Raw genomic sequence first — 111,395 nt, forward strand, 5'->3', positions numbered from 1 at the left:
TCTTCTCGAGCTTCAGCGGCAGCGCCACGGTGTCATCTTTCCTCTCCGGAGCGGGGCGCCCTCCGGTCTGTCCCATCATGCCAGCGCCTCGCCGAGCAGAGCCGCCTCGGCCTCGGCCAGGATCTCGTCCGCGCCTTCGCCGTAGACGCGCTCGCGCCCGATCTCGAGCATCACGTTCACGGCGAGCGGCGAGACCCGGTCGAGGGCCTTGTGGATGATTCGCCCCTGGATGCGCGCAAGCATCATACCGAGGCGGGCCACGTCGAGGAGTCCGGTTGCCGCATCCTGCCGCGCCGCCCGCAGCAGGAGGTGGCCGGGCTGGTGCTTGCGCAGGACGTCGTAGATCAGGTCGGTCGAGATCGTGACCTGCCGTCCGGTCTTGCGCTGGCCCGGATGGCGGCGCTCGATCAGCCCGGCGATCACCGCGCATTGCCGGAAGGTGCGCTTTATCATCGCCGATTCGTCGAGCCACTCCTCGAGGTCGTCGCCGAGCATGTCCTGCGCGAACAGGGCGTCGAGGAAGCCGGGCTCGCGGCCGATGCGCTCGGACAGGTCGCGGGTGCCGAACACCGCGAGGCCGTAATCGTTGGCGGCAAAGCCCAGCGGCCGCATCCCGGCCCGCTCCAGCCGGCGCGTCAGCAGCATGCCGAGCGTCTGGTGGGCGAGGCGCCCCTCGAACGGGAAGCAGGCGAGGTAGTGGCGGTTCGCTCGCGGGAAGGTCTCGACCAGGAGATCGCGCGGCCCCGGCAGCACCGACCGGCGGCGCTGCTGCACCAGGTACTCGGCCACCTGCGCCGGCAGCCGGTCCCACTCGAACGGATCGGCGATGAGCGCCCGCACCCGGGCGGCGAGGAAGGTCGAGAGCGGGAATTTCGAACCGGCATAGCTCGGGATTGCCGGATCGGTACCCGGTGGGCCGCGAGTCACCAGGGCCTCGTCCTCGTGCAGGCCCTCGAAGCGCAGGATCTCGCCGGCGAACAGGAAGGTGTCGCCGACCGTCAGGGTCTCGGCGAAATCCTCCTCGATCTCGCCGAGCACCCGGCCGCCCGCCGGCAGCACGCTGCCGGGCTTGGTGCGGTTGCGCCGCGCGAGCCGCACCTTGACGGTGGTCGATTCGATGATCGTGCCGACATTCATCCGGTACTGCTGCGCCGTCCGGGCGTCGCGCACCCGCCACAGCCCGTCCGGCCCGCGCAGGATCTTGGCGAAGCGCTCATAGGCCCTGAGCGCGTAGCCGCCGGTGGCCACGTAATCGAGGACGAGGAGGAAGTCGTCCCGCGTCAGGTCGGCGTAGGGAGAGGCGGCCCGGACCTCGTCGTAGAGGTTGTCGTCGGAGAACGGCCCGGCGCAGGCCATGCCGAGCACGTGTTGCGCCAGCACGTCGAGGGCGCCGATGCGCGGATCGGGCGTGTCCTGCGCCGCCTCCTCGACGGCGTCGAGGGCGGCGCGGCATTCCAGCATCTCGAAACGGTTGGCGGGGACGAGATAGGCCTTCGACGGCTCGTCCATGCGGTGGTTGGCGCGGCCGATCCGCTGCATGATCCGGCTCGCGCCCTTCGGCGCCCCGATATTGATCACGAGGTCGACGTCGCCCCAGTCGATGCCGAGGTCGAGGGTCGCGGTGCAGACCACGGCCCGGAGCACGCCCGCCGCCATCGCGGCCTCGACCCTCCGGCGCTGGGTGGCGTCGAGGGAGCCGTGATGGAGCGCGATCGGCAGCCCGTCGTCGTTGAGGTTCCACAGCTCCTGGAAGGTGTACTCGGCCTGGAGCCGGGTGTTGACGAAGACCAGGACCAGCTTGTGGCGCCGGATCAGGTCGTAGACCGCCGGCATCGACTGCCACGCCGTATGGCCGGCGAGCGGCAGGGTGCGGCCGGTCTCCAGCATGTGCAGGTCGGCCCGGGCGCCGCCCTGGACGGTGATGAGGTCGGCCAGGGCCGGCGCGGGTACCTGCGGCACCAGGTAGCGGCGCAGGGCGTCGGGCTCGCGCACCGTCGCCGACAGGCCGGTCGTAGCAAGGCCGGGTGCGAGCCGGTGCAGCCGGGCGAGGCCGAGGCTGAGAAGGTCGCCCCGCTTCGAGGTGACGAGGGCGTGAAGCTCGTCGAGCACCACGCGCTTGAGGCCGCGAAACAGCGCGGCCGCCTCGCGGTGGGCGACCAGCAGGGCGAGCTGCTCCGGGGTGGTCAGCAGGATGTGGGGCGGACGGGCGACCTGGCGACTGCGCTTGTGCGACGGGGTATCGCCGGTGCGGGTCTCGATCCGGATCCGCTGCTCGAGCCCGATCTCGGCGACCGGCGCCTCGAGGTTGCGGGCGATGTCGACCGCGAGCGCCTTGAGCGGCGAGATGTAGAGGGTGTGCAGACCACCCTTGCCCTCCTCGCCCGCCAGCTCGACCAGGGTCGGCAGGAAGCCAGCCAGCGTCTTGCCGGCCCCGGTGGGCGCGACCAGCAGGGCCGAGCGCCCGGCCCGCGCGGCGGACAGCAGGGCGAGCTGGTGCGGCCGCGGCACCCAGCCGCGCGCGGCGAACCAGCCGGCGAAGGCGTCGGGGAGGGCGGCGGGATCGGACGGGGACGGTCGGTGGGAGGATTTCTTCGGCACGCCCTGCGATGTAGCGCGCGCGACCGTTTCGTGGGATGGCGGCGGCCTCGAACCGTTCCCGGGAGCGCCGTCGTGGGTCTCGAATGCACGCCCTGGATCACCCTCGACGAGTCCGAGCTCGAGGAGACCTTCGTGCGCGCCTCCGGTCCCGGCGGCCAGAACGTCAACAAGGTCTCGTCCGCGGTGCAGCTGCGCTTCGACGTGCGGCGCTCGCCCTCGCTGCCGAACGCCGTGGCGATCCGTCTGATGAAGCTCGCCGGACGGCGGCTCACGGCGGATGGCGTCCTCGTCATCACCGCGCAGACGCACCGCACCCAGGAGCGCAACCGCGCCGAGGCCCGCGCGCGCCTGGCCGACCTTGTCCGAGAGGCCGCGGTGCCCCCGACCCCGCGCCGCCCGACCCGCCCGACGCTGGCCTCGAAGAAGCGGCGGCTGGAGGAGAAGGGCCGGCGGGGCGACGTGAAGAAGCTCAGGGGCGGCAAGCCGGGGATGGATTAGGGACCGTGCGCCGCGTTCCCGGACGGCACCGCAGCCCCCTGAATCCTGGAGCCGCGCGGTCCAAGCCGGGAGACCATCGCGCCGTAGAGACGGCGACCGCTATGGCCGGCCGCACCGCCATGCGCTGGTGCGACAGCCGGCCGGGACCGGAGAGCGGCCCCGCCCGTCGTCACAGGCGGCTGGGGAAGGCGATCACGGCGTCGACCGTATCCTTGATCGCGCGGCCGGCCGGCGCGAAATCCGGCATCGGCACGCCGAGGAAGCGGGTCGGCTCCTCCGGCTGGGGCGCCGGGGCGGTCTGGGCGGCGGCCGTGCGCTGATGCGGCTCCGGCTTGTCGCGCCGGGCCACCGGCTTATCCGCCGCGGGTTTCTGCGCGGCAGGCTTCACCGCCTCGACCTTGGCCTCGCGGGCGGGAGGCTTGGGCGGGGCCGGCTTCGCAGCGGCGGCCTGGACGGCGCGGGTCGGCGGCAGCGGCGGCGCCTCGCGGGGCGTTGCGACCTGGCGGGGCGTGGCGGCCTCGCGGGGCGTGGCGGCCAAGCGCGGCTTGACCGCCTCGCGGGGCTTGACGTCCTCCCGCGGGGTGGCGGCCTCGCCGGTCGTCACGGGCCCACGGGGCGTCTCCGAGGCCTTCGGCACGGCGGAGGGCATCGGTCTGAACGCGCCGGCGGTACCGGTCGCCGCCACGTCCGAGGCAGGCGACCAGCCCCCCGGCACGGATGCGCCCTGGACCGGGCCGCTGCGGCCGGCAGCGGCCGGGGCGACGGATGTGGGCTTCGGATCGAGCAGGGCGGCCGGCATGACCGGCGGCGACGCCGCGGCGGGGGCGGAGGACGGATCGGCGGGCGCGTTGGCGGGCGGGATCGCCACTTGGCGCACCACCGGAGGAGGCGTCGTCCGGAGGGCCGGAATGCCGTCCTTGATCTCCGGCATGTCGGCGACGCGGCCGAAATGCACCTCGGCCGGTCGCGGCCGCAGCAGGTCGCTGATCATCGGATAGGCCGCGGCGGCGAGGCCGGCGCAGCCGCCGATCCCGATCACCGCCAGGCCCGCCAGCATCGCCGGACGGCCGGGGCGCAGGCGGCGCTCGGGCGAGTCCTGGCGCGGCCGGCGCACCTCGGACGGATCGATCTCGACTGGCATCATGGCGCGGGCTCTCCGACTTTCACCTGCCCTCAACCATGAGGAGAACCGCCGAATCAGGCGTGAAGATGTCGGGGAAAAGCCGCAAGCCTGTGGATAACGTGTCGACGATCTCCGGGAGACGGGTCGGGACCGCGATTGACTCGGCACCGGGCCCGGCGCTTCTGGGGCCGGGGGCGTCCCGGGACGACGCGAGGGCGTGTGCGGAAGAGAGTGATGATCGGGGCCGGCCTGGTCGCGGCGGTCCTGGCGGCCGGAGCCGCCGCGTTCATGCTGAACCACCGGGCCGGCGGCGCGCAGGCGGTGGCGGCCTTCCGGGAAGCGCGGGCCTTCGCGGTTTCCGGCCTGCTCCAGCAGGTCGACGGCCCTTACGCGCTGCTGCTCGGCGATTCCCAGATCGAGCGGCTCTACCTGCCGACCCTGTGCGGCGATCCCGTCGTCAATGCCGCCATCGCCGGCACACGGATTTCCGGTCTGCGGGCGGTGGCCGGCTGGATCGCGCTGCCGCGGCCGCCGGAGACGATCGTGGTGACGATCGGCACCAACGACCTGACGCAGCGCCAGCGCTCCGATCCCGCTCGGGCGACCGCGCAGTTCAGGGACGAGGCCCGCGCCCTGTTCGCCGAACTGGCGCCCCGGGCGCGGCGTGTCGTCGCGACCGCGATCCCACCCTTCGATGCGGCGCGCCCGGGGGTGACCCGATTCTACGATGCCGCCGCCGCCCCGGCCTATTCGGCGATCCTGGCGGAGGAATGCGCCCGGGCCGGCTGCCGCTTCGTCGATCCCTACGGCGCCCTGCGCGAGCCCGCCGCGGCGAGCCGGTCGCCGGACGGCGTCCATCTCGGCCTCGACCGCGCGGCGCGGGACGGCATCGCCGCCCGGCTCGACGCCGTATCCTGCCCCGACCGCCGCGCGGATCGGTCGCGGTGAGCCATGGTCCGCGTGGCTCTCGCCTCGGCTCTCCGCTCCCTCCCGGACTACCGAGCGCGCCGCTGTTGCAACTGCAGATGCGTGGCTTTGTGATCTGAAGCTGTCCCTGCTGGCCGGCATGCGACTCAGGGCTGCGAGGCCGCCACGGCGCCCACGGGGCCGCCCTATTGGCTGTCGCGAGCCAGCAAATGACGCCATGATTTCGCAGGCGACCTGCCAGATCATGGTGACGCGGCGATTTTGCCCGGGAAAGTTTTTAGAGTCCGTCCCGGGCTCTTGGACAAAGCGCGCCCTTAGGTTAGCAGAAGCATGGGTCGGGAATTACCCGATTCGGCTGAGCGTGACCGGTGGCTGACGGGTTGGCGAGGACCACGCCAGGGACGCCGCGAGGGCGCCGGCCTCCCCGGTCCCGGCATGGTCGAGGTGGAGATCTGATGACGGCGCGGACTGCGCATCCGTTCGAAGGCATCCCGGTCGGTGGACCGGATGAAGCCCTCGGCCGTGCGCTGCCGGAGAGCGAGACGGGGATGGCCGGCCTGCCGTCGCGCCTCCTCCTCGACGCTCTGCCGCAGAAGATCTGGATGCTCGACCGCGACGGGATCGTCCAGTTCGCCAACCGGGCGGTGCGGGAGATCGGCTCGAGCCTCGGCGAGCCCGATGGCTGGGACAGCGTGATCCACCCGAAGGATCGCGCCCGGGCGGCGGCGGCGCGCGCCTCCGCGATCAAGTCGGGCCAGCCCTACGACCTGACGATCCGCCTGCGCGACACCAGCGGGCGCTGGCACTGGCACCAGACCGACCTGGTGCCGATCCGCGAGGGGGCCTCCCTCACCGGGTGGATGATGAGCGCCGCCGACGTCGACGACGTCGTCGCCGACAATCAGGCGCTCGAGGCCACCACCAACCTGCTGCTCCTCACCCACAAGGCCGCCGGCGTAGGCCTGTGGGACTGGAACATGCGCACCGGCGCGCTCTCCCTCTCGGCGGAGGGCGCGCGCCTGCACGGCCTCTCGGCCCAGGCCTGCATCATCACCTCCTCGGCCTGGACCAGCCTGGTCCATGCCGACGACCGCGCCATGCTGTGGGACGCGGTGACCAAGGCCGTCACCACCCGTACCCCGTTCTCGGTCGACGTGCGGGTGACGGCGGAGCATGGCGGCGTGCGCTGGATCCAGAGCCTCGGCCGCGTCCTCGACGATGCGCAGGGCCTGAGCGGGCGCATCGTCGGGCTCACCCTCGACATCACCGCCCGCAAGCGGGCCGAGCAATCCCTGGCGAACGCCAAGGAAGGGGCCGAGAAGGCCAACCGGGCGAAGTCGGACTTCCTGGCGATGATGAGCCACGAGATCCGCAACCCGCTCAACGCGGTGCTCGGCTATACCGAATTGATGCTGACCCGCTCGCGCGAGCCCGAGACCCTGCGCCATCTCGCCGCCGTCCAGGAGGCCGGCGAGATCCTGATCCGCGTCGTCGACGACGTGCTCGACGTGGCCCAGATCGAGGCCGGCCAGGTCGCCCTCGACCCGGAGGCCTTCCTCCTCGCCGACCTGCTGGAGGGCACCGCCGCCGTCGCCCGGGGTGCCGCTTCGCGCAAGGGCGTGGCGGTCGAGGTCCTGCGCGACCCCGCGACGCCGACGCTGGTGCTGGGCGATGTCGGGCGCCTACGCCAGGTGCTGCTGAACCTGCTCACCAACGCGGTGAAGTTCACGCCGGCCGGGCGGGTCGTCCTGGCGGTATCGCCGGAGACCGGTCGGGGCGGCGAGGGCCGGCTGCTCTTCACCGTGAGCGATACCGGCATCGGCATGTCGGCGGCGCAGCAGGAGCGGCTGTTCGTGCCGTTCGGCCAGGGCGACGAATCGATCCGCCGCCGCTTCGGCGGCAGCGGCCTCGGCCTGGTGATCTGCCGCCACCTCGTCGAGCTGATGGGCGGTCAGATCGGCGTCACCAGCGAGCCGGGCCGCGGCACCCGGATCTGGTTCGCCGTGATGCTGCCGCCGGCCTGACGACCGTTTCCGTTCCGGCCCGCGAGCGACTATCTATCCCCCATGCAGTGGACGGATGACGGGCTGGTTCTCGGGGCGCGGCGGCACGGCGAGACCGGCGTCGTCCTCGAGCTGATGACGGAGGCGCATGGCCGCCATCTCGGCCTCGTCCATGGCGGGCGCTCGCGCCGGATGCAGCCGGTGCTCCAGCCCGGCAACCTGGTACGGGCTGTGTGGCGGGCGAGGCTCGACGAGGGCCTGGGCGCCTATGCGGTCGAGCCGCTGGAAAGCGCCAGTGCCCGGCTGATCGGCTCGCGCCTCGCCCTCTACGGCATCGGCTACGCCGCCGGGCTGATGCGGCTCCTCCCCGAACGCGATCCCCACCCGGCTTTGTTCGCCGCCGCCCGGGTGCTGATCGAGCACCTGCACGAGCCCGCGGTGGCGCCGGCCCTGATGGTGCGCTTCGAGCTCGCGATGCTCGCCGAGCTCGGCTTCGGCCTCGATCTCTCCGCCTGTGCCGCCACCGGCACCAACGAGTACCTGGCCTACGTCTCGCCGAAGAGCGGGCGGGCGGTCAGCGCCGCCGCCGGCGAGCCCTGGCGCGACCGGTTGCTGGCCTTGCCCGACTTCCTGGTCGACCGGAGCGACCGGCGCGGCCTCAACGTGCCGACCTCCACGGAGGTCAAGCAAGGCTTTACCTTAACGGGTTATTTCCTCGACCAGCACATCTGGGGGCCGCGCGACGTCGCAGAGCCGGAGGAGCGGGTCCGCTTCGTGGCGCTGGGCACCGCCGGGGCCCTGTCGGATCGTTGAATGCACCGTGTGTCGTGCACGGAAAGGTTGTCCATCCGTTCCTGGCAATCGGCGGATGTTCGTGTTATGTTCTGGTCTTGAGACCGCCGAAATCGTGAGTTGACGTCCGCCCATGGGAAAGCCCTTCGAGCCACCCTCCGACCGCGACGGGATCGAGAACGTCGACCTGAAGGCGGCGCTGGAGGAGCGCTACCTCGCCTACGCGCTCTCGACCATCATGCACCGGGCGCTGCCCGATGCCCGCGACGGCCTCAAGCCCGTGCACCGGCGCATCCTGCACGCGATGCGCCTGCTGCGCCTCGACCCCGGCAGCTCGTTCAAGAAATGCGCCCGCGTCGTCGGCGACGTCATCGGTAAATACCATCCCCACGGCGACGTCGCGGTCTACGACGCCCTGGTGCGCCTCGCGCAGGACTTCGCCCAGCGCTATCCGCTGGTCGACGGCCAGGGCAATTTCGGCAACATCGACGGCGACAACCCGGCGGCCCAGCGGTACACCGAGTGCCGGATGACCGAGGTCGCCCGCCTCCTCCTGGAGGGGATGGACGAGGACGCGGTCGATTTCCGCCCGAACTACGACGGGCAGGAGGAGGAGCCGGTCGTCCTGCCGGCGGCCTTCCCGAACCTGCTCGCCAACGGCTCGCAGGGCATCGCCGTCGGCATGGCGACCTCGATCCCGCCGCACAACGTGGCGGAGCTGTGCGAGGCGGCGCTCTACCTGATCGGCCACCGCGACGCGACCTCCGAGCAGCTGACGCATTTCGTCAAGGGACCGGACTTCCCGACCGGCGGCATCGTGATCGATTCGGCGGCCTCGATCGCCGAGGCCTACCGCACCGGCCGCGGCGGCTTCCGGGTGCGGGCGCGCTGGCAGAAGGAGGATCTCGGCCGCGGCACCTGGGCGGTCGTCGTCACCGAGATCCCCTACGGCGTGCCGAAGGCCCGGCTGATCGAGAAGATGGCCGAGCTTCTCCAGGAGAAGAAGCTGCCTCTGCTGGCCGACGTGCGCGACGAATCGGCCGAGGACGTGCGGGTGGTGCTCGAGCCGCGCTCGCGCACCGTCGATCCCGTCGTGATGATGGAATCGCTGTTCCGGCTCACCGAGCTGGAGAGCCGCATCTCCCTCAACATGAACGTGCTGGTCGGCGGGACGGTGCCGCGGGTGATCGGCCTGGCCGAGGCCCTGCGCGAATGGCTCGACCATCGCCGGGTCGTGCTGCAGCGCCGCTCGCGCCACCGCCTCGCCCAGATCGAGCGCCGGCTCGAGATCCTCGGCGGCCTGCTCATCGTCTATCTCGACCTCGACCGGGTCATCCAGATCATCCGCGAGGAGGACGAGCCGAAGGCCGAGCTGATCCGGGTCTTCGAACTCACCGAGTTGCAGGCCAACGCCATCCTCGACACCCGCCTGCGCTCCCTGCGCAAGCTCGAAGAGATGGAGCTGAAGCGCGAGCACGAGACGCTGACCGCCGAGAAGGCCGATCTCGACGGGCTGCTCGGCTCCGACGACCGGCAGTGGAAGGCGATCACCAAGCAGATCCGCGAGGTGCGCAAGACCTACGGCCCCGAGACCCCGCTCGGCCGCCGCCGCACGACGCTCGAGAACCCGCCCGACACCTCCGGCATCGATTTCTCGGAGGCGATGGTCGAGCGCGAGCCGATCACCGTGATCGTGTCGCAGAAGGGCTGGATCCGGGCGCTGAAGGGCCACGTCGCCGACCTCTCGGCCGTGCAGTTCAAGGGTGACGACGCCCTGAAGATCGGCTTCCCGACCGAGACGACCGCCAAGATCCTGGTGCTCGCCTCGAACGGCAAGGTGTTCACGCTCGACGCCGCCAAGCTCCCGGGCGGGCGCGGCGTCGGCGATCCGGTCCGCCTGATGGTCGACATGGACGAGGGCTCGGAGATCGTCACCGTCTGGGCCCACAAGCCCGGCGTGAAGCTCCTGCTCGCCACCACCGACGGTCGTGGCTTCGTCACCCCGGCCGATGGTCTCGTCGCCAATACGCGCAAGGGCAAGCAGGTGATCGGCCTCGACGAGCCGGCGACGGCGAGCCTCGTCGTCGAGGTGGGGGAGGGCGACCACGTCGCGGCCTGCGGCACCAACCGCCTGCTGACCGTCTTCCCGCTCGCCGAGATCCCCGAGATGGTCCGCGGCAAGGGCGTGCGGCTGCAGAAGTACCGCGACGGGACCCTGGAATCGGTGACGATCTTCCGCCTCGCCGACGGCCTGACCTGGCCCGACAGCGCCGGGCGCACCCGCACCGTGACCGGCGAGGAGCTGGCGAAGTGGGTCGGCCACCGTGGCACCGCCGGCACGATGGCGCCGCGGGGCTATCCCAAAGCCGGCCGCCCGTGACCGGGGCCCGGATCGCGCATGGCGGGCGGGCTGCAACCCCAAGGAGAGGGTACCCGAGAGGGTGAGGAGGAGAGCGACGAGGAGCGCCAGCGGGCCCGGCTCGCCCGCGACATCCTCGTCCACAACGAGCAGGTGAAGCTCACGGCCAATCTGATGAATATCGGGGCGGCCGGCTTCACCATCACGGGCATCGTCGCGCCGCTCACCGCCGCCATGGCGACGACGGGCCGCGTCACTGCGCCCGCCCTCGCGCTGATGGTCGTTTGGTTCGTGCTCGGCGTTGGTCTACACTTCGGTGCGAGGCTGACGTTGACGAACCTGCGATGATGAGCCTGACGACCTACGCTCTGGTCCTGGTGCCCTGCTTGGTCGGTGCGGCCGCCCTGATCGGCGTGATGGCCTCGCGCCGGTCGGCCGCCCGGCTCGACCGGCGCGCGGCGGCGATCGAGGCGGAGGCATCGCCACCTCAGCGGCCGCGGGTGCATCCGGAGGCGATGCGGCGGGTCGTTGGGCGCTGATCGACGGTCAGAGGGCCGGCGACCTCTACAAGGTCGGGATGCAGCTCAAGGACCAGCGCCCGCAATGCGCGCAGGAGGGCATCATGCTGGGGTTTCCAGCGCTACGATCTGCTCGAACGTGCCGATTGGCTCTGCCATGCACGACCATTGCCAAGCTCTCGCCCCGCCCGCGAGCGATGATCCGGTCGAGCATCCCGGCCGGACACTCCGCCATGGCGTCACGCGCGCTGAGCCGACTCGTCATGAGGCAGCGCGAGGCCTGAAATCAGTCAACTGCCCTCGGGCAGGGAACGCCGGGCTGGCAAGCCCAGTCTAAACCCACTGCCCCATGGCCCCCTCCGCCGCCCGGCGGATCGCCGTGATGTTGGCGCCGTAAGCCTCGCGGCCGCCCTTGAAGGTGGCGGAGCCGGCCACGAGGGCGTTCGCCCCCGCCGCCACGACGGCCGGCGCCGTCTCCGGCGTCACGCCGCCATCGACCTCGATGTCGATGTCGCGGCCGGCGGTCATGGCGCGTACGCGCGACACCGTCTCGCAGACCGAGCCGATGAAGCTCTGGCCGCCGAAGCCCGGATTGACCGTCATGCACAGAACGAGGTCGACCATGTCGAGCACCGGCTCGACGAGGCTGGCCGGCGAGCCCGGGTTGATCGCCACGCCGGCCTTCTTGCCGAGCGCCCGGATGGTCTGGAGCGAGCGGTGCAGGTGGGGACCGGCCTCGGCATGGACGGTGATGATGTCGGCGCCGGCCTCGGCGAAGGCCTCGAGGTAGGGATCGGCCGGGGCGATCATCAGGTGGACGTCGAACACCGCCGTCGTGTGCGGGCGCAGCGCCTTCACCACGACGGGGCCGAAGGTGATGTTCGGCACGAAGTGGCCGTCCATCACGTCGATATGGACCCAGTCGGCCCCGGCCGCGACCACGTCGCGGACTTCCTCGCCGAGCCGCGCGAAATCGGCCGACAGGATCGAGGGGGCGATTACCAGCGGACGGGTCATGGCAGGCCTCTCAAGACGCGCAAAAGGCCAGGGTTCTCACCCCAGCCCCGCGCAGACACAGGTCTTGTGATGAACGATCAGCGCCGGCGGAACTGGCTGCCGCCGCGGAACGGCGGACGCGGGCCCGAGGAACGCTCGTCCTTGTGGCGGAACACCAGACGACCCTTCTCCAGGTCGTAGGGCGACATCTCGACGGTGACCCGGTCGCCGGCCAGAGTCTTGATGCGGTTCTTCTTCATCTTGCCGGCCGTGTAGGCCACGATCTCGTGGCCCTGGTCGAGCTGCACGCGGTACCGTGCGTCCGGCAGGATCTCGAGCACGAGACCGTCGAACTGCATCAACTCTTCTTTCGCCATTCACACTCTCCACCCGGGTCGCCGTCGCGGTCGGCGCCACCGGGAGTCATCTTCATCGATTGGTCGCGACGCGGCCGGCCGTACGGGTGCTCGGCCGAGATGCCGGGCGCGCTGATGGCCTTGTAACGCTCGCTGTGCATGTAAGGTGAGGCGAAGGGACGCGCAAGCCGCGCTTGTGACGCACGCACGGCTTCGTCAACGGAAAAAGGCCCGGCGCGCGCGGCGCCGGGCCGATCCGGCGAGGCCGGTTCTTACTGGGTCAGCTCGTTGCCGGTGTAGTCGATCCGGCCGTCGCCACCCTTCTTCCACATGTACATCACGTAGTCGGGACGGGTGATGTCACCCTTCTTGTCGTACGAGATGTCGCCGATCACGGTCTTGAACGGCTTGCCCTCGTGCATGTAGGCCGCGACCTTCTTGCCATCGGTCGACTTGGTGGCCGTCATGGCGTCCTTGAGGATCTGCACGGCGGCGTAGGAGTAGAGGGTGTAGGCCTCGGGGTCGATGTTCTTGGCCTTGAAGGCCGCGACCGCGTCCTTGGCGTTGGGGTTCTTGCGGGCATCCGGCGCGAAGGTCATCAGCGTGCCGTCGGCGCCGGGGCCGGCGATCTGGGCGTATTCCTTGTCGGTGATGCCGTCGCCGCTCATCAGCGGAGCGTTGAGGCCCTGGTCGCGCATCTGGCGCACGATCAGGCCGGCCTCGGTGTGCAGGCCGCCGTAATAGACCACGTCGGCCTTGGCCTGCTTCAGCTTCGAGACGAGCGCCGAGTAATCCTTCTCGCCCGGGTTGATGCTCTCGAACAGGACGTCCTTGCCGCCCTTGGCCTTCAGGGCCTTCAGGGTCTCGTCGGCGAGGCCGCGGCCGTACGGGGTCTTGTCGTTGACGAACGCGATGTTCTTGCCCTTGAACTTCTCCGCCAGGTAGGTGCCGGCGACCGCGCCCTGCTGGTCGTCGCGGCCGCAGGTGCGGAACGTGTTCCACAGCTTGCGCTCGGTGTATTTCGGGTTGGTCGAGGCCGGGGTGATCTCGACGATGCCGGACTCGGCGTAGACGTCGGAGGCCGGGATCGAGACGCCGGAGTTGAAGTGGCCGACCACGGCCTTCACGCCCTCGGCGGCGAACTTGTTGGCGACCGAGACGCCCTGTTTCGGGTCGGAGGCGTCGTCGCCGATGACCAGGACGATCTTCTGGCCGTTGATGCCGCCGGCCTTGTTGATGTCCTCGACGGCCTGCTCGGCGCCGTTCTTGAGCTGGGCGCCGAAGGCGGCGTTGGGGCCGGTGATCGGGCCGGCCACGCCGAGCTTGATCTGGGCCTGCGCCGATCCGGCGAAGGCAAAGGTGGCCGCGAGGGCGAAGCCGGCCAGTAGCGTGCGCTTCATCTCTATACTCCTCTGGATCGACGGTCACGTCGGGCTCGCGGGCCCTTTCGGACGGGAGACCGGGGCTCAGGCGGGCCCCGGATCGGTGCGGCCGGAGCATCCGGCTCCGGCGCGGTTCGCAAATCCCGCGCCTGTCATCGAGCGCGGGGCAGGGGGCGTCAGACGCCGGCCTTTTTTCAGGCTTGGGCGCCGGCCTTGGCTCGCCAGGACAGCGGCCCGCTACGCTCGTAGAGCCAGCGGTACTGCGTCGTCATCTGCCGGGCGCGGGTCGCGCGGTAGCCAAGGGAGCCGATGATCAGCAGCACGATCGTGTCGACGACGTAATAGTGCGGCGACAGGAGCATGCCCTCGAACAGGGCGTGATGGATGAAGCGCACGGCGAAGCCGAGCAGCAGGAGCGAGACCACGGCCTGCCAATACGGCTTCCAGCCGAGCGCGATGCCGCGCCCGATCATCCAGGCCATCCAGCCGCCCATCACCACGGTGACGAGCAGGAACAGCCAGATCGTGCTCTCCTCGTAGAGGATCCCCTGCATCAGTGCCGTCCCCCCTCGAGATAGGCCGCCTTCACCGACGGGTCGTCGAGGAGCTGCTTGCCGGTGCCCGACATGGTGATGGTCCCCGTGACCATGACGTAGCCGCGATGCGCCAGCTTGAGGGCGTGGTAGGCGTTCTGCTCGACGAGGAACACCGTCATGCCGTCGCGCTCGTTGAGCTCCTTGATCGCCGAGAAGATCTGCTTGACGATCAGCGGCGCCAGGCCGAGCGACGGCTCGTCGAGGAGCAGGAGCCGCGGCCGGCTCATCAGGGCGCGGGCGATCGCCAGCATCTGCTGCTCGCCGCCCGACATCGTGCCGCCGCGCTGGTAGAGCCGCTCCTTGAGCCGCGGGAACATCACGCAGACCCGCTCCAGGTCCTGCTCGAAATGGGCGCCGCCATTGACGGCCGCCCCCATCTGCAGGTTCTCGTAGACGGTCATGCGGGGGAAGATCCGCCGTCCCTCCGGCGATTGCGCCAGGTTGAGGCGGGCGATCTCGTGGGTCGGCATCTTGGTGATGTCGCGGCCCGCATAGGTGATGCTGCCCTCGCGCGCCCGGGGGCTGCCGAAGATCGTCATCATCAGGGTCGACTTGCCGGCCCCGTTGGCGCCGATCAAGGTGACGATCTCGCCCTCGTTGACGTCGAGATCGACGCCTTTCAGCGCGATGATGTTGCCGTAATAGGTCTTCACCCCCCGCACCGTGAGGAGCGGCGCCCGGGAGCCGGCGGCCCGGGCACGGGTCTCGTCCTGGAGGACGTTGATGCCGGCGACGCTCATACACCCACCTCCGCCTCGACCTGCTCCACCTCGTCGTCCTCGACGCCGAGATACGCGGCGATGACGCTCTGGTCGCTCTGGATCTCCGTCGGCGTGCCGTCGGCGATCTTGGTGCCGTAATCGAGCACCACGACGTGGTCGGAGATCTCCATCACCACCGACATGTCGTGCTCGATCAGCAGGACCGAGGTGTCGTGGTCGTCGCGGATCGCCCGCAGGAGATCGTTGAGCAGCAGCGATTCGCGCGGGTTGAGGCCCGCCGCCGGCTCGTCGAGGCAGAGCAGGACCGGATCGGTGCACATGGCGCGGGCGATCTCGAGCCGGCGCTGGTCGCCATAGGGCAGGGCGCCCGCCGGATCGTCGGCGCGGTGCATCAGGTGGATGCGCTCCAGCCAGTCCTTGGCCCGCTCGACCGCCGCCTTCTCGGCCCGGCGATAGGCCGGCAGGCCGAGGAGCCCCGCGATGGTGAAGCCGGAGGCCAGCATCAGCGGGTTGTGCTGCGCCACCAGCAGGTTCTCCAGCACGGTCATGCCGGTGAACAGGCGGATGTTCTGGAAGGTGCGGGCGACCCGCGCGTTCCGGTTCACCGCGTAGCCCGGCAGCTGCTCGAGCAGGAACTCGGCGCCGTCGCGGTGGCGCAGGGTCATCATGCCTTCGGTCGGCTTGTAGAAGCCGGTGATGCAGTTGAAGACCGTGGTCTTGCCGGCGCCGTTCGGGCCGATCAGCGCGGTGATGTCGCCGCGGCCGACCCGGAACGACAGGTCGTTGACGGCGACGAGGCCGCCGAAGCGCATGGTGACGTGGTCGACCGTCAGGACCGGATCGGCCATGCGGGGGGAGGCGAAAGAGGAAGACATCAGCCGTGACCCTCCTTCACGAGGGAGCCCGAGATGCGCTTGCGCTCCTTGAGCACGATCGAGGGCGCGCGTTCCGAGATCAGGCCGCGGGGACGCCAGATCATCATGATCACCATGGCGAGGCCGAACAAGAGCAGGCGGTACTCGTTCGGGTCGAAGCCGTCGCCGAACACCGCCTTGAGGAAGCCGAGGTTGCGCAGCATCTCCGGCCCGCCGACCATCGCCACCGCGGCGACCGCGACGCCGATCTGCGAGCCCATGCCGCCGAGCACCACGATCGCCAGGATGATCGCGCTCTCGAGGAAGTTGAAGCTCTCTGGGCTGACGAAGCCCTGGCGCACCGCGAAGAACGAGCCGGCGAAGCCGCCGAACATCGCGCCGAGGGCGAAGGCGGTGAGCTTGGTGTTGGTGGTGTTGATGCCGAGCGAGCGGCAGGCGATCTCGTCCTCGCGCAACGCCTCCCAGGCCCGGCCGATCGGCAGGCGGCGCAGCCGCAGCGTCACGCCGTTGGTGATCAGCGCCAGCACCAGGATCAGGTAGTAGAGGAAGATGACCCGGTGCATCGGGCTGAAATCGAGCCCGAACTTAGCCGCGAACCCGTCCTCGTCCGCCGTGAACGGCACGCCGAAGAAGGTGGCGCGGGGAATCGACGAGATGCCGGCGGCGCCCCCGGAGAAGTCGGTCCAGTTGATCAGCACGAGGCGGATGATCTCGCCGAAGGCCAGCGTCACGATGGCGAGGTAGTCGCCGCGCAGGCGCAGGACCGGAAAGCCCAGCACCATGCCCCACAGGCCCGCGAACAGGCCGGCAAGCGGCAGGCAGATCCAGAACGACAGGCCGAACACCGTCGACAGCAGCGCGTAGGAATAGGCGCCGACGGCGTAGAAGGCGACGTAGCCGAGATCGAGCAGGCCCGCGAGCCCGACCACGATGTTGAGGCCCCAGCCCAGCATCACGTAGGTGAGGATCAGGATGCCGAGGTCGATCCAGTAGCGCGATTCGCCCAGGCCTCCGGTACCGAGCACCGCGAGCAGCGGGAAGGCCAGCGTCACCCCGAGGAAGGCGGGGAGGGCGTAGCTGGACAGCTTCTGGGAGGCGTTCGGCGTCGCGTCCACGGCCTCCGTCGCCTGGGTCGGCGACGGGGTCAGCGCCCGGCGGGCATCGCGGTTGGCGAGGATCATCCGCTGGGCCAGCCGCCCGACGAAGACGAGGCCGCACAGGATCGCCACCAGGCCCCAGCGCGGGACGAGGTCGAGGGCGGAGGTCTGGCTCAGATCGGTGCGGAAGGCGACGATCGGGACGCAGAGGCCGAAGGTGACGAGCGCGAACAGCGCCGCATCCTTGACGATCGCCGCCATGTCGGTCGCGGCGCGGTCGGCGGCGTTGGGCGCCGCGAGGGTCGGGGCCGGAGTCGCCATCAGACCTTCTCGACCTCGGGCCGGCCGAGGATGCCGGACGGCATGAAGATGAGCACGATGGCGAGGATCGAGAACGCCGCCACGTCCTTGTATTCGATGGAGAAATACGCCGACCAGAAGGTCTCGACGAGGCCGATGAGGAGGCCGCCGAGCACCGCGCCGGGCAGGCTGCCGATGCCGCCGAGGACCGCCGCCGTGAAGGCCTTGACGCCGGGGGTGAAGCCGTCGGCGAAGGACACGACGCCATAATACAGGAGGTACATCGTGCCGGCGACCGCCGCCAGCGCCGCGCCCAGCACGAAGGTCAGCGAGATCGTGCGGTCGACGTCGATGCCCAGAAGTGCCGCCATCTTGCGGTCCTGCTCGCAGGCGCGCTGCGCCCGTCCGAGCGGCGTCTTCTGCACCAGGTACCAGAACCCGGCGAGCAGCACGACCGTCGTCAGCATGATGATGATCTGCTTGTAGGAGAGCGCGACGGCATAGCCGTTCTCGCCGGTCCACAGGGTGATCACCTCGCGCATCATCGGCGGGGTCGGCTTGTTGCGGGCGTCCTGCACCACCTGGACGAAGTTCGACAGGAAGATGGAGACGCCGATCGCCGAGATCAGCGGCGCCAGGCGGAACGAGCCGCGCAACGGCCGGTAGGCCACGCGCTCGATCGCCCAGCCCCACAGGGCGGTCAGCACCATCGCGCAGATCAGGACGATCAGCAGGGCCAACGCGATCGACGAGATGCCGAGCCAGGTCGTGACGATCAGGAAGGTGATCAGTGCGATGAAGGCCGAGAGCATGAATACGTCGCCATGGGCGAAGTTGATCATGCCGATAATGCCGAACACCATCGTGTAACCGATGGCGATGAGGCCGTAGATCGACCCCAGCGTCAGCCCATTGATGAGCTGCTGCGCGAAGACCTCCATGCGGTCACGTTCTCCGTTCGCGGGCCTGTGACCCGTGCCTCCCTGGCCGCGCCCCGTCATCCGGGTGTCACGGCCATCCCTTGCGACGAGGCTTAGCAAGCACCGCACCACTCGACAATCCGCCGTTGCCGGGCGGGTGCGCGAAAGACCGTCTGGCCCTGCGGCAATCGCTCCGCTAGCCTCGCGGCGACGCCGATTTCCAATGACGGGGGAGCGCCGCGATGGCGATGACGATGACCGGCGAGGTCGTGCTGCCGGCCGACCAGCAGACCGTGTGGGAGAAGCTGAACGATCCCGAGGTGCTCAAGCGCTGCATCCCGGGCTGCGAGAGCCTCGAGAAGGTTGGGGACAACGAGCTCCAGGCATCGGCCAAGATCGCGGTCGGGCCGGTGAAGGCGACGTTCAAGGGCAAGGTGACGCTCACCGATATCGACCCGCCGAACGGCTACCGCATCACCGGCGAGGGCCAAGGCGGCGTCGCCGGCTTCGCCAAGGGTGGGGCGGTGGTGCGGCTGGAGCCCGCCGAGGGCGGCCAGACCAAGATGACCTACGACGTCGAGGCCAGCGTCGGCGGCAAGATCGCCCAGCTCGGCGGCCGGCTGATCAACGGCGTGGCGAAGAAATACGCCGACAATTTCTTCGACACGTTCGCCAAGGAGGTTCAGGGCGACGCCGCGGGCGAGTCCTCGGCCGCCTGAGCGGGCCTTCGATCGCCCGCGATCAACTTGCTGCGAGGCGAATGGGCAGGATGCCGGAAACCGGGCGAAAACGGCCGGTTTCCGCGCCAAAAAGTCGGCGCGCCGCGCCTTGACCGGCGCTTCAGGCCGGTTGACACTCGAATTCGAGCGATTCCAGAAAGGCAGGCCGGCCCGGCCACCACGAGCGACAGGGTCCGACGGACAGGACCCGCGGGTCTTCGGCCAAGAAGCCTTTGGGCCAGGAGGAGGACGTCACCCATGAGCACTGTCAGCCTGACGGTGAACGGTAAGGCCGTGACCGCCGACATCGATCCGCGCACGCTGCTGGTGCAGTACCTGCGCGAGACCCTTCGCCTCACCGGCACCCATGTCGGCTGCGACACCAGCCAGTGCGGGGCCTGCGTCGTCCATCTCGACGGCGAGGCGGTCAAGGCCTGCACCGTGCTGGCCGTGCAGTGCGACGGCCGCTCCGTCACCACCATCGAGGGTCTGGCCTCCGGCGGCGAACTGCACCCGATGCAGGCGGCCTTCCGCGAGCATCACGGGCTCCAGTGCGGCTACTGCACCCCCGGCATGATCATGACCGCCGTCGACCTGGTGCGCCGCAAGGGGAGCGCCCTCGACGAGCAGACCATCCGGCACGAGCTGGAGGGCAACATCTGCCGCTGCACCGGCTACCACAACATCGTGAAGGCGATTGCGTCAGGCGCCGAGAACATGGCGGCCGAGCCGCAGAAGGTCGCGGCGGAGTAGCGGAACGCCCAACCCTCCCCCGTCTGCGGGGGAGGGTGCCCCACGGAGTGGGGCGGGAGAGGGGCAGCGCGGCGCTGGTCCAGTGAGTGCCCGTCAGCGCGGTTCACTCCTTTCCGGAAGCGTCGTCCCCCTCTCCCGACCCGGCCTCACGGCCGGGCCACCCTCCCCGGCAGAGGGGGGAGGGTTCACGACCTGCGCCACACCAAGAAATCGTCCGCGCCATCCGGACCAAGAAGACCACGCCACCAGACCGAGGCCGGCCTCGAACCCCGACGCGCCGGCCCGCGAGGCCAGATCCGGGAGAGACACGCATATGACCGCCACCGGCATCGGCGCCTCGGTGCGCCGCAAGGAAGACCAGCGCTTCATCACCGGCAAGGGCCGCTACGTCGACGACTACAACCGTCCGGGTCAGGCCTATGCCTATTTCCTGCGCTCGCCCCACGCCCATGCCACGATCCGCGGCATCGATACGGCGGCGGCCGCGGCGATGCCCGGGGTGGTCGGCATCCTGACCGGCGAGGACCTGGCGGCCGACAAGGTCGGCGGCCTGATCTGCGGCTGGATGATCCATTCCAAGGACGGCACGCCGATGAAGGCCGGGGCGCATCCGGCGCTCGCGCAGGGCAAGGTGCGCTATGTCGGCGACCACGTCGCGGTGGTGATCGCCGAGACCCTGGCCCAGGCCAAGGACGCCGCCGAGGCGATCAGCGTCGATTACGACCTGCTCCCGGCGGTGGTCGAGACCGCCAAGGCGGCGGGTGCCGGCACGGTGGTCCACGACGTCGCCCCCGACAACACCGTCTTCAACTGGCATCTCGGCAACCAGTCCGACGTCGACGCGGCCTTCGCCCGGGCGGCGCACGTCACCAAGCTCGACATCGTCAACAACCGCCTGGTGCCGAACCCGATCGAGCCCCGCGCGGCGGTCGGCGAGTACGACGAGGCCGAGGAGGCCTTCACCCTCTACACCACGAGCCAGAACCCGCACGTCGCCCGCCTCGTGCTCTCGGCCTTCATCGGCATCGCGCCGGAGAACAAGCTGCGGGTGGTGGCGCCGGATGTCGGCGGCGGCTTCGGCTCGAAGATCTTCATCTACGCCGAGGAGACGGTCTGCGTCTGGGCGGCGAAGAAGGTCGGCCGGCCGGTGAAGTGGACCAGCGACCGCACCGAGGCGTTCCTGTGCGATGCCCACGGCCGCGACCACGTCACCCATGCCGAGCTCGCGATGGACGAGGGCGGCAAGATTCTGGCGCTCAAGGTCCACACCATCGCCAATCTCGGCGCCTATCTCTCGACCTTCTCGTCGTCGGTGCCGACCTATCTCTACGCGCCGCTCCTGTCGGGCCAGTACAACATTCCGGCGATCTATTGCGAGGTGGATGGGGTCTACACCAACACCGCGCCGGTCGACGCCTATCGCGGGGCCGGGCGGCCGGAGGCGACCTTCGTCATCGAGCGGCTGGTCGAGGTCGCGGCGCGCGAGCTGAACCAGGACCCGTCGAAGTTCCGGCGCAAGAACTACGTCAAGAGCTTCCCGCACCAGACTCCCGTCATCATGATGTATGACGGCGGCGACTATTCCGCCTCCCTCGACAAGGCGCTGGAGATCGCCGACCACAAGGGCTTCGCCCGCCGCCGGCGCGAGAGTGCCCGCAACGGCAAGCTCCGCGGCATCGGCTTCTCGTCCTACATCGAGGCCTGCGGCATCGCCCCGTCGCAGGCGGTGGGGTCGCTCGGCGCCGGGGTGGGCTTGTGGGAATCGGCCGAGGTGCGGGTGAACCCGACCGGCTCGATCGAGGTGCTGACCGGCTCGCACAGCCATGGCCAGGGCCACGAGACCACCTTCGCCCAGCTCGTCTCCGACCGGCTCGGCGTGCCGATCGAGAGCGTCACGATCGTGCATGGCGACACCGACAAGGTGCAATTCGGCATGGGCACCTACGGCTCGCGCTCCGGCGCGGTCGGCATGTCGGCCATCGCCAAGGCGATCGACAAGGTGGTGGCCAAGGGCCGCAAGGTCGCGGCCTACGCGCTCGAAGCCGGCGAGGACGACATCGAGTTCAAGGACGGCCGCTTCTCGGTCGCCGGCACCGACAAGTCGCTGGCGTTCGGGGAAGTGGCGCTGCAAGCCTACGTCGCCCACAAGTTCAGCGGCGCGCAGCTCGAGCCGGGCCTGAAGGAGGGGGCGTTCTACGATCCCACCAACTTCACCTTCCCGGCCGGGATGCACATCTGCGAGCTCGAGGTCGATCCGGATACCGGCGTCGTCACCATCGAGAAGTTCACGGCGGTCGATGATTTCGGCAACGTCATCAATCCGATGATCGTGGAAGGCCAGGTCCATGGCGGCATCGCGCAGGGCGTCGGCCAGGCGCTGTTCGAGGGCGCGCTCTACGATTCCGACGGCCAGCTCGTCACCGCGAGCTTCATGGATTACCGCATGCCGCGGGCAGCCGACCTGCCCTCGTTCGAGGTCGGCATGACGGTCACGCCGTGCCCGTCGAACCCGCTCGGCATCAAGGGCTGCGGCGAGGCCGGCGCCATCGCGGCCCCGGCCGCCGTGATGAACGCGCTCACCGACGCGCTCGGCCACGAGAATATCGCGATGCCGGCGACGCCGCTGGCGGTGTGGCGGGCGGCGCAAGCCAGCCCCCACCTGCGCCCGGAAGCCGCCGAATAAGATCAGTCTGGAGAGCCCCATGTACGCTTTCGCCTATCACCAGCCGACCAGCCTCAAGGAAGCCGTGAGCCTGCTCGCCGGCGAGGACGCCAAGCTCGTCGCCGGCGGTCACACCCTGATCCCGACGATGAAGCAGCGGCTGGCTGCCCCCGGCACGCTGATCGACCTCGGCAAGGTGCCGGATCTCGTCGGCATCGAGCGCAGCCCGCGCTCGATCACCATCGGCGCCATGACCACCCACGGCGCGGTGGCCGATTCGACCGACGTGCAGGAGGCGATTCCCGCGCTGGCCGAACTCGCGGCGCTGATCGGCGACCCGGCGGTGCGCCACCGCGGCACGATCGGCGGCTCGGTCGCCAACAACGATCCGGCGGCGGATTACCCGGCGGCGTGTCTCGCGCTGGGTGCCACGATCAGCACCAACAAGCGCAAGCTCAGCGCGGAGGAGTACTTCACCGGCCTGTTCGAGACGGCGCTGGAAGAGGGCGAGATCGTCACCGGCGTGTCGTTCCCGATCCCCCACAAGGCGGCCTACGAGAAGTTCCGCAACCCGGCCTCGCGCTACGCCCTCGTCGGCGTGTTCGTCGCCAAGCGCCCGAGCGACATCCGGGTGACGGTGACGGGGGCAGGGTCGAACGGCGTGTTCCGCTGGACCGAGGCCGAGGAGGCCCTGGGGAAGCGCTTCGCCGCGAAGTCGCTGGAGGGGATGTCGCCGGCGGCGGACGGGCTCAACAGCGACATCCATGCCGACGCGGCCTATCGCGCCCACCTGATCGGCGTGATGGCGCGCCGCGCCGTGCAGAAGGCGGCGGATCGCTAGGACGCGACGCTCAACCCTCCCCCCTCTGCGGGGGAGGGTGTCCGGCGGAGCCGGGCGGGAGCGGGGCAGCACGACGCCGATCCAGGGATCTGCCTTCATGAGGGCCGCGACCTTTCCGGAAACGTGGTTCCCTCTCCCGAACCCTGCCGACGCCAAGGCAAGCTTCCCCGCGGAGGGGTAGGGACTGGATCGGCGCCGCTCCGCTCCAATATCAAAGCCGTGAACGCCCCCGGCGGACGCCACCCACGCCTTGCGAGAAGCCCCCTCCGCCGAATGACCCTGTCTCCGTCGACCCTCCCCACCTCCATCGACGCCACCCAGGCGCTGCTCACTTCGGCCGGCTACGTCGCCGACCGGGCGCTGTCCACCGTGGTGTTCCTGTCGCTCAAGCTGCAGCGGCCGCTCTTCCTCGAAGGCGAGGCCGGGGTCGGCAAGACCGAGATCGCCAAGGTGCTGGCGAAGTCCCTCGGGCGGCCGCTGATCCGGCTGCAATGCTACGAGGGGCTCGACGTCGCGGCCGCGGTCTACGAGTGGAACTATGCCGGCCAGATGATGGCGATCCGCCTCGCCGAGGCCGGCGGCGCCGTCGATCGCGAGCGGCTGGAATCGGAGCTGTTCTCCGAGCGCTACCTGATCCGCCGGCCGCTGCTCCAGGCGCTGGAGCCCGGCGCGGGCGGCGCCCCGGTGCTGCTGATCGACGAGCTCGACCGCACCGACGAGGCCTTCGAGGCCTTCCTGCTCGAAGTGCTGTCCGATTTCCAGGTCACGATTCCCGAACTCGGTACGATCCGCGCGCCCGAGCCGCCGCTGGTGATCCTGACCTCGAACCGCACCCGCGAGATCCACGACGCGTTGAAGCGCCGCTGCCTCTATCACTGGGTCGATTACCCGGACGCGGAGCGCGAGTTGCAGATCCTGCGCACCCGGCTGCCCCACGCACCCGAGGCCCTGTCGCGGGACGTGGTCGCCTTCGTGCAGGCGATCCGCAAGGAAGACCTGTTCAAGGCGCCGGGCGTCGCCGAGACGCTGGATTGGGCGACCGCCCTGGTCGAGCTCGACGCCGTCGCCCTCGACCCGACGCTGGTCATCGACACGCTCGGCGTGCTGCTGAAGTACCAGGACGACATCCAGGCGATGCAGGGCGGGCGGGCGAAGGCGCTGCTCGACGAGGTGCGGTCCTCCGCCGGATGAGCGAGAGCCCCGCAGGCTCCGGCCGGCTTCCCGACAACATCGCGTATTTCGCGAGGGCCTTGCGTGCCGCCGGCGTCCCGGTCGGGCCCGGCGACGTGCTCGATGCCGTCGCGGCGGTCGAGGCCGCCGGCATCGGCACCCGCGAGGATTTCTACTGGACGCTGCACGCCGTTCTGGTGCGCCGGCGCGAGCACTCGACCCTGTTCGCCGAGGCGTTCCGACTGTTCTGGCGCAGGCGCGACCTCATCGAGAAAATGATCGCCCAGATGTCGCCGGTCGCCCCCGACAAGGCGCCGCCGAAACCGCCCAATGCCGGGGCGCTCAGGGTGCAGGACGCCCTGTCGCCGAAGACCGAGCGGCCCAAGCCCAAGATCACCGAGGAAGACCTCACGACCGTCACCCTGTCGGTGTCGCAAGCCGAGGTGCTGAAGGGCAAGGACTTCGCCCAGATGAGCGCGGAGGAGGTGGCGCAGGCCCGCCGCCTCATCGCGAGCCTCCGGCTCCCCGACGACGCCACCCGGACCCGGCGGTTCGAGCCGCGGCCGCGTGGGCGCATCGACCCGCGCCGCAGCTTCCAGCGCACCGTGCGGGCCGGCGGCGCCATCGACCTCGCCTTCCGGGCGCCGCGGGAGCGGCCGCCGCCGATCGTGGCGCTCTGCGACATCTCCGGGTCGATGGCGGAGTATTCCCGCCTGTTCCTGCACTTCCTGCACGCCCTCTCCGAGCAGCGCCGGGTGCACAGCTTCGTCTTCGCGACGCGGCTCACCAACATCACCCGGGAGCTGACCCGGCGCGACCCCGACGAGGCGCTGACCCGGGCCAGCGCCCGGGCCCAGGATTGGGAAGGCGGCACCCGCATCGCCGAGGCCCTGCACCTGTTCAACCGGCACTGGTCGCGCCGGGTGCTCGGCGGCGGCGCGGTGGTGCTGCTGTTCACCGATGGGCTCGAGCGCGAGGTGACGCCGGAGCTGACCCACGAGATGGACCGGCTGCGGCGCTCGTGCCGGCGCCTCGTCTGGCTCAATCCGCTGCTGCGCTTCGAGGGTTTCTCGGCGCGGGCCAGCGGCATCCGGGCGATGCTGCCGCATGTCGACGATTTCCGGCCGATCCACAGCCTGTCGGCGATGGCCGATCTCTGCCGCGCGCTCGGCGCGCACCAGCCGCGCGGGCGCGAGCCGAAGGCGTGGTTGCGCGAGGCCGGCTGACACCTACTTCTGTAGGGGGCTAACACCCCTGGAGACGCTTGCCCGATGCTGTCGACAGACACCGACATCCTCGCCACCGCCGAGGCCTGGCGCGAGGCCGGCCGCGGCGTGGCGCTCGCCACCGTGATCGAGACCTGGGGCTCGGCCCCGCGCCCGGTCGGCTCGCACCTGATCATCGACCAGGAGGGCAACTTCCTCGGCTCGGTCTCGGGCGGCTGCGTCGAGGGCGCGGTCATCGCCGAGGCCGCCGACGTGATCGAGGACGGAAAACCCCGCGTGCTCGAATTCGGCGTCGCCGACGAGACCGCCTGGCGGGTCGGCCTGTCCTGCGGCGGGCGCATCCGCGTGCTGGTCGAGCCGGTCGCGTGAAGCTCGACCTCCTGCGGGACATGAACCGGGAGCGCGCCGCCCGCCGCGCCGTCATCCTGGTCACCGACACCGCCGACGGCACCCAGCGCCTGGTGCGCGAGGCTCAAGCCCAGGGCGATCCGCTGGCCGCCGAACTCCTCGCCCGCTTTCGCTCCGGCAAGAGCGGGGTCGTCGAGGCCGACGGGCGCTCGCTGTTCCTCACCGTCCAGGTTCCGCCGCCGCGCCTCGTGGTGATCGGCGCGGTCCATATCAGCCAGGCGCTCGCCCCGATGGCGACGCTGACCGAGCTCGACGTCGCGATCATCGATCCGCGCACCGCCTTCGCGACGCCGGAGCGCTTCCCCGACGTGCCGCTCCTGGCGCTGTGGCCCGACGACGCCCTGACGCAGTTGCCGCCGCTCGACCGCTACACCGCCGTCGCGGCCCTCACCCACGACCCGAAGATCGACGATCCGGCGCTGATCGCCGCGCTGAGGGCTGAGTGCTTCTATGTCGGGGCGCTCGGCTCTCGGAAGACGCATGGTAAGCGCGTCGAGCGGTTGACTGTCGCCGGGCTGGGCCCGGAGCAGATCGCCCGCATCGCCGCGCCGATCGGCCTCGATATCGGCGCGGTCAGTCCGGCCGAGATCGCGGTCTCGGTGCTGGCGCAGGTGATCGCGTCCCTGCGCCAGGACCGCCGCCGGGCTTCCGCATGAAGTTCGGGCCGGTTCCCGTCGCGGAGGCCGCGGGGCTGATCGCCGCCCATTCGGTGCGCGCCGGCGAGGCCGTGGTGAAGAAGGGCCGGGTGATCGGCGCCGAGGACGCCGCCCGTCTGGCCGAGGCGGGAATTGCCGAGGTGGCGGCGGTGGCGCTCGAGCCGGGCGATGTCGGCGAGGACGCGGCGGCCGAGCGGCTGGCGGCGGCGGTCGTGGGGCCCGGCGTCGCCGTCGAGCCGCCCTTCACCGGCCGGGCCAACCTCCACGCCGCGCAAGCCGGCCTGCTCGTCCTCGACGAGAGCGTCATCGGCGCCGTCAATCGCATCGACGAGGCGGTGACGCTGGCGACCCTGGTGCCGTTCAAGCCGGTGGTGCCGGGCGAGATGGTCGGCACCGTCAAGATCATCCCCTACGCGGTGCCGGGCGCGGTGCTCGACCGGGCGCTCAAGGCCGCCGCACCGGCGATCCGGGTCGCGCCGTACCGGCTCACCCGGGTGGCGGCGATCTCGACCCTGCTGCCCGGCCTGAAGGCGAGCGTCGTCGACAAGACCCTGCGCACCCTCGAAGCCCGGCTGGCGCCGGCCGGCGCGCGGATCGTCGGCGAGGCGCGGGTGCCGCACGAGGCCGCCGCCGTGGCCCAGGCCCTGACCCACGCGATCGCGCGGGACGGCGCGGATCTCGCCGTGGTGTTCGGCGCCTCGGCCATCGCCGACCGGCGCGACGTGATCCCGGCCGGGATCGAGGCGGCCGGCGGCACCGTCGATCATCTCGGGATGCCGGTCGATCCCGGCAATTTGCTGCTGCTCGGACGGCTCGGGCCGGATTCGCCGCGTCCCGTCCCGGTGATCGGGGCCCCGGGCTGCGCCCGCTCGCCGAAGGAGAACGGGTTCGACTGGGTGCTGCAGCGGCTTCTCGCCGGGATGCCCGTCACCCGCGACGACATCGTCGGGTTCGGGGTTGGCGGTCTCCTCATGGAGATCGTGTCGCGGCCACAGCCGCGGGATGGTGGGGCGAGCGCCGACGATGCCTGAGCCGGTCGGCACGGTGCTGCTCGCCGCCGGCCGCGGCACCCGCTTCGGCGCGAGCCCGAAACTCCTGACCCCGCTCGACGGCAAGCCCCTGGTGCGCCACGCGGCGGAGGCGGCCCTGGCGGCCGATCTCGGACCGGTGATCGCGGTGCTCGGCCATGCCGGCGAGGGGGTACGGACAGCCCTGGCCGGATTGCCGCTGAGGCTGGTCGAGAATCGCGATTACGCCGAGGGTCTGTCGACCTCGCTCCGCGCCGGGCTCGGTGCCCTGCCGGAGACCGTCGCGGCATCGCTGGTGCTGCTTGGCGACATGCCGCGGATCGGCCCCGGCCTGCTGGTACGGCTCGCGGAGGCGTTCCGGGGCGCGGAGGTCGCGCCGTCGGCGGTGGTGCCGGTGCGGGACGGGCAGCGCGGCAATCCGGTGCTGCTCAACCGCCGCCTCCTCGGCGCGACAATCGCCGCGCTCACCGGTGACCGCGGCGCCGGCCCTCTGCTGGCGCGGCGTTCCGACGTGCTGGAACTGCCGGTCGAGGATCCGGGCGTGCTGGTCGACGTGGATACCCCGGCGGCATTGGCCAGGCTGTCCTGATCCGTCGTCGAAACGGCGATGATCAGGTCTCGATGATGGTGCGGAACTCCTCCCCGGATACACTGCACGCTCATCAGCCGAGCAGCGCATGCACCAGCCGGGCGATGAAGGCGTCGCTCACCTCCTGCCGGGCTGAATGGCCGTAGTCGATCGCCGCATTCAGCGTATAGATGATGTCGAAGGGGTTGAGGTGCGGTGACAGGTCCTGGGCGCTGAGCGCCTGGGCCAACGTGCCGACGTTCATGTTGCGTCGTTGCCGTAGCGCTTCGACCATCGGCGCGATCCGATCGGGATCGGTGCGGTAGGCGTCGCGAAAGATCGGCACGCAGACACCGATGACGGGATCGCGGTAGCGATCGCGAACACCGATTCCCCATGCCGTAAGGTCGGCATGGATGTCGCCGCGATCGATCAGCAGCGCGTCGCCCATTCGACGGTGATAGGCATCGATCACGGCCGCCATGGCCGACGGCCATCGGCGATAGAAGGTCGCGCGCGGCAGGCCCGCATGCTGGCAGATGCGATTGACCGACAGACCGGCTTGGCCGTGCTCCGTCAGGAGGGCGATCGCACTCGCCAGAAGACGCTCGTCAAGCTCGTCCTGCCGAGGCCGGCCCATGATCGCATCCGCCCGCTTGCCGCTCATCGACGCCCGTCCTTCTCCATCCACGCAGGTGTAACGGCTGCGCCTCGCTTTACTATTGACACACGCTTGCATCATGACGCAGCTTACATACGATACATATATGAAGCGTAAGTCGACCGGAATCGTGAGTCGGGCGGATGGTCGAACGGGCGGCAAGGAGGGGGTGACGAGCATGAGAGGGGCGGGTCGTACCGTATCGGTCCCAGCGCCGGCCCGCTGGCTTGCGGCCGTCGGCGACGCGGGCCCGCTCGACGACGATCCCTGACGAGGGGCCGACCCAGGTCATCGGTGCGAGCACCGGGACAGCGCCAGCGCCGTTCGAGCCCCGCGGGTCGCGGATCCCGGCAGCGCGATCGACGGCCCTCCTTGACGACGATGCCGGCCTGTCGGCCTGCGCGTCCAGGCCAATGATCATGCCGCTCGGCAATCGCCGGTCGTGGATGCGTACCCGGCATGACCGGTGCCGGGACCTTCGATGGTCACGGTCACACCTTCACCCCGCCCGCCACCGCGCGGCGCTGATCTGTCGGAAAAGGAGTGAGCGATGAAGATGCTGTTGATGTCGATCGCCCTGGCGACCACGCCGCTATGTGCGACGCCGGCCGCCGCACAGACGACACCGGCCACTCTGGAGACCATGCCGCCGGGGCAGATGCTCGAGACTGCGCCGCTTTCGCCCGAGCTCGGCCTGCCCGAGGCCGAGCGTGCGCTCAGCATTATCTATACCTCGACCGACGGCATGACCGGACATGGGACCATTCCGGTATCGGGCGCGATCTTCCTGCCCAAGGGCCCGCCGCCGGAGGGCGGATGGCCGGTGGTTGCCTGGGCGCACGGCACGGTCGGCATCGCCGATCGCTGCGCGCCGTCGCGCAATCCCCGCTCTGCGCGCGACAAGGCGTATCTCGATCAGTGGCTCAGCCAGGGCTACGCGGTCGTCGCCACCGATTACCAGGGTCTCGGGACGCCTGGCCCGCACCCGTACCTCCAGAGCCGATCGGCCGCCTATTCCGTGCTCGACTCCGTGCGGGCGGCGCTCGGCGCCAAGCTGGGGCTGGCCGATCGGGTGCTGATCGTCGGCCAGTCGCAGGGGGCCGGCGCCGCCTTCGCCAGCGCCGGGGAGGCGTCCGACTACGCGCCGTCGCTGAATGTCGTGGGCACCGTCGCGACCGGCATTCCCTATTTTTCGGGTGCGTCGAGTGGCGCCGGCAACCTCGACGAGGTGGACCGGACCATCGCCTACCTCTTCTACATCGCGGCGGCGGCGCAGGCGACCGACCCCTCGATCGATGCCAAGTCGCTGTTCACCGCGAAGGGCGCACCGTTGCTCGAGAAGGCCGAGCAGATATGCGTCGTGGACCTGATGAAGGCGGTGGTGGACGCGGGCCTGACGCGCCGCAACAGCATCGACCCACAATATCCGGTCAAGCTGGCGAAATATTTGCGTGGCGGTACCTACCGCACCCTCGCCCTCAAGGCGCCGGTATTCGTCGGCACGGGTGACAAGGATGTCGACGTGCCGGTCGCCATGCAGCAGAAGCTGGTGCGTGACGCCTGCGCGGCCGGCACCCGCATCGCGCATCATGTCTATGCCGGACTGGACCATTCGGGCGCCGTGAACCCGTCCTTCGCGGATTCGTCCAAGTTTGCGGCGGCCGTCACGGCAGGCAAGCCGGTCGCGAGCACCTGCCCCAATTGAGCGGTCTCCATCAGCCCGGGCGTAAGGGGTGAGGGTCGCGCGCAACCCCTCCGGCGTCGCCGCTTCGGTCGCCGACTGGGACAGGGGAAGCTCACGCCTCCCCCCGTCCTGTTGGCGCACCACTCAGGGTGCACGGTAACCCGGTCCCCGCCCGTGCCGTGCAGCGCGGTCATGGTGTGACCGACCGGACGGCCCGAACAGACCCTCTCCGTCAGTCCCGGGGCCGCGCAGCGGAGCACGGGACGGCGACGGCGGGGGGGGGCAATCCCGGTCGATCGAATTCGACAGGTTCCGTGGAGGAGCCACGGGCGACGTTCAGGCCGCCGCGCCGAGGCTCAAGAGCCCCATCACGCCGGTGAACACCGCGTAGACGAAGCCAAGGTTCAGGAGCACGCCGAGCACGCCGACGCCGAGGCCGGCCGCCACCACGACGCCGTCGCGCTCGACGAGGCCGAGGCCGACCAGGGTGACCGCGAGACCGAGCGGAATCTGGCCGACGAGCGGAGCGGCGACGATCAGCACCAGGGAGAGCGTCAGCAGCAGCAGCCCCATGGCGCGCATGCCGATGTCGTTCTCGAACACCCGCAGGCGCGGGCGCGACCAGCGCTCCAGGCGGCGCAGCAGCGGCACCGCGCGGGAGACCGCCCGCTGCAGGTCGGACCGGGCGATCGAGCGGCCGAGCAGCGCCCGCGGCAGCCAGGGCGACGACATGCCGGCGGCGATCTGGGCCGCCACCAGGGCGAGGAGAAGGCCGCAGATCAGCGGGATCGGCGGGGGCATCGGCAGGCAGTTGGGCAGGCCGAGCAGCACGACGAGGAGGGCGAAGGCCCGGTCGCGGAGAACCGCCACGATGTCGCCGACGGTCAGCCGCTCGGTCTCCTGAGCGGCGAGGATGGTCAGGACCTCGGAGGTGCGGGCGAATTGGGTCACGGGGCTCTGGCTGTCGGGTGCCGGGGACGTGCCCTGGGGCGAGGGCGCAGCGCCCTCGCGTGGCACGGCGCCGGCCGCCGGCGGGGACGCCCGGCCCCCTCTAGCCCAACCGGCCGCCCGGGCCAACCCGCGGGCATGGGAGGCCCCGCTCCGGTCGACGGGGAAGCCGGCGAGGACGGGGCCGAGCCGCCGTCGCAGCGGACCGGTCGCGGAGAGGATGCGCCTGGGCATGGGTCACCGACGTGAGCGCCGCGCCTCGAGAGCGCAGCCGAGAGGGCCTCACACACGGCCAAGCAGGCAATCGTAGGGCAGCGACGAAAAAATCGTCGCCTCCCCGGCTCAATGCAGCGTCAGCACTCCGTTCACGGCGCGGAACTCGGCCGGCTTGATCAGCTGCGAATGGGCGACCCGGACCGAATGGAGCGGCCCGTCGAGCTCGCGCTTCCAGAAATCCAGGAAGCCGGTGAGCACCGGGAAGCGCGGGGCGAGGTCGTAATCCTGCCACACGTAGGTTTGCAGCACGCCGGGATGGTCGGGGATGCGGTAGAGGATATGGGCCGTCGTCAGGCCGTATCCCTCGATCTGCTGCCGGAACTCCTTCGAGACCATGAAACCTCCTCTCGGCGGGTGACCTTTCGGGTGGGGACGATCCGTCTTGGGTGTCGTGCGCTTTGCCGGCCAAGCGTCCGATGATGCGGTTAATCGATCCTTAACCTCAAGCGACGACCGCTGCGAAGCCGTTGATTTTTCAGGTAATAGCAGCCTCGCGGCGTGAGTGCTGACAGGGATCGGCGCTGGCGCCGACCCGGGCTCCGGCCGCCGTGCCGGACGACGCGGCCCGCGACGCTTCGGGGCGCGCGCCCGATCCGTGTACCGGTCGTCGGCCCAAGGCGAGGATGTCCCGGCAGCGTGCTTGACGTAGGGTTATTTAAGAAAGATATTTCCATTATTGCAACGCTGGGCCTGGGCGTCGTGCCTCTCTCTTCGGTTCGCCACGCCCTGCTCTGCGCCGCGGCTGGCCTCGCCTGGCCGGACGGCCTGCGGGCCGACGAGCGCGAGGAGGTGCGGACGGTGCTGTTCGGCAGCCTCGACGCCGGCCGCTCGACCTTCGTCAGCGCCGGCGGAAAATTCGCACCGGACGGCTATGGCCGCGACGGCCTCGCGGCCCTCGCCACCTTCGGCTACGGATTGCGGACGGAGCGGGATTGGTGGGGCGATCCGCGCGGACAGGCGGGCGGGGCGCCGCCCCGGGTGCTTCGCCACACCGTGCAGGGCGGTGCCGTGGCCGGGTGGCAATGGGTGCGCGACTGGGGCATCGCGGCTCTGTTCGCCGGGCCGGAAATCGCCTTCGAGGTGCTGGACAGCCCCGCGACCCGGCGCCTGCCGGCGCCGCGGATCGGGGCCAGGGTGCAGGGCGAGCTGTGGGCCCGGCCGACCGAGGCGACGCTCCTGACCGCGACGCTGATCGCCGGCACCGCGCGCGGGAGCGCTTGGGGACGGGTGGCCTGGGGCGTCCGGCTTCCCGCTCCTGTCCTCGGCGACGGCTATGTCGGGCCGGAGGCGGCGCTCTACGCCGACCGGACCGGCTACCGGAAATGGAGCCTCGGCCTGCACGCCACCGATCTCGCGTTGCCGTTCGAGGGCGTGGCGCCGGTGAGGCTCCGGGTCTCAGCCGGCTGGGCCTACGAGGAACAGATCCGGCGTCCGGGCGTCTACGGCGCCCTCAGTGCCTGGCTCCCCCTGTGACGCGCTCAAGGCATCGAGGAAGCGGGTGGAATCCGCGACGATCTCGTCGCGCCGCGCCGGCTGCATCGTGGCGAGCGTGCGATAGGGCATCGCGAGGCGCGGGTTGCGGCTCAAGCGATCCTCGTGGGCGATCAGGAAGTTCCAGTACAGGTAGTTGAACGGGCAGGCGTCCGATCCCGCCTTCTTCCGCACGTCGTAGGCGCATCCGCCGCAGTAATCCGACATCCGGTCGATATACGCGCCCGACGCCGCGTAGGGCTTCGAGCCGAGGAGCCCGCCATCGGCCCAGAGGGCCATGCCGTGGACGTTGGGCAGTTCCACCCACTCGTAGGCATCGGCGTAGACGACCAGGAACCACTCCTCGACCTGGGCCGGCGCCAGGCCGGCGAGCAGCGCGAAGTTGCCGAGCACCATCAGGCGCTGGATGTGGTGGGCATGGGCCTGGGCCTTCGTGTCGCGGATGCATTCGGCGAGGCAGGCCATCCGGGTCTCGCCCGACCAGTAGAACCAGGGAAGGTCGCGGGTGGCATCGAGGGCGTTGGTCTCGGGGTAATCCGGCATCCGGGCCCAGTAGAGCCCGCGCACGTATTCGCGCCAGCCGAGGATCTGGCGGATGAAGCCCTCGACGGCGTTGAGCGGCGCCGACCCGTCGCGCCAGCGGTCTTCCGCCGCCCGGCACACTTCCTCGGCGTCGAGGAGGCCGAGATTGAGGGCCGGCGCGATCAGCCCGTGATAGAGGAACGGCGTGCCCGACCGCATCGCGTCCTGGTAGTCCCCGAATTCCGGCAGGCAATCGTCGAGGAAGTGCCGCAGGGCCTCCAGCGCCTCGGTCCGGGTCACCGGCCAGGCGAAGGGGTCGAGGTCGCCGAAATGATCGGGGAAGCGGCGGGCGACGAGGTCCATCACCTCGCGCGTCACCGCGTCGGGCGGGAAGCGGCGGCGCTCGGGCACGGCGTGGCCGGCCGGCAGGCGGCGGCGGTTGTCGTGGTCGAAGTTCCAGCGCCCGCCGGCCGGCTCGCGCCCTTCCATCAGGAAGCCGGTGCGCCGGCGCATGGCGCGGTAGAAGGTCTCCATCCGCAAGGCCTCGCGCCCTTCGGCCCAGCGGGCGAAGACCGGGCGCGGGCACAGGAAGCGGGTGTCGTCGCGGATCTCGACGGGCAACCCGAACCGCTCCTCCCAGTCCCGCATCATCGCCTCGACCCGCCACTCGCCGGCCTCCGTCACGACGATCCGGCCGGGACGATGGCGCGCGACCGCCCGGGCGAGCTCTCCGGTGAACGACCCGGTGTTGTGCGGATCGTCGAGGGCGACGTAATCGACCGCGACGCCCCGCGCACGCAGCTCGGCCGCGAAATGGCGCATGGCGGAGAACACCAGCACCAGCTTCTGCTTGTGGTGGCGGACATAGGTCGCCTCCTCGGCCACTTCGACCATCAGCACCGTGTCGGCACCGGGGTCGAGGTCGGTGAAGGTGGCGAGACGCGGATGCAGCTGGTCGCCGAGGACGAGGCGGAGCGTGCCGGCGCGCTCCCGGCATCCCGGGCGATCGCTACGTCCCACGGTGATTTCCGTCGCGCGCCATTGCGGCTCCCCTCCCGCTGCCCATAACTCTAGCTAGGGCGGACGGGGCCTTCGAGCCCCGGCCGAACTGACGCAGGGATGGAACACCATCGGGCCGGGAACCGGCGGGAATGGAGCCGTGACGTGAAATTCGCCTTCGCGGGAATCGATTTCCTCGGCGGTGTGTTCGAGGCCCTGGCGGAAGCGGGCTGGCAGCCGATCAAGCTGTTCACCCGCCCCTGCGACGGGATCTACGACCAGAACGACGCGGTCGTGGCGCTCGCCCGGCGCCATCGGATCCCGATGCAGCTCTCGCGCATCCGCGTCGCCGATATCGAGGCGCTCTCGGCCGAGCACGGCCGCGACTGGGCGCTGGTGGTGGCCGGCTACCCTTGGCTGATCACCGGCTGGCCCGGCCGGGTGCGCTACGCCCTCAACCTCCACCCCTCGCCGCTGCCGGATGGGCGCGGCCCCTACCCGCTGTTCCGCGCCGTCCTCGAGTCCTACGAGAGCTGGGGCGTCACCGCCCACGTCCTCGCCGAGGACGGCTTCGACACCGGCGACATCCTGGCCCAGGACATCTTCCCGCTCTCGCGCGCCGAGACGCACGAGACCCTGCTCGCCCGCTGCCAGATGGCGGCGACGCGGCTCGCCCGCGGGCCGATCGCCCGCGACCTGCCCGCCCTCTGGCGCAAGGCCGAGCCGCAGGGCGACGGCGCCTACTGGCCGCGGGTGAGCGACCTCGACCGCACCCTCGATTTCCGCCAGCCGGTCGAGGCGGTGCTGCGCCGGGTCCGGGCCTTCGGGGCGATCGAGACCCTGGCGCGGATCAACGACAACCGGGTCTTCGTCCAGGAGGCCCATGGCTGGACCGAAGCCCACCGCCACGCCCCCGGCAGCGTGGTCCACGTCTTCCGCCGCCAGATGGTGGTGGCGGCCCGGGACGGCTACGTGCAGATCACCCGCTGGAGCAGCATCCCGCTGACCGACGCGGGCAAGACCGGGCGCTAGGGCATGCCGAAGATGCGCCGCAAGGGCGACCTGCCGCAGAAGACCTGCTTCCAGTGCGGCCGGCCCTTCGCCTGGCGCAAGAAGTGGGAGCGCGTCTGGGACGAGGTGCGCTACTGCTCGGATGCCTGCCGGCGGGCGGCGCATCGGGGCGAGCCGGCCCGCCCGCCCGCGCCTCACGCCTCGAGGTGACGCCCCGGCATCAGCCGCCAGACCAGGCCGCCGCGCGGCCCGAGCAGCATCGAGACGACGTAGAGCATCCCGGCCGAGAGCACGATCGCCGGCCCGGTCGGCAGGCTGGCATAGTAGGAGACGAGGAGGCCCGCCACGCTCGCGAGCAGCGCCAGCACCACCGCCGCCGGCATCAGCCCGGTGAGATCGAGGGCCCAGAACCGGGCCGAGATCGCCGGCAGCAGCATCAGCCCGACGGCGAGCAGGGTGCCGAGCGCCGCGAAGCCGCCGACGAGGTTGAGGACGACCAGCGCCAGGAAGGCGTAATGCACCGGCCCGCTCGCCCGGCCGACCGAGCGCAGGAACAGGGGATCGACGCATTCCATCACCAGCGGCCGGTAGGCGACGGCCAGCGCTGCGAGCGTCACGGTGCTGATGCCGCCGAGCAGCAGGAGCGCGTCGTCGTCGAGGGCGAGCACCGTGCCGAACAGGATGTGCAGGAGATCGATCGACGAGCCGCGGGCCGAGATCAGCAGCACGCCGGCGGCGAGCGAGATGAGGTAGAACGCCGCCAGGCTGGCATCCTCGCGCAGCACCGTCGAGCGGGCGATGAGGCCCGAGAGCATCGCCACCGCGAGGCCGGCGACGAGGCCGCCCAGCGTCATCGCCGGCAGCGACAGCCCGGCCCACAGGAAGCCGATTGCGGCCCCGGGCAGGATGGCGTGGCTCATCGCCTCGCTCATCAGGCTCATCCGGCGCAAGGTCAGGAACACGCCGACCGGGGCGGCGCCGACCGACAGGGCGACGCAGCCGGCGAGCGCCCGGCGCATGAAGGCGAATTCGACGAAGGGCGCCGTCAGGAAGTCGATCACGCGGCGTGCCCGTGGCTGTGGTTGTCGTGCGAGCCGTGCCCGGGCGGTGTGGCCGCGGGCGCGCGGCAGACCGGCGCCTCGTCGTCCCAGGCCTCGCACAGCCGGCGGGCGCGCCGCAGGTTGTCGGTGGTCAGCACCTCGCCCGTGGCGCCCCAGGCCACCGCCTCGCGGGCGAGGAGCAGGGTCGAGGGGAAGTGGCGGGCGACCTGGTCGAGGTCGTGCAGCACCGCCACCACGGTGCGGCCCTCGTCGTGCCAGCCATGGACCAGGGCGAGCAGCTCGTCGGTGGTCCGGGCGTCGATCGCCGCGAACGGCTCGTCGAGCAGGATCACCCGGGCGTCCTGGAGCAGGACGCGGGCGAACAGGGCGCGGCGCAGCTGGCCGCCCGACAGGGTGCCGATCGGCCGGCGCTCGAACCCGGTGAGCCCGACCGCGGCCAGGGCCGCCTCGACGGCGGAGCGATGGGCCTTGAGCGAGCGCCAGGGCCCGACCCGCCGCCACAGCCCCATCGCCACGAGGTCGAACACGGCGATCGGGAAGGCCCGGTCGATCTCGGCGGCCTGCGGCAGATAGGCGATGCCCCGGCGCGACAGGCCCGGCCGGGCGACCTCGCCCTCGAGCGGCCTGATCTCGCCCATGATGCCCTTGAGCAAGGTCGACTTGCCGGCGCCGTTCGGCCCGACCACCGCGGTGAGCGACCCCGTCGGGATCGTGCCGTCGAGGTGATGCACCGCCGGGTGGCGGGCATAGCCGAGGGTGAGGCCGCGAAAGACCAGGGCGCTGCCGGGGCTTGGGACCGCGCTCACGCCATGGCCCACCCGATCAGGCCCCAGACCATCGCGGCCAGGAGCGCGGCGGCGGCGAGGCGCGGCGCCAGCCCGAGCCGCAGCAGCGAGAACGGCACCGCTCGGGGGCGCGGGACGGCGGCGTCGGCCCGCGAGGGGGGGCCATGATCATGCGGCATCGGCGAATACGTCGCTCGGGTCCGGGCGCGCCCTCGGCGGGCGGCCGCGCGAACCCCATATGACAGGCGGCCGGCGGCCGCCTCAAGCGGCGACCGTTACACTGTAACAGGCCGGGCCTGTCAACCGCCGTCGGGCTGGGCTAGAACCCCGGCCGATCGCGCGGCCATCGGACGATGCTCTAGGTTTTTGATTCTGCCGCATTTTCTGCGACGAACCGGTATCCACCTCGTCGGGAAATGCTCTAGGAAGCGGCCATGGCTGCCGGGAGGGTTTGGAGCGCATGGACGAGCACGGCACCTGCGGTCACCACGACCACGCGCCTCACGACCACGCCCACGGTCCGGGCCGGACCGCCGACCTCGTCGCCCGGGCCGAGCGGCTGGCGCAGGATCTCGGCCTGCAATTCACGGCCCTGCGCCGACGCACCCTCGAGGTTGTGGCCGACGAGGGCAGGCCGCTGGGCGCCTACGACATCGCCGAGCGCCTGAGCGCCCCGGGCAAGCGCGTCGCCGCGGTCTCGGTCTACCGCGCCCTCGACTTCCTCACCGAGCACGGCCTCGTCCACCGCATCGCCAGCCGCAACGCCTTCGTGCCCTGCGAGCACGGCCACGGCGCCGGCGAGAGCGCGGTCTTCCTCATCTGCCGCCGCTGCGGCAGCGTCGACGAGACGATCTCTGCCGAGATCGAGCGCAGCCTCGACCGGACCCTCGCCCAGGCCGGATTCAAGCCGGCGAGCCGGATCGTCGAGATCGAAGGGGAATGCGGGGCATGCCAGGGGCGGCATGAGGCGGAGTGAGAGCCGCCGCGCCTTCGGCGCGCGTCCTTCCCCCGCTCGTCGGTGATTGATTCCTCCGCACGGGGCGCGGGACCGCGCGGCGCCGCGCGCGCGGCGGCGCCCGGACCGGTCTGACGCGAGGCGCCGAACGGCGGCATGTCGCCGCGGTGCGCAGCCGCAGAGCAGGCCGTGACGAGCGGCCGGGCTCACCCAGGCGACCTTCGATGAACGCGTGTCGCCGCGCTCGCGGCCTCCCGGCTTGTCTGCGCGCGGGGCGTCTTCGGACCCGGGATCTCGCGGCCTGGACGGCGATGAGACGTGACGGCGCGCACACGTCTGACGATCCAGAAATAAAATTTCCGGTTGTCGTTTCCTCCGAAGCGTGTCGCGCTCTCCTGGGCCCGCCCGTGATCGGACGTCGACACGCGTCGTCCGCGTCATCCTGCGATCTGCGCTGGGTCATGTCTATTTTTTGTCTATACAGACATATCATACTCAAGATGGACAATTTATAAAGCGAATGTCGAATTTTTATTTGTCTTAAATTGAAACAAATGGCTCGATATTTCGTTACGGTTTGGTAGAAAATGGAAGCGGGCCTCAGGGATGCTTTGGAACAGCCGAGCGATGCGCATCCTCGTGGGTGTGTTGCTGCTTGGAGCGGCGGCCCTCGCGATCCTGCCGGCCCTCACCGGCTATACCAGCCTCGACGGCACGGTGAATGCCCGCTTCACCGTCGTCGCCGCGCCGATCGAGGGGGTGGTTTCCGCGACCCCCCCGAAGGTCGGCACCGCGGTCCCGCAAAACGATCCGCTGTTCCAGATCCGGAACGAGCGCATCGCCCGCACGGCCGAGGCGCAGCTGGACGCGGATCTCGGTGCGACCCGCGAGCGTCTGCGCGCGCTCGAGGGCCAGGCCGGCGCGCTCTCGGCCATCAAGGCCGACCTCGCCGCCCGGCTCAAGGAGTATCAGCAGGCCAGCGTCACGGGGATCCAGCAGGAGATCGTCATCCGCCAGCAGCGGATCACCGCCGCACAGGCGCAGCAGGTCTCCGCGCAGGCGGACCTGGTCCGCAAGACGACGCTCGGGGCGACGGGCGTCGTGGCCGGAAGCTCCGTCGAGCAGGCGCGCGCCGCCTCGGTGGCGGCGACCAGCGAGCAGGCGATCGCCCGGGCCGACCTCGAGCGCCTCACCCGCCAGCTCGAGGCGCTCCGCAAGGGCACCTTCGTCGGCGAGGGCCGCAACGACGTGCCGTACTCGCAGCAGCGCCAGGACGAGGTCGCGATCCAGCTCGCGAACGTGCAGATGCAGGCCCGGGCCGAGCGCGCCCGCATCCAGCAGCTGGAGCGGCAGATCGAGCTCGAGCGCCAGCGCAACGACCGGCTCTCGACCGCGGTCGTGCGGGTTCCGTTCGACGGCGTGATCTGGCGCAACAACGTCGTGGCCGGATCGAACGTCGTCGTCGGCAACGAGCTGATCCGGCTCCTCGACTGCCGCGACCTGTTCGTCGACATCCTGGTCAATGAGATCGATTACGACGACATCTCTCCCGGGGCGAGCGCGGAGGTCCGGCTTCTCGGCAGCAGCCAGATCATCGCCGGCACCGTCCTCTCGGTGCGCGGATCGAGCGCCGCCGTCGAGGAGCTGGTCCTGGCGGCTGTCCCGCCCGAGAGTCGTGGCAAGAGCGCCCGCTTCCGCGTGGCGCTCGAACCGAACGCCATGCAGCGCGACTTCGCCAATTTCTGCCAGGTCGGCCGCTCGGTCCAGGTCCGGATCGCCCACGCCGCCAAGCGCGTCCGCCTGCCCAACCTGGTGAAGAGCCTGTGGTTCAGTATCTCGTAGATTTCGTGCCGACCCTGCTCGTCGCGGCGTTCTTCTTCCTCTTCAGCCTGAACTGGCCGCGGCACGCGACGTGGCCGCGTGCCGTGACCTGCGCCTTCGTTCTCGCGGTCGCCGTTCGCTATCTCGTCTGGCGGTTCTTCGCCACGGTGCTCGCCTATCCCGTGGACTGGAGCTTCGGGTTCCTGTGGACGTGGTTCGTCTTCCTCGTCGAGCTCGGCGCCTTCGCCGACATCCTGCTGTTCCTCTTCGCCATGAGCCGCACCGTCGACCGCAGCGCCGAGGCGGACCGGCTCGAGCGGGACTACTTCGCCCGCGACGCCGCGCGCCTTCCCACCGTGGACGTGTTCATCCCGACCTATAACGAGCCCCTCGACGTGCTGGAGCGCACCATCGTTGGCGCCCTCGCGCTGGATTACCCCAAGGACAAGCTCACGATCTATGTCCTCGACGATAAAAGGCGCGGCTGGCTGAAGGATTATTGCGAGCGGAAGGGCGCCGTTCACGTCACGCGCCCCGACAATTCCCATGCGAAGGCCGGCAACATGAACAACGGCCTTCAAGTCTCGTCGGGCGATTTCATCGCCATCTTCGATGCGGACTTCGTGCCCTACCGCAATTTCCTGCGGCGCACGGTGCCGTTCTTCCAGGATCCGACGATCGGCATCGTCCAGACGCCGCAGCATTTCTTCAACAAGGACCCGGTGCAGTCGAATCTGAGCCTGGAGAACGTCTGGCCCGACGAGCAGCGGCTGTTCTTCGACGAGATGGCGGCCAGCCGCGACGCCTGGGACGTCAGCTTCTGCTGCGGCTCCTGCTCGATTGCCCGGCGCTCCGCCATCGCGGAGATCGGCGGCTTCCCGCACGATTCGATCACCGAGGACCTGCTCACCACCCTGGCGCTGCTCAACCGGGGCTACACGACGCGCTACCTCAACGAGCGTCTGTCGATGGGCCTCGCCGCCGAGAACCTGAAGGGCTACTTCGTCCAGCGCGGCCGCTGGTGCCGCGGCGGCATTCAGACGATCTACCTGCATAACGGCCCGCTGCGCGGCCCGGGCCTGACCCTGTTCCAGCGCTTCATGTTCCTGCCGCTGTCGTGGCTCGTCCAGTACACGGTGCGGTTCGTGATCCTGATCGTCCCGGCCGTCTATCTCTGGACCGGGGCGGCGCCCCTGTACTTCACCGGGACCGCGGACATCGTCTGGTATCAGGTGCCGGTCCTGGTGGCGTACTTCCTGCTGATGGGCTGGCTCACGCCGACCCGGTACCTCCCGCTCGTGTCCTCGGCGGTCGGGGCCTTCGCGACGTTCCGGATGCTGCCGGTCGTCGTGTCGAGCCTGGTCAAGCCGTTCGGCGTGCCGTTCCGGGTCACGCCCAAGGGGTCCGGCAACGAGGAATCGGCGTTCGACGCCTACACGTTCTTCTCGATCGCGTTCTGGATCGCCGTCACCGCCCTCGGCCTCGTCGTCAACGTCGTGCCCGAATGGTCGCGGGTCGGGGAGGGCGAGTTCTCGGTGGTCTCGGCCTACTGGGCCGCTCTCAACATCGCGGTGCTGATGGTGGCGTCGCTCATCTGCTTCGAGCGGCCGCGACCGCTCCTCGACAGCTTCGCGACCGACGAGGAGGCCAGGATCGCATGCGGGACGGCGACCCTGCCCGGCCGGGTCACGAGCCTGTCGCTCGCGGGCGGCGTCGTCGCGCTTCAGGCGGAACCCGCCGTCGCGGCGGGCGACGCGATGATCGTCGCGATGCCGCACTTTCCCGAGCTGCGCTGCACGGTCGAGACGGTCTCCCGCCTCGGGCCGAAGCGCGTCGCGATCCGGTTCGGCACCGCCCTCGAGGGCGAATGCCGGGACCAGATGATCGTCAAGCTCTACACGGGAGGTTACTCCCAGGACATCCGCGCGCTCGACAAGTCGGCGATCGCCGGCGGCCTGTGGTCGCGGATGTTCGGCCGCACGGCGCGGGCGGCGTCCTGAGGCCGGGCGGGATCGGCCCGCCGACCGTCAATACGCGTTCTTGAACGCGCTCCGCGCCACCACCGTCATCACCAGGATCCGGAGGTCGAACCACAGCGACCAGTTGTCGATGTAGAACAGGTCGTGCTCGACCCGGCGCTGCATGTCGGCATCGGTCAGCGTCTCGCCGCGCAGGCCGTTGACCTGGGCCCAGCCGGTGATGCCCGGCCGTACGTTGTGGCGCCGCGCATACAGGGCGATGCGGCGCTCGAAGCTGCGGTCGTGGGCGACCGCGTGGGGCCGGGGGCCGACGAGGGACATGTCGCCCCGGATCACGTTGAGAAGCTGGGGCAGCTCGTCGAGGTTGGTCCGGCGCAGGATGCGGCCGATCCGGGTGATGCGGTCGTCGCCCCGGGTCGCCTGACGGAAGGCGGCGTCGGCCTCCGCCCGCATGCTTCGGAACTTGAACACCCAGAACGCCTCCTGGTTGAAGCCGTAGCGCTTCTGGCGAAACAGGCTCGGGCCGCGGCTGTCGAGGCGGATCAGGAGGGCGATCAGCGCGAGCAGCGGCGAGAGCGCGACGAGGGCGAAGGAGGCCACCGCGATGTCGAAGCTGCGCTTGGCGGCGATCTCGAGCGGCGTGAGGGCCGCGCGGCCGACATTGATCCCCGTGAGAAGGCCGACCCGGCCGAGGCGCACGTCGCTGAAGCGGTCCATCACCCGGCCCGGGCGCAGGTGCAGGGCGACCGGCACCCGCAGGAAGGCGTCGACGCAGGCCTCCAGATCCTCGACCTCGGCCCAGGGCACCAGCACGAACACGTCGTCCGGGCGGAGGAAGCGCACCACCGAGACGCTGAGGTCGAGATCCTCGGCGAGCTGGGACCGGCGCGCCTCCGGCTCGGCGCCCGGGGGGGCGTCGCGCAGGGTGCTGACGCCGATCACCCGCAGGCCGAGTGCCGCGGTGTCGTGGGTGGCGTAGAAGCTCGCGACGTCGTCCTCGTACCCGATCAGGTGGATGCGCCGGGCCGAATCGGAGCGCAGCGTGATGAGCCGGCGCACCAGGGTCACGGTGGCGAACCGGGTGATGACGAGGACCGGCAGGCCGGCGAGGAAGGTCGCCAGGGCCGCCGCGCGGGAATGGTCGCCGGTGGTCTTGGTGAGGAAGCCGAGGACGAGCACCACCGCCCAGGCGGCGACCCACAGGTTGGTGGTCTGCCGCAGGTGCGGCGCGCGAGCGAGGTAATTCTCGATGCTGTACGCGTTCCGCGCGGCGTTCGGCAGCACGACGAACAGGCCGAGGAACAGCCCGACCGCGAGAGAGGGACCGAGATCGGGCTGCCGCTCGTAGGAGACGAGGTGGTAGATCAGCTCGCAGGCGAGCCCGGTCATCGTCACGGCGGCGAGCTCGGTGGTCGCCGCACCGCCCGCGATGGCGAGGCGCAGGGCGGCGCGGCCGCGTCGGGGCAGCAGCGCGTTCCAGACCGCGCGCGCCTCGGACGAGGCAAGGTGGGCGTTGCCGTCATCCGGGAACCGTTCGTGTCGCATGGCGAGATGACCCGTGACCGCATCTGTGCCGGGTTGGGACGGTCCGGGCGGGGAACGTGTCGTTCCCACACGCGCCCCGGGCCGCTTCCGGCTGGTGGGCGGTCAGGCAGCAAGCCCGGGACCGGTCGCATCCCAGCCCTGCGACCACGGATGGGACGAGGCGGGTGCGCGGGTGTATGGCAGGCTCGCCGAGCCCCCGGCGGGACCGGGCGGCGCGGCGGGATACGATCGGTCCACCGGTCGGCCAGTCCGATCGGCTCGCCGGTCGCCGAACACGACTGGCGAGCCGGTCGCCAAGGGGGAGCGCCAGAGCGATGGATGCGCGTGCGAGCGAGGGCGGCGTGGCCGTGGAGCCGTCGGTCGCCGGGCCGCCCCTGGTGGAGCCGGCAACCCGGAGCGTGCCGGCGGCGGCGGGACCGGCGGCCGTCATCCTCGGCGGCTTGAGCCTGTCGCACCTCCTCAACGACATGATGCAGTCGCTGCTGCCGGCGATCTACCCGCTGCTGAAGCAGGCCTACGCCCTCGATTTCGCCCAGATCGGCGTCCTGACCCTGGCCTTCCAGCTCACCGCCTCGCTGCTGCAGCCGGTGGTCGGCCTGTTCACCGACAAGCGGCCGATGCCGTTCTCGCTCGCCACCGGCATGCTGCTGTCGCTCTGCGGGCTGCTGCTGCTGTCGCATGCCGGTTCCTACGGCTTGCTGATCCTCGCCGCCTGCCTGGTCGGCCTCGGCTCGGCGATCTTCCATCCGGAGGCCTCGCGGGTCGCCCGGCTGGCCTCGGGCGGGCGCTACGGCCTGGCGCAATCGGTGTTCCAGGTCGGCGGCAATGCCGGCACGGCGTTGGGGCCGCTGCTCGCCGCCTTCATCGTGGTGCCGCTCGGCCAGCGCAGCGTCGCGCTGTTCGCCCTCGCGGCGCTCGCCGGCTTCGTGGTGCTGAGCCTCGTCGGCCGCTGGTACCGCGACCGCCTCGCCGCCGGCGCCGCCCGCGGCAAGAAGAGCGCCGCTGCCATCCGCCCCCTGCCGAGGTCCAAGATCGTCGGCACCATCGGGGTGCTGCTGGTGCTGATCTTCTCGAAGTATTTCTACATGGCGAGCTTGAGCTCGTATTTCACGTTCTACCTGATCCACCGCTTCGGCGTGTCGGTGCAGGATTCGCAGCTCTACCTGTTCGTGTTCCTGGGCGCGGTCGCGGCCGGCACGGTGGTGGGCGGGCCGATCGGCGACCGGTTCGGCCGCAAGGTGGTGATCTGGGGCTCGATCCTCGGCGTGCTGCCCTTCACCCTGGCGCTGCCGCACGTGAACCTGGTCTGGACCGTGGTGCTGACCGTGCCGATCGGCCTGATCCTGGCCTCGGCGATGCCGGCGATCCTGGTCTACGCGCAGGAACTCCTGCCCGGCCGGGTCGGCCTGGTCGGCGGCCTGTTCTTCGGCTTCGCCTTCGGGATGGGGGGGCTGGGCGCCGCGGTGCTGGGCGAGCTCGCCGACCGCACCAGCATCGAGTTCGTCTACGGCGTCTGCGCCTTCCTGCCGGCGGTGGGGCTGCTGGCGGCGTTCCTGCCGCGGCTCGACGCGCCCAAGGCCGCCTGAGACGGGCGGGACCGCCTGACCCGAATCGGCGGGGGCCGGCCGTTCCGGCCCCCGCCCTTCCGGGTTTAGTCGTTGCGGGCGACGGTCTGGATCGTCTCGAACCCCTCGAATTGCGGATGGCCGAGATAGAGCGGCTTGGTGCCGGGCGCACGGCTATGCGCCTTGCGGAACTGCTCGGAGCGGGTCCAGGCCTCGAAATCGGCCTTCGACGACCAGATTGTGTGCGAGGCGTAGAGGACGTGGTCCTCGGCTTCCGGCCCGCGCAGCAGATGGAACTCGACGAAGCCCGGCATCTCCCCCAGGTGGCTGTCGCGCCCGAGCCAGACCTGCTCGAAGTCCTGGGTGGCGTCCTTGTAGACCTTGAACCGGTTCATGGCGATGAACATCGTGGACGTCCTCCTCGGCGCGGCTGAGCGGGTGTCCCGGAGATGGGAACTAGGCCGCCATCGGCAAGGTGACCCGGCCGGTCGGCCTAAGCCCGACTGGCGAGCGACCTGCGTGCGCGACGCAACTCAGTATTTTTTCCACCTTTGTTCCCTTGGGGAATTCGCTCGGAGCGTGTAGACGTGAGTTGGGTTGCATGGCAGACCCGCACCCGCGTCGCGAGCCTGGCAGCAGGACGGCGTGGAAGGGTCGAGGCCGGCGACGCGCTCCGACTCGGCGCAGCGTCCGGATGGCGACTGGATGAAGGCCGGCCCGCCCGCGACAGGCCGGCCGGGTGGGGTGCGTGAACCGGGGGCGAGGCGTCTTCGCCACCGGTTCTGGGTGGCGAACATCCGCGGGACGGACGGAGCGGGAGCGCACCGGCCGCGACGCGGGCACGAACGACGCGGCATGGCGGCTCTCTGGGATTGGGGAGAGGGCCTCCCGGCGGGCCAGACCGTTGGCAAGCCAGAACAAAGACGTTGAGGACCGATGCCCAAGCAAACCACCGAGGTCGACCGGCTCGTCGGCGTCCGCATCACGGCCCTGCGCAAGGCCAAGGGCCTGAGCCAGACCGCCCTCGGCAATGCCGTCGGCGTGACCTTCCAGCAGGTGCAGAAGTACGAGAAGGGCCAGAATCGCGTCGGCGCCGGCCGCCTGCGCGAGATCGCCCGGCTGCTCGAGGTCCCGGTCTCGGCCTTCTTCGAGGATCAGGCCGGCGGCGAGAGCGGCGACGACAACGTCTTCGGCTTCTTGAGCGCGCAGGGCGCGATCGAGCTGCTGCGCGCCTACGTGCAGATCGAGGACGAGCAGCTGCGCCGCGAGGTGCTGGCGATCGTGCGGTCCGCCGCCCGCCTCGGCCGCCACGCCACCGCCCTGAACGGCGAGGACACCACCGCCGCCGAATGACGCCGTGAGCCGGCGGTCCCCGCCGGAGCCCCGGCCGCATCCCTGACGAAGCCGGCTGCGACAGTGCGTCGAGCCGGCTCGACGGCGTCGTGCCGGTGGGGCGGACCGGCCCGTCGCGGGGTACGTGGCGGCGCCGGCGACCTAGCGCAGCCCCACGAGGTGGAAGAAGCTGCCGCTGACCCGCCCGCGCCGATGCCCTGCCGGCCCGAGCGGGCGCCCTTCCGCATCCGTCACCTCGGCCAGGGCCTCGTCCGGGCCGGGTGGAGGGGTGAGTTCGCTCGCGTAGTGGAACTCGTGCCCGACCAGGCCCTGACCGGCCGAGCCGAGGGCGCTCGGCCCGGCGAGGGTCGCGATCCGGTAGCCGAGATGCAGCCGGCGCCTGGCATAGGAGGTCGCGACCGGCAGGAGCCCGGCCATGCGGTGGGTCGTGCCGTCGGCATCCTCCAGACTCTCGCCCAGCACCATGTAGCCGCCGCACTCGCCGTGGACGGTCTGGGTCGCGGCGAAGGCGCGCAGCCCGTCGAGGAAGCGCGACGCGGCGGCGAGGCGGCCGGCATGCAGCTCCGGATAGCCGCCGGGCAGCCAGCAGGCGTCGCATTCCGCCGGTGGCGCCTCGTCGGCGAGCGGCGAGAACGGCATGATCTCGGCCCCGGCGGCGCGCCAGCCGGCCTCCAGATGCGGGTAGACGAACGAGAACGCGGCATCCCGGGCCACGGCGAGGCGCTGGCCGGGCGGCGGCGGCAACCGGCCGGGGGCGGGCGCGGGGATCCGGCCGCCGGCGGCGGCGAGGACCGCGTCGAGGTCGATCGAGGCCTCCGCCAGATCCGCCAGGCGGTCGAGGCGGGCATCGAGATCGGCGGTCTCGCCGGCCTGGATCAGGCCGAGATGGCGCTCCGGGAGAACCAGCGCGGCCTCCCGCGGCACCGCGCCGAGCACCGGCACCCCGATCCGGGCGAGTCCGTCCTCGACCAGCCGGCGGTGGCGCGGGCTCGCGACCTTGTTGAGGATCACGCCGGCGAGATGCAGGCGCGGGTCGTAGGCCCGCACCCCGAGGGCCGTCGCGGCGGCCGATTGCGCCGCCCCCGAGACGTCCAGCACCAGCACCACCGGCCAGCCGTAGCGGGCGGCGATGTCGGCATTGGCGCCGCTGCGGCCTTCCTCCGCGACGACGCCGTCGAACAGGCCCATCGAGCCCTCGGCCACGAGCAGCTCGGCCTCGCTCCCGGCCCGGCCCGCCACCGCGTCGAGCAGGGCGCCGTCCATGGCGAAGCTGTCGAGGTTGTAGCTCGGGCGCCCCGTCGCGGCGGCGTGGAAGGCGGGATCGATGTAGTCCGGCCCGCATTTCGCCCCGGCCACCGCCAGCCCCCGGCGGCGCAGGGCCCGCAGCAGCGCGAGGGTCACGGTGGTCTTGCCGGAGCCGGAGCGGGCGGCGGCGACGAGGAGGCCGCGGGCGGGATGAGCGGTCACGAGGGGTCCGTCTGTTCACGGGAGGCGCATTCACCGCGCCGGCCCGGGGTGATACCACGCCGCATGGACGCGACACGACCTCGGGAGACCCTCCGCCGCGGCTGGACCACCGGCGCCTGCGCGGCCGCCGCCGCCAAGGCCGCCTATGCCGGGCTCGTGACCGGCTCGTTCCCCGACCCGGTCGAGATCCCGCTGCCGAGCGGCGCCCGCCCGGCCTTCGCCCTGGCGCGGACCGGACCTGCCGAGGGCGGAGCCTTCGCCGGGGTGGTGAAGGATGCCGGCGACGATCCCGACGTGACCCACGGGGTGCTCGTCCTCGCGACGGTGCGGCGCGGGGCGCCGGGCACCGGCGTCACCTTCCGGGCCGGGCCAGGGGTCGGCACCGTGACCCGGGCCGGGCTGCCGCTCCCGGTCGGCGAACCGGCGATCAACCCGATGCCCCGGCGGATGATCGCGGCGGCGATCGGGGAGGCGGCCCTGGGGTTCGGCGGGCCGGCGGACGTAATCGTGGAGATCGCGATTCCCGGCGGCGAGGCCCTGGCGCAGAAGACCCTCAACCCGCGGCTCGGCATCGTCGGCGGCCTGTCGGTGCTCGGCACGACCGGGGTGGTGGTGCCGTATTCCTGCGCCGCCTGGATCGACAGCATCCATCGCGGGGTCGACGTCGCCCGGGCCGGCGCCCTCGATCACGTCGCGGGCGCCACCGGCTCGACCTCCGAGGAGGCGGTGGCGCGCCTCTACGGCTTAGCCCCCCAGGCCCTGATCGACATGGGCGATTTCGCCGGCGGGATGCTGAAATACCTGCGCCGCCACCCGGTGCCGCGGGTGACGGTGGCCGGCGGCATCGCCAAGATGGTGAAGCTCGGTCACGGGCTCCTCGACCTGCATTCGCGCTCCGGGCCGGTCGATCTCGCCTGGCTGTCGGAGCGCGTCGCGGAGGCCGGCGGCGGGCCGGACCTCGCCCGTCAGGCCGCCGGGGCCAACACCGCCCTCGAGGTGCTGCGCTTGGCACAGGCCCAGGAGCTGCCGCTCGCCGATCTCGTCGCCCGCTATGCGTGGGCGACAGCCGCAAAGGCTCTGTCGGGTTCGGGCACCTCGCTGGAGGTGGTGGTGTTCGACCGGGAGGGTGGGCTGGTCGGGCGGGCGCCGTTCCATCCGGTGGGGTGAGGCGGCCGTCGATAGGCAGGTCGTCAATGGCCGAGCACCGCGCCGGTGCCGGCGAAACGGCACTGGACGTCGATCTCGATCAGACCGCCGGTCCTGCCGGCCACGGCATGCGGCGATCTGCGGGACATTGCGAGCCGAAGGCGGAGGCAGGATCGGCCCAATGGTAGCGGAGGACCGGCCGGTCGCCTCCGCCGGGAACGGCGTGCCGGCTCCGCTCGGCGATCACGCCGCCACGCCGCTCGTAGAAGCGGCGGGCCTGCGCGTTCTGCTCGAAACACCACAGGGAGAGCCCCGACTCAGGATAGGCGCGCGACGACCACTCCGCCGCGGCGCCGAGCAGGGCCGTCCCCTATCCCCGTCCCTTCGCCGTGGGAAGGACGTGGAGATTGTCGACCAGCGTTCCCCAGCGCTCGTGCTCCGCTCCGATCGCACAGACGAAGCCGACCGGCTCGCCGTCGCTCTCGGCGATGATGGCGGTCAGGTCGGGGTGATGCGGCCCGATGCGGGATGTCCACGCATCCAGGCGGTTCTGCTCGATGGGACCGGCGAGGAAGCTCGGATCGAGGATCCCGCGATAGGCGCTCCTCCAACTCTCCGCATGGAGATGGGCGAGCAACGCCTCATCGGCGTGGGTGGCGATCCGCATCCGCATCGCGGTTGTTTACGGATGGAAGGCCCCCGCCGCAACGGTCGGGAGCGGTGTCAGCGCGACGGCGGCCCGACCGGCGCGGCCACGGCGCCGCCCGGCCGGAACCGCCGGTCGTAATCCACCGCGTAGAGCGCGCTCTCGCGAAACTCCGTCGCCCCGAGCGCCGGTCCGACCAGGATCAGCGCCGTGCGCTCGAGTCCCGCCGCCGCGACCTGGGCCGACAGGGTCGCGAGCGTGCCGCGCAGCACCCGCTCGTCCGGCCAGGTGGCGCGGAACACCACCGCGGCCGGGCAGTCCGGCCCATAATGCGGGATCAGCTCGGCCGCCACGGCGTCGATGACGTGGATCGACAGATGGATGGCGAGCGTCGCCCGGGTCGCCGCGAAGGCGGCCAGGCGCTCGGTCTCGGGCATCGCCGAGGCGCGGCCGCTGGTGCGGGTCAGCACCACCGATTGCGCCAGTTCCGGCACCGTCAATTCGCGCCCGAGCACCGCGGCCGCCGCGGCGAAGGAGGGCACGCCGGGGGTGAGGTCGTAGGGGATGCCGAGGCGGTCGAGGCGGCGGGTCTGCTCGGCCACCGCGCTCCAGATTGAGAGGTCGCCGGAATGCAGCCGCGCCACCTCCTGCCCTGCCGCGTGCGCCTCCGCCATGACGGCGATGATCGCGTCGAGGGAGAGGGGGGCGGTGTCGACGATCCGGGCGTCTGAGGGGCACCAGGACAGGATTTCGGGCGCGACCAGGGAGCCGGCATGGAGGCAGACCGGGCAGCGGGCGATGAGGTCGCGGCCGCGCACGGTGATGAGGTCGGCTGCGCCCGGGCCGGCGCCGATGAAGTGGATCATGACGGAAGGGCGTCTCCGCTGGCGGCGAGCGCGCAGGTGGCGCCCGCGCTGGCGATGCGGGGCAGGACGAGGCGGGCATCGGGCCCGGCCGCCGCGAGGGCCGCGGCCTCGGCGAGGGATCCGACGCCGCGCAGGGCCTCGATGCGGACCGAACGGGTGACGACCCGGCGCCCGGCCTCGCGCAGGGCCTCGACGTCGACGGCGACGAGGGGCACGCCCAGGGTCTCGGCCGCCGCGCGGATCGCCGGATCGCCGGCGCGGTCGGCGGCAGTGGCGATCGCGGCGAGGCGTGCGCCGGCGAGGTCGGCCTGCCGCAGACCCTCCGCCACGAGCGCCACGATCTCCTCGGGGAGGGTCGCATGGCGAAAGCCGATGCCGGCGACGACGGCCCGGGGCGCCTCGGTGGCGGGATCCCGGGCAGCCCCGTGCAGAACGGTGGGCGGAGGCGGCGCGCCCGGCGCCCTGGCCTGGATCCTGGCCTGGATCATGAGGGGTGTCACGGCTTCGTCAGCGCCCATTGCGTCACCGGCATCGCCGGGCGCCAGCCGGTGAGATGGCCGACCGGCTCGGCCCGGGCGACCGACAGGCGCCGGAGGGTCCCGCGATGCTCGGCATGGAGGCGCAGCAGCAGGGCCTCGCTCTCCAGCGTCACCGCGTTGGCCACCAGGCGCCCGCCGGAGGGCAGGGCCTCGAGCACCGTCGCGACCAGGGCCGGGTCGGAGACGCCGCCGCCGAGGAAGGCCGCATCCGGCGCCGGCAGCCCGGCGAGGCACCCCGGCGCCCGGCCGACCACGACCGGGATGTCGGGCACGCCGAGATGACGGGCGTTGCGGCGGATGCGGTCGGCGCGCTCCTCGCGGGCCTCGACCGCGACCGCGCGGTTCGCCGGATGGCGCAGGCACCACTCGATGCTGATCGAGCCCGAGCCGGCGCCGACATCCCACAGCAGCTGTCCGGCGCGGGGGCGGAGGGCCGCCAGGGTGACGGCGCGGATCTCGGCCTTGGTGAGCTGCCCGTCATGCTCGAACCACCCGTCGTCGAGGCCGGCGCTGAGGGGAACCACCCGCGCATCGGGCTCGGCCACCACCTCGACCGCCACCGTGTTGAGCGGGTCGATCCCGTGATCCGGGAAATCCGCCGCGAGGCCGGCGTGGCGGCGCTCGCGCGGGCCGCCCATCGCCTCGAGCACGGCGAGGCGCGAGCGCGGGAAGCCGCGCTCGGTGAGGAGTGCCGCGAGCTTGCCGGGCGTCGTCCCGTCCCAGGACAGGACGAGCAGCCGGGCGCCCGGCTGGAGGTGCGGGATCACCCGTTCCAGGGCGCGCCCGTGCAGGGTCAGGCACGCGGTTTCGGCCAGCGGCCAGCCGAGCCGGGACGCCGCGAGGCTGAAGGCGGACGGTTGGGGATACGCCACGATCTCGCCGGGTGGCACCAGACGGGCCAGCTCGGCGCCGACGCCGTAATGGAACGGGTCGCCGGTGGCGAGCACGCAGGTCGGCTGCCCGCGCCGGGCGAGGATCGCCGGGTAGGCGTCCGTGAGCGGGCTCGGCCAGGCCAGGGCCTCGGCGGAAAGCGGTGCGGCGAGTTCCAGGTGGCGACGCCCGCCGACCACCAGCCCGGCCGCGTCGAGGGCGGCCGCGGCGGCGGGCGAGAGCCCGGCGCGCCCGTCCTCGCCGATGCCGACGATGGACAGCCAGGGGGCGACGCTCGACAGGGGCCGGGCCTCAGGCGAGAAGGCGGGCATGCGCATCCTCATCCTGGGCGGCACCACCGAGGCGGCGAGCCTGGTCCGACGGCTCGCCGACCATCCCGATTACGACGTCACCCTGTCGCTCGCCGGTCGCACGGCGGCGCCCCTCGCCTTGCCGGCGCGCACCCGCATCGGGGGCTTCGGCGGTGTGGCGGGGCTCGCCGCGTATCTGCGCGCACATGGGATCGAGGCGCTGATCGATGCCACCCATCCCTTCGCCCGTGTCATCTCCGGCAACGCCGCGGCGGCGCGCCGGGAGACCGGCGTGCCGCTCCTGGCGATCCGGCGCCCGGCCTGGACCAGCGAGCCCGGCGACGAGTGGCACGAGGTCGACAGCGTGGCGGAGGCCGTTCCGGTCCTCGGGACGGTGCCCCGCCGGGTCTTCCTCACCGTCGGCCGGCTCGAACTCGCCGCCTTCGCGGCGGCGCCCCGGCACCGCTACCTCGTGCGCACCATCGAGCCGGTCGGCGATGCCCTGCCGGGGATCGACGTCACGGCGATCGAGGCCCGCGGCCCGTTCGACGCGGAACAGGAAGCCGCGCTGATGCGCCGCCACGGCGTCGACGTGCTGGTGACCAAGAATTCCGGCGGCACGGCCACCTACGGCAAGATCGCGGCGGCGCGGTCCCTGCGCCTGCCGGTGGTGATCGTGCGCCAGCCCGTCCTGCCGGAGGTGGAGCGGGTGGCCGATTCCCGCGCGGCGCTCGCCTGGCTCGAGGCTCATCGGGCGACCGATCGCGGCGTGTAGACGAAGGGCGTCCCGCCCGCGCGCGGGATCAGCCGGGTCGCGCTCGCCCCGATCATCACCAGGGTCGCCATGTCGGCCTCCGCCGCGCGGGCCTCGGCCAGCGGCAGGACGCGGATCGCCTCGTCCGGCCGGCCGACGGCGCGGGCGAGGATCACCGGCGTGTCGGGCGCGCGGTGCTCGGCGGCGAGCCCCAGAGCCGCGCCGAGCTGCCAGGGGCGCGCCCGCGAGATCGGGTTGTAGAGCGCGACGACGAGGTCGGCCGCGAGCACCGCGGCGAGTCGCGCGGTGATCACCTCCCAGGGCTTCAGGTTGTCGGACAGCGAGATCGCGCAGAAATCGCCGCCGAGCGGCGCGCCGACGCGCGCCGCCGCAGCCAGCATCGCGGTGATGCCGGGCTCGACCGTGATGGGAAGCCGCCGCCAGGCCGGATCGCCGGCCTCCAGCGCCTCGAAGACGGCCGCCGCCATCGCGAAGACCCCGGGATCGCCCCCCGACACCACCGCGACCCGGCGGCCGGCGGCGGCCAGTTCCAGGGCATGGCGGGCGCGGTCGACCTCGACCCGGTTGTCGGAGGCGTGGCGCACGAGGCCCGGCCGCTCCGGCACCCGGGCGACGTAGGGAAAATAGCCGATCAGATCCTGCGCCGCGTCGAGCGCAGCGGTCGCGGCCGGCGTGAGGTAGCGCGGATCGCCGGGCCCGAGGCCGATCACCGTGACGGAGCCGCTCACGGCCGGCGGCCCTCGCCCGGCACCAGCACCATCGAGAAATAGGGGGCCAGGTCGTCCGGCTTCCGGAGGAGCGGGATCACGCTCTCGCCCGCCATGGTGCCGCGCTCGACGTAGACGGCGCGGTCGATCAGCCCGGCCTCGGTCAACGCCGCGCGCACCTTCGGCAGGTGGCGGCCGAGCTTCATCACCACGGCGGCGTCGGTCTGCGAGAGGCGCGCCACCAGGGTGGCGTGGGGCAGGGTGGCCGGCAGGACCGTCAGCACGTCGTCACCCCAGGTGATCGGGGTGTTGGCCCGGGTCCAGCAGCCCGACATGCCGGTGACGCCCGGGACGACCTCGACCGGGAAGCGGTCCTTCAGGCGGCGCCAGAGATGCATGAACGAGCCGTAGAAGAACGGATCGCCCTCCGACAGGATCGCCACGTCGCGGCCGGCATCCAGGACCTCGGCGAGGCGCTCCGCCGCCTCGTCGTAGAAGCCGGCGAGCGCCGCCACGTAGGCCGGATCCTCGGGGTGCAGTTCGGTGGTGTAGGGATAGGGCAGCGGCCATTCGCGGGCGGAATCCTGCACCACCGCGTCGGCGATGGTGCGGGCATTGCCGCGCTTGCCGGCCTTGCAGAAATGCACGAGGTGGTGGGCGCGCTCCAGCACCCGCACCGCCCGCACGGTCAGGTAATCCGGGTCGCCCGGCCCCATCCCGACGCCGTAGAGCGTGCCGGTGACCGCCGTGCGCGGCGCCGACGGGATCTCGGCCGGGTCGGCCGCCATGAACTCCGATGCGCCGTCCATCACTCGACCTCGTTGGCGAGCGCGTTGACGGCGGCCGCCGCCATGGCGCTGCCGCCGCGCCGGCCGCGCACCACGATGAACGGCACCCGCCCGTCGGCGGCCAGCGCGTCCTTCGATTCGGCGGCACCCACGAAGCCGACCGGCACGCCGATCACCGCCGCCGGGGGCGCCACGCCCTCGTCCAGCATCTCGAGCAGGCGGAACAGGGCGGTCGGCGCGTTGCCGACGGCGACGACCGAGCCGGCGAGCCGGTCGCGCCACAATTCCATCGCGGCGGCGGTGCGGGTCGTGTCGAGGGACTTGGCGAGGTCCGGCACCCGCGGGTCGGACAGGGTGCAGATCACCTCGTTGCCGGCCGGCAGGCGGGCCCGGGTGACCCCGTCGGCGACCATGCGGGCGTCGCACAGGATCGGGGCGCCGCGGCGGAGCGCGGCCTCCGCGGCCTCGGCGAAGTCCGGCGACAGGTCGATGTCGGTTGGCAGGTCGGTCATGCCGCAGGCATGGATCATCCGCACCGCCACCCGCTCGGCGGCGCCGTGGAAGCGCGCGAGGTCGGATTCGGCGCGGATCATGGCGAAGGAGCGCGCGTAGATGGCGGCGCCGTCGCGGATGTAGTCGAGGCGCGGATTCATGCGGGCTCCCGGAATGCGTCTCTCACGTCGGAGGGGACTTGCGTGCTCTCTAGCCGCTCCAGCACCGCACCGAAAGTGAGCACGAGTCCGGTCTCGGTGCCGGCGTGGCCCTGCGGCACCACCCCGTAGCGGCCGTCCGGACGGCCGACCAGGGTCAGGGTGGCGGGGCCGGGCTGGGCGCAGCCCTTCGGGCAGCCGGAGACGTGGGCGGTGGCGCCGAGCCTTGCCAGATGCGCGAAGGCGGCAGCGAGGCGAGGCGCATCGTCCTGCGCCGGCGTGCCGCCGGAGGCGCAGGCCGGCGCGCCCGGGCAAGCGGCGACCGCCCGGCGCGGATCGGCGGGATCGACGATCAGGCCGGCGGCCTCGGCCGCGTCGCGCAGGGCGGCGGCTCCGGACGCCTCGCGGCCGGTGAGCGCGACGCCGCGGCTCGGCGTGAGGGCGAGGCGGCCGTCGCCATGGGCCTCGCTCCAGCCGGCGAGGCGGTCGAGGAGGGTGGCGTCGCAGCGGCCGAAGGGCAGCTCGGCGAGGAAGGTGCGGCCGTGCAGGCCGGCCGGGAGCGCCGCGGTCGCCGGGGGCGCCTCCCCCGGGGCGAGCCCGGCCAGGAGGGTGCCGCGCTGCGCGTCGGACAGGCCGCGCATCCGGCGGGCGCCGGAGAAGGCGAGGCCGTCGAGGAGGGCGCGCAGGGCGGCGAGGGCGACGGGGGCAGGGAGCGGCGCGAGCCAGATCGGGCCGGTCGGGGTGGCGACGGCGAGGTGGAGTGGGGGCAGTCGCTCCTCCGCTCCGTCCGGGTGGTGTGCGCGTCGAACCGAGCGCATGTCCTCTTCCCGCCCGCGGGGAGAGGAGACGGCCCGCGTCTCATTCGGTGACAGCGGAGCGAGATGAGGACCCGCGTCGGCGGCCAGGCGCACCCACAGATCCGCCTCGACCGGCCCGAGCCCGCCGGCCGGATCCTCCACTGCCACCAGGGTCTTGGCCGGCAGTCCCCTCACCTCGCGGCCGATCGCCTCGATCGCCGCGACGACGGCGAGTCCATCCGCTCCGGCGAGGGCGGCGCCGAGCGTCAGCCGCTGCGGCCCGCCATCGTGGCGCACGTCGCTCAGACCCGCCTCGGCCAGGATCGCCGCCACCCGGGCATGGCTTTCCGCCGTCACGCCGCGAATCTGCAGGTTGCCCCGCGCCGTCACGTCGAGGAGGCCGTTGCCGCCCTCCCGGGCCGCGCGCGCCGCGGCGCGGGCCTGGATCGCGGTCATCCGGCCGGCGACCGGATGGAGCCGCACCAGCAGCCCGTCGCCGGTCGGCATCGGCCGGGCGAGGCCCGGGCACCATCCGCGGCGAGGCGCCGGCATGACGGGAGCGGGGGTCATTCGGCGGCCTCGCAGGCGTCGAGGGCGGCGAGCGAATTGCGCCGGCTGCGCCACAGGCCGCGGTCGCGCAAGGCGGCGAACCGCTCGCGGAGCGCCTGGGCGACGCCCGGATTGGCCGCCTCGATCGCCGCCAGCACGTCCTCGTCGCCGAGATAGGCGTCGTAGAGCCGGTCGATCTCGGCATCCGGGACCGCGTCGGTGGCGGCGGCCATCACGAACACCGCGTCGAGCCCCTGCGCCAGCTCCTGCGCCCCGCGCCAGCCGTGGCGCAGTTGCGCGGCGATCCAGCGCGGATGGGCGAGGCGGCCGCGTACCAGCCGGGCGACGTCCTCGCGGGCGGTGCGGGCCCGGGGCGCCTCGGGGCGGCTGGTGTCGAGGCTGTAGAGGACCGGCGCGGCGCCGAGCGACGCCGCCGCGGCCGAGAACCCGCCCATCGCGTCGGCGCCGGCGTCGCCGTCGAGGAGGTCGCGCTCGGCGACGTCGAAGGCGTGGAGATAGGCATCCGCCGCCGCGACCCGGGCGGCGAAATCGGCGTCGCCGGCGCCCGCAGCCTCCGCGGTGGCGCCGAGATAGGCCCGGGCGAGATCGCCGCGGTCGGTCCAGTCCCCGTCGAGGGCGAGCGCGGCGGTGCCGGCGCCGTAGCGGCCGGGCGCCGCGCCGAACACCCGCGCCGGCGCCTCGCCGCGGCGACGGGCCGCGGCCAGCGGGTTGTCGGCATCGTCCTCGTCGCGGCCGGCGACCGCCCAGGCGGCGCGGTCGAGGAGGGCCAGGGTATCCGGGAAGGTGTCGCGGAAGGCGCCGGAGACCCGGACCGTCACGTCGATCCGCGGCCGGTCGAGGAGGGCGAGCGGCAGCACCTCGAAGCCGGTGACACGGGTCGAGGCGTGGTCCCAGGTCGGGCGCACGCCCATCAGCGCGAGCGCCTGCGCCACGTCCTCGCCGCCGGTGCGCAGGGTCGGCGAGGCCCACAGGTCCATGACCAGGCGGGCCGGATACTCGCCCTCGTCCTGCAGGTAGCGGCGCACCACCTCGGCGGCGGCCTTCTCGCCCAGCATCGCGGCGGCCCGGGTCGGCAGGGCACGGGGATCGAGGGTCGCGAGGTTGCGCCCCGTGGGCAGAACGTCGGCCCGGCCGCGGGCCGGCGAGCCGGCGGGGCCGGGCGGCACGAAGCGGCCGTCGAGGGCGGCCAGCAGACCGGCCCGCTCGGCCGGGCCGCATTCCGCGTGAGGCTCGGGCGCCGCGCCGAAAACGTGCAGCCCGTCGCGCATCGTCACCTCGGCGAGATCGCACAGATGCGCGTCGAGGGCGGCCAGCGCATCCGGCATCGCGGTCGCCCGGTCGATCCCGGCCGCGGCGAGGAGGCCTGCATCCTCGGCCCGCTCCAGGATCCCGCGGGCGATCAGGTCGGCCCGGCGCGGATCGAGCACGGTGGCGGCGGAATATTCCTCGACGAGCTCGCGCAGGGTCGCGGCCTCCGGGTCGAGGCCGGCGGCGGCGGTCTCGGGCGGCAGGTGGCCGATCGTGACCGCGCCGATGCGGCGCTTGGCCGGGGCCGCCTCGCCGGGATCGTCGACGATGAAGGGATAGACCACCGGCAGCGCCCCGACGGCGAGGGCCGGCCAGCAGGCGGGCGAGAGCGCCACGGCCTTGCCGGGCAGCCACTCGGTGGTGCCGTGGGTGCCGAGATGGATCAGCGCGTCGCATCCCTCGCGCAAGGCGAGATGGAAGGCGAGATAGGCGTGGGCCGGGACCGCGTCGGGGTCGTGGTAGCCGGCCTTGCGGTCGCCCTTGTGGCCACGGTCGGGCTGGAGCGCCACCCGCACGTGGCCCGCCCGCACCGCCCGGAACCGGAACGCGCCGTCGCGGCAGGCCGGATCATCGGCGGGCTCGCCCCATTCCGCCGCCAGGGCGTCGCGGGCCGCCTCCGGCAGCCGGGCGCGCCAGGCCTCGTAGGCATCGAGCGGCACCGACAGGGCCTCGTCGCCCTCGGTCAGCCGGCGCATCAGGGCATCCGGCTCCGGGATGTCGGCGACCGCGTAGCCCTCGCAGGCCAGGAGGGCGAGGATGGCGCACGCGCTCGCCGGCGTGTCGAGCCCGACCGCGAAGCCGGCCCGGCCACCCCGTGCCGGGTAGTCGGACAGGACGAGGGCGAGGCGGCGCTCCGCCCGCGGAATCGCCGCGAGGCGGGCCCAGGCCGCGGCCCGGTCGGCGGTGGCACTGATCCCGGCGAAATCCGGAACGGCGCGGCGCTCGCGATAGCCCTCGACCTCCCGCGCCTCCTCCTTGTGCGAGATCGGGAAGCCGGCGAGCCGCCCGTCGAATTCCGGCAGGGCCACCTGCATGGCGAGGTCGGCGGCGCTGAGCCCCCGGGCCGAGGCCGCCCAGGCATCGCGGCCCGACCCGACCGTGAAGGCCTGGATGACCGGGCAATCGGCGGCATCGAGCACGAAGCCGGCATCGTCCCGGGCCGAGAACGCGGTGGCGGCGACGATCACGGCGGGGCGATGCGCGGCCACCGCCTGCCGCAGGACGGCGACCGCCTCCGGGTCCTTGAGGCTTGCGAGCGCCACGATGGTGGGGCTGAGGCCCCGCTCCCACAGGGCCGCCGCCAGCGCAGCGGCCGGCGCGGTATCGCCGCCGAGGATCGCCGAGCGGTAGACCAGCACCAGGGCGCGGGGCAGGGGCGAGGCGGAGCCGAGTTCCGCGCGGGGGCCGCAGCCCGGGCACCAGGCGAAACCCCGGGGCAGGGCGCGCGGCGGCTCGGGGTGCACCGGCCAGCCGAGCTCGGCGGCGATCCGGGTCAGGAGCCGCCGCAGGTTCTCGGGGCCGCCGGCGCGGAAATACGCGTCGAGGGTGGCGAGCAGCTCCGCCGCCACCGTCGAGACGGCGTCGAGGCGCGGGTCGGGCCGGTCGTCGCCCGGCAGCACCGCGAGGGGGATGCCGTGCGCGCGGCAGGTCTCGGCCAGCCGCTCGACGCCGTAGCGCCAGTAATCGAGCCCGCCGAGGCAGCGCACCAGCACGAAGCGGGCCCGCGCGACCACGGCATCGGCGTAGAGGTCGACCGAGAGCGGGTGACGCAGCTGCGCGAGCTTCGCCAGCCGCAGGCTCGGCCGGTCGCCCGGCAGCGCGGCCTGGGCGCCCGCGAGCCCGGCGAGGTCGGAATCCGTGAAGGACAGGGCCACGACGTCGCCGGGCGCCTGGCCGAGATCGACCGCCGCCTCGCCCTCGTCGAGGGACACCGCATCGATGCGCAGGAGGTGCATCGGTTCTCAGGTCCTCAAGGCCGCACGGATTGGTGTCTGGCGCTCGTCCCGGCGCTCCTGCCGGGGGACGAACCCTGCGCGCTCCAGCACCGCGGCGCGGGCTCTACCATGCGATGCCCTCCTCCTGGGCTGGTATTCGTCCCGGTCGGGGGCGACGCGATGGTGAGGATGCACCTCGGACGTCCCGGCCGAGACGGACAACGCCGGTCTCCCCTTTCCCCGCGGGCGGGGAGAGGGGACAGGCGCACGACCGGCGGGGTGACTCCCGCCCTTACCCCTTCAACGCCGCCGCCACCGCCTCCTTGTCGAACCCGGTCAGCCCGATCACCACCAGGGTTCCGTCGCGATGCTCGGCCGGCCGCCAGGGGCGGTCGTAATGGTGGGCGACGCGGCGGCCGACGCCCTGGACGACGAGGCGCATCGGCTTGTCGGCGACGGCGCAGAAGCCCTTGATCCGCAGCACGCCCGCCACGTCCGCCGCCTTCGCCACCCGGGCGGCCAGGTCCTCGGGCGAGCCCGCGGCCTTCACCGGCACCGCGACGCTCTCGAAATCGTCGTGGTCGTGGTCCTCCTCGGTCTCGTGATGCGACGGGCGCGAGGCGAGGTCGCTCTCCGCCGCGGCGTTGAGGCCGAGCAGCACCCGGGGATCGAGGGCGCCGTGGGCGGTCTCGACGAGCTTGACGGCACGCGGCAGGTGCGCCTCGACCTCGGCCCGGACCCGGGCGCGCTCGCCCTCGTCCAGGAGATCGGACTTGTTCATCACCACGAGGTCGGCGCAGAGGAGCTGGTCCTCGAACACCTCCTCCAGCGGGTTCTCGTGATCGACGCTGGCATCGGCGGCGCGTTGCGCCGCCAGCGCCTCCGGATCGTCCGCGAAGGCGCCGGACGCCACCGCCGGGCCGTCCACCACCGCCACCACGCCGTCGACGGTGACCCGCGAGCGGATCGCCGGCCAGTTGAAGGCCTGGACGAGCGGCTTCGGCAGGGCGAGGCCGGAGGTCTCGATCAGGATGTGCTCCGGCGGCTCGGGCCGGTCGAGGAGCTTGTTGAGCGCCGGCACGAAATCGTCGGCGACGGTGCAGCAGATGCACCCGTTCGGCAGCTCGACCACCGCGTCGGCGTCGCAGCCCGGGATGCCGCACTCGGCGAGCAGGGATCCGTCGAAGCCGACATCGCCGAACTCGTTGACGATGATGGCGAGCCGCCGGCCGTCATTGTGCTCGACGGCGTGGCGCACGAGCGTCGTCTTCCCGGCGCCGAGGAAGCCCGTGACGATGGTGCAGGGAATTTTGTTCAGGATGGTCATGGTGTCACCGGCGCGGGAGGGATGCGGGCGACGACGCCCTTGCGGAACTCTTGCGGACGCTCGCGCCAGGGCACGAGGCCGTCCGGCGTTCCGGCATAGAGGCCGATGCCGTCGAGGATGAGGTCGGCGGACGTCCCCGGGTCGAGATCGCCGTAGACGTAGGTCCAGCGGCCGGGGCTCGCGACCGCGACCGTGCAGGAGCGCTTGCAGACCGAGAGGCATTCCACCGGCTCGATCCGCACCGGCGCGCCCGGGCGGGCGGCGAGGGCCGCAGTCAGCGCCTCGTGCAGGCGGGCGCCGGCACGGGGGCCGTCGCCTGAATCGGCGGCGTCGCGGCAGGTAGTGCAGACGTAGAGGGTTACGGGGTCGGTCACGCGGTCACCCCGTGCGTGTGGCCGGCGGCGCCCTGGCGCCCGGTCACCGCGCCCCAGGCCCAGCCGAAGGCGAGGCCGAGCACCGCCCAGAACGCGAAGCCGATGGCCAGCGACCGGGCGGCGAACTGCGCGGCGTAGACCGGCGGCATGGCGGAGATCTCCTCCGGCCCGTGCGGCGCGCCCCAGGCCTGCGGCGCGACGATGAGGGCGAGGCCGAGCCCGATCGCCACCGGGCCGCGGCGAATCGCGATCAGGTAGAGGCCGGCTGCCGTGGCGACGGCAGTGGCCACCCACCAGAGCTGGCGCGATTCGAGCGCGGCGGCGGCGACGCCCGGCAGTTCCGGCGGCAGCCCGATCGCCGGCGCCAGGCTGGCGGCGAGGAAGCCGCCGATGCCGAACTTGAGCGCTTCGCCGGGCGTCACCTCGCGGCCGGACGCGACCAGCACGGCGCCGAGCAGCAGGGCGTAGCCGACGCCGCTCACCAGGGTGGCGAGCGCCGTGAAGGCGAGGCGCGGCAGGCCGGGGGCCGGCTGCCATTGCGGTTCGCCGCCATGGTCGTGGCCGGCATGGGCCAGCACGATCAGCGGGTTGGCGAAGGCGTGACGGGCCGGTGCGACGGTCTCGGCCGTCTCGTACTTCTCCGCCGCCAGGATCAGCGGCGAGGTGAGGGCGAATTGCAGGGCGGAGGCCACGCAAGCGGCCAGGAAGCCGGCGACCAGGGCCGCGGCGAGCAGACGTTTCGTCATTCGGGGATCACCTGCACGACCAAAGGGCCGCGGGCCCGCGCCCGGTCGGGGCGCAGGCCGCGCGGCCTCAGACGGTCAAGCCTTGCTCAGTGGCAGGGAAAGTTGTGGGCGTGGCGCCAGTCGTGGGCGGCGTTGTGCAGCGCGACCACCGGGGCGAAGCCGGAGACGAACAGCAGGCCGATGCCGAGCGTGGCGGCCAGGAGGACGGCGCTGAGGCGCTCGCCGACCAGGGCGGGAGAGAGGGACCGGGTGATCGCGACCATGACGAACTCCTGCCGCCCCACCGGCGGCGTCGAGAGAAAGGGGTGACGGCAGGTCTCCTGGCTCGCGGCCTTGCCGGTCCACCGCCTTCCCGGAAACGCTCCAGTGGCCGATGGCGGACCGTGTGCGACCGCTCACAGTTGCGGGGGCAGCCGCGGCACACCGGGACGAGATCCCGGCTCCCGCGTTCCCTTTTCACCTCGTCGCCGAGGCACCGTCGCTACGACCCTAGCGAGTCGCAGGCGGGGTTGCAATCGGGGCCGCCTGCCGCGACACCTCCGGCCCCGAGATTTCGCGAGAGGATACGAGCGTGCAGGATCCGATTCACGGTCCGATTCGCGCGACCCCGCGCCTGACCCTGGTGCTGGGCGGCGCCCGCTCGGGCAAGAGCCGTTACGCGGAAGGGCTGATCGCGGCGTTGCCCGGGCCCTGGCTCTATGTCGCGACGGCGCAGGCCTGGGACGACGAGATGCGCGAGCGCATCGCCCATCACCGCGACCGCCGCGCCGCGCCCTGGGAGACGGTGGAGGCGCCGCGGGCGTTGGGCGAGGCGATCCGGCAGGCGCCGGCCGGGCGGCCGGTGCTGGTCGATTGCCTGACCCTGTGGCTGACCAACGTGATGCTGGACGAGATGGCGGACCTGCCGGGGGAGGCCGAGGCGCTGCTGGCGTCCTGCGCCGCCGCCGCCGGGCCGCTGGTGCTGGTCTCGAACGAGGTCGGGTTCGGCATCGTGCCGGAGAACGCGTTGGCCCGGCGCTTCCGCGACGAGGCCGGTCGCCTGCACCAGCGCCTCGCGACGATCGCCGACAGGGTGGTGCTGGTCGTGGCCGGCCTCCCGATGATCCTGAAGGGAGATCCCGCATGAGCGACGACGAGGCGGCGCGCCACCGCGCCAAGATGGAGAAGCGCAAGGCGGTCCAGGACGCCGAGGTCGCCGGTAAGACGATCGAGAAGGGCCTGCTGATCGTCCATACCGGCCCCGGCAAGGGCAAGTCGACGGCGGCCTTCGGGCTGATGCTGCGGGCGCTCGGCCGCGGCTGGCGGGTCGGGGTGGTGCAGTACATCAAGGGCGCCTGGGAGACCGGCGAGCGCCTCGCCGTGGCGCGCTTCGCCGATCAGGTCGAGTGGCACACGATGGGGGAGGGCTTTACCTGGGAGACCCAGGACCGCGACCGCGACGTGGCGGCGGCGAAGGCGGCCTGGGCGAGGACCGAGGCGCTGATGGCCGATGCGAGCATCCGCCTGCTGATCCTCGACGAGCTCAACATCGCGCTGCGCTACGATTACCTGCCGCTGGCCGGGGTGGTGGAGGCCCTGAGCCGGCGCCGGCCGGACCTGACGATCGTGGTGACCGGCCGCAACGCCAAGCCGGAGCTGGTCGCGGCGGCCGACCTCGTCACCGAGATGACCCTGGTGAAGCACCACTTCGCCGCCGGCGTGAAGGCGCAGGAGGGCATCGAGTTCTAGGGCATCGCGTTTCGATTGACGCCAGCCGGCGTGGAGGGGTAGAGGCTTGGCCATGACCAGCACCTCTTTCGCCGGACTCTATGACGCGCCGCTCACCTAGCGGCGGAGTGCTCGTCATCTCTCAACCGCTGCGACGTGTCGGCGGTTGAGGCTTCCAGAATCCAGGGCCCGCCGACCTCGCCCTACCCCGAGGTCCTCCCCGTGCCGTCCCTCACCCATGTCCCGATAGGCCTGATCGGCTTCGGTGCCTTCGGCCGCCTCGTCGCCGAGCACCTGGCGCCGCATGGCAGGCTGCGTATCCACGATCCGTTCGTCCCGGATGCGGATTTCGCGGCGGCCGGCGTCGTGCCGTACACTCTCGCCGAGGCCGCCGCCTGCCCGGTGGTGATCCTGGCGACCCCGGTCTCGGGCCTCGCCGAGGTGGTACGCGCCGTCGCGCCGCATCTTCGCGAAGGCGCCCTCGTCCTCGATGTCGGCTCGGTGAAGGTGCGGCCGGCCGCGATTATGCGGGCCGGGCTGCCGCCGGGGGTCGATATCGTCGCCACCCACCCGCTGTTCGGGCCGCAGAGCGCGCGCGGGGGCCTGCCCGGCCTGAAGATCGCGGTCTGCCCGGTCCGGGGCGACCGGGCCCGGCGGGTCGGCGCCTTCCTGCGCCGGGCGCTCGGGCTCAGCGTGATCCTGACGACGCCGGAGGCACATGACCGCGAGGCGGCGGCGGTGCAGGGCCTGACCCACCTGATCGCCAAGGTGCTGGTGGCGATGGAGCCGCTGCCGACCCGGATGACGACGCGCAGCTTCGACCTCGTGATGCAGGCCGTCGGCATGGTCCGGCACGACGCGCCGGAGGTCTACCACGCCATCGAGCGCGAGAACCCCTACGCGGCGGAGGTGCGGCGACGGTTCTTCGACCTGGCGGCGCAGATGGATGGGGAATTGGGGGAGGGGGAGGGCATCGAGACGCGCGCCTCGCTCGACGCCTGATGCCCCCCTCGGCGTCATCCCGGGGCTCGCCCTGCCGGCGAGGACCCGGGATGACCCGGAGGATGACGTGAGCGGGCCGAAGGGCCCTACTCTCCCGCCGCCTCTTCCGCCGCCCGGGCCCGCTCGCGGCGCTTCTCCATCGCGCGGACCGAGAACACCGAGGCCTCGTAGAGGAGCAGCATCGGGATCGCCAGCGAGAGCTGGCTGATCACGTCCGGAGGGGTCAGCACGGCGGCGGCGACGAAGACCAGGACGATGGCGTAGCGCCGGCGGTCCCTCAGGAACTTCGAGTCGATGATGCCGATCTGGCCGAGCAGGGTCAGGATCACCGGCAGCTGGAACGCGATCCCGAAGGCGAAGATCAGCGTCATGATGAGCGAGAGGTACTCGTCCACCTTCGGCAGCAGCTCGATCGTGGCCTCGCCGGGCTGGCCGATCTGCTGCAGGCTGACCGAGAACTTGATTAGCAGCGGCATCGCCAGGAAGTAGACGACGAGGGCGCCGAGGACGAAGAAGACCGGGGTCGCGACGAGGTAGGGGAGGAAGGCCCGGCGCTCGTTGCGGTACAGGCCCGGCGCCACGAAGGCGTAGAGCTGGGTGGCGACCACCGGGAACGACAGGAAGCCGGCGCCGAACACGCTCAGCTTGATGTTGGTGAAGACCTGCTCGAGGAAGTGGGTCGCGATCAGCCGTGCCTTGTCGGCCCCCACGACGCTGACGTAGGGGTGCACGAGGATGTTATAGATGTGCTGGGCGAAAAAGAAGCAGATAAAGAACATCACCCCGAAGGCGAGCAGCGACTTGATCAGCCGCGAGCGCAGCTCGATCAGGTGCTCGATCAGGGGTGCGCGCGAGGCCTCGATCTCGGCTTCATCGGCCTCGGTGATCATGCGGTCGGGCCCGTGCTGGCGGTGGCGTGGGGTGTCGTGTCGTGGGAATCGGTCGCGCGGGCGGCATCGGCCTTGAGCTGCGCGGTCGCGGCGGCCAGGGCCGAGGGCGACGGCTTCTCGGTCGCCGGCTCGGGGAGCGCATAGGCCGGGGGGGCGGCCGCATCAATGGCAGGAGCCGGATCCGGCAATGCGGCGACGGGCTGCTCGCCCGAGGAGACCAGGGGATCCGTTCCCGGCGTCTCGTAGCCCGGCATCGCTTGGGTCGCGGGCTTCGGCACCCCGTCGACCGCACCCTTGATCTCGTTGCGGATCGTCTGGACCGGGTTGAAGCCGGTCGTCGTCGCGGAGGAGACGCTGCGGTTGATGCCCTCGACCTCGCGGCGGACCTCGTCGAGTTCCGCCTCGCGCATCGCCTCGCTGAACTGGCTCTGGAACTCGCCGGCCATGCGCTTGAGCCGGGCGGTGACCTGGCCGACGGTACGCAGGGCCTTGGGCAGGTCCTTGGGACCGATGACGACGAGCGCGACGCCGCCGATCAGCATCACCTCGCCCCAACTCATATCGAACATGGCGTGACGGCCCTGCTGCTCGCGCGGCGCACTCGGTCGGGCGCCTCGCGCGGGCTGTCTAGCACGCCGTGGCGCCGACGCCAGTCACTGCCGAGCAGGATCCCGAGGAGACTCGTATGGCGAGTGATGTACGGCCTCGGTCCGCGAGACCCGCATCCCGATGGTCCTTCGGCCGGGCACGGGGCCCGGCCGCCATGCGGAGCCGCTCAGACGACCTTGCGGTCGGCGTTCGTCAGGGGCTCGCCGTGCTGCGGGACCGGGCGGACCGGCTCCGTCGCGGTGACCGGCGGCATCTGGGCGGTCGGCACGTGAGCGGGCTGCGGGACCGGCTGCACCGGGGCCGCCGGCGGAGCGACCGTGACCGGGGTCACCGGGGTGTGGGGCACCTGTGCCGTCGTGGCCGGTGCCTGGTCCTCGTCGGCCATGCCCTTCTTGAAGGCCTTGATGCCCTTGGCCACGTCGCCCATCAGCTCGGACACCTTGCCGCGTCCGAACAGCAGCATGACGATCACGCCGACGACGATCCAGTGCCAGATACTCGCGCCGCCCATGGTTCTCTCCTGCGCAGCGACAGCGTCGCCGCGGCACACTCAAGAGGCGCCACCGACGCCTCAAACCTCTGATCCCGCACGCTCATCGTCGCCGGTCGGCGGATCGAGCACGCGCGGTGCGGCCGGAACGTAAGGACGGCCGGGGGCGAAAACAAGCGTTTCCTCGGGGTACGGTGGCCGGTGCCGCACGGGAATTCACTCCGTTCCGGTATCGCCCGGGCTCAGGGGATCCTCGTCGGCCTCCCCGCCATCGCCCGGCTGCGGCACGCGGAACCCGGCGGGCAGCCTGCCCTCGATCAGGCCGAGCCCCTTCAGCTCGTCGAGGCCCGGCAGGTCGGAGACGGCGTCGAGGCCGAAATGCTCGAGGAAGGCCGGGGTGGTGCCGTAGGTCACCGGCCGCCCGGGCGTGCGGCGGCGGCCGCGCAGGCGCACCCACCCGGTCTCGAGCAGCAGGTCGAGGGAGCCCTTCGAGGTGGTAACGCCGCGGATCTCCTCGATCTCGGCCCGGGTCACCGGCTGGTGGTAGGCGACGATGGCGAGCGTCTCCAGGGCCGCTCGCGACAGCTTGCGCGGCTCGGGCGCCGCACCGCGCAGGGCCGGCGCAAGGTCGGGTGCGGTGCGGAAGGCGTAGCCGCCGGCAGTCCTGACGAGCGTGATGCCGCGGGCGGCGTAGGCGCGAGCGATCTCGGCCAGGATCGCCGGCACGTCGGTGCCGGGAGGAAGGCGGGCGGCGAGTTCGGCCTGGCCGAGGGGCGCGGGGGCCGCGAAGATCATCGCCTCGGCGAGGCGCGCGGCATCGGACGGGACGGGAGCCGGCTCAGGGCCGCGGGGAGCCTTCGCCACCGGTCAGGATCCGGCGGCGCGGATCTGGATCGGCGCGTAGGGCCGGTCCTGGCGCAGCAGGATCTGGCCCTCGCGGGCGAGCTCCAGCACCGCCGAGAGCGAGGAGGCCCGCACCGTGGCGCGGCGCTTCGGATCGGCGAGGTACTGGGCGAGGTAGGAATCGAGGTCGGTCCAGTCGTCCCGCGGGCCGATCAGCCGCTCGAGCGCAGCGCGGGCATCGACCAGCGACCAGACGCTGCGCGGCGGCAGGGTCACGGAGGACCGTGCCTGCTCCTGGCGCTGGCGGGCATAGGCCGCGATCAGGTCGTGCAGGGTGACGGCGAAGGGCCCGGCGGGGGTGGCCGCGACCGGCTCGGGGAGGGCGGCGCCGCGGGCGAACACGTCGCGCCCGAGCTGCATCCGCCCGGACAGCATCGCGGCGGCGGCGCGGATCGCCTCCAGGCGGCGCAGGCGCAGGCGCAGGGCCAGGGCCTCGGCGAGATCGCCGGCGGCGGGCTCCGGGCCCCGGGGCGGCGTCGGCAGCAGCAGGCGCGACTTCAGGTAGGCAAGCCACGCCGCCATCACCAGGTAATCCGCCGCCAGTTCGAGGCGCAGGCGGCGCGCCTCCTCGATGAAGGCGAGGTATTGCTCGACCAGGGCCAGGATCGAGATCCGGGCGAGGTCGACCTTCTGGCGCCGGGCGAGTTCGAGGAGCAGGTCGAGGGGTCCCTCGAACCCGTCGACATCGACCACGAAGGCCGCGTCGGCGGCGTCGGGAGGATGGTCGAGGAAATCGTCTGCCATCAATCGCCTGATATCCGGTCTCGACCGAACGACCCTTCCGCCTGTCGGTCCGGGCTCCGCTGTCGCGAAGCCGGGAGGACGCGGCGGATGCGGGGCCCGTCTGCGGGGTCGACCGCTCCGAGGAGGTTCAGGCCGCGGCGGCGAGCCCGGCATCGAGGCGGGCGCGGGCCTCGGCCGGGTCGAAGGTCGCCGGGACCGGGCGCAGCCGCGCGAGCGCCGCCTCGGCGCGCCGCAGGGACTCCCCGGCGAGGGCGGGCGCCGCGGCGGCGACCTCCTCCATCTCGGCGCGGACGCCGTTGCAATGCAGGCCGACGTCGCAGCCGGCCCGGAAGGCGGCGGCGGTGCGATCCCGGAAGCTGCCCGAGAGGGCGTTCATCGACAGGTCGTCGGTCATCAGCAGGCCGTCGAACCCGATGCGGCCGCGCACGATCTCGCGGATGACCGTGGCGGAGGTGGTGGCCGGGTTCTCCGGGTCGAGGGCGCGGAACACGACGTGGGCCGACATCGCCATCGGCAGGTCGGCGAGCGCCTGGAACGGGCGGAAATCGTGCGCCTCCAGCGCGGCGAGGCTCGCCTCGACGACCGGAAGGGCGTGGTGGCTGTCGGCGCCGGCGCGGCCATGGCCGGGCACGTGCTTCATCACCGGCAGGACGCCGCCGGCCATCAGGCCCTCGGCCACCGCGCGCCCGAAGGCCGCGACCACCCCCGGCTCGGTCCCGTAGGCCCGGTCCCCGATGACGTCGTGGGCGCCGGGCACCGGCACGTCGAGAACGGGGGCGCAATCGACGTTGATGCCGACCTGGGCGAGGTCGTAGGCCATCAGGCGGGCGCCGAGCCCGGCGAGCGCCGGCCCGCCCTCGGGGCCGCCGGCGCGGAAATAGGCCCGGCCGGACGGGTAGGCCTGCCAATGCGGCCGCGTCATGCGCTGCACCCGCCCGCCCTCCTGGTCGATCAGGATCGGCGCGTCGGCACGGCCGACGGTCTCGCGGAGCGCCGCCGTGAGGGCGCGGACCTGCTCGGGGGTCTCGACGTTGCGCTTGAACAGGATGAAGCCCCAGGGCCGCGCCGCGCGGAAGAAGGCAGCCTCCTCGGGGCTCAAGGTCGGGCCGGCGCAGCCGAGGATCAGGGCAAGGGTCATCGACGGCGGCTCTCGTCGGTTGGAGGGGGTGGGGCGATGATGCTCCCGCCCGGCGCCCATGCGGGCGCCGAGGACCGGGATTCGCGGGGAGGAAAGACGGAAATTGAGGCGATTCGCCGGCCCGGGGCTGTCGGCGAGACGCCACAGCCCCGGGGTTTCAGGTGGCGGAAGCGCGGCGGGCGCCTGTCCGCCGACGATCCGCGCGCGTCAATTCTTGGCGACGAAGCAGGCGGCGCCGGAGGCCTTGAGCTTGCCGCACAGGCCGTCGGCGCTCTCCTTCGACATCGGCCCGACGCGGACGCGGTAGATCGACTTGCCGTTCACCTCGGCCTGGCGGATCAGCGGCGACTGGCCGCCGAGCACGGCGCCGTAGCGCTCCTGCGCCTGGCGGAACGCGACCTCGGCCTCCTTCTCGGTCGCGCGCACCGAGAGCTGAACCGAAAAGCCGCCGACCGGCGCCTGGGGCGTCGGCACCGCCTGGGTGGTGACCGGCGGTTCGGCGGAGGCGACGCGCTGCACCGGCTTCTGCCGCGGCGTCTCGGCCACCGGGGTCGGGCTTTCGGCCGCCGGGGTCTGGGCGGGCGCGGCCGGGACGACCCGCGCGCTGCGCGGCGTGACCGGCGCCGGGGCCGAGCCGGTCGCCTCGGTCGGGAGGGTCATGGTCGGGATCGGCGAGACCGGCGCCTGCTGGGCCGCCTGCTGGGCGGCGGCCTGCGCGGCGCGCTGGGCCTCGATCGGCGACGGCTCGGGCCGGACCGAGACGGTGCGCACCTTGCGCGGCTCGCCGAGGGAGTCGGTGAGGGCGTTGCCCGAGGCGGCGGGCCCGGCGGAGGATCCGGCCTCCGCGGCGAGCGAGCGGGCCGCCTGCTTGACGTCGAGGGGCTGCTCCTCGCGGTTGACGATGCGGATCTGCCCGTCCTTGGTGGTGGTGCCGCGCTCGTAGATCTGCTTGTTCTGGTCCGGGATCTCGACGCCGCCGGCATTCTGCGGCGCCACCTTGAGCGGCGCCTGATCGGCCATGACCAGGATCGGCGCGCCGGAGCGACCGTGATGGAAGGCCTTCCAGGTCAGCGCGCCGCCGATGGAGGCCGCGACAATGCCGAGCGCCGTGCCGACGAGGGCGATGCGCCGGCGGCCCCGGGGCCGCGGCTCGGCCATCGGCGCGGGCTCCGCCTCGGGCGCGGCGGCCGGGTCGGCGACGGTCTCGCGCTCGACCGCGGCCAGGTACTGGTTGAAGGCGGATTCCGGCGTCTGCGCCGGGGGCTGGTTCGCCACGGCCATCGTCGGCGCCGTCATGGACGGCTCCTGGCGGCTGGCCGGGAAACCGGCGGGGGCGGCCGGTGCGTCGCCGTAGCTCGGCAGGACCGGATCGACCCGGCCGCCGCGCGGCGGCTCGGCGGTCCGGCTCGCTTCCTTGGCCTCCTTGGCTTCGAGCAGGGCCCGGAACGGATCGTCCTGGCCGACGATACGGGCGAGTTCGGCGAGGGGATCGGGGCGCGGCGCCGCGGGACGGGCCTGATCGTGAACGGCCGGATGCGGGCGCACGGGGGTCGGCTGCTGATCCTGCTCGTAGGCGTCGTAGTCGACGGGAACCCGGGAAGCATTCGTCGTCATGGCAGCACCATCCTGTTCGCCCTCGCGTCACCTCACCGCGCTCGGGCCCGGCTCGGCGACACCGGCCGCCTCGCCCCGGATATGGGGAGGGCGGCCGTCAGATCCCACGCTTACGTCCCGCCGCGGCGTCGCCCAGGGGGGCGTCCCGCGGCGTCCGGTCGCTCCGCATCCCGGCGCGGGGCCTCAGCGCATCTCGTCGGGGGCACCGACGCCGAGGATCCCGAGATTGGACGCGACCACACCCTTGAGGGCAGCGACGAGGGCCAGCCTCGCCTCGGTGGACTTTCTGTCGGTTTGATTAACAAACCGTAATTGCGGCAAGTCTTTGCCCTTGTTCCAGAAACTGTGGAACGCGCTGGCCAGCTCGTAGAGGTGGAACGCGAGGCGATGCGGCTCGTGGGCGGCCGCCGCCGCCTCGATCACGCGGGGCACCTGGGCGATCAGGCGCATCATCTCGAGCTCGCCCGGGTCGGTCAGGCCGGACAGGTCCGCCCCGGCCAAGGCCGCCGGCGACAGGTCGAGATCGGGGAAGGCCTCGCGGGCCTGGCGGAACACCGAGGCCGCCCGGGCATGCGCATACTGAACGTAGAAGACCGGGTTGTCCTTCGACTGCTCGACCACCTTGGCGAGATCGAAATCGAGGGTGGCGTCGTTCTTGCGGTACAGCATCATGAACCGCACCGGATCGCGCCCGACCTCGTCGATCACCTCGCGCAGGGTGACGAACTCGCCGGCCCGCTTCGACATCTTCACCGGCTCGCCGCCGCGCAGCAGGCGCACCAGCTGGCACAGCTTGACGTCGAGGGCGGCCTTTCCGTCGGAGACCGCCTTCACGGCCGCCTGCATCCGCTTGACGTAGCCGCCATGGTCGGCGCCGAGCACGTCGATCAGCTCGACCGCACCGCGCTCGACCTTCGAGCGGTGATAGGCGATGTCGGAGGCGAAATAGGTGAAGCTGCCGTCCGATTTCAGGAGCGGCCGGTCGATGTCGTCGCCGAAGGCGGTGGCGCGGAACAGGGTCTGCTCGCGGTCCTCCCAATCCTCCGGCAGCTGGCCCTTCGGCGGCGGCAGCCGGCCCTCGTAGACGAGGCCCTTGGCGCGCAGGTCGGCGATCAGCGCCGCCACCGCGCCGCCGTTGCCGCCACCCTGGAGCGTGCGCTCGGAGAAGAAAACGTCGTGGTGGATGCCGATGGCCGCCAGGTCCTCGCGGATCCGGTCCATCATCCGGTCGATCGCGAAGTCGCGCACCAGCGGCAGCCACTCGGATTCGGGCTGGCCGAGGAGGGTGTCGCCGTACTGCGCCTTCAGGGCCTGCCCGACCGGCACGAGGTAGTCGCCCGGATAGAGGCCGTCCGGGATCGTCACGGTCTCGCCCAGCGCCTCGCGGTAGCGCAGGAAGGCCGAGCGGGCGAGCACGTCGACCTGCGCGCCGGCATCGTTGATGTAGTACTCGCGCGTCACGTCCCGGCCGGCGGCGACCAGGAGGTTGACGAGCGCATCGCCGAACACCGCGCCGCGGCCATGGCCGACATGCATCGGCCCGGTCGGGTTGGCGGAGACGTACTCGACATTGACCCCGCCCGGGACGGGAGCGCCGCGGCCGTAGGCCTCGCCGTCGCGGAGCGCCGCCCGGACCACCTCGCCGTAGATGTCAGGGTTCAGCCGCAGGTTGATGAAGCCCGGCCCGGCGACGCTCGCCTCCGTCACGCGGGGATCCTGGCGCAGGTCCGCCGCCAGCGCCTCGGCCAGGGCCTTCGGGTTGGTGCGCGCCTCCTTCGCCAGCACCAGGGCGGCGTTGGTGGCGAGGTCGCCGTGGCTCGGGTCGCGCGGCGGCTCGACCACCACGCGGGCGCGGTCGAGGCCCTCCGGCAGGGTGCCGGCGCGGGTGAGCGTCTCGAGCGCCTCGCCGATGCGGGCCTCGAAGGCGGCGAAGATGTTCATGCGTTGACCAGTTCTGCAAAGTTCGGGCCGGATGCAGTGAGACCGCACCCGGCGCGCCGGGCTCTTCTCACGCCGGGGCGGGCGGCTGCAAGCGGGGCGGTTCGTGCGGGAGTCGGCTCCTCCCTTGTCGCCGCAGGGCCGATGCTGCAAAGCGTCGTGGCGTCACCGGCCGGATTCTCCGGCCCTTACGAGACAAACGATTCGGACCGCGCCATGCACGACATCCGGGCCATCCGCGACAACCCGGCCGCCTTCGACAAGGGACTGACGAGCCGCGGGCTGGAGCCGCTCGCCTCGCAGCTGATTGCCCTCGACGACGAGCGCAAGGCCGCGATCTCGGCGGCGCAGGCAGCCCAGGAGAAGCGCAACGCGCTGTCGAAGGAGATCGGCGCGGCCAAGAAGGCGAAGGACGAGGCGCGGGCGCAAGCGCTGATGGCCGAGGTCGCCCGCCTCAAGGAGGACGCACCCGCCCTCGACGCGGCGGCCGATGCCGCCGGCAAGGCCCTGACCGAGCGCCTGTCGGCGATCCCCAACCTCCCGGGCCCGGACGTGCCGGAGGGCCGCGACGAGCACGATAACGTCGAGAGGAGCCGCTTCGAGGGGCGGGGGCTCGCCCAGGAGGGCCGCCAGCATTTCGAGCTCGGCGAGGCCATGGGCCTGATGGATTTCGAGACCGCCTCGAAGCTGTCCGGCTCGCGCTTCGTGGTGCTGAAGGGCCAGATCGCCCGGCTGGAGCGGGCGCTCGGCCAGTTCATGCTCGACCTGCATACCGGCGAGCACGGCTATACCGAGGTGGTGCCGCCGCTCCTGGTGCGCGACGAGGCGATGTTCGGCACCGCGCAGCTGCCGAAGTTCCGCGACGACCAGTTCGCGGCGGTGCAGGGCTCGCCCGAGATGGCGCAGGAGAGCGGCGCGCCGAACCGCTGGCTGATCCCGACGGCGGAAGTCCCGCTCACCAACCTGGTGCGCGAATCGATCCTCGCCGAGGACGAGCTGCCGCTGCGCTTCACCGCGCTCACCCCCTGCTTCCGGGCCGAGGCCGGGGCGGCGGGGCGCGACACCCGCGGGATGCTGCGCCAGCACCAGTTCAGCAAGGTGGAACTCGTCTCGATCACGGCGCCCGAGCGCTCGGCCGAGGAGCACGAGCGGATGCTGGCCTGCGCGGAAGCCGTGCTGAAGCGCCTCGACATCCCGTTCCGGGTCGTCACGCTCTGCACCGGCGACATGGGCTTCGCCTCGACCAAGACCTACGACATCGAGGCCTGGCTGCCGGGGCAGAAGACCTATCGCGAGATCTCGTCCTGCTCGGTCTGCGGCGACTTCCAGGCCCGCCGGATGGAGGCGCGCTACCGCCCGAAGGAGGGCAAGGGCGTCGCTTACGTCCACACCCTCAACGGCTCGGGCGTCGCGGTCGGCCGCGCGCTGATCGCCGTGATGGAGAACTACCAGAACCCCGACGGCAGCGTCACGATCCCGTCGGCCCTCGCGCCCTACATGGGCGGCCTCACCCGCATCGAAGGACACCGGTGATGCGCATTCTCGTCACCAACGACGACGGCATCCACGCGCCGGGCCTGAAATGCCTGGAGGACATCGCCCGGGACCTCTCGGACGACGTCTGGGTCGTGGCGCCGGAGACCGACCAGAGCGGCGTGTCGCACTCGCTGTCGCTGAACGATCCGCTCCGCCTGCGCCAGGCCGGCGAGAAGCGTTACGCGGTCAAGGGCACGCCCTCCGACTGCATCATCATGGGCATCCGCCACATCCTGAAGGACCACGGGCCCGACCTCGTGCTCTCGGGCGTCAACCGCGGCCAGAACGTCGCCGAGGACGTGACCTATTCGGGCACGATCGCGGGCGCCATGGAGGCGACGATCCTCGGCGTGAAGGCGATCGCGCTGAGCCAGGCCTACGGCATCGGCGGGCGGGCCAACGTGAAGTGGCACACCGCCGCCCATCACGGCGCGAAGGTCGTCCGGCGCATCCTGGAGGTCGGGATCGAGCCCGGCATCCTGGTCAACGTCAACTTCCCGGATTGCGAGCCGGACGCGGTTCAGGGGATCGCGGTGGCGGCGCAGGGCGTGCGCAACCAGGCGCTGCTGTCGATCGACGAGCGGGTCGACGGGCGCGGCAACCCGTATTTCTGGCTCGCCTTCGCCAAGGCGCGGTTCGAGCCGGGCCACGGTACCGACCTGAAGGCGATCGCCGAGGGCCGCATCTCGATCACGCCCCTGCGCCTCGACCTCACCGACGAGCCGACGCTGACCCGCTTCGCCCAGGCCTTCACATGAGTGACTCCACATGGGCGACTTCGCGTGAATGACGAGAGCGAGCCGGACGCCTCCGGACCGGAACCGGCAGGCGAGCCGTCCGGCGCGGTCGAGACCGCGGCCTTCGTGCTGGGACTTCGCGCCCGCGGCGTGCGCGACGCCGCGGTGCTCGGGGCGATGGAGCGGGTGCCGCGGGAGGCGTTCGCGCCGCTCGCCTTCCGCGATCTGGCCCGGCGGGACATCGCCCTGCCGCTGCCCTGCGGCCAGACCATGACGGCGCCGAGCGTGATCGCCACGATGCTGGCGGCGCTCAACGTCCCGGGCGCGCGGGTGCTCGAGGTCGGCACCGGCTCCGGCTACGCCACGGCCCTGCTGCTGCGCCTCGGGGCCGCCGAGGTGGTGAGCCTCGAACGCTACGCCACCCTCGCGCGCAACGCCCGCTCGCGCCTCGATGCGCTCGGCTTCGGCGCCGCGATGGTCGGCCTCGCCGATGGCTGCGCTCCGCCGGAGGAGGCCGGCGGCTTCGACCGCATCCTGGTCAACGGCACGCTCCGCGACCTGCCCCAGGCCCTCCTCGACCGGTTGAACCCCGGCGGCCGCCTCGTGGGCGCGCTCGGCATGCCGGCCGGCCCGCGCCTCGTCGCCATCGCGCAGGAATCCGACGGCCCGTGGCGGCAGGTGCGCGAGACGCCGCTCCGCATCGGCCCGATGACCCCCGGCCTGGCGGCCGTGCTCTAACAGGCCGCACGGATCCGACTCGCCTAAGTCCGAATCCGCCCGTGACGGTGAAGCCGAAACGGCGCCCTGCAACGGAAGCTTAACCTGAATCCGCTTTGAATCCGCTCCATAGGGTTGCGTGGATGTACGGGTGCGTCGATGCGGGATCGCGGGGCAGGCAAGGGGATGCGGACGCTATCGCGCTTCGCCCTCATCGGGCTGATCGGGGGCGCTTCGGCGGCCTGCAGCACCGATGCGGTGCGGCTCGACCCGTTCTCGAACCCGTTCTCATCGAGCGCGAGCGGCGACCCGGGGGCGACCGGCAGCCTGCCGGAGGGCAACGCGGTCGCGGCCCCGATCCGCTCGACGCCGATCCAGTCGCGGCCCCTGTCGGCGCCGCTGGCCGCCGCGCCGCTGTCGAGCCGTCCTCTCGCCGCTCCGGTCGCGACGCCCCGCGTCGCCGCGGCGGCCCCGGTCACCGGCGGCCCGGCCGGCTGGTCGGCGGCGGGCGGCACCACCATCACGGTCGGCGCCAATGACAGCCTGAACCAGATGTCGACCCGGTTCGGCGTCCCCGCCGCGGCGATCCTCCAGGCCAACGGCCTGTCGAGCGCCGCCCAGGTCACCCCCGGCCGTCAAGTCGTGATCCCGGTCTACCATGCCGGCGGCGTGCCGGCGATGAGCGCCCGGGCGGTGCCGCCGGCCCCGGCGCCGCGGATGGCGATGACCGAGACCCGCGCCCCCGAGCCGGTGCGCCGGGTCGCCGAGGCCGCGCCGCGCCCCGAGCCCCTCCGCCGCGATCCGGAGGTCGCCCGCCGGGAGCAGGAGGCCACGCGCCGCGAGCAAGAGGCCGCGCGCCGCGAGCAGGAGGCCGCCCGGCGCGAGCAGGAGGCCGCACGGCGCGAGCAAGAGGCGGAATCGGCCCGCAAGGCCCATACCCGCCCGGGTCAGGCCGAGGCGAAGCCGGTGGCGCCCAATGCTGCCGAGCGCGCCGCCAAGCTCAACCCGCGCAAGGCCCAGCCGCGCGAGGACGACGAGGAGGCGGTCGCCGCGAAGCCGCAGCGGCCCGAGCCGAAGGCGGTGGCCAAGGCCGAGCCGAAGGCCGTCGCCAAGGTGGCCGCGCGCCAGCAGGACGACGACGAGGACGAGAAGGTCGCGGCCAAGCCGCAGAAGCCCGAGCACAAGAAGCCCGAGCCGAAGGCCGTCGAGAAGGCGAAGCCGGAGCCGAAGAAGGTCGCCGAGGCGGTCAAGCCGGAACCGCGCAAGATCGAGATCAAGGCCGAGGCAAAGCCGGAGGTCAAGAAGCCCGAGCCGAAGCAGGCCGAGGCCGCGAAGCCCGAGGTGAAGAAGGTGGCGGAGCTGAAGCCGGCGCCGAAGCCCGAGCCGGTCAAGCCGGTGAAGGTCGCTTCCCTGCCCGAGAAGGCTCCCGAGCCGGCACCGGCTCCGGCCGTCGCCCCCGCGGCGCCCGCGCCGGACCCGCAATCGAGCTTCCGCTGGCCGGCTCGCGGCCGGGTGATCAACGGCTACGGCTCGAGCGGCAACGAAGGCATCAACATCGCGGTGCCCGAGGGCACGCCGGTGAAGGCCGCCGAAGAAGGCACCGTGGCCTATGCCGGCAGCGACGTGAAGGGCTACGGCAAGCTGGTCCTGGTGCGCCACGCCAACGGCTACGTCTCGGCCTACGCCCATAACGGCGAGATCGACGTGCGGCCGGGCGAGAAGGTGAAGCGTGGCCAGACCATCGCCAAGTCCGGCGCCTCGGGCAACGTGACCTCGCCGCAGCTGCACTTCGAGATCCGTAAGGGCGCGACCCCGGTCGATCCGATGCCGCACCTGGCGAGCAACTGAGACCACGCCGACAGGGCGAACAGGCGGGGCGCGCGAGCGTCCCGCCTCTTTGCGTTGTGAGGCGAGGAAAACCGCCCGCCATCCCCAACCAATCTGCCACCCTCCGGGTCGTCCCGGGCTCCGCTTCGCGGGCCCGGCATGACCCGGGGAACGTCGGAACCGTCGGCAACGGCGAAGGGGCGTCACTCCAGCCGCTGCCCCAGCCGCCCGGCCAGATCCTGGATGTACTGGAACGCCGTGCGCCCCGAGCGCGCCCCGCGGGTGGTCGACCATTCCAGCGCCTCGGCCCGCAGCCGCTCCGGCTCGACCGTCAATCCGTAACGGGCGACGTAGGCGTCGATCATCGCCAGGTACTCGTCCTGGCTGCACTTGTGGAAGCCGAGCCAGAGGCCGAAGCGGTCCGACAGCGAGACCTTCTCCTCCACCGCCTCGCCCGGGTTGATCGCCGTCGAGCGCTCGTTCTCCATCATGTCGCGGGCGAGCAGGTGGCGCCGGTTCGAGGTGGCGTAGAACAGCACGTTCTCGGGCCGTCCCTCGATGCCGCCGTCGAGCGCCGCCTTCAGCGACTTGTACGAGGTGTCCTCGGCGTCGAAGGACAGGTCGTCGCAGAACACCACGAAGCGGTGCGGATCGGGCCGCAGCCACCCCATCAGGGCCGGCAGGCCCTCGATGTCCTCCCGGTGGATCTCGATCAGCTTCAGCGGCCGCTCGAGGCCGCGGGTGTTGATCTCGGCGTGGACGGCCTTCACCAGCGACGACTTGCCCATGCCGCGGGCGCCCCACAGCAGGGCGTTGTTCGCCGGCAGGCCGCGGGCGAACCGCTCGGTGTTGTCGAACAGGATGTCGCGCATCCGGTCGATGCCGCGCAAAAGGCCCATCTCGACCCGGTTGACCCGCGGCACCGGTTGCAGCCGCCCTTCCGGCTGCCACACGAAGGCGTCGGCCGCCGCGAAGTCGGGGGAGGGGATCGCGGCCGGGGCGCTGCGCTCCAGGGCCGCGGCGATGCGCAGCAGCACCGGCAGGAGGTCGGCCTCGGGCGGAATCGGGTAGGTGGGGTCGGTCATCGCGGGGAATCGGGCTCCTGCGCAGGGGCGGACGTACGGGTGGCGCCTCTTAATCCCAAGCCCCCGCGGACGAAAACCCGCCGGGATGGGGCGGGGGAGGGCCGTTCCCCGCCGTTGCTTTCGAGTCGTCGGTGGCTATAGTCCGCGCGCTTTTGCAAGGCCGGCGGGGACCCGCCCGGCCCGTTTTCGCCTTGTTCGGGAGACCTCGAGAGTGATCACGCCCGCCTTCGCGCAGGGAGCCGGGATGTCCGGCGGCACGGACATCCTCGTGCAGGTCGTCCCCTTCATCCTGATCTTCGTGATCATGTACTTCCTGATCCTGCGCCCGCAGCAGCGCCGCGCCAAGGAGCACCAGGACATGATCAAGAACGTGCGCCGCGGCGATTCCGTGGTGACCACCGGCGGCATCGTCGGCCGGGTCACCAAGGTGACCGAGGCGCCGGAGATCGAGGTCGAGATCGCCCCGAACGTCAACGTCAAGGTGGTCCGCACCATGATCGCCGAGGTCCGGGCCAAGGGCGAGCCGGTCAAGGCCGCCTGAGACCGACCCGGACGCAGGGGCAGGCCCGGACGGATGCGCCGGGCCGCCCTATCTGACACACATTCGAGACCGGTTGGGACGCCGCGGATGCTCCGTATCTCCACCACGAAGGCCGTCGCGACGCTCGCCGTGATCCTCATCGGCCTGACGCTCGCCGTGCCGAGCTTCTTCACGGCCGATCAGCGTAAGAACTTCATCGCCTCGCTGCCGTCCTGGTTCCCGACCTGGATCGTGCCGACCCGCGCCATCGTGCTCGGCCTCGACCTCCAGGGCGGTTCGCAGATCGTGCTGGAGGTCGACCGCAACGACCTCGGCCGCACCATGGCGCAGGGCTTGCGCGACGACGTGCGCCAGGCGCTGCGCGAGACCGGCGTACAGGCCGATGGCGGCATCCAGCTGCTGCCGCGCGGCGTGCAGCTGCGCGTCGGCGACGCCGCCAACCGCGCCAAGGTGCTGCCGAAGCTGCAGGCGCTGTCGCAGCCCGTCACCGACGCCACCCTCGGCCAGACCGGCGCCCGCACCCTCGACGTGCGCGAGGAGCCGAACGGCCTGATCCAGCTCACCTATACGGATGCGGGCTTCAACGCCCGGACGCGCCGGGCGGTGCAGCAGGCGATCGAGGTCGTGCGCCGCCGCATCGACGTGACCGGCACCACCGAGCCGTCGATCCAGCAGCAGGGCACCGACCGGATCCTGGTCCAGCTTCCCGGCGTGCAGGATCCGCAGCGCATCGAGACGCTCCTGCAGGGGACTGCGAAGCTCGAGTTCCGCCTGCTCGCCGACAGCCCGGCCGGTGATGTCGACATGCTGCCGTCCAAGGACGCCAACGGCCAGAAGGTGCCGGTGGAGCGCCGCGTGCTCGCCGACGGCTCGGACCTGACCGATGCCCAGCCGGGCTTCGACCAGAAGTCGAACGAGCCGATCGTCAACTTCAAGTTCAACCTGCGCGGCGCGCAACGGTTCGGCCAGGCGACGAGCGAGAATGTCGGCCGCGCCCTGGCGATCGTCCTCGACAACGAGGTGGTGTCGGCGCCCCGCATCCTGCAGCCGATCACCGGCGGCCAGGGCCAGATCTCGGGCCGGTTCACGGTGCAGCAGGCCAACGACCTCTCGATCCTGCTGCGCGCCGGCGCGCTGCCGGCGAAGCTCACCATCATCGAGCGCCGCACCGTCGGCCCGGGCCTCGGCCGCGACTCGATCGAGGCGGGCAAGAACGCCACCATCGTGGCGACGATCCTCGTCGTCGTGCTGATGTTCGCGGCCTACGGCGTGTTCGGCCTCTTCGCCAACATCGCGCTCCTCGTCCACGTGGGCCTGATCCTCGGCCTGATGTCGGTGCTGGAAGCCACCATGACGCTGCCGGGCATCGCCGGGATCGTGCTCACCATCGGCACCGCGGTCGACTCGAACGTGCTGATCTACGAGCGCGTGCGGGAGGAGGTGCGGGCCGGCCGCTCGATCCCCTCGGCGCTCCAGGCCGGCTTCGACCGCGCCTTCGCCACCATCGTCGACTCGAACTCCACCATGGCGATTGCCGCGGTGATCCTGTTCTTCCTCGGCTCGGGCCCGGTGAAGGGTTTCGCGGTCGTCTTCATCCTCGGCATCCTGACCACGGTCATCACCGCCGTGACCCTGACCCGGATGATGATCGCCCTGTGGTACCAGCGCCTGCGGCCCAAGACCCTGCCGATCTGATCTGTCGAGCGGGCGGCGCGAGGCCGCCCGCATCCGCGCTGCGCCCGGCGAGGGCGCGCCGACACACCCTTTCCGAGACCGACGATGCGCCTCCTCCGCCTCTGGCCCGACGAATCCCACTTCGACTTCATGCGCCTGCGGCGCTTCAGCTTCCCGCTCTCGGCGTTCATCTCGGTCGCCACGGTGGTGCTGTTCCTGCAGATCGGCCTGAATTTCGGCATCGACTTCAAGGGCGGCACCCTGGTCGAGCTGCGGCCGAAGCCCGGGGTGACGTCCGATGTCGGCGCCGTGCGCCACACCGCCAACGATTTCGGCTTCGGCGAGACCGAGGTGCAGGAGCTCGGCCAGGGCTCGATCTCGGTCCGCTTCCCGCTCCAGGCTGGCGGCGAGACCGGGCAGACCCTGGTGATGCAGAAGGCGCACGCGGCCTTCGACAAGGATTACGCCTTCGACCGGGTCGAGACCGTCGGCCCCCGCGTCTCGGGCGAGCTGGTCCAGTCCGGCACGATCGGCGTCGTGCTCTCGGTCGTGGCGGTGCTGCTCTACCTGTGGTTCCGGTTCGAGCGTGAACTGGCGCTCGGCGCCATTGTCGGCACCCTGCACGACATCGTCATCACCGTCGGCCTGTTCGTGATCACCCGGATCGAGTTCAACATGACCTCGATCGCCGCGATCCTGACGATCGTCGGGTACTCGCTCAACGAGACGGTGGTGGTGTTCGACCGCACGCGCGAGCTGATGCGGCGCTACAAGACCATGCCGACGGAAGAGCTGCTCAACCTGTCGATCAACTCGACGATGTCGCGCACCGTGATGACCGCGATGTCGACCGCCCTGTCGCTGCTCGCGCTGGTCCTGTTCGGCGGCGAGGCGATCAAGGGCTTCTCCGTGGTGATGCTGGCCGGCGTGGTGATCTGCACCTACTCGGCGATCTTCGTCTCGACCCCGTTCCTGATCTATATCGGCCTCCAGGCCGGCGGCACCCGCGTGCAGCCGCGGGACACGTCCAGCCTGAAGCAGGCGGCCGAGTAGTGGCGGGCGAGACGGACGGCACCAGGGGGCGGCTCCACGACGGCTTCGTCCCGGGCCGCTACCCGATCGACGCCTATGGCGGCGGCGGTTTCCGCTTCGCCGAGATGTCGCATCGCGGCTCGATCCTGGCGCTGCCCTCCGGCGTCCGGGCCTGGGACGTGACCGCGCCGGACGGCATCACGGCGGCCAGCCTCAGCCCCCTGCTGGCCGAGGCCGGCGCGGTCGACCTGCTATTGCTCGGCACAGGCGCCGACATCGTGTTCGTGCCGGATTCCCTGCGTCAGCATCTCAAGGCCGCCGGCATCGGCCTCGACGTGATGCAGACCGGCGCGGCGGCGCGGACCTACAACATCCTGATGGCCGAGAACCGCAAGGTCGCGGCCGCCCTGATCGCGGTACCCTGAGAAGCGTCATGAGCGAGGCCGAGACGCGGGACCCGGCCTGGGCCTACGCCCATTGCGAGGCCCTGGTGCGGGCGGGCGACCCGGACCGCTGGTACGCCAGCCTCTACGCCCCGGCGGACAAGCGCCCGCACCTGCACGCGCTCGCCGCCTTCAGCCTGGAAGTGGCGCGGGTGCGCGAGGCCGTGTCGAGCCCGATGCCGGGGGAACTCCGCCTGCAATGGTGGCGCGACGCGCTCCAGGGTGAGGCGAGGGGCGATGTGCGCGCCCATCCGGTCGCGGCTGCCCTCGACGATACGCTGGTCAAGGCGCGCCTGCCGCGCCAGCCCCTGGTCGACCTGATCGATGCCCGGGTGTTCGACCTCTACGACGACCCGATGCCGTCGACCGGGGACTTGGAGGGCTATTGCGGCGAGACCGCCTCCTGCCTGATCCGCCTCGGCAGCCTGATCCTGGCGAACGGCTCCGAACCCGGCGGTGCCGCGGCCGCCGGCCATGCCGGCGTCGCTTACGCGGTGACGGGGCTCCTGCGGGCGCTGCCCTGGCATGCCCGCAGCGGCCAGGTCTACCTGCCGGCCGACGTGCTCAAGACGCACGGCGTCACCCGCGAGGACATCGTCGCCGGGCGCGGCGGCCCGGGGCTGCTCGGCGCCTGCGCCGACATGCGGGCGCTGGTACGCCGTCACCTCGCGGCCTACGCAACCGAGCGGGCAACGGTGGCCACCGTGGCGGCCCCTGCCTTCCTCCCGGTCGCGATGGTCGAGGGTTACCTCGCGCAGATGGAGCGGCCGGGCTACGATCCGCTGACCAGCGTGACCGACATGCCGAACTGGCGCCGGATCTGGCGGCTGTGGCGATCGGCGCGGTCGGTCACGTGAACCGTGCCTCTCGCACCCGCTGACGCCTCTCGGCGTCATCCTGGGCACCGCCGCGCGGCCCCGGGATGACGGGGAGGGGGTGAGGACAGGAGGGCCAACCCTCCTGGCGGTCGTGCCGGCCGCGACCTACTCTGCCGCCTCGGCCGGCAGCGGCGCCGGTGCCTCGCCGAGCCATGCCCCGAGATCCTCTCGCGCCCGGTCGGTCATCGCCCGCTTCTTCGCCTGCGCCTTCTCGGGGCCGCGCAGGCGCTTGCCGTCGGGAGCCTTCGGGGCCCGGTCGAGGGGCGGGAACAGGCCGAAATTGACGTTCATCGGCTGGAACGAGCGCGGCGTGCCGGCATCCTCGGCCGAGACGTGCCCGCCGGTGATGTGGCCGATGAGGGCGCCGAGAGCGGTGGTGATCGGCAGCGGCTCCAAGGTGCGGCCCTGGCGCTCGGCGGCGGCGAAGCGGCCGGCCATCAGGCCGATCGCCGCGCTCTCGACGTAGCCCTCGCAGCCGGTGATCTGGCCGGCGAAGCGCAGGCGCGGCGCGGCCCTCAGGCGCAAGGTGGCGTCGAGGAGGCGCGGGCTGTCGAGATAGGTGTTGCGGTGCAGGCCGCCGAGGCGGGCGAACTCGGCATTCTCCAGGCCGGGAATCGTCCGGAAGACCCGCACCTGCTCGGCATGGCGCAGCTTCGTCTGGAAGCCGACCATGTTGTAGAGCGTGCCGAGGGCGTTGTCCTGGCGCAGCTGGACAATGGCGTAGGCCTTCACCGTCGGGTTGTGCGGGTTGGTCAGGCCGAACGGCTTCATCGGCCCGTGGCGCAGGGTCTCGGGGCCGCGTTCGGCCATCACCTCGATCGGCAGGCAGCCGTCGAAATAGGGGGTCGAGGCCTCCCATTCCTTGAACGAGGTCTTCTCGCCCTCGATCAGCGCGGCGATGAAGGCGGCGTATTGCTCGCGGTCGAGCGGGCAGTTGATGTAATCGGCGCCGGTGCCGCCCGGGCCGACCTTGTCGTAGCGGGACTGGAACCAGGCCTTGCCCATGTCGATCGAGTCGCGGTGCACGATCGGCGCGATGGCGTCGAAGAAGGCGAGCGATTCGGCGCCGGTGAGGCCGCGGATGCCCTCGGCGAGGCCCGGCGCGGTGAGCGGGCCGGTCGCCAGGATCACGCTGTCCCAGGCGGCAGGCGGCAGGCCGTCGATCTCCTCACGGACGATCGTGACGTTCGGATGCGCCTCGAGCGCGGCCGTCACCGCCCGGCTGAACCCCTCGCGGTCGACCGCGAGCGCGCCGCCGGCCGGCACCTGGTTGCCGTCGCCGCAGCGCATGATCAGCGAGCCGAGGCGGCGCATCTCCTGGTGCAGCAGCCCGACGGCGTTGAGCTGCGCGTCGTCGGAGCGGAAGGAGTTCGAGCAGACGAGCTCGGCCAGGTCCTGCGTCTGGTGCGCGTCGGTGCCGCGCAGGGGCCGCATCTCGTGCAGCACCACGGGCAGGCCGGCCTCGGCGATCTGCCAGGCGGCCTCGGAGCCGGCGAGGCCGCCGCCGACGACGTGAATGGGGTCTGATCCGGACATGACGCGGCATATCGGATCGGGCGCCGCGGATGCAACACCAACGCGGCGCTGCGGGGCTGCCACGGGCGCAGCGCAAGGCCCGGACAAGCGAACGCCCGCCGGAAGGGGCGGGCGCGCGAGACGATGAATGGCCGAACCGGCCTTTGATCGACGGGAGGGTACTCGGTACGCGGGTACGTGGTCCTGTGTGGACGCTTACGCGACCGAGCGGGCGATGCCCTGGATCTCGAAGCGGCTGATGCCGAGATCGTCGAGCTCGCGGTCGGACAGACGCGACAGCTCGTGCACGGTCTCGCGGTAGCGGAGGTAGGAGCGGATCTTGCTGAGGATGAGGGAGACGAACATCGGATTTGACCTCTGGACGGGCAGGTGGTGCGAACCGTTTCGGCACCGGCTGCCTGTCTCTGTTGCAACGCACCATATGGGAAACCGCTGCCCCTGAGGGAGACGGAGTCGCGTAAGCCAGCCATGCACGATTCACATGCAGCGCGCAGGGAATCGTCAACCAACCCCTGTGCCCGCGGATTTGGCAGCACTCTGGCGCATGAAACGCAGCGATTTCGGGCATTTAGGCACTATGCTGCAAACGCGAAGGGCGGCGTGTCGAGGGATCGCCGAGGGCTGCCGGACGTGGGTGGAGCGCAGGCACGCAGCAGCCGGTGATGAAACAGTGTGCATTGCGGCGAAGCGCCCGCGCCTGGACGGAGGATCGGTCGGCGCGGGAGGCAAGTGGACAACGCCGCCTTCCTCGATGCTGCTGGCGCCGCCCTCGCGAGTGGCCCCTCGGCATTCGGCCAAGGCCGCGGCTTTCCCTTCGGACGCACGGTAAGGGAGACGATCCGTCCTCGAGATCGACGCGGGATCCCTGGTCGTGGCGATGCCGAGCTTGCCCGGTATCGCCGCACGATGAGGAGGAGGGGGGGAGGCGCCCGTCCCGTCCCTCGGACGGTGCTGCACCCGCGGGGAGAGGCGATCGCTCGCGCGTCGCCGGCTTCAGACGGCCTGACGCGACCGGGGATCGGAGGGATGCACCCGATGCAGGCCTTGCGGCCCGGCGCTCAATGCAGCCGCGGCGCCACCAGGAATCGCGACCGATCCGCCGAGACCACCGGGATGCTCAAGGTCCGCCCGTCGCGATGCACGGTCAGCGGCACGGTGATGCCGGCCGGCCCGAGCGCCCAGACGGCGCGCAGGAAGCCCGCGAGGTCGCCGATCTCGGTCTCGCCCACCGCCATCAGGATGTCGCCGGCGCGCAGGTCGGCGGTCTCGGCCGGCGCGAGCGGGGAGAGACCCATCACCACGACCTGGTCGTCCATCTCGGTCGCGTAGAGGCCGAGCCAGGGACGGGGCGGACCCGACACGCGGCCGAGGGTGGTCAGGTCGTGGAGGATCGGCTTCAGCAGGTCGATCGGCACCGCCATGTTGATGGCGCGGTTGTCGCGCCCGCCCTGCTGCAATTGCAGCGAGCCGATGCCGGTGAGCTCGCCGGCCGGGCCGATCAGCGCGGCCCCGCCCCAATGCGGGTGCGACGGCGCGGTGAAGATCGCGTCGTCGAGCAGGTATTCCCAGTAGCCCGCGAATTCCTGCCGGGCCACCACCTCGGCGGCGACGGCGCGGTGGCGTCCGCCTGCACCGGCCATCACCAGCCGGTCGCCGACGCGCAAGCCGTCGGCACTGCCGAGGGGAAGATGCGGCAGGTCGAGGCGGCCGAGCGCCTGGACCAGGCCGAAACCGGTCACGGCGTCGTAGCCGACGACATGGCCCGGCGCGGTGCGCCCGTCATGGGCGGTGAGCCAGACGCTCTCGGCCTCGGTGATGAGGTAGCCGATGGTGAGAACCAGGCCGTCCTCGCCGATGACCACGCCGTTGCCGGCCCGCTCGGTCCCCAAGATCTCGGCCGTGTAGGCACCGTCGGGCACCCGCGACGACAGGGCGACCACCGCGGTGAGGGTCTGGTCGAGGTCGTAGGAATAGGCGGAGGGGCGGGGCTGCACCGCGGAGGGGATCTTCCAGTCGCCGGGCGCCGCCATGATGGTCTCCTGCCGGGGCCTCGCGCCCCGTGCCACGTCTCGTCCGGCGGGGATCGTCGGCCCCGCCCGCTCGCTGCGTTATAGGTCGCGGAGGCGGGCCCGACAGGCAGTGCGGCCCAAAGGGCACGCTGTCCAGCACGAAGACCGGCCAGTCTTCGAGACCGACCGGCCATAAAGAAAGCCCGGCTCGGGGAGCCGGGCGGAGAAGAGAGGTCTCGAGATGTGTATCGTGCGCTCAGTACTTGCGCACGAGGGGAACCGGAGCCGGCTCGGCCGCCGCCGCGACGGTGTAGAGCGGAGCGATGACGCGGAACCAGCCCTCGGTCGAGTAGGCCTCGCGGTTGGTCGCCAGGCCGGTGACCGGCGAGATCTGGCGGGCCGAGGTGGCGACGTCGCGGGCGATCCAGGCCTGAACCGAGAACTTGCCGAAATCGTAGCCGACGAGGCCGCCGAGGGCGAAGCGGCCGCCGCCCCCGCCCACCACCGTGCCGCAGGTGGCGAAGTTGCCGTTGCACGGCGCCGCTTGGGGCAGCTGGCCGCGATTCGGCAGGTTGGTCGTGCCGTAGCCGATGGCGCCGATCTCGAACTTGCCGAACTTCTTGGTCGCGGTCAGGTCGAGGTTGAGGGCGTCGGTCGGGAACTGGCTGCCGTAGAAGCCCGGGATGCCGTTGCGGCCGCCGAAGCGGGCCGGCGTGTCGTAGAAGTTGTAGGTGAGGTTGGCGGTGATGTTCCAGCCGTCACCGGTATAGCTGATGCCGAAGCCCTGGCGGTAGGTGTTGGACGCCAGGATCGGCAGGCCGCCGCCACGCCCGGCATTCAGCTCGTTCAGGTACACGCCGGCGAGGTAGCTGACGCCGACATTGTTGCCGAGATCCCAGGCGAAGATACCGCCGAGGAACGTCCCGACATTGATGCTGGTGTCGCGACCGCCGGCGGTCCGGGAGAAGGTGAACACGGTCGGCGGGGCGACCACGGCCTCGAAGCGGGCGCCGAGGACCTTCCACGGGGTCGACCAGACCAGAACCGGGACGTTGACCGCGGTGTCGGTCGAAGTGAGGTTCGGACCGTCGGGGCTGCGATAGGTGAAGGTGTTGATCGCGTAGACGCCTTCCGGCAGCGGCGCGCCGATGGCGAGGCCGACCTGCTCGCCCGGCACCGTCGTGGTCTGCGCGTAGGACACCGTCGCGGACGCGCACAGCGACAGGGCAGCCGCCCCCGCGGCCAGCCAATACTTGCCCATGAGTTTTCCTTCCCTAGCGTATTCAGGGCAGGAACTCGCACATTCCGCAATCCGATCGGCGCGTCGTCGTCGCGCGCTTCGACCGGACTGGAACGCGCCCGGCCCCCGCCCGACGACACAGTCTGAACAGCGACGATCGTCTTCCAAACGCGACCGGAATGCCAGCGCTTTGCTCGCTCGAGAGGCACACCACGCCGGGGCGTTGCGCAAATGACGCATTTTTGTCATGCAGCCGCCGCTTTGTACCTTGGTGGTACAAGCGGAGAAATCGGACGGAAAAACCCGGCTTGCTGCGCCGCACAGGTCGCTTTCGCCCCCGTGCGGTCAAGCTTCGTGGGTGTTTCCGGCCTGAAGCTACTCGGCGGCTTGCCGGCTCGCGGCCGTCTTGCGCGGGCGGACCGAGCCGGCGGCCGGCTTGGTCCCCGATTTGGCCCCGGACTTGCTCCCCGTCTTGGATGCCGGCCGCCGGGCCAGGACCTCGCGCAGGAAACGGCCGGTATGGCTCGCGTCCGAGGCGGCAATGTCCTCCGGCGTTCCTTGCGCCACGATGGTGCCGCCGCCGTCGCCGCCCTCGGGGCCCATGTCGATCACCCAGTCGGCGGTCTTGATGACCTCGAGGTTGTGCTCGATCACCACGACGCTGTTGCCCTGGTCGACCAGCTCGTGCAGCACCTCCATCAGCTTGGCGACGTCGTGGAAGTGCAGGCCGGTGGTCGGCTCGTCGAGGATGTACAGGGTGCGGCCGGTGGCGCGCTTCGACAGCTCCTTCGACAGCTTCACCCGCTGCGCCTCGCCGCCGGACAGGGTGGTGGCCTGCTGGCCGACGCGGACATAGCCGAGGCCGACCCGGGCCAGGGTCTCGAGCTTCTCGCGGATCGCCGGCACGGCCTTGAACAGCTCGGCCGCCTCCTCGACCGTCATGTCGAGCACGTCGGCGATCGAGCGCTCGCGGTACTTCACCTCCAGGGTCTCGCGGTCGTAGCGCTTGCCCTTGCAGACGTCGCAGGTGACGTAGACGTCCGGCAGGAAGTGCATCTCGATCTTGATGACGCCGTCGCCGGAGCAGGCCTCGCAGCGGCCGCCCTTGACGTTGAACGAGAACCGGCCGGGCTGGTAGCCGCGCGCCTTGGCCTCGGGCAGGCCGGCGAACCAGTCGCGGATCGGCGTGAAGGCGCCGATATAGGTCGCCGGGTTCGAGCGCGGCGTGCGGCCGATCGGCGACTGGTCGATGTCGATGACCTTGTCGAGATGCTCCAGCCCCTCGATGCGGTCGTGGGGGGCCGGGTGCTCCAGAGCGCCGTTGAGCTTGCGCGCCACCGCCTTGTAGAGCGTGTCGACGATCAGCGTCGACTTGCCGCCGCCCGACACCCCGGCGATGCAGGTGAAGGTGCCGAGCGGGATCTCGGCGGTCACGTCCTTCAGGTTGTTGCCCCGCGCGCCGACGAGGCGCAGCATCTGCGGCGCCGGGAGCCCGCCCTTGGTGGCGGCAGGCGTCGTCTTGGCCTTCCGGCGCATCTTCGGCACCCGCACCGACAGGGCGCCGGTGAGGTATTGCGCGGTGAGCGAGTTCGGATCGGCCAGGAGCTCGGACGGCGTGCCCTGCGCCACGATCTGCCCGCCATGGATGCCGGCGCCGGGGCCGACATCGACGACGTAATCGGCCTGGAGGATCGCGTCCTCGTCGTGCTCGACCACGATCACCGAGTTGCCGAGGTCGCGCAGGCGCTTCAGCGTGCCGAGCAGGCGCTCGTTGTCGCGCTGGTGCAGGCCGATCGAGGGCTCGTCGAGGACGTACAGAACGCCGGTCAGCCCCGAGCCGATCTGGGAGGCCAGCCGGATGCGCTGGCTCTCGCCGCCCGACAGCGAGCCCGAGCCGCGGGCGAGCGTCAGGTATTCGAGGCCGACATCGACCAGGAAGGTCAGCCGGTCGCGGATCTCCTTGAGGATGCGGACCGCGATCTCGTTCTGCTTCGGGGTGAGATGCTCCGGCAGCTCGCCGAACCAGCGATGGGCGTCGCGCACCGACAGAATCGTGGCGTCGCCGATGTCGGAGCCGGCGATCTTCACCGCCAGCGCCTCGGGCTTCAGCCGCTTGCCGCCGCAGGCCGAGCACGGCGTCTCGCCCATGAACCGGCCGATGTCTTCCCGCGCCGCGTCGCTGTCGGTCTCCTTGTAGCGCCGCTCCAGGTTCGGGATCACGCCCTCGAACGGCTTCGAGACCTCGTAGGCCCGCAGGCCGTCATTGTAGGCGAAGCGGATGTCGTCGCCGTCCGAGCCGTACAGCACGACCTGGCGCGCCGCCTCGGTGAGCTTGGCCCAGGGCGTGTCGGTGCGGAAGCGGTAATGCTTCGCCAGGGCCTCCAGGGTCTGGCCGTAATAGGGCGAGGTCGATTTCGCCCACGGCGCGATGGCGCCGCGCGACAGGCTCAGGGCCTCGTCGGCGATGACCAGCGTCGGGTCGATCCGCATCTCGTGGCCGATGCCGCCGCAGGTCGGGCAGGCACCGAACGGGTTGTTGAACGAGAACAGCCGGGGCTCGATCTCGGGGATCGTGAAGCCGGAGACCGGGCAGGCGAAGCGCGACGAGAAGGTGATCGGTTCCGGCGCCTCGCCCTCCTCGGGCCGATCGGCGAACGTGACGACCGCGATGCCGTCGGCGAGCTCCAGCGCCGTCTCGAACGAATCGGCCAGCCGCGAGGCCATGTCGGCCCGCACCACGATCCGGTCGACCACCACGTCGATGTCGTGCTTGAGCTTCTTGTCGAGCTTCGGCACGTCGTCGATGGCGTAGTACTCGCCGTCGATGCGCAGGCGCTGGAAGCCCTTCTTCTGGAACTCGGCGATCTCCTTGCGGTACTCGCCCTTGCGGCCGCGCACCACGGGGGCGAGCAGGTAGAGCCGGGTCTTCTCCGGCAGCGCCAGCACCCGGTCGACCATCTGGCTGACGGTCTGGCTCTCGATCGGCAGGCCGGTGGCCGGCGAGTAGGGGATGCCGACCCGCGCCCACAGGAGGCGCATGTAGTCGTAGATCTCCGTGACGGTACCGACCGTCGAGCGCGGGTTCTTCGAGGTGGTCTTCTGCTCGATCGAGATCGCCGGCGACAGCCCGTCGATCTGGTCGACGTCCGGCTTCGCCATCATCTCGAGGAACTGGCGCGCATAGGCCGAGAGCGATTCGACGTAGCGGCGCTGGCCCTCGGCATAGATGGTGTCGAACGCGAGCGACGACTTGCCCGATCCCGACAGCCCGGTGAACACCACCAGCTTGTCGCGCGGGATCGTCAGGTCGACGTTCTTCAGGTTGTGCTCGCGGGCGCCCCGCACCGCGATCACGCGGCCCTCCGCGGAACGGTCGAAGAGCTTGTCGAGAGAGGCCATGCAGGGAGGCTCCGAGCCGCCGCGGCGCGGCCAGGCTTGGTGGGACCGGGGACCGGCCGGGAGCCCGTGCTGCCGGGAACCCCGTCGACCGTACGGGTGACCAGATGGGGCCGGCCCTGCGGATAACCAGATGGGGCTCCCGGGCCAAGGCTCCGGGACAGTCTGCGTTAACGATTAGAACAAACTGCGTACAGCGGCAACCTCCCGCCTCGAACGCTCGCTCATGGCGGGACGCTGAACGCGAGGATACGGCTGATCTCGGTGAAATTGCGCCCCGTCTCCGTGGACCAGTGATTGAACGCGCGCTGGACCAGAGCCAGATCGCGCGCTCCGCTCGGGGGACGCGTGAGGACGCCCTCGCGGGTGAGGGCTGCGACGACATCCTTGGTGGTGATGAAGGTCGGCTTGCCGATCGCCCGCAGGACGCGCATCCCTGTATCGCCACCGAGATGACGACCGCGCTCCTTGAAGAGCCGCAGCAAGCCGACGAGGTCGCTCTCGGGCCGGTCGGCGACGAACCGGGCCGCCGAGCCATGCTCCCGGGCCAGCGCCAGGAGAAACGCCGCGTTGACGGGAATCGCGGCGATCTTGGCGCGATTGCGGACGATGTCCGGATTCGCGGCCAGGCCCGTGATGCGGTCATCGGTCAGCGCCGCACAGGCACGGGGATCGAATGTCGCGAACGCGGCCTCGAAGGACGACCATTTCGCAGCGACGACCGTCGCGGAGAAGCCCGCACTGAAGATGCGCCGCGTCATCTCCGCCAGGATGCGGTGATCCGGAAGGTTGGCGAGGTGGTCGCGCGACAGCGGCTGAACCTGGCCGATCCTCTCCTCCAGAATGGCGTCGCCCCCCTTGAGCGCCGCCGCATCGGCCAAGATCGCCGAGAAGGGGCGCATCACCGCGACTCGCCGCTAAACCAGTGCTCGCACCAGTCCTGCCGCATGACCGGCTGAAACTCCGTGAAGGTGAACCGGGCGACGCCGTTGACGTAAAAGGGCTCCGCCTCGAATAAGCTCTCGAGGTCGGCCCGCGTTTCGGCCCGCGCGACAAGGTACCCGCCGACGGGTGGATCCTTCGGCCCGGAGCACAGGAGCCCCCCTCGATCATAGCCTTGCCTCAGGATTTCGCGATGACGCGCGACCCAGGGAAGGATGGCATCGAACGGAACGAGGTACGTCGCCTCGATGATGAAATGCTTCATCCGACTCCTCCCGAATGGAGAATTCGGTCCACCGCGAGGGTGGTCATTGAGGCTGACAGCGCGACGCGGACCGTTTCGACAGGGCCCCAGCGACCTGTCAGCCGTGGCAAAGCCCGGCCTCGATGTGGTGCGAACCGGTCGGTCACATGTCAACGCAGGAGGAACTGGATGAAGCGCTCCCCGAGCGGCCGGGAACAGGGGCCGTCATCGCCGCGGGCCCGCGACAAGGTCTTTGCGGTCGCAACCGACCGGTTCTATCGTGAGGGCATTCGCTCAGTCGGCGTCGAATCCATCGTCAAGGACGCCGGGGTCACCAAGATCAGCCTCTACCGGAACTTTCCGTCGAAAGACGATCTTGTTCTTGCCTATCTACAAGACTTGCCTATCTACAAGAGCGGGGTCGGCGTTTCATCGAGCACTGGGATGCGACGTTCGACCAGTATGACGATCCGGATCAGAAATTGCGGGCCATCATGACCTTCCTGGTCGAGCGCACGACGGGGTCAGGTTATCGGGGATGCCCCTTCATCAATTTCTGCGCCGAGTTCGCCGACACGGACCATCCCGGGCGACAGGTGGCGCGGGACACGAAAGCGGTTCTACGGGAGCGCTTCCGCCGTCTCGCCGAAGCGCTGCAGGTGCATGATCCGCGCTTGTTAGCCGATGGCCTGATGCTCCTCGTCGAGGGCGCCTATGCGATCAGCCAGACTCACGGCGGCGGTGCCGACGGTATCGGACGGTCGCTGGTCTGGGCTGCCGAGGCGCTCGTCGCGCAGCAGCGGCTCCGACCGCAAGGGACTGACGCTTGATCGACGCCGAAGCGGACCTGCATTGGCAGGCCCACGCGTCGTCCGTTCAGGTTCTTGTTCTCGTCGCAGATTTCGTCGGAAGACCGGTGGCCAGCTTTGCGATATCTGCTCGTTCTGCTGCCAGCGCCGTTCCACCCGGGCGAAGGATGGATCGGGCCGCGCGACGAACGGCGTCACAGGCTCAAGGGAGCGTTGTCGATCACCTCCTTCATGACGAAGAAGGTCCGGGTCTGGCGAACCTCCGGCAGGGCGATCAGGGTCTCGCTGTGCAGCCGGTTGAAGTCGGCGATGTCGGAGACGCGGATCTTGAGGAAGTAGTCGAAATCGCCGGCGACGAGGTGGCAGTCGAGCACTTTCGGCATGGCGAGCGCCGCCGCCTCGAAGGCGGAAAAGCTCTCGGGGGTCGAGCGGTCGAGGACCACGCCGACCAGAACCAGCGAGCCGCGCCCGACCTTGTCCGGTGCCACCACGCCGCGCACGCCGCGCAAATACCCCTCGTCGAACAGCCGCTGGGTGCGGCGGTGGCAGGTCGCCGGGCTGGTGTTGACGCGTTTCGCCAGCTCGGCATTGCCGATCCGTCCATCCTCTTGCAGCGCCCGAAGAATTTTCAGGTCGATGCGGTCGAGCCCGGCAGCCATGAGAGATCCTTCCATTCGGAGGCCCTGATATGGTTCCCTCTAACACATCGGCCGCGCCTTCACGCGCGAGAACGGTCGAAGATCGCCTGATTTCGGGAGCACCTTCCATCGATCCCCTGGTAGCTTGGAACCGGCTTCCACACAGGACCCCGGCGATGATTCCTTCGATGCTGTCGCAGTTCGAGCGCTACCCCCTGACCTTCGGGCCGACCCCGATCGAGCACCTGCCGCGGCTGACCGCGCATCTCGGCGGCGAGGTCGAGATCTACGCCAAGCGCGAGGACTGCAATTCGGGCTTGGCCTACGGCGGCAACAAGCTGCGCAAGCTCGAATACATCGTGCCGGACGCGATTGCCTCGAACGCCGACACCCTGGTGTCGATCGGCGGCGTGCAATCGAACCACACCCGCATGGTGGCGGCGGTGGCGGCCAAGATCGGCATGAAGTGCCGGGTGATCCAGGAAGCCTGGGTGCCGCACGAGGACGCGGTCTACGACCGGGTCGGCAACATCATGCTGACGCGGATCATGGGTGCGGAGTCGCAGCTCGTGGACGAGGGCTTCGACATCGGTATCCGCGACAGCTGGAAGCAGGCGATCGAGGACGTGAAGGCCAAGGGCGGCAAGCCCTACGCGATCCCGGCCGGCGCCTCCGTGCACAAGTTCGGCGGCCTCGGTTATGTCGGCTTCGCCGAAGAGGTGCGCAAGCAGGAAGCCGAGATGGGCCTCCGCTTCGACTACATCGTGGTCTGCACCGTCACCGGCTCGACCCATGCCGGCATGGTGGTCGGCTTCAAGCCCGACGGCCGGGCCGCCAACGTGATCGGCATCGACGCCTCCTGCACCCCGGCCCAGACCCGGGCGCAGGTGCTCGAGATCGCCCGCAACACCTCCGCCCTGGTCGGTGCCGGCGAGATCACCGAGGACGACGTGGTCATCAAGGAGGATTACGCCTATCCGGTCTACGGCGTGCCGTCGAAGGAGACGGTCGAGGCGATCCGTCTCGCGGCCCGGCTCGAGGCGATGATCACCGACCCGGTCTACGAGGGCAAGTCGATGCAGGGTATGATCGACCTCGTGCAGAAGGGCTTCTTCCCGAAGGGCTCGAAGGTGCTCTACGCCCATCTCGGCGGCGCGCCGGCCCTGAACGGCTACAGCTACACGTTCCGCAACGGGTGAGGGGAGGTGGCGCGGTCGGCGGCCGACGGTTGCCCCGAACGCGCCACGGATCTGCCACCCGCTCCGTCATCCCGGGTTCTCGTCTGTGCCGAGCCCCGGGATGACGCGAAGTGCTTCAGTCTCGTGGCGAGAAACGCCCGACGGAAAAGGAAGAAGCCCGGCCGCTCGTCGCGGGCCGGGCTTCGTCGTCGTCAACTCCGCGCCGTCACTTGTCGGTGCACAAGCCCGCCGCCGAGAGCCGGCGATGATGCCGCGGGTCGCAATCGGTGGCCAGGAACGAGGCCCATTCGGCCTGCGTGCCGTAGAAGGCGTTGCGGTCGACGTCGCCGCGCACGCCCGGCACCCGGCCGGTCGAGGTGAACTGCCACAGCATCCAGTCGCGGTTGGCGTAGCGCTGCTCCGGCTCGGCGGCGGTGGAGCGGACCCAGTGCGGGTAATCCGGCAGCTCGCCCTCCAGCACGTCCTTGTGGAAGGTGATGTCGGTGTAGATGATCGGCCGCTTGCCGGTATAGGCCTCCATCTCCCGCAGCATGTACTCGGTCATGGCCAGGGCCTGGGCCTTCGGCAGCTTCTTCGGGCAGAGCTGCGAATGGCCGTTCCACTCGACGTCGAGGACCGGGGGGAGGGCGGTCGGGTCGTTGGGGACGTTGCGCTTGAACCAGTCCATCTGGTCCTTGGCCGAGCGGCACCAGAACACGAAGTGGTAGGCGCCCCGCGGCACCCCGGCGCGGCCGGCGCCGTCCCAGTTCTCGCGGAAGCGCTCGTCGACGTGGTCGCCGCCCTCGGTCGCCTTGATGTAGGCGAACTGGGTGCCGGCGCCCCTGACCGAGGTCCAGTCGATCGGGCCCTGCCACTTCGAGACGTCGATGCCCTGGATCGGGTGGTTCTTGGCCTTGGCGACGCCCGGATGGGGCTTCACGTCCCCCTTGGTCGGGTAGAAATCGGCCCCGCCACCGGCGCAGGCCGCGAGCGCGGCGAGGCTCGCCGCCGCCAGCAGGCGCTTGCCCCAGCGGAGCCCGTGCGATGCGACGGAGGACCAGGGGGCGGAGGGGATCATCGACTCCATCGGCATCGGGGCGCGACCTGACTTGACGCGGAACACTATGGCTATTCGATGCGGTGGGGCCGGTTAATGGAAGCTTGACGGGATCTGAACGGAATTCCGAAACGCGTGGCGCGAAAGCCACGTAGTCCCCGCCCGCGGCTCGCGCGGGCCTCGTCCATCGGGCATAAGCCCCGGCCGGATCTGCGATTTGTCGGGACGGCGCATGGCCAAGGTTCTGTTTACCATCGGGTACGAAGGCACCGATTCCGAGCGCTTCATCGCGGCTTTGCGCGATGCCGGCGTGGCGACGCTCGCCGATGTGCGGGCGGTGGCGGCCTCGCGCAAGCGCGGCTTCTCGAAGAGCGCGCTCGCCGCCGGCCTGACCGAGGCCGGGATCGCCTATGCGCACTTACGCGCGCTCGGCACGCCGAAGGCCGGCCGCGAGGCGGCCCGCGCCCACGATGCCGGGCTGATGCGGCGGATCTACTGCGAGGAGGTACTGGAGACCGGGGCAGGGGAGGCCGGCCTCGACGCGTTGGCGGCGCTGGCCGCGGACGGGCCGACCTGCCTGCTCTGTTTCGAGCGCGACCCGGAGCGCTGCCATCGGCGCATCCTGAGCGAGCGGCTGGCGGGGAGGGGGTTTGCGGTGACGGACCTGTTCGCGTGAGGCGTAACGACCTGAGATGCCGCCCGGTCGGCCTCGACCAGCCGATCGCCAAGCCTCATCATCGCCGTCCCTCCCGTTGATTCCGCCCGTCCGATGACCGTGCCGTGACGCTCCTCCGCTCGCCGACGGCCCGCGCCGCCGCCGCCCTCTCCCTGACGCAGATCATCGGCTGGGGCGCTACCTTCTGGTTGCCGGCGGTCACAGGCCCAGCCATGGCCGCCGATCTGGGCCTGGCGCTGCCGCTGGTCATGGCGGGGCCGACGATCATGCTCGTCGTCATGGCCATGGGTTCCTGGCCGCTCGGAACCATCTTCGAGCGCTGCGGCGCACGCCCGGTCATGATCCTGGGATCGCTGCTCGGCGCGGCCGGCCTCGTCGCCTTGAGCGTGGCCGAAGGCCTGCCGCTCTACATCGTGTCGTGGATCGTCATCGGGCTGGCCGGCGCCGGAATGCTGACCACGCCGGCGCAGGTCGCCGTGGCCGAGATTGCTGGCGAGGAGTCACGTCAGGCGCTCGGCGTGCTGGTCCTGGCCGGCGGCCTGACCTCGGCGATCGTCTGGCCGGTCTCGGGGGTGCTCGAGGCGCAATGGGGCTGGCGCGCGACGACGCTGGCCTACGGCCTTCTCATGCTGCTCGTCTGCGTGCCGCTGCACTGGGCCATCCTCGCGCGGCGGCCGCGGATGCGAGCCGGTCCGGAAGCCAGCGCCCCCGTCGCCATCGACCGCGGGTGCTTCATCCTCCTCGCCCTGAGCTTCGCGGCGAACGGCCTCTTCACCTGGGGGTTCGCCCTCACCTTCATCATCCTGTTCGAGGCGGCGGGCCTCGACCATGCCGAGGCGCTGACGGCGGCGTCCTTCATCGGCCTCGCCCAATGGGCGGGACGCCTGATCGATGTTCTGGGCGGCCGGCGCTGGTCGGGCTTCGCCCTCGGCCTGACCGCCTACGCGCTGTTCCCGGTGAGCTTCGTCGTGCTGCTGCTGATCCGCGGCCTGCCCGGCACCATGCTGTTTGCCACGCTCTACGGTGTCGCCAGCGGGATCAACGCGATCACCCGCGCAACCCTACCGCTGCAGATCTTCCCCGTCGGCGCCTATGCCCGGGCCGCGTCGCGCCTGACGGTTCCCCTCAACCTCTCCTTCGCGGTTGCGCCGCCGATCTTCGCCGCACTCGTGACGCGGGCCGGTCCCCACGCCGCCCTATGGTTGGCCCTGGCGATCTCGCTTGTCGCCCTGGGCCTGTTCTCGAGCCTGCGGCTGCTGCACGGGCGCGGAGAGCATGGGCTGTCGGCGCGGGGGTGACACGAGAGAACAACGGTGATGATCCGGGCGACGGCGTAAGCGGGTCATTCCCGGGCCGCAGGGGCGATCAGCTGACTAACCCTCGCCCACCCGCGGCAGCGGCGCTTCACCCGGCAGCGCCTTGAGCCAGCCCGACCGCCCCCGCCGCACCGGCGGGCCCTCCGCATGCGCCCGCTCGATATTGCCGTAGAACTGGTCGGCACTCGCCGCCCAGGTGTAGCGCAGGGCCTCCGCGCGGCAGTCCGCCCGGGGAATCGCCAGCGCCGCGCGGGCGGCCGCGCCGAGATCGCGGTCGAGAACCCCGACGCGCGTGCCGCCGATCACGTCGAGCGGGCCGGTGACCGGATAGGCCGCGACGGCCAAGCCGCTCGCCAGCGCCTCGAGCAGCACGATGCCGAAGGTGTCGGTCAGGCTCGGGAACACGAAGACGTCGGAGGCGGCGTAGATCCGGGCGAGCGCCTCGCCGGTCAGCGTGCCGAGGAAGCGGGCCTCGGGGCTGAGGCCGGCGAGGCGCGCCCGGTCCGGCCCGTCGCCGACGACGAGCTTGGTGCCGGGCAGATCGAGACGCAGGAACGCCTCGACGTTCTTCTCGACCGCGAGCCGCCCGACGAACAGGAAGAACGGCCGCGGCAGGCCGGCAAGCGCATCCGGGGGGGCGTCGCCGTCGCGGGGGCGGAAGAGGTCGGTATCGACGCCGCGGGTCCAGCGCATCAGTCGCGCGAAGCCGCGCCCGGCGAGGTCGCGCTCGAGCGACGGCGTGCTCACCATCGTGCCGCTCGCGGCGCCATGGAAGCGGCGCAGCCAAGCATAGCTCCAGCGCTCCGGCACCGGCAGGCGGGCGGCGAGGTATTCGGGGAAGCGGGTATGGTAGCTCGTGGTGAACGGGCGCCCCTGCGCCAGGCAGACCCGGCGCGTGGCGAGCCCGATCGGCCCCTCGGTGGCGATGTGGACGTGCGTGGGATCGAGCGCCGGGAAACGGGCCGCGACGCCGCGGGCGGTGACCAGGGACAGCCGGATCTCGGGATAGCCCGGCAGGGGCAGGCTGGCGAAGTCCAACGGCGTCAGCATCACCGGGTCGTGGCCGCCCCGGCGCCCCGCCGCGACCATGTGCTCCAGCGAGCGGACGACGCCGTTGACCTGGGGATGCCAGGCATCGGTCGCGACGAGGAGCCTCACGCGACCGCCCTGGTGCCGGCGGCGGGCAAGGGCGCGCGGGCGGCGGGCGCGAGTTCCTCGACCGGGACGACCGGGCGCGGCCGGACGGCCAGCGGCTGCGACGCCTCGGTCTCGGCGCGGCTCCACTCGGCGAAGCGGATCACCTCCATCGTGCCGTCGTAATGCTCGACCACCGCGGTGCAGGATTCGACCCAGTCGCCGGTGTTGAGATAGTGCAGGCCGTCGACCATGCGGCTCGCCGCGTGATGGATATGCCCGCAGATCACCCCGTCGGCCTCGGCCCGTCGCGCCTCGGCGATCAGGAATTCCTCGAAGCGGCCGATGAAGTTGACGGCGTTCTTGACCTTCAGCTTGGCCCAGGCCGACAGCGACCAGTATGTCAGGCCGAGCCGGCGCCGCACCCAGTTGAGGTGGGTGTTGACGAACAGCGCCGCCGTGTAGGCGCCGTCGCCGAGAAGCGCCAACCAGCGGGCATGGCGCACCACGAGGTCGAACTGGTCGCCGTGGATGACGAGGTAGCGCTTGCCGTCCGCCGCCTCGTGCAGCACCTGATCCTGGATCTCGATGCCGCCGAAATGCATGTCGAGGAAGTCGCGCAGGAACTCGTCGTGGTTGCCCGGCACGTAGACGAGCCGGGAGCCTTTCCGCACCTTCCGCAGAAGCTTCTGCACCACGTCGTTGTGCGATTGCGGCCAGTACCAGCCCGAGCGCAGCTTCCAGCCGTCGACGATGTCGCCGACCAGGTAGATCTCGTCGGCATCCACCTCCCGCAGGAAGTCGAGCAGCAAATCGGCCTGGCACCCCTTGGTCCCGAGATGGAGATCCGAGAGGAACAGGGTTCGCACGCGAAGCGCGTCGGCGTCCTCGGCCACGTGCATTCTCCTTGGCGGCGTCTCGCGCCAGCCAAACCCCATTCGCGTATCACTTTGATGACGCGGGCCCGGATCAGGGATGCTCGGCCGCGGAGGCAGGCCCGGATTCGTTGGGGAAGACTTAAGATCCACCATGCGGATCGCGCAGGTCAGCCGCCCGGCCCGCCCTCTACCTCGGCCGTGACGATTCGTGGTTCTGACACGGCGCCCCGCCGCGCTGTCCGCGGCCGCGCATCGTCCCCCGCGACCGTCAGAAAAGCGCCCCGCCCATGGCAGCCCCCCTCGTCGTCCCCGGCCGTTCGGTCACTGGATCTGGCGCGTCGGGCCGCGCGGCCGCCCGGCCCTATCTCGGCATCGGGCTCAAGGTTCTCTCGGCGCTCGCCTTCACGCTGATGTCGGCCGGCGTGAAGACCCTGGCCGACCGGTTCCCGACCGGCGAGATCGTGTTCTTCCGCTGCTTCATCGCCATCGCGCCGCTGCTCCTGTGGCTGCGCTGGCAGGGCGGCGTGATCGACGCCGTGCGCACGCAGAACCTCCGGGGCCACGTGCTGCGCAGCATCATCGGCGCCTGCGGGATGTTCGCGGGCTTCGCCGGCTTGTCCTTCCTGCCGCTCTCGGACGCCGTCGCGATCGGCTACGCCTCGCCGATCCTCGTCGTGGTGCTGGCGGCGATCGTGTTGGGCGAGCGGGTCCAGGCCTATCGCTGGGCCGGGGTCAGCGTCGGCTTCCTCGGCGTGCTGATCACCCTGGCGCCTCACCTCGAGTTCGGGGGATCGAACGGCGGCGGGAGCACCGGCGCGCTGTTCGCCATCCTGGCGGCGGCCTGCTCGGCGGCGGCCACGATCCAGGTGCGCAAGCTCACCGGCACCGAGCGCACCGGCGCCATCGTGCTCTACTTCTTCCTGTTCACCTCTCTTCTCGGCCTCTCGACCCTGGCGCTCGGCTGGCGGATGCCGGGCTGGGGCGACCTCGCCCTGTTTCTCGTCGTCGGCGTGCTCGGCGGCATCGGCCAGATCCTGCTCACCGAGAGCTACCGCCACGGCGACGCCTCGCTGGTCGCCCCCTTCGAATACACCACCATGCTGTGGTCGGTGCTGATCGGCTGGTTCGTGTTCGGCCAGCTGCCGACCGCCTCGATCGCGATCGGCGGCGGCATCGTGGCGGCGGCGGGCGTGTTCGTGGTGTGGCGCGAGCGGCGCCTGGTGGTGGAGCGGGCGCGCGAGGCCGCGGCGGGCGGGGCGCGGGCGGGCTGACGCGGAACCGTTGACGCCCCGGCGCGCTCGCCCTTACTCCGGGGGGCGACACGACCGGCCCGCGGCTGCGGGCCCAGCAGGGAAGCGCCCGATGCCCGCACGCCTCCACCCGCGCAACGCGGGAGCCCACCCGTGACTCCTGGCGGCGGCCACGCGACCGTGCCGGTGGACCTGCGGCTCTACGGCCTCCTCGATGTCGGGGTCTGCGGCGGCGATGCCGAGCATCTCGCCCGGATGGCGGCGGAGGCCGCCGCCGGCGGCTGCACCCTGCTGCAGTACCGCGAGAAGACGATCGCCAACGCCCGCGCGACCGTGGCGCGCCTGCGCCGGATCCACGAGGCGCTCGCGGGAACCGGCGTGCCGCTCCTGATGAACGACCGGGTCGACCTGGCGCTCGCCGCCGGCCTCGAGGGCGTGCATCTCGGCCAGGAGGACATGCACCCGGCCGATGCGCGGCACCTGCTCGGCCGCGACGCGATCATCGGGCTCACCGTCAAGAGCGCCGCCCAGGCCGACGAGCTCTACCGCCTGCCGGTCGACTACGCCTGCATCGGCGGGGTGTTCGCTACCACCAGCAAGAACAACCCGGACCCGCCGGTCGGGCTCGACGGGCTCAATCGCATCGTGTTCCGGGCCCGGCTCGCCCGGGGCGCCGGCCTGCCGGTCGGGGCGATCGCCGGGATCGACCGCAGCAACGCCGCGGCGACGATCGGCGCCGGGGCGGACGGAGTTGCGCTGATCTCGGCCCTGTTCGGCACCGGCCGCGACGTCGAGGCGCGGGCGCGCGACCTGCGCGGGGTCGTCGACGGGGCGCTGGCCGCGAGGGGCGCGGCATGATCGGAGACCGGACATGATCGCCGTCACGGTCGCGGGCTCGGATTCCGGCGGCGGCGCCGGCATCCAGGCCGATCTCAAGACCTTCTCGGCCCTCGGCGTCTATGGCGCCAGCGTGATCACCGCCCTCACCGCCCAGAACACCCGCGGCGTGCAGGCGATCCACGACGTCGAGCCGGATTTCGTCGCGCGCCAGATCGAGAGCGTGTTCACCGACCTCGACGTGCGGGCGGTGAAGATCGGCATGCTCTCGCGCGCCTCGACGATCTCTGCCGTGGCCGAGGGGCTCGCCCGCCACGGCGCCGGGCTGCCCGTGGTGCTCGACCCGGTGATGGTGGCGACGAGCGGCGACCGGCTGCTCGCCGACGACGCCGTCGAGGCGTTGCGCCAGAAGCTCCTGCCCCACGCCTCCGTGCTGACCCCGAACCTGCCGGAAGCCGCGGTGCTACTCGGGGAGGGGATCGCCGCGGATGAGGCGGCGATGCTCGACCAGGGACGGCGCCTCCTGGCGCTCGGGCCCCGGGCGGTGCTGATGAAGGGCGGCCACGCCGCCGGCCCCGAGAGCGTCGATCTGCTGGTCGGGCCGGGCGAGGCGACGTTGCGGCTGACCGGCCCGCGGATCGAGACCCGCAACACCCACGGCACCGGCTGCACCCTTTCGGCGGCCCTCGCCGCCGGGCTCGCCCGCGGTCGGGCTTTGCCGGAGGCGGCGCGCGACGCCAAGGCCTACCTGAGCGCCGCGCTCGCCGCCTCGGACCGGATCCGGATCGGCCACGGCCACGGCCCGGTGCACCACTTCCACGCCTGGTGGATCTGACGCGCCATCCCGTCGGAATCGGCTCGCGCGGCCGCATGAACCCTTGCGCGCATCCCGCGATTGCGTTTGATGGAGCGTACGGGCGTTCGGAATGCGGAACGCCCGGCAGCGATCCAGCGGGGTTCAAGGGCGGGCGATGGGCGTCGAGCGGGGGCGGGAGCGCACCAAGGACCTGGTGACCGGGGCGCAGGTGTTGTCGGGGCAACTCGGCAAGACCATTCAGCGCCTGCGCAAGGCCTACAACCTGTCGCTCTCGGAACTGGCCGAGCAGTCCGGCGTCGCGAAGTCGATCATCAGCCAGATCGAGCGCAACGAGACCAACCCGACCCTGGCGACGATCTGGCGCCTGAGCCAGGCCCTCGACGTGTCGATCGAGCGGGTGCTCGCCACCGGCGACGAGGAGCCGTTCATCGAGAAGTCGTCGCGGGCCGACACGCCGATCCTGGTCTCGGACGACGGCCGCATGCGGCTCGCGATCATCGGCTGGATCAAGACCGTCGAGTGGCTGCAATGGTACGACCTCTCGGCCGATCCCGGCGGCGTGCTCGATTCCGACGCCCACCAGCGCGGCTCGGTCGAGTGCCTGTCGGTCACCGAGGGCGAGTTCGAGGTCGACGTGGCCGGCGCGGTGCAGCGGGCCCGGGCCGGCGAGACCCTGCGCTACCGCTGCGACCGCCCGCACACCGTTCGCTGCGTCAGCGACAATACCGGCCGCGCCATCATGGTGGTGATCATGAAGGCGGCGGTGATGGAGTGATACCGCCGCGCCGTCGAACGGATTGGTTCGACGGTGCAAGGCAAGCCCGAACGGGCGCCGGCGCCGATGCGCCGGACGCCTTGGCATCGACGCGTCGATGCCAAGGCGCGAGGGGATGAGGGACGGCGTCGAGAGCCACGGGGTCGCCGCGATCTCCGCATTCTCGTCTTGCCGGGGCCGCACGGCGGATCCCAGGATCGATAGCTGAAGGCTCCGGGTGACGCGGGCCGCGATGCGACGCGTCGTGCGTCATCGGCGGTTTTGGATCGCGGGTCCTCGCCTTCGGCGAGTTCCAGGATTGCGCTCACGCCTGCGTCGACGTGGTCGGTGCCCTGGCTCGCTGCCGGCGCGAGGCTCTCACCCCCCGGCGTTGATCCACCGCACCAGATCGACCAGCACCGTCGACAGCGCCCGGTCGAGACCGTTCGCGGCCACCGGGGCGTTCACCTCCGCCACCGGCACCCGGGCCTGAAACACCCGGGCGGCCACCACCGTGCCGCTGCTCTCCTGGACCAGCTTGGCCGAGAGGTCGACCACCGCCTCGCGGGTGCCGGCATTGATGTCGAAGGCGCGCAAATCCGTGATCAGCACCGTGTCGGCCGCGACCTTGTCGCTGGGCCGGCTCACCGACTTCAGGCGGTTGGCATTCTCGAGGCTCTGGATGATCCGGGTCTGGACGAGGCGCGGCAGCCGATCGGCCCATTGGCCGCCGCCGAGATACGAGACCGCGCCGCCCGGCTCGCGCACGATGATCCGGTCGGCCTCGAAGGGCTGGAGCCCGACCGGCTCGGCCACCACGATCGAGCGCCGGGCCGCTCCGCCGCGGGCCGCCCCGGGCAGGGCGGTGAGGTCGAAGGTCGTCGGCACCGCGCCGCTGCCGCAGGCGCCGAGGAGCAGGGCCAGGCCGGCGGCGACGAGGCCGGGCACCAGAAGGCCTGAACGCGGGGAGGAAGCCGTGAGGCGCATGGTGGCGGGAGCACCGAGAGCGGACGGAACGGGGACAGACCGGGACGCGGGTCCCGAAGCTTGACCGGACATGAGACGACAACGCCCGGCCGGACGCGCGGGTGCAACCGCAGCGAGGTCGCGCGGCAACATGGTCAGCGACCGTTGTATTCCGGCAACGACGGCTTGCCGCCGAAGATCACCTGGGACGGGTCGCGCTCGATGTTGCGCACGGCGTTGTTGAGGCTGTTGAGGGTGCGCTGGCCGTCGGTCGAGAGGGTCTGGACCTCGCGCCGGCCAGCCCCGCTGAGGCGGCTGACGCTCGAGGTCAGGGTGGCGGTGCGCTTGTCGAGGTTCTCCGACATGGTGCGGAAGGCCCGCCCGGCCTCGCGGATCGAGATCGCGGCGTCGCGCACCTCGGCGAAGGTGCTCTTCCCGGCATCGCCCGAGGCCGAGCCGAGGAAGCCCTCGGCCCCCTTCAGCACCGCGTCGAGCCGGTCGGCGGAGGCGTTGAGCTTGCCCGCGAGGCTGCGGGCGTCCTTCACTCCCGCCTGGACGTCCGGCGAGGCGGCGGCGAGCGCGGCGGAGAACCGGTCGGCATTGTCGATCAGGCTGGCGAGCTTGCGGCCGTCCACCGCCTTGGTCAGGGCGTCGAGGGCGGGCGCGCTGTCGCCCAGCGTCTTCGAGAAGCGCTCGACATTGGCCAGGGTGCGGTTGATCGCCCCCTCGTTGCCGGCGACCACCCGGTCGAGGCGCTGCAGCATGTCGTCGGCCCGCTGCGCGATGGTGCGGGCCGCAGCCATCAGGTCCTGGATGTCCGATGCGTCGGCGAAGATGGTCGGGATCGGATCGTTGTTGGTCGGTGCCAGCGGGGCGGCGTCGGCGCTGCCGCCGACCAGCGCGATCGAGGCGACGCCGGTCAGCATCGTCATGTCGAGGCGGGCACGGGTATCGGCGCGCAGCGGCGTGCCGCGGGCGACCTCGATGGTCGCCGTGACCCGGCGCGGATCCTGCGGCAGCAGCCGCACGTCGGTCGCCTCGCCGACCCGGATGCCGTTGAAGGTGACGACCGCCCCCTTGGCGAGCCCGCCGACGCCGCCGGAGAACACGATGCGCACCGGCATCCGGGCCTGGTTGGCGGAGCTGCCGCGCAGCCAGAACGCGAAGCCGAAGGCAAGTGCGATCACCGCCAGCGTGAAGGCGCCGATCAGGACGTTGTTGGCGCGGGTTTCCATGCCGTTAGCGGTTTCCGTACGCGTGCGGGGCGAAGGACGGGACCCTCGCGGCATAGCCTCGACGGCCACGCTTAGGCGAGGCGGCGGGGCCGGCGGGTGCGGGACCGCACATCAGGCGACGCCCTCCACGATTCCGCGGGATGAGGCGGTCTCGGGGACGACGATCGAGCGGGCGCGCTTGCCGTGGAAGTAGGAGCGCAGCCACGGATGGTCGGAGGCCAGCATGGCGTCGATCGGCCCCTCGGCGATGATCTGGCCGTCGCCGAGCGCCGCGATGCGGTCGCAGGCGGTGTAGAGGCTGTCGAGGTCGTGGGTGACCATGAAGACGGTCAGCCCGAGCGTGCGCTGGAGGGTCGCCACCAGCTCGTCGAACTCGCCGGCGCCGATCGGGTCGAGGCCGGAGGTCGGCTCGTCGAGAAACAGCACCTCGGGGTCGAGGGCCAGCGCCCGGGCCAGCGCCGCGCGCTTGATCATGCCGCCGGACAGCTCGGAGGGCAGCTTGTCGGCGGCATCGGGCTTCAGGCCGACCATCTCGATCTTGAGCCGGGCGAACTCGTCGAGCAGCCGCTCGGAAAGGTTCAGGTGCTCGCGCATCGGCACCTGGATGTTCTGCTTGACGGTGAGCGCCGAGAACAGCGCCCCCTGCTGAAACAGCACGCCCCAGCGCCGCTCGATCACCCGGCGCTGGGCGAGGGAGAGGCGGTCGACATCCTCGCCGAACACCTCGATGGTGCCCGAGCGCTTCGGCACCAGGCCGAGCAGGGTGCGGGTGAGCACCGACTTGCCCTGGCCCGACGGCCCGACGAAGCCCAGGATCTCGCCGCGGTGGATGTCGAGGTTGAGGCCTTTTAGCACCGTCCGATCGCCGAAGGCGACCACGAGGTCGCGCACGCGGATGATCGCGTCGGGCTCCGGGCGGACCGGATGGGTGGGGCTTACCGTGGGCAAGGAACGCACTCGCCTCGCTCAGAAGTCGATGGCCGCGAAGAACACCGCGAAGAGTCCATCGAGGACGATGACCATGAAGATAGACTTGACGACTGAGGCGGTGACGTGGCGGCCGAGCGACTCGGCCGAGCCCTCGACCATGAATCCCTCGACCGAGGCGATGATGCCGATGATCAGCGCCATGAACGGCGCCTTGATCAGGCCGATCGCGACGTGGCGGAAGCCGATGGCGTTCTGGAGCCGGAAGGCGAAGGCCTCGAGCGACAGCCCGCCATAGACCAGCGAAGTCAGCGCGCCGCCGGCGAGGGCCGCGAGGTCGGCGAGGAAGGCCAGCAGCGGCAGGGCCAGCATCAGCGCGAGGATGCGCGGCACGATCAGGATCTCGATCGGGTCGAGCCCCATGACCCGCAGCGCGTCGACCTCCTCGCGCATCCGCATCGAGCCGATCTCCGCCGTGAAGGCCGAGCCGGACCGGCCCGCGACCATGATCGAGGTCAGCAGCACCCCGAGCTCGCGCAGCGACAGGATGCCGATCATGTTGACGACGTAGCTCTGGGCACCGAAGCGCTGGAGCTGGATGATGCCCTGCTGCGTGACGATGCAGCCGACCAGGAACGAGATCAGCATGATGATCGGCGCGCCGCGGAGCGCGATCTGCTCGATCTGGTTGATGAGGGCGGGCCCGCGGAAGCTGCGCGGCCGGGCCAGCACCCGCAGGCAGCCCGACACCACCTCGCCCAGGAAGGCGAGCCCGGCGAGGCCCTGGCGCCCGAGGCTGCGGATGCCCGCGCCCAGGCCCGCCACCGGATCGAGCGGGTGGAAGCGCCGGCGGCGCGCGGCCGGGGCGGCCTCGCGATACGCGACCTCGCGCAGCAGGATCAGGTGCTCGGGCGCGGCGCCCGCATAGGCCGTGCCGGCGCCGAGGGCGGCGCGGGTGCGCTCCAGCACCCAGGCGCCCAGGGTGTCGAGGCGGGCCAACCCCGAGAGGTCGATGACGAGGGAGCCGCCCCCGGCCGCGGCCAGCATCTCGGCCGCCGCAGCCTCGACGGCGGGGGCCTGGTCGGCGGTCCAGCGTCCGGTGAGGCGCGCGGCGAGACCGTCGCGCATGCGCTCGACCGCGGCGCGGGCCGGATCGGCCCCCCGCGTGATGGGTGCGGTCGGCACGGGCCGGCCTCCCTCGTTCGCCACATGATCCTCTCGGATCGGATCCCCTCGCGCCGGTCCTATACCCCGGCATGCTAACAATTCGCAAACCAACGCGCGTGACCGCAACTCAGCGTCGTGCCGCGGGGGCCTGTCGCGAGGCCCGCGCGGCCGCCACCGTGAGGGCGAGGCCGAGCCCCGCCACCGGTAGCATCAGCCCGAAGGCGAGGGGCCCGCCGCCGGCCCGGTAGGCCGCGCCGCTCGCCAGGGTGGCGGAGGCCGAGGCGAGGGAGGCGCAGGCCGCGTAGGTGCCCTGCGCGGCGCCGCGCGCCCCCTCTGGGGCGAGGCGCGACAGGGCCGCCATGGCGCCGAGCTGCGTCGCCCCGAAGGTCAGGCCGTGCAGGGCCTGGAGCGGCAGCACCAGGGCCGGCAGGCCGGCCGCCGCCAGGAGCCCGGCCCAGCGCAGGAGGGCGGCGGCGGCCCCGAGGCCGAGCAGGCGGAACGGCGCGTCGCGCAACCAGTCGATGCGCCCGGCCATCGCGAAGAATCCGATCTCGGCGACGACGCCGACGCCCCAGGCGAGTCCGGTCTCGGCCGGCGACAGGCCGAGGCTCGTCCAGTGGATCGACCCGAAGGCGTAGACCGCGGCGTGGCTCGCCTGGATCGCCGCGCCCGCCGCGATGGCGAGCCACAGGGCGGCCGGCAGGCGCGCCCGCCCGGAGGCGCGCCGGGCCGGGGCGGATGCCGCCTCCCGGCGCAGCAGCAGGGCGGCGCCGCAGGCCGAGGCGAGCTCCAGCCCGGCGAGGAAGCCCGGGATGCCGCCGGTGCCGACGCGGCCGAGGAGCCAGCCGCCGAGGAGGCTCGCGACCAGGAAGCCCAGGGAGCCGCCGAGCCGGATCCGGGCATAGTCGAGGCCCGGGCGTCGGCGCACTGCAGCGAGGCTCTGGTAATCGAGGCAGGGCACCAGGGAGGCGCCGGCGATCGCGTTGAGAACGATCGTGCCGGCGAGGAACGGCCAGCCGAGGGATGCCGCTCCGGGCATCAGGGCGTAGGTCGCCGCGAGGCCGAGGCTGCCGGCGACCATCAGCGTGCGCGGCGCGACGCCCCGGTCGATCAGGCTGACGAGCGGCGCGGTCGCCCCGATCCGGACCAGGATCGGCAGGGCCACCAGCGCCCCGATCAGCTCCGGACCGAGGCCGAGCCCGGCGAGCCAGAGCGGCAGGAACGGCATCGCCACGCCGATGCCGGCGAAGACCGCGGCGTAGAGGAGGGCGAGGCGCAGGCCGTCGCGGGAGGAGGGGAGGGACGACAGGCGGGGCGGCACGGGGAGCCTCGGGCACGAGCGAATCACGCGCCGTCTGGCGGGCCTGGCGTAAGCGGCCGTTAACGCCGGGATGTCAAGCCTGAACCACGATCGGCCCTCGCGGGCGGTGCCGCCGAGGCGTTCCGTCGGCGGGCGATCAAAGGGCAGGTGAGATGGCCGGGACCCCTTCGCTCCCCATGCCGCGGGAAGAATACGACGTCATCGAGGGCGCGATGCTGGAGACGGCGCGGGGGCGCTGGTTCCTCGGCGAGTATGCCAAGCGCAACCGCACCGCCGATACCGACGTGCTGCTGCAGGCGATCGGCCGGCTCGAGACGGCCGTGATCGGCGACCGTATGCCGGTCGGCATGGAGCGGCTGCGCTTCGACCTGATCGAGATGGCGAAGGCGATCAGCCGCACCAAGTCCGAGATCGCGGCGATCCATACCCCGGACCAGGACCAGAGCCGGCTCGGCGCGGCCTCGGAGGCCCTCGACGGCATCGTGCGCACCACCGAGCGCGCGACCTCGGACATCCTGCAGGCCGCCGAGGAGGTGCAGGAGGTGGCCTGGACCCTGCGCGAGACCGGGGCCGACAGCCGGGTCTGCGACCGCCTCGACCAGAACGCGACCCAGATCTACACCGCCTGCTCGTTCCAGGACCTGACGGCGCAGCGCACCGGCCGCATCGTCAACACCCTGCGCTACCTCGAGCAGCGCCTGACCGCGATGATCGAGATCTGGGCCAGCGAGGACGACCCGCCGGCACCGGAAGCGGATCGGGCCGCGGTGCCGGAGACCGCCCTCGACCAGAACGACGTCGACCAGATCGTGGCGACCGGCAAGGGCGGCGCGGAGGCCGGGGCCGAGGAGCCCGCGACCCTGCCGCGGCTTCGCCTGGTCGAGCCGGGCCTTCCCGACGACATCGCCGACGACATCGCCTTCGTGCCGGTTCGCGACGAGCCGGCGCCGGCCGACGACGCCATGGCGCTGGAGGACGCCTTCGCGGAGATCG

The 111,395-nt window shown here is 71.5% G+C and carries 108 protein-coding genes, 1 pseudogene and 1 riboswitch (2 of these 110 cut by a window edge); of the genes and pseudogenes, 50 read left to right on the plus strand and 59 right to left on the minus strand.

Annotated elements, in window-relative coordinates:
• Both pdeM and FF100_RS02920 read right to left on the minus strand, forming a co-directional pair.
• On the minus strand, positions 1–28 hold the start of the coding sequence (gene pdeM, locus FF100_RS02915) for a ligase-associated DNA damage response endonuclease PdeM (RefSeq protein WP_139034039.1). It extends 686 nt beyond the left edge of the window; 28 of the gene's 714 nt are visible here — the first part of the coding sequence; the start codon lies at positions 26–28; its stop codon lies beyond the left edge, outside the window.
• Positions 29–75: 47 nt separating this feature from the next.
• Positions 76–2,598 carry a ligase-associated DNA damage response DEXH box helicase gene (locus tag FF100_RS02920; RefSeq protein WP_139034040.1) on the minus strand — a complete coding sequence of 841 codons (2,523 nt, stop codon included), beginning with the start codon at positions 2,596–2,598 and terminating at the stop codon, positions 76–78.
• Between the two features lie 72 nt (positions 2,599–2,670).
• On the opposite strand from FF100_RS02920, the gene arfB reads away from it, so the two are divergent.
• Entirely contained in the window at positions 2,671–3,096 is a 426-nt protein-coding gene (gene arfB, locus FF100_RS02925) for an alternative ribosome rescue aminoacyl-tRNA hydrolase ArfB (RefSeq protein WP_139034041.1), read from the plus strand.
• A 169-nt stretch (positions 3,097–3,265) separates the two neighbouring features.
• Here the strand turns inward: arfB and FF100_RS02930 are convergent, their stop codons facing one another.
• Complete coding sequence (locus FF100_RS02930; protein ID WP_139034042.1) at positions 3,266–4,240, minus strand: chemotaxis protein CheA; 975 nt, start codon at positions 4,238–4,240, stop codon at positions 3,266–3,268.
• Positions 4,241–4,453: 213 nt separating this feature from the next.
• On the opposite strand from FF100_RS02930, the gene FF100_RS02935 reads away from it, so the two are divergent.
• The 6 genes from FF100_RS02935 (at position 4,454) to FF100_RS02960 (ending at position 10,839) form a co-directional block, all read left to right on the plus strand.
• Entirely contained in the window at positions 4,454–5,167 is a 714-nt protein-coding gene (locus tag FF100_RS02935) for an SGNH/GDSL hydrolase family protein (RefSeq protein WP_139034043.1), read from the plus strand.
• A 434-nt stretch (positions 5,168–5,601) separates the two neighbouring features.
• Positions 5,602–7,170 (plus strand): PAS domain-containing sensor histidine kinase, encoded by a 1,569-nt coding sequence (locus tag FF100_RS02940; protein WP_139034044.1) that lies wholly within the window; start codon positions 5,602–5,604, stop codon positions 7,168–7,170.
• Between the two features lie 42 nt (positions 7,171–7,212).
• Entirely contained in the window at positions 7,213–7,962 is a 750-nt protein-coding gene (recO, locus tag FF100_RS02945) for a DNA repair protein RecO (RefSeq protein ID WP_139034045.1), read from the plus strand.
• A 112-nt stretch (positions 7,963–8,074) separates the two neighbouring features.
• Entirely contained in the window at positions 8,075–10,321 is a 2,247-nt protein-coding gene (parC, locus tag FF100_RS02950; RefSeq protein WP_139034046.1) for a DNA topoisomerase IV subunit A, read from the plus strand.
• Between the two features lie 18 nt (positions 10,322–10,339).
• On the plus strand, positions 10,340–10,648 hold the full coding sequence (locus FF100_RS02955) for a hypothetical protein (protein ID WP_139034047.1): 309 nt from the start codon (positions 10,340–10,342) through the stop codon (positions 10,646–10,648).
• Positions 10,645–10,839 carry a hypothetical protein gene (locus FF100_RS02960; protein WP_139034048.1) on the plus strand — a complete coding sequence of 65 codons (195 nt, stop codon included), beginning with the start codon at positions 10,645–10,647 and terminating at the stop codon, positions 10,837–10,839. The genes FF100_RS02955 and FF100_RS02960 overlap by 4 nt, the downstream gene beginning before the upstream one ends.
• 312 nt (positions 10,840–11,151) lie before the next feature.
• Here FF100_RS02960 and rpe read toward each other — a convergent pair whose 3' ends face one another.
• The 8 genes from rpe to FF100_RS03000 form a co-directional block, all read right to left on the minus strand.
• Positions 11,152–11,835 carry a ribulose-phosphate 3-epimerase gene (gene rpe, locus FF100_RS02965; protein ID WP_139034049.1) on the minus strand — a complete coding sequence of 228 codons (684 nt, stop codon included), beginning with the start codon at positions 11,833–11,835 and terminating at the stop codon, positions 11,152–11,154.
• Between the two features lie 77 nt (positions 11,836–11,912).
• A complete protein-coding gene (gene infA, locus FF100_RS02970; RefSeq protein ID WP_048429304.1) occupies positions 11,913–12,191 on the minus strand; it encodes a translation initiation factor IF-1 in 279 nt (92 codons plus the stop codon).
• 251 nt (positions 12,192–12,442) lie between these two features.
• Positions 12,443–13,570, minus strand: coding sequence for a branched-chain amino acid ABC transporter substrate-binding protein (locus tag FF100_RS02975; RefSeq protein ID WP_139034050.1), 1,128 nt, complete (start codon positions 13,568–13,570; stop codon positions 12,443–12,445).
• Positions 13,571–13,746: 176 nt separating this feature from the next.
• Positions 13,747–14,106 carry a DUF6867 family protein gene (locus FF100_RS02980; RefSeq protein WP_139034051.1) on the minus strand — a complete coding sequence of 120 codons (360 nt, stop codon included), beginning with the start codon at positions 14,104–14,106 and terminating at the stop codon, positions 13,747–13,749.
• Positions 14,106–14,888: an ABC transporter ATP-binding protein gene (locus tag FF100_RS02985; RefSeq protein ID WP_139034052.1), complete on the minus strand. Its 783-nt coding sequence runs from the start codon at positions 14,886–14,888 to the stop codon at positions 14,106–14,108. Before FF100_RS02985 ends, FF100_RS02980 begins: the two co-directional genes overlap by 1 nt.
• Positions 14,885–15,745, minus strand: a complete 861-nt coding sequence (locus FF100_RS02990; protein ID WP_139034053.1) for an ABC transporter ATP-binding protein — start codon at positions 15,743–15,745, stop codon at positions 14,885–14,887. Before FF100_RS02990 ends, FF100_RS02985 begins: the two co-directional genes overlap by 4 nt.
• Positions 15,745–17,163, minus strand: coding sequence for a high-affinity branched-chain amino acid ABC transporter permease LivM (livM, locus tag FF100_RS02995; protein WP_139034054.1), 1,419 nt, complete (start codon positions 17,161–17,163; stop codon positions 15,745–15,747). Before livM ends, FF100_RS02990 begins: the two co-directional genes overlap by 1 nt.
• On the minus strand, positions 17,163–18,083 hold the full coding sequence (locus FF100_RS03000; protein WP_139034055.1) for a branched-chain amino acid ABC transporter permease: 921 nt from the start codon (positions 18,081–18,083) through the stop codon (positions 17,163–17,165). Before FF100_RS03000 ends, livM begins: the two co-directional genes overlap by 1 nt.
• Positions 18,084–18,304: 221 nt before the next feature.
• On the opposite strand from FF100_RS03000, the gene FF100_RS03005 reads away from it, so the two are divergent.
• The 10 genes from FF100_RS03005 to FF100_RS03055 all read left to right on the plus strand — a co-directional run bounded on the left by FF100_RS03005 (position 18,305) and on the right by FF100_RS03055 (position 28,114).
• Positions 18,305–18,781, plus strand: coding sequence for an SRPBCC family protein (locus FF100_RS03005; RefSeq protein ID WP_139034056.1), 477 nt, complete (start codon positions 18,305–18,307; stop codon positions 18,779–18,781).
• A gap of 258 nt (positions 18,782–19,039) precedes the next feature.
• Positions 19,040–19,534, plus strand: a complete 495-nt coding sequence (locus FF100_RS03010; protein ID WP_139034057.1) for a (2Fe-2S)-binding protein — start codon at positions 19,040–19,042, stop codon at positions 19,532–19,534.
• Between the two features lie 313 nt (positions 19,535–19,847).
• Positions 19,848–22,217: a xanthine dehydrogenase family protein molybdopterin-binding subunit gene (locus FF100_RS03020; protein ID WP_139034059.1), complete on the plus strand. Its 2,370-nt coding sequence runs from the start codon at positions 19,848–19,850 to the stop codon at positions 22,215–22,217.
• Positions 22,218–22,236: 19 nt separating this feature from the next.
• The gene (locus FF100_RS03025; RefSeq protein ID WP_139034060.1) at positions 22,237–23,037 is read left to right on the plus strand and encodes an FAD binding domain-containing protein; all 801 of its coding nucleotides are present in this window, start codon (positions 22,237–22,239) and stop codon (positions 23,035–23,037) included.
• 273 nt (positions 23,038–23,310) lie between these two features.
• Positions 23,311–24,228 carry an AAA family ATPase gene (locus FF100_RS03030; RefSeq protein ID WP_139034061.1) on the plus strand — a complete coding sequence of 306 codons (918 nt, stop codon included), beginning with the start codon at positions 23,311–23,313 and terminating at the stop codon, positions 24,226–24,228.
• Positions 24,225–25,433, plus strand: coding sequence for a vWA domain-containing protein (locus tag FF100_RS03035; RefSeq protein WP_139034062.1), 1,209 nt, complete (start codon positions 24,225–24,227; stop codon positions 25,431–25,433). Before FF100_RS03030 ends, FF100_RS03035 begins: the two co-directional genes overlap by 4 nt.
• Positions 25,434–25,478: 45 nt before the next feature.
• Positions 25,479–25,802: an XdhC family protein gene (locus FF100_RS03040; protein WP_048452524.1), complete on the plus strand. Its 324-nt coding sequence runs from the start codon at positions 25,479–25,481 to the stop codon at positions 25,800–25,802.
• Positions 25,799–26,497 carry an XdhC family protein gene (locus tag FF100_RS03045; protein ID WP_139034063.1) on the plus strand — a complete coding sequence of 233 codons (699 nt, stop codon included), beginning with the start codon at positions 25,799–25,801 and terminating at the stop codon, positions 26,495–26,497. The genes FF100_RS03040 and FF100_RS03045 overlap by 4 nt, the downstream gene beginning before the upstream one ends.
• Positions 26,494–27,528 carry a molybdopterin-binding protein gene (locus FF100_RS03050; RefSeq protein ID WP_139034064.1) on the plus strand — a complete coding sequence of 345 codons (1,035 nt, stop codon included), beginning with the start codon at positions 26,494–26,496 and terminating at the stop codon, positions 27,526–27,528. Before FF100_RS03045 ends, FF100_RS03050 begins: the two co-directional genes overlap by 4 nt.
• Complete coding sequence (locus tag FF100_RS03055; protein WP_139034065.1) at positions 27,521–28,114, plus strand: nucleotidyltransferase family protein; 594 nt, start codon at positions 27,521–27,523, stop codon at positions 28,112–28,114. Before FF100_RS03050 ends, FF100_RS03055 begins: the two co-directional genes overlap by 8 nt.
• 73 nt (positions 28,115–28,187) lie before the next feature.
• On the opposite strand, the gene FF100_RS03060 is transcribed toward FF100_RS03055, so the two are convergent.
• Positions 28,188–28,760, minus strand: coding sequence for a TetR/AcrR family transcriptional regulator (locus FF100_RS03060; RefSeq protein WP_171070021.1), 573 nt, complete (start codon positions 28,758–28,760; stop codon positions 28,188–28,190).
• 544 nt (positions 28,761–29,304) lie between these two features.
• Between FF100_RS03060 and FF100_RS03065 the strand changes: the two genes are divergently transcribed.
• Positions 29,305–30,459, plus strand: a complete 1,155-nt coding sequence (locus tag FF100_RS03065) for a lipase family protein (RefSeq protein ID WP_139034067.1) — start codon at positions 29,305–29,307, stop codon at positions 30,457–30,459.
• Between the two features lie 315 nt (positions 30,460–30,774).
• On the opposite strand, the gene FF100_RS03070 is transcribed toward FF100_RS03065, so the two are convergent.
• Both FF100_RS03070 and FF100_RS03075 read right to left on the minus strand, forming a co-directional pair.
• Positions 30,775–31,389, minus strand: coding sequence for an exopolysaccharide biosynthesis protein (locus FF100_RS03070; protein WP_281287245.1), 615 nt, complete (start codon positions 31,387–31,389; stop codon positions 30,775–30,777).
• Between the two features lie 339 nt (positions 31,390–31,728).
• Positions 31,729–31,998, minus strand: coding sequence for an usg protein (locus FF100_RS03075; protein WP_048453592.1), 270 nt, complete (start codon positions 31,996–31,998; stop codon positions 31,729–31,731).
• A 363-nt stretch (positions 31,999–32,361) separates the two neighbouring features.
• Here FF100_RS03075 and bcsS point away from each other — a divergent pair, with 363 nt between their 5' ends.
• Complete coding sequence (gene bcsS, locus FF100_RS03080; RefSeq protein WP_246101888.1) at positions 32,362–33,135, plus strand: cellulose biosynthesis protein BcsS; 774 nt, start codon at positions 32,362–32,364, stop codon at positions 33,133–33,135.
• On the opposite strand, the gene FF100_RS03085 is transcribed toward bcsS, so the two are convergent.
• Entirely contained in the window at positions 33,058–34,695 is a 1,638-nt protein-coding gene (locus FF100_RS03085) for a cryptochrome/photolyase family protein (RefSeq protein ID WP_139034068.1), read from the minus strand. The genes bcsS and FF100_RS03085 overlap by 78 nt on opposite strands.
• A 144-nt stretch (positions 34,696–34,839) precedes the next feature.
• Between FF100_RS03085 and FF100_RS03090 the strand changes: the two genes are divergently transcribed.
• Together FF100_RS03090 and FF100_RS03095 are read left to right on the plus strand one after the other, a co-directional pair.
• On the plus strand, positions 34,840–35,706 hold the full coding sequence (locus FF100_RS03090) for a methionyl-tRNA formyltransferase (protein WP_139034069.1): 867 nt from the start codon (positions 34,840–34,842) through the stop codon (positions 35,704–35,706).
• Positions 35,707–35,709: 3 nt separating this feature from the next.
• A complete protein-coding gene (locus FF100_RS03095) occupies positions 35,710–35,895 on the plus strand; it encodes a DUF2256 domain-containing protein (protein ID WP_139034070.1) in 186 nt (61 codons plus the stop codon).
• On the opposite strand, the gene FF100_RS03100 is transcribed toward FF100_RS03095, so the two are convergent.
• The 3 genes from FF100_RS03100 to FF100_RS36865 are packed head-to-tail and all read right to left on the minus strand — an operon-like array spanning position 35,880 to position 37,710.
• On the minus strand, positions 35,880–36,746 hold the full coding sequence (locus tag FF100_RS03100) for a metal ABC transporter permease (RefSeq protein WP_139034071.1): 867 nt from the start codon (positions 36,744–36,746) through the stop codon (positions 35,880–35,882). The two genes, FF100_RS03095 and FF100_RS03100, sit on opposite strands and share 16 nt — an antisense overlap.
• Positions 36,743–37,552 (minus strand): zinc ABC transporter ATP-binding protein AztA, encoded by an 810-nt coding sequence (aztA, locus tag FF100_RS03105; protein ID WP_139034072.1) that lies wholly within the window; start codon positions 37,550–37,552, stop codon positions 36,743–36,745. The genes FF100_RS03100 and aztA overlap by 4 nt, the downstream gene beginning before the upstream one ends.
• Positions 37,549–37,710 carry a hypothetical protein gene (locus FF100_RS36865; protein WP_171069992.1) on the minus strand — a complete coding sequence of 54 codons (162 nt, stop codon included), beginning with the start codon at positions 37,708–37,710 and terminating at the stop codon, positions 37,549–37,551. The genes aztA and FF100_RS36865 overlap by 4 nt, the downstream gene beginning before the upstream one ends.
• Before the next feature lie 281 nt (positions 37,711–37,991).
• Between FF100_RS36865 and FF100_RS03110 the strand changes: the two genes are divergently transcribed.
• The 3 genes from FF100_RS03110 to FF100_RS03120 all read left to right on the plus strand — a co-directional run bounded on the left by FF100_RS03110 (position 37,992) and on the right by FF100_RS03120 (position 42,307).
• A complete protein-coding gene (locus tag FF100_RS03110; RefSeq protein WP_139034073.1) occupies positions 37,992–38,507 on the plus strand; it encodes a Fur family transcriptional regulator in 516 nt (171 codons plus the stop codon).
• A gap of 606 nt (positions 38,508–39,113) precedes the next feature.
• Positions 39,114–40,328, plus strand: a complete 1,215-nt coding sequence (locus FF100_RS03115) for an HlyD family secretion protein (RefSeq protein WP_246101889.1) — start codon at positions 39,114–39,116, stop codon at positions 40,326–40,328.
• Positions 40,310–42,307: a glycosyltransferase gene (locus tag FF100_RS03120; RefSeq protein ID WP_139034075.1), complete on the plus strand. Its 1,998-nt coding sequence runs from the start codon at positions 40,310–40,312 to the stop codon at positions 42,305–42,307. Before FF100_RS03115 ends, FF100_RS03120 begins: the two co-directional genes overlap by 19 nt.
• A 27-nt stretch (positions 42,308–42,334) precedes the next feature.
• Here FF100_RS03120 and FF100_RS03125 read toward each other — a convergent pair whose 3' ends face one another.
• Positions 42,335–43,831, minus strand: a complete 1,497-nt coding sequence (locus tag FF100_RS03125; protein ID WP_139034076.1) for an exopolysaccharide biosynthesis polyprenyl glycosylphosphotransferase — start codon at positions 43,829–43,831, stop codon at positions 42,335–42,337.
• Between the two features lie 314 nt (positions 43,832–44,145).
• On the opposite strand from FF100_RS03125, the gene FF100_RS03130 reads away from it, so the two are divergent.
• Positions 44,146–45,417, plus strand: a complete 1,272-nt coding sequence (locus tag FF100_RS03130) for an MFS transporter (protein WP_139034077.1) — start codon at positions 44,146–44,148, stop codon at positions 45,415–45,417.
• A 65-nt stretch (positions 45,418–45,482) separates the two neighbouring features.
• Here FF100_RS03130 and hmuQ read toward each other — a convergent pair whose 3' ends face one another.
• Positions 45,483–45,803 carry a heme-degrading protein HmuQ gene (gene hmuQ, locus FF100_RS03135; RefSeq protein WP_139034078.1) on the minus strand — a complete coding sequence of 107 codons (321 nt, stop codon included), beginning with the start codon at positions 45,801–45,803 and terminating at the stop codon, positions 45,483–45,485.
• 529 nt (positions 45,804–46,332) lie between these two features.
• On the opposite strand from hmuQ, the gene FF100_RS03140 reads away from it, so the two are divergent.
• The gene (locus FF100_RS03140; RefSeq protein ID WP_139034079.1) at positions 46,333–46,749 is read left to right on the plus strand and encodes a helix-turn-helix domain-containing protein; all 417 of its coding nucleotides are present in this window, start codon (positions 46,333–46,335) and stop codon (positions 46,747–46,749) included.
• Between the two features lie 141 nt (positions 46,750–46,890).
• Here FF100_RS03140 and FF100_RS03145 read toward each other — a convergent pair whose 3' ends face one another.
• The gene (locus FF100_RS03145; protein ID WP_139034080.1) at positions 46,891–48,216 is read right to left on the minus strand and encodes a cobyrinic acid a,c-diamide synthase CobB; all 1,326 of its coding nucleotides are present in this window, start codon (positions 48,214–48,216) and stop codon (positions 46,891–46,893) included.
• 63 nt (positions 48,217–48,279) lie between these two features.
• Between FF100_RS03145 and FF100_RS03150 the strand changes: the two genes are divergently transcribed.
• A complete protein-coding gene (locus FF100_RS03150) occupies positions 48,280–49,383 on the plus strand; it encodes a cobalt-precorrin-5B (C(1))-methyltransferase (RefSeq protein WP_139034081.1) in 1,104 nt (367 codons plus the stop codon).
• A 349-nt stretch (positions 49,384–49,732) separates the two neighbouring features.
• On the opposite strand, the gene FF100_RS03155 is transcribed toward FF100_RS03150, so the two are convergent.
• The 4 genes from FF100_RS03155 to cbiE are packed head-to-tail and all read right to left on the minus strand — an operon-like array spanning position 49,733 to position 52,615.
• Complete coding sequence (locus FF100_RS03155; protein WP_139034082.1) at positions 49,733–50,029, minus strand: GNAT family N-acetyltransferase; 297 nt, start codon at positions 50,027–50,029, stop codon at positions 49,733–49,735.
• Positions 50,030–50,085: 56 nt separating this feature from the next.
• Complete coding sequence (gene cobM / locus FF100_RS03160; RefSeq protein WP_139034083.1) at positions 50,086–50,874, minus strand: precorrin-4 C(11)-methyltransferase; 789 nt, start codon at positions 50,872–50,874, stop codon at positions 50,086–50,088.
• Complete coding sequence (locus FF100_RS03165; protein ID WP_139034084.1) at positions 50,871–51,362, minus strand: cobalamin biosynthesis protein; 492 nt, start codon at positions 51,360–51,362, stop codon at positions 50,871–50,873. The genes cobM and FF100_RS03165 overlap by 4 nt, the downstream gene beginning before the upstream one ends.
• 8 nt (positions 51,363–51,370) lie before the next feature.
• A complete protein-coding gene (cbiE, locus tag FF100_RS03170) occupies positions 51,371–52,615 on the minus strand; it encodes a precorrin-6y C5,15-methyltransferase (decarboxylating) subunit CbiE (RefSeq protein ID WP_139034085.1) in 1,245 nt (414 codons plus the stop codon).
• Between cbiE and FF100_RS03175 the strand changes: the two genes are divergently transcribed.
• Positions 52,614–53,369, plus strand: a complete 756-nt coding sequence (locus FF100_RS03175; RefSeq protein ID WP_139034086.1) for a cobalt-precorrin-6A reductase — start codon at positions 52,614–52,616, stop codon at positions 53,367–53,369. The genes cbiE and FF100_RS03175 overlap by 2 nt on opposite strands.
• On the opposite strand, the gene cobJ is transcribed toward FF100_RS03175, so the two are convergent.
• The 9 genes from cobJ to FF100_RS03220 all read right to left on the minus strand — a co-directional run bounded on the left by cobJ (position 53,342) and on the right by FF100_RS03220 (position 62,833).
• Positions 53,342–54,097, minus strand: coding sequence for a precorrin-3B C(17)-methyltransferase (gene cobJ / locus FF100_RS03180; protein WP_139034087.1), 756 nt, complete (start codon positions 54,095–54,097; stop codon positions 53,342–53,344). The genes FF100_RS03175 and cobJ overlap by 28 nt on opposite strands.
• The gene (locus FF100_RS03185; protein ID WP_139034088.1) at positions 54,094–54,885 is read right to left on the minus strand and encodes a precorrin-2 C(20)-methyltransferase; all 792 of its coding nucleotides are present in this window, start codon (positions 54,883–54,885) and stop codon (positions 54,094–54,096) included. Before FF100_RS03185 ends, cobJ begins: the two co-directional genes overlap by 4 nt.
• On the minus strand, positions 54,885–55,517 hold the full coding sequence (locus FF100_RS03190; RefSeq protein WP_139034089.1) for a precorrin-8X methylmutase: 633 nt from the start codon (positions 55,515–55,517) through the stop codon (positions 54,885–54,887). The genes FF100_RS03185 and FF100_RS03190 overlap by 1 nt, the downstream gene beginning before the upstream one ends.
• Positions 55,514–56,881, minus strand: coding sequence for a nitrite reductase (locus tag FF100_RS03195; RefSeq protein WP_139034090.1), 1,368 nt, complete (start codon positions 56,879–56,881; stop codon positions 55,514–55,516). Before FF100_RS03195 ends, FF100_RS03190 begins: the two co-directional genes overlap by 4 nt.
• On the minus strand, positions 56,878–60,144 hold the full coding sequence (gene cobN, locus FF100_RS03200; RefSeq protein WP_139034091.1) for a cobaltochelatase subunit CobN: 3,267 nt from the start codon (positions 60,142–60,144) through the stop codon (positions 56,878–56,880). The genes FF100_RS03195 and cobN overlap by 4 nt, the downstream gene beginning before the upstream one ends.
• A gap of 271 nt (positions 60,145–60,415) precedes the next feature.
• On the minus strand, positions 60,416–61,450 hold the full coding sequence (gene cobW, locus FF100_RS03205) for a cobalamin biosynthesis protein CobW (protein ID WP_139034092.1): 1,035 nt from the start codon (positions 61,448–61,450) through the stop codon (positions 60,416–60,418).
• A complete protein-coding gene (locus FF100_RS03210; protein WP_139034093.1) occupies positions 61,447–61,824 on the minus strand; it encodes a DUF1636 family protein in 378 nt (125 codons plus the stop codon). Before FF100_RS03210 ends, cobW begins: the two co-directional genes overlap by 4 nt.
• The gene (locus FF100_RS03215) at positions 61,821–62,570 is read right to left on the minus strand and encodes a CbtA family protein (protein ID WP_139034094.1); all 750 of its coding nucleotides are present in this window, start codon (positions 62,568–62,570) and stop codon (positions 61,821–61,823) included. Before FF100_RS03215 ends, FF100_RS03210 begins: the two co-directional genes overlap by 4 nt.
• Before the next feature lie 86 nt (positions 62,571–62,656).
• Positions 62,657–62,833, minus strand: coding sequence for a CbtB domain-containing protein (locus tag FF100_RS03220; RefSeq protein WP_093571268.1), 177 nt, complete (start codon positions 62,831–62,833; stop codon positions 62,657–62,659).
• 30 nt (positions 62,834–62,863) lie between these two features.
• Positions 62,864–63,065, minus strand: a riboswitch (cobalamin riboswitch).
• A 118-nt stretch (positions 63,066–63,183) separates the two neighbouring features.
• Here FF100_RS03220 and cobU point away from each other — a divergent pair.
• From cobU to FF100_RS03235, 3 genes are all read left to right on the plus strand, one after another.
• Positions 63,184–63,696 carry a bifunctional adenosylcobinamide kinase/adenosylcobinamide-phosphate guanylyltransferase gene (cobU, locus tag FF100_RS03225; protein WP_139034299.1) on the plus strand — a complete coding sequence of 171 codons (513 nt, stop codon included), beginning with the start codon at positions 63,184–63,186 and terminating at the stop codon, positions 63,694–63,696.
• Entirely contained in the window at positions 63,693–64,298 is a 606-nt protein-coding gene (gene cobO / locus FF100_RS03230; protein ID WP_139034095.1) for a cob(I)yrinic acid a,c-diamide adenosyltransferase, read from the plus strand. The genes cobU and cobO overlap by 4 nt, the downstream gene beginning before the upstream one ends.
• Before the next feature lie 201 nt (positions 64,299–64,499).
• Positions 64,500–65,279 carry a prephenate dehydrogenase/arogenate dehydrogenase family protein gene (locus tag FF100_RS03235; protein WP_139034096.1) on the plus strand — a complete coding sequence of 260 codons (780 nt, stop codon included), beginning with the start codon at positions 64,500–64,502 and terminating at the stop codon, positions 65,277–65,279.
• An 86-nt stretch (positions 65,280–65,365) separates the two neighbouring features.
• Here FF100_RS03235 and tatC read toward each other — a convergent pair whose 3' ends face one another.
• From tatC to argS, 8 genes and pseudogenes are all read right to left on the minus strand, one after another.
• Entirely contained in the window at positions 65,366–66,169 is an 804-nt protein-coding gene (gene tatC / locus FF100_RS03240) for a twin-arginine translocase subunit TatC (protein ID WP_139034097.1), read from the minus strand.
• Positions 66,166–66,738, minus strand: a complete 573-nt coding sequence (gene tatB / locus FF100_RS03245; protein WP_139034098.1) for a Sec-independent protein translocase protein TatB — start codon at positions 66,736–66,738, stop codon at positions 66,166–66,168. Before tatB ends, tatC begins: the two co-directional genes overlap by 4 nt.
• Positions 66,739–67,043: 305 nt before the next feature.
• Positions 67,044–67,289: pseudogene (locus FF100_RS03250) on the minus strand (twin-arginine translocase TatA/TatE family subunit); the annotation flags it as partial.
• 195 nt (positions 67,290–67,484) lie between these two features.
• Positions 67,485–68,063 carry an SMC-Scp complex subunit ScpB gene (gene scpB, locus FF100_RS03255; protein WP_139034300.1) on the minus strand — a complete coding sequence of 193 codons (579 nt, stop codon included), beginning with the start codon at positions 68,061–68,063 and terminating at the stop codon, positions 67,485–67,487.
• A gap of 72 nt (positions 68,064–68,135) precedes the next feature.
• Positions 68,136–68,915: a segregation and condensation protein A gene (locus FF100_RS03260; protein ID WP_139034100.1), complete on the minus strand. Its 780-nt coding sequence runs from the start codon at positions 68,913–68,915 to the stop codon at positions 68,136–68,138.
• A 127-nt stretch (positions 68,916–69,042) separates the two neighbouring features.
• Positions 69,043–70,053, minus strand: coding sequence for a beta-N-acetylhexosaminidase (gene nagZ, locus FF100_RS03265; RefSeq protein ID WP_139034101.1), 1,011 nt, complete (start codon positions 70,051–70,053; stop codon positions 69,043–69,045).
• Positions 70,054–70,260: 207 nt separating this feature from the next.
• Positions 70,261–71,667: an SPOR domain-containing protein gene (locus tag FF100_RS03270; protein ID WP_139034102.1), complete on the minus strand. Its 1,407-nt coding sequence runs from the start codon at positions 71,665–71,667 to the stop codon at positions 70,261–70,263.
• A gap of 183 nt (positions 71,668–71,850) precedes the next feature.
• Positions 71,851–73,608, minus strand: coding sequence for an arginine--tRNA ligase (gene argS / locus FF100_RS03275; protein ID WP_139034103.1), 1,758 nt, complete (start codon positions 73,606–73,608; stop codon positions 71,851–71,853).
• Positions 73,609–73,821: 213 nt separating this feature from the next.
• Between argS and serS the strand changes: the two genes are divergently transcribed.
• The 4 genes from serS to FF100_RS03295 all read left to right on the plus strand — a co-directional run bounded on the left by serS (position 73,822) and on the right by FF100_RS03295 (position 78,443).
• Positions 73,822–75,138, plus strand: coding sequence for a serine--tRNA ligase (gene serS / locus FF100_RS03280; protein WP_139034104.1), 1,317 nt, complete (start codon positions 73,822–73,824; stop codon positions 75,136–75,138).
• Complete coding sequence (gene surE / locus FF100_RS03285; protein ID WP_139034105.1) at positions 75,138–75,899, plus strand: 5'/3'-nucleotidase SurE; 762 nt, start codon at positions 75,138–75,140, stop codon at positions 75,897–75,899. Before serS ends, surE begins: the two co-directional genes overlap by 1 nt.
• Positions 75,900–75,923: 24 nt before the next feature.
• Positions 75,924–76,616 (plus strand): protein-L-isoaspartate O-methyltransferase family protein, encoded by a 693-nt coding sequence (locus FF100_RS03290; protein ID WP_139034106.1) that lies wholly within the window; start codon positions 75,924–75,926, stop codon positions 76,614–76,616.
• 165 nt (positions 76,617–76,781) lie between these two features.
• Positions 76,782–78,443, plus strand: a complete 1,662-nt coding sequence (locus tag FF100_RS03295) for a peptidoglycan DD-metalloendopeptidase family protein (RefSeq protein ID WP_425463276.1) — start codon at positions 76,782–76,784, stop codon at positions 78,441–78,443.
• Positions 78,444–78,625: 182 nt separating this feature from the next.
• On the opposite strand, the gene FF100_RS03300 is transcribed toward FF100_RS03295, so the two are convergent.
• Entirely contained in the window at positions 78,626–79,507 is an 882-nt protein-coding gene (locus FF100_RS03300) for an ATP-binding protein (protein ID WP_139034108.1), read from the minus strand.
• Positions 79,508–79,718: 211 nt separating this feature from the next.
• On the opposite strand from FF100_RS03300, the gene yajC reads away from it, so the two are divergent.
• The 5 genes from yajC (at position 79,719) to FF100_RS03325 (ending at position 84,054) form a co-directional block, all read left to right on the plus strand.
• Entirely contained in the window at positions 79,719–80,048 is a 330-nt protein-coding gene (gene yajC, locus FF100_RS03305) for a preprotein translocase subunit YajC (RefSeq protein WP_139034109.1), read from the plus strand.
• A gap of 87 nt (positions 80,049–80,135) precedes the next feature.
• Positions 80,136–81,743: a protein translocase subunit SecD gene (secD, locus tag FF100_RS03310; RefSeq protein ID WP_139034110.1), complete on the plus strand. Its 1,608-nt coding sequence runs from the start codon at positions 80,136–80,138 to the stop codon at positions 81,741–81,743.
• 84 nt (positions 81,744–81,827) lie between these two features.
• Positions 81,828–82,775 carry a protein translocase subunit SecF gene (secF, locus tag FF100_RS03315; protein ID WP_139034111.1) on the plus strand — a complete coding sequence of 316 codons (948 nt, stop codon included), beginning with the start codon at positions 81,828–81,830 and terminating at the stop codon, positions 82,773–82,775.
• Complete coding sequence (locus FF100_RS03320) at positions 82,775–83,179, plus strand: Mth938-like domain-containing protein (RefSeq protein ID WP_139034112.1); 405 nt, start codon at positions 82,775–82,777, stop codon at positions 83,177–83,179. The genes secF and FF100_RS03320 overlap by 1 nt, the downstream gene beginning before the upstream one ends.
• A gap of 8 nt (positions 83,180–83,187) precedes the next feature.
• On the plus strand, positions 83,188–84,054 hold the full coding sequence (locus tag FF100_RS03325) for a phytoene/squalene synthase family protein (RefSeq protein WP_139034113.1): 867 nt from the start codon (positions 83,188–83,190) through the stop codon (positions 84,052–84,054).
• A 126-nt stretch (positions 84,055–84,180) separates the two neighbouring features.
• Here the strand turns inward: FF100_RS03325 and trmFO are convergent, their stop codons facing one another.
• From trmFO to FF100_RS03360, 7 genes are all read right to left on the minus strand, one after another.
• Positions 84,181–85,611 carry a methylenetetrahydrofolate--tRNA-(uracil(54)-C(5))-methyltransferase (FADH(2)-oxidizing) TrmFO gene (gene trmFO, locus FF100_RS03330; protein ID WP_139034114.1) on the minus strand — a complete coding sequence of 477 codons (1,431 nt, stop codon included), beginning with the start codon at positions 85,609–85,611 and terminating at the stop codon, positions 84,181–84,183.
• A 195-nt stretch (positions 85,612–85,806) separates the two neighbouring features.
• Complete coding sequence (locus FF100_RS03335) at positions 85,807–85,956, minus strand: DUF1127 domain-containing protein (protein ID WP_082173034.1); 150 nt, start codon at positions 85,954–85,956, stop codon at positions 85,807–85,809.
• A gap of 713 nt (positions 85,957–86,669) precedes the next feature.
• Positions 86,670–87,641, minus strand: coding sequence for a S1C family serine protease (locus tag FF100_RS03340; protein ID WP_139034115.1), 972 nt, complete (start codon positions 87,639–87,641; stop codon positions 86,670–86,672).
• Positions 87,642–87,876: 235 nt separating this feature from the next.
• Positions 87,877–88,881: a transporter family protein gene (locus tag FF100_RS03345; protein ID WP_139034116.1), complete on the minus strand. Its 1,005-nt coding sequence runs from the start codon at positions 88,879–88,881 to the stop codon at positions 87,877–87,879.
• A gap of 354 nt (positions 88,882–89,235) precedes the next feature.
• On the minus strand, positions 89,236–92,259 hold the full coding sequence (uvrA, locus tag FF100_RS03350; protein ID WP_139034117.1) for an excinuclease ABC subunit UvrA: 3,024 nt from the start codon (positions 92,257–92,259) through the stop codon (positions 89,236–89,238).
• A gap of 221 nt (positions 92,260–92,480) precedes the next feature.
• Complete coding sequence (locus FF100_RS03355; RefSeq protein WP_205824744.1) at positions 92,481–93,158, minus strand: DNA-3-methyladenine glycosylase I; 678 nt, start codon at positions 93,156–93,158, stop codon at positions 92,481–92,483.
• Positions 93,158–93,463: a YciI family protein gene (locus tag FF100_RS03360; RefSeq protein ID WP_139034119.1), complete on the minus strand. Its 306-nt coding sequence runs from the start codon at positions 93,461–93,463 to the stop codon at positions 93,158–93,160. Before FF100_RS03360 ends, FF100_RS03355 begins: the two co-directional genes overlap by 1 nt.
• Positions 93,464–93,631: 168 nt before the next feature.
• Between FF100_RS03360 and FF100_RS36870 the strand changes: the two genes are divergently transcribed.
• Together FF100_RS36870 and FF100_RS03370 are read left to right on the plus strand one after the other, a co-directional pair.
• Positions 93,632–93,940, plus strand: coding sequence for a TetR/AcrR family transcriptional regulator (locus tag FF100_RS36870; protein ID WP_171070022.1), 309 nt, complete (start codon positions 93,632–93,634; stop codon positions 93,938–93,940).
• Positions 93,937–94,272 (plus strand): hypothetical protein, encoded by a 336-nt coding sequence (locus tag FF100_RS03370; protein WP_139034121.1) that lies wholly within the window; start codon positions 93,937–93,939, stop codon positions 94,270–94,272. The genes FF100_RS36870 and FF100_RS03370 overlap by 4 nt, the downstream gene beginning before the upstream one ends.
• A 173-nt stretch (positions 94,273–94,445) precedes the next feature.
• On the opposite strand, the gene FF100_RS03375 is transcribed toward FF100_RS03370, so the two are convergent.
• Positions 94,446–94,910: an Lrp/AsnC family transcriptional regulator gene (locus FF100_RS03375; protein ID WP_139034122.1), complete on the minus strand. Its 465-nt coding sequence runs from the start codon at positions 94,908–94,910 to the stop codon at positions 94,446–94,448.
• 167 nt (positions 94,911–95,077) lie between these two features.
• Between FF100_RS03375 and FF100_RS03380 the strand changes: the two genes are divergently transcribed.
• A complete protein-coding gene (locus tag FF100_RS03380; RefSeq protein WP_139034301.1) occupies positions 95,078–96,088 on the plus strand; it encodes a 1-aminocyclopropane-1-carboxylate deaminase in 1,011 nt (336 codons plus the stop codon).
• Positions 96,089–96,293: 205 nt separating this feature from the next.
• On the opposite strand, the gene FF100_RS03385 is transcribed toward FF100_RS03380, so the two are convergent.
• Positions 96,294–97,145 carry a glycoside hydrolase family 25 protein gene (locus FF100_RS03385; RefSeq protein ID WP_425463277.1) on the minus strand — a complete coding sequence of 284 codons (852 nt, stop codon included), beginning with the start codon at positions 97,143–97,145 and terminating at the stop codon, positions 96,294–96,296.
• A gap of 211 nt (positions 97,146–97,356) precedes the next feature.
• Between FF100_RS03385 and FF100_RS03390 the strand changes: the two genes are divergently transcribed.
• Together FF100_RS03390 and FF100_RS03395 are read left to right on the plus strand one after the other, a co-directional pair.
• Positions 97,357–97,800 carry a DUF488 domain-containing protein gene (locus FF100_RS03390; protein WP_139034124.1) on the plus strand — a complete coding sequence of 148 codons (444 nt, stop codon included), beginning with the start codon at positions 97,357–97,359 and terminating at the stop codon, positions 97,798–97,800.
• 104 nt (positions 97,801–97,904) lie between these two features.
• On the plus strand, positions 97,905–99,098 hold the full coding sequence (locus tag FF100_RS03395) for an MFS transporter (protein ID WP_139034125.1): 1,194 nt from the start codon (positions 97,905–97,907) through the stop codon (positions 99,096–99,098).
• A 75-nt stretch (positions 99,099–99,173) separates the two neighbouring features.
• On the opposite strand, the gene FF100_RS03400 is transcribed toward FF100_RS03395, so the two are convergent.
• Both FF100_RS03400 and FF100_RS03405 read right to left on the minus strand, forming a co-directional pair.
• Positions 99,174–100,274, minus strand: a complete 1,101-nt coding sequence (locus tag FF100_RS03400; protein ID WP_139034126.1) for a glycosyltransferase family 4 protein — start codon at positions 100,272–100,274, stop codon at positions 99,174–99,176.
• Positions 100,271–101,146 (minus strand): UDP-2,3-diacylglucosamine diphosphatase, encoded by an 876-nt coding sequence (locus FF100_RS03405; RefSeq protein ID WP_139034127.1) that lies wholly within the window; start codon positions 101,144–101,146, stop codon positions 100,271–100,273. The genes FF100_RS03400 and FF100_RS03405 overlap by 4 nt, the downstream gene beginning before the upstream one ends.
• Before the next feature lie 269 nt (positions 101,147–101,415).
• Between FF100_RS03405 and FF100_RS03410 the strand changes: the two genes are divergently transcribed.
• From FF100_RS03410 to FF100_RS03425, 4 genes are all read left to right on the plus strand, one after another.
• Complete coding sequence (locus FF100_RS03410; RefSeq protein WP_139034128.1) at positions 101,416–102,399, plus strand: DMT family transporter; 984 nt, start codon at positions 101,416–101,418, stop codon at positions 102,397–102,399.
• A 132-nt stretch (positions 102,400–102,531) separates the two neighbouring features.
• Complete coding sequence (gene thiE, locus FF100_RS03415; protein WP_139034129.1) at positions 102,532–103,236, plus strand: thiamine phosphate synthase; 705 nt, start codon at positions 102,532–102,534, stop codon at positions 103,234–103,236.
• Positions 103,237–103,249: 13 nt separating this feature from the next.
• Complete coding sequence (gene thiD / locus FF100_RS03420) at positions 103,250–104,050, plus strand: bifunctional hydroxymethylpyrimidine kinase/phosphomethylpyrimidine kinase (RefSeq protein ID WP_139034130.1); 801 nt, start codon at positions 103,250–103,252, stop codon at positions 104,048–104,050.
• Between the two features lie 136 nt (positions 104,051–104,186).
• On the plus strand, positions 104,187–104,807 hold the full coding sequence (locus FF100_RS03425; protein ID WP_139034131.1) for a helix-turn-helix domain-containing protein: 621 nt from the start codon (positions 104,187–104,189) through the stop codon (positions 104,805–104,807).
• 357 nt (positions 104,808–105,164) lie between these two features.
• On the opposite strand, the gene FF100_RS03430 is transcribed toward FF100_RS03425, so the two are convergent.
• The 5 genes from FF100_RS03430 to FF100_RS03450 all read right to left on the minus strand — a co-directional run bounded on the left by FF100_RS03430 (position 105,165) and on the right by FF100_RS03450 (position 110,402).
• Entirely contained in the window at positions 105,165–105,773 is a 609-nt protein-coding gene (locus FF100_RS03430; protein ID WP_139034132.1) for an ABC-type transport auxiliary lipoprotein family protein, read from the minus strand.
• 134 nt (positions 105,774–105,907) lie between these two features.
• A complete protein-coding gene (locus FF100_RS03435) occupies positions 105,908–106,987 on the minus strand; it encodes an MlaD family protein (RefSeq protein ID WP_139034133.1) in 1,080 nt (359 codons plus the stop codon).
• Positions 106,988–107,098: 111 nt separating this feature from the next.
• Positions 107,099–107,935: an ABC transporter ATP-binding protein gene (locus tag FF100_RS03440; RefSeq protein WP_246101890.1), complete on the minus strand. Its 837-nt coding sequence runs from the start codon at positions 107,933–107,935 to the stop codon at positions 107,099–107,101.
• An 18-nt stretch (positions 107,936–107,953) separates the two neighbouring features.
• A complete protein-coding gene (locus tag FF100_RS03445) occupies positions 107,954–109,042 on the minus strand; it encodes an MlaE family ABC transporter permease (protein WP_139034303.1) in 1,089 nt (362 codons plus the stop codon).
• A 166-nt stretch (positions 109,043–109,208) separates the two neighbouring features.
• Positions 109,209–110,402, minus strand: a complete 1,194-nt coding sequence (locus FF100_RS03450; protein WP_246101891.1) for an MFS transporter — start codon at positions 110,400–110,402, stop codon at positions 109,209–109,211.
• Between the two features lie 176 nt (positions 110,403–110,578).
• Between FF100_RS03450 and FF100_RS03455 the strand changes: the two genes are divergently transcribed.
• Positions 110,579–111,395, plus strand: the 5' portion of a protein-coding gene (locus tag FF100_RS03455) for a hypothetical protein (RefSeq protein ID WP_246101892.1). The gene runs 41 nt beyond the window's last position; the window shows 817 of its 858 coding nt (coding positions 1–817); it begins with the start codon at positions 110,579–110,581; the stop codon falls past the right edge of the window.

It is taken from the genome of Methylobacterium terricola (genome assembly GCF_006151805.1).
Taxonomy (GTDB): Bacteria; Pseudomonadota; Alphaproteobacteria; order Rhizobiales; family Beijerinckiaceae; genus Methylobacterium; species Methylobacterium terricola.

Bases quoted from the DNA above. Each gene is read 5' to 3' on its own strand.
- FF100_RS02930 (WP_139034042.1), bottom strand. From the start codon at position 4,240: ATGATGCCAGTCGAGATCGATCCGTCCGAGGTGCGCCGGCCGCGCCAG.
- FF100_RS02935 (WP_139034043.1), top strand. From the start codon at position 4,454: ATGATCGGGGCCGGCCTGGTCGCGGCGGTCCTGGCGGCCGGAGCCGCC.
- FF100_RS02940 (WP_139034044.1), top strand. From the start codon at position 5,602: ATGACGGCGCGGACTGCGCATCCGTTCGAAGGCATCCCGGTCGGTGGA.
- recO (WP_139034045.1), top strand. From the start codon at position 7,213: ATGCAGTGGACGGATGACGGGCTGGTTCTCGGGGCGCGGCGGCACGGC.
- parC (WP_139034046.1), top strand. From the start codon at position 8,075: ATGGGAAAGCCCTTCGAGCCACCCTCCGACCGCGACGGGATCGAGAAC.
- FF100_RS02955 (WP_139034047.1), top strand. From the start codon at position 10,340: ATGGCGGGCGGGCTGCAACCCCAAGGAGAGGGTACCCGAGAGGGTGAG.
- FF100_RS02960 (WP_139034048.1), top strand. From the start codon at position 10,645: ATGATGAGCCTGACGACCTACGCTCTGGTCCTGGTGCCCTGCTTGGTC.
- rpe (WP_139034049.1), bottom strand. From the start codon at position 11,835: ATGACCCGTCCGCTGGTAATCGCCCCCTCGATCCTGTCGGCCGATTTC.
- infA (WP_048429304.1), bottom strand. From the start codon at position 12,191: ATGGCGAAAGAAGAGTTGATGCAGTTCGACGGTCTCGTGCTCGAGATC.
- FF100_RS02975 (WP_139034050.1), bottom strand. From the start codon at position 13,570: ATGAAGCGCACGCTACTGGCCGGCTTCGCCCTCGCGGCCACCTTTGCC.
- FF100_RS02980 (WP_139034051.1), bottom strand. From the start codon at position 14,106: ATGCAGGGGATCCTCTACGAGGAGAGCACGATCTGGCTGTTCCTGCTC.
- FF100_RS02985 (WP_139034052.1), bottom strand. From the start codon at position 14,888: ATGAGCGTCGCCGGCATCAACGTCCTCCAGGACGAGACCCGTGCCCGG.
- FF100_RS02990 (WP_139034053.1), bottom strand. From the start codon at position 15,745: ATGTCTTCCTCTTTCGCCTCCCCCCGCATGGCCGATCCGGTCCTGACG.
- livM (WP_139034054.1), bottom strand. From the start codon at position 17,163: ATGGCGACTCCGGCCCCGACCCTCGCGGCGCCCAACGCCGCCGACCGC.
- FF100_RS03000 (WP_139034055.1), bottom strand. From the start codon at position 18,083: ATGGAGGTCTTCGCGCAGCAGCTCATCAATGGGCTGACGCTGGGGTCG.
- FF100_RS03005 (WP_139034056.1), top strand. From the start codon at position 18,305: ATGGCGATGACGATGACCGGCGAGGTCGTGCTGCCGGCCGACCAGCAG.
- FF100_RS03010 (WP_139034057.1), top strand. From the start codon at position 19,040: ATGAGCACTGTCAGCCTGACGGTGAACGGTAAGGCCGTGACCGCCGAC.
- FF100_RS03020 (WP_139034059.1), top strand. From the start codon at position 19,848: ATGACCGCCACCGGCATCGGCGCCTCGGTGCGCCGCAAGGAAGACCAG.
- FF100_RS03025 (WP_139034060.1), top strand. From the start codon at position 22,237: ATGTACGCTTTCGCCTATCACCAGCCGACCAGCCTCAAGGAAGCCGTG.
- FF100_RS03030 (WP_139034061.1), top strand. From the start codon at position 23,311: ATGACCCTGTCTCCGTCGACCCTCCCCACCTCCATCGACGCCACCCAG.
- FF100_RS03035 (WP_139034062.1), top strand. From the start codon at position 24,225: ATGAGCGAGAGCCCCGCAGGCTCCGGCCGGCTTCCCGACAACATCGCG.
- FF100_RS03040 (WP_048452524.1), top strand. From the start codon at position 25,479: ATGCTGTCGACAGACACCGACATCCTCGCCACCGCCGAGGCCTGGCGC.
- FF100_RS03050 (WP_139034064.1), top strand. From the start codon at position 26,494: ATGAAGTTCGGGCCGGTTCCCGTCGCGGAGGCCGCGGGGCTGATCGCC.
- FF100_RS03055 (WP_139034065.1), top strand. From the start codon at position 27,521: ATGCCTGAGCCGGTCGGCACGGTGCTGCTCGCCGCCGGCCGCGGCACC.
- FF100_RS03060 (WP_171070021.1), bottom strand. From the start codon at position 28,760: ATGAGCGGCAAGCGGGCGGATGCGATCATGGGCCGGCCTCGGCAGGAC.
- FF100_RS03065 (WP_139034067.1), top strand. From the start codon at position 29,305: ATGAAGATGCTGTTGATGTCGATCGCCCTGGCGACCACGCCGCTATGT.
- FF100_RS03075 (WP_048453592.1), bottom strand. From the start codon at position 31,998: ATGGTCTCGAAGGAGTTCCGGCAGCAGATCGAGGGATACGGCCTGACG.
- FF100_RS03095 (WP_139034070.1), top strand. From the start codon at position 35,710: ATGCCGAAGATGCGCCGCAAGGGCGACCTGCCGCAGAAGACCTGCTTC.
- FF100_RS36865 (WP_171069992.1), bottom strand. From the start codon at position 37,710: ATGCCGCATGATCATGGCCCCCCCTCGCGGGCCGACGCCGCCGTCCCG.
- FF100_RS03110 (WP_139034073.1), top strand. From the start codon at position 37,992: ATGGACGAGCACGGCACCTGCGGTCACCACGACCACGCGCCTCACGAC.
- FF100_RS03115 (WP_246101889.1), top strand. From the start codon at position 39,114: ATGCGCATCCTCGTGGGTGTGTTGCTGCTTGGAGCGGCGGCCCTCGCG.
- FF100_RS03125 (WP_139034076.1), bottom strand. From the start codon at position 43,831: ATGCGACACGAACGGTTCCCGGATGACGGCAACGCCCACCTTGCCTCG.
- FF100_RS03130 (WP_139034077.1), top strand. From the start codon at position 44,146: ATGGATGCGCGTGCGAGCGAGGGCGGCGTGGCCGTGGAGCCGTCGGTC.
- hmuQ (WP_139034078.1), bottom strand. From the start codon at position 45,803: ATGTTCATCGCCATGAACCGGTTCAAGGTCTACAAGGACGCCACCCAG.
- FF100_RS03140 (WP_139034079.1), top strand. From the start codon at position 46,333: ATGCCCAAGCAAACCACCGAGGTCGACCGGCTCGTCGGCGTCCGCATC.
- FF100_RS03150 (WP_139034081.1), top strand. From the start codon at position 48,280: ATGGACGCGACACGACCTCGGGAGACCCTCCGCCGCGGCTGGACCACC.
- FF100_RS03155 (WP_139034082.1), bottom strand. From the start codon at position 50,029: ATGCGGATCGCCACCCACGCCGATGAGGCGTTGCTCGCCCATCTCCAT.
- cobM (WP_139034083.1), bottom strand. From the start codon at position 50,874: ATGATCCACTTCATCGGCGCCGGCCCGGGCGCAGCCGACCTCATCACC.
- FF100_RS03165 (WP_139034084.1), bottom strand. From the start codon at position 51,362: ATGATCCAGGCCAGGATCCAGGCCAGGGCGCCGGGCGCGCCGCCTCCG.
- FF100_RS03175 (WP_139034086.1), top strand. From the start codon at position 52,614: ATGCGCATCCTCATCCTGGGCGGCACCACCGAGGCGGCGAGCCTGGTC.
- cbiE (WP_139034085.1), bottom strand. From the start codon at position 52,615: ATGCCCGCCTTCTCGCCTGAGGCCCGGCCCCTGTCGAGCGTCGCCCCC.
- FF100_RS03185 (WP_139034088.1), bottom strand. From the start codon at position 54,885: ATGGACGGCGCATCGGAGTTCATGGCGGCCGACCCGGCCGAGATCCCG.
- FF100_RS03190 (WP_139034089.1), bottom strand. From the start codon at position 55,517: ATGAATCCGCGCCTCGACTACATCCGCGACGGCGCCGCCATCTACGCG.
- FF100_RS03195 (WP_139034090.1), bottom strand. From the start codon at position 56,881: ATGACCCCCGCTCCCGTCATGCCGGCGCCTCGCCGCGGATGGTGCCCG.
- cobN (WP_139034091.1), bottom strand. From the start codon at position 60,144: ATGCACCTCCTGCGCATCGATGCGGTGTCCCTCGACGAGGGCGAGGCG.
- cobW (WP_139034092.1), bottom strand. From the start codon at position 61,450: ATGACCATCCTGAACAAAATTCCCTGCACCATCGTCACGGGCTTCCTC.
- FF100_RS03215 (WP_139034094.1), bottom strand. From the start codon at position 62,570: ATGACGAAACGTCTGCTCGCCGCGGCCCTGGTCGCCGGCTTCCTGGCC.
- FF100_RS03220 (WP_093571268.1), bottom strand. From the start codon at position 62,833: ATGGTCGCGATCACCCGGTCCCTCTCTCCCGCCCTGGTCGGCGAGCGC.
- cobO (WP_139034095.1), top strand. From the start codon at position 63,693: ATGAGCGACGACGAGGCGGCGCGCCACCGCGCCAAGATGGAGAAGCGC.
- tatC (WP_139034097.1), bottom strand. From the start codon at position 66,169: ATGATCACCGAGGCCGATGAAGCCGAGATCGAGGCCTCGCGCGCACCC.
- tatB (WP_139034098.1), bottom strand. From the start codon at position 66,738: ATGTTCGATATGAGTTGGGGCGAGGTGATGCTGATCGGCGGCGTCGCG.
- scpB (WP_139034300.1), bottom strand. From the start codon at position 68,063: ATGATCTTCGCGGCCCCCGCGCCCCTCGGCCAGGCCGAACTCGCCGCC.
- FF100_RS03260 (WP_139034100.1), bottom strand. From the start codon at position 68,915: ATGGCAGACGATTTCCTCGACCATCCTCCCGACGCCGCCGACGCGGCC.
- nagZ (WP_139034101.1), bottom strand. From the start codon at position 70,053: ATGACCCTTGCCCTGATCCTCGGCTGCGCCGGCCCGACCTTGAGCCCC.
- FF100_RS03270 (WP_139034102.1), bottom strand. From the start codon at position 71,667: ATGACGACGAATGCTTCCCGGGTTCCCGTCGACTACGACGCCTACGAG.
- argS (WP_139034103.1), bottom strand. From the start codon at position 73,608: ATGAACATCTTCGCCGCCTTCGAGGCCCGCATCGGCGAGGCGCTCGAG.
- serS (WP_139034104.1), top strand. From the start codon at position 73,822: ATGCACGACATCCGGGCCATCCGCGACAACCCGGCCGCCTTCGACAAG.
- surE (WP_139034105.1), top strand. From the start codon at position 75,138: ATGCGCATTCTCGTCACCAACGACGACGGCATCCACGCGCCGGGCCTG.
- FF100_RS03295 (WP_425463276.1), top strand. From the start codon at position 76,782: ATGCGGACGCTATCGCGCTTCGCCCTCATCGGGCTGATCGGGGGCGCT.
- FF100_RS03300 (WP_139034108.1), bottom strand. From the start codon at position 79,507: ATGACCGACCCCACCTACCCGATTCCGCCCGAGGCCGACCTCCTGCCG.
- secD (WP_139034110.1), top strand. From the start codon at position 80,136: ATGCTCCGTATCTCCACCACGAAGGCCGTCGCGACGCTCGCCGTGATC.
- secF (WP_139034111.1), top strand. From the start codon at position 81,828: ATGCGCCTCCTCCGCCTCTGGCCCGACGAATCCCACTTCGACTTCATG.
- FF100_RS03325 (WP_139034113.1), top strand. From the start codon at position 83,188: ATGAGCGAGGCCGAGACGCGGGACCCGGCCTGGGCCTACGCCCATTGC.
- trmFO (WP_139034114.1), bottom strand. From the start codon at position 85,611: ATGTCCGGATCAGACCCCATTCACGTCGTCGGCGGCGGCCTCGCCGGC.
- FF100_RS03335 (WP_082173034.1), bottom strand. From the start codon at position 85,956: ATGTTCGTCTCCCTCATCCTCAGCAAGATCCGCTCCTACCTCCGCTAC.
- FF100_RS03340 (WP_139034115.1), bottom strand. From the start codon at position 87,641: ATGGCGGCGCCCGGCGACTGGAAGATCCCCTCCGCGGTGCAGCCCCGC.
- FF100_RS03345 (WP_139034116.1), bottom strand. From the start codon at position 88,881: ATGGGCAAGTATTGGCTGGCCGCGGGGGCGGCTGCCCTGTCGCTGTGC.
- uvrA (WP_139034117.1), bottom strand. From the start codon at position 92,259: ATGGCCTCTCTCGACAAGCTCTTCGACCGTTCCGCGGAGGGCCGCGTG.
- FF100_RS03355 (WP_205824744.1), bottom strand. From the start codon at position 93,158: ATGCGCCCCTTCTCGGCGATCTTGGCCGATGCGGCGGCGCTCAAGGGG.
- FF100_RS03360 (WP_139034119.1), bottom strand. From the start codon at position 93,463: ATGAAGCATTTCATCATCGAGGCGACGTACCTCGTTCCGTTCGATGCC.
- FF100_RS36870 (WP_171070022.1), top strand. From the start codon at position 93,632: ATGAAGCGCTCCCCGAGCGGCCGGGAACAGGGGCCGTCATCGCCGCGG.
- FF100_RS03370 (WP_139034121.1), top strand. From the start codon at position 93,937: ATGACCTTCCTGGTCGAGCGCACGACGGGGTCAGGTTATCGGGGATGC.
- FF100_RS03375 (WP_139034122.1), bottom strand. From the start codon at position 94,910: ATGGCTGCCGGGCTCGACCGCATCGACCTGAAAATTCTTCGGGCGCTG.
- FF100_RS03380 (WP_139034301.1), top strand. From the start codon at position 95,078: ATGCTGTCGCAGTTCGAGCGCTACCCCCTGACCTTCGGGCCGACCCCG.
- FF100_RS03385 (WP_425463277.1), bottom strand. From the start codon at position 97,145: ATGATCCCCTCCGCCCCCTGGTCCTCCGTCGCATCGCACGGGCTCCGC.
- FF100_RS03390 (WP_139034124.1), top strand. From the start codon at position 97,357: ATGGCCAAGGTTCTGTTTACCATCGGGTACGAAGGCACCGATTCCGAG.
- FF100_RS03410 (WP_139034128.1), top strand. From the start codon at position 101,416: ATGGCAGCCCCCCTCGTCGTCCCCGGCCGTTCGGTCACTGGATCTGGC.
- thiD (WP_139034130.1), top strand. From the start codon at position 103,250: ATGATCGCCGTCACGGTCGCGGGCTCGGATTCCGGCGGCGGCGCCGGC.
- FF100_RS03425 (WP_139034131.1), top strand. From the start codon at position 104,187: ATGGGCGTCGAGCGGGGGCGGGAGCGCACCAAGGACCTGGTGACCGGG.
- FF100_RS03430 (WP_139034132.1), bottom strand. From the start codon at position 105,773: ATGCGCCTCACGGCTTCCTCCCCGCGTTCAGGCCTTCTGGTGCCCGGC.
- FF100_RS03435 (WP_139034133.1), bottom strand. From the start codon at position 106,987: ATGGAAACCCGCGCCAACAACGTCCTGATCGGCGCCTTCACGCTGGCG.
- FF100_RS03445 (WP_139034303.1), bottom strand. From the start codon at position 109,042: ATGCGCGACGGTCTCGCCGCGCGCCTCACCGGACGCTGGACCGCCGAC.